Source organism: Bosea sp. Tri-49 (assembly GCF_003952665.1).
Taxonomy (GTDB): domain Bacteria; phylum Pseudomonadota; class Alphaproteobacteria; order Rhizobiales; family Beijerinckiaceae; genus Allobosea.
The window spans coordinates 1,677,548-1,789,744 of the sequence record NZ_CP017946.1 but is presented as its reverse complement, the minus strand read 5'-3'; the positions used below and the strand labels follow the sequence as shown (position 1 = coordinate 1,789,744).

Below are 112,197 nucleotides of genomic sequence, written 5' to 3'. Positions count from 1 at the left end.
GACCGGCTCCATCCAGTAGCTGCCGCGCGCGAAAGGCAGCGTGGGCCGCGCCGGCCGCGATGTCCCGCTCAGGTCGAGATAACGTGTGCTGTCCATGTAGGCAGCAACGTCCTCATAGGTGACCTGGCCACTGGCGTGGAGAGCACCGTCGCTGACAGCCGGTTGTCCGAGGATGTTGAAGGTCATCGCGGGCCCTGAAAAGACGCGTGGCCCGAAAGTACGATACTATGGTCGGCGCGGACAATACGCTGTCAGAAGATCGAAAATGGAATAATTTCGATCAAGGATAAGTATTTGCCGTCCCTGCCCGGGGGGTTGGTAGCTAGCTTTCTACCAACGGTAGAGGGGGCAAGGACTTCCAGTTCAATCGTCGACATGGTCGTGGCCGCCGACGCGGCCGGGCCGCCAATAGCCCTCTGAGGCGATCGCGGTCTTGGGCATGCCCGACTGCACGAGATGATGCCGCCAGGAGCGGACATTGCTCGTCTCGCCCATCAGATAGGCCTGGCCTCGGCCGACCGGAAGCGGCAGCGCGCGCAGGGTTTCCAGCACCAGCAGGTTCGGCCCGGCAGGAATGCTGTCGCGCGCCAGCCAGCGGCAGGTCAATGTCGCGGCGGTGTCGATGGCGGCTTCGTCCTGTGCCGAGGCGGTCTCGATCAGCGCATGGACGATCGTGCCTGCCGGAAGCGTCTCCAGCATGTGGCGCAGCGCCGGAATGCCGGTCTCGTCGACGCAGAACAGGTGCCAGTCGGCATCCGGCGCGATCACGCTGCGGCCGCGCGGGCCAAGCGCGAGCAGAGCGTCTCCTGGGCGCGCGGCCTTCGCCCAGCTTGGCGCCGGGGTTGCGCCGTGCAGGACGAAGTCGATGGCGAGCCGCTTCGCCTGCCGATCGAGCCAGCGAATGGTGTAGTCGCGCCGGCCGGTGCCGCCCTCCGGCAGCGGCATGCGCAGGACGAGCGCCTGGCCCGGCCGATAATCGAGCTGGTCCAGCGTGTCGGCGGTGAAGACGACGCGGCGAAGCCGAGGCTCGACGTCGAAGGCCTCGACGACGGAGAGGTGCCATTCGTCGAGGGCAGGGCGGGGCGCGAGGGCTGTGGGTGCTTCAGTCATGGCAGGGAGGTCCAGTAGACGCCGTCGAGGGGGAAGGGCTGGAAGCGTTCGTGCAGTTGGCGCAGCAGCGCTTCGGGATCGAGATCGGCGAAGAGCGCCGGGTGCATCCATCTGGCGAAGGCCTGCACCGCCGCGACATTGAAGGGCGAATTATAGAAGTGGTGCCAGACCGCATGCGCCCTGCCAAGGCGCACCGCCTCAAGCTGCGAAATGCCGGTGCGTGCCATCGAGCGCTTCAGGCTCGCCTGCGCGACCTCGGCTGGAACCCCCGCACCGAGCGCGAGCCAGGGCTTGCTGTCGGCTGAAGCGGCGCCGCCGATCGCGGTGCCGACATAGACCTGCGGCGGGTGGGCGATCAGCCATTCCAGGCTGACGGTTCCGGCCTCGCCCGGCACCATCGCCTCGGCGACGTTGAAGCCGCCCGCCGCGGTAACGAAACGGCCGATCATGCCGCGCGTCATCGTCTCGCAGCAGCTCGCATCGAGTCCGACGCGGCTTTCGACGAAGACGCCGACCGGCGCCGGCTTCGCCTGCTTCAGCCGGTCCTCGACCTCAGCCAAGGCGGCGCGCCAGACCGCAAAGAACTCCGCTGCCTCCTTCTCGCGGCCCAGCACCTCGCCGAGCAGCTCCAGCGATCTTGGCGTGTTGACCAGGGGATCGCTGCGGAAATCGATGAAGACGATCGCCGTGCCGGTCTTCTCCAGCGCTGCGATCACCTCGCCCGAGCGCGTGTCGGGGCCGTGGCCGCCGAGGCTGAAGATCGCGACCTGCGGTTTCAGCGCGATCGCCTTCTCCAGGCTGAAGCTCTCCTTGGCGGCGCGGCCGATCCGGGCGATCTCGGCGATCTTCGGGAAGCGCTCGCGATAGCGGGCATAGCTTGCCGGATCGACGGCTTCGTAATCGCCCATCATCCCGACCAGGCGACCCAGGGGATCGTCCCGGTCGAGGATGGCGAGGGCGGGGACATAGCGACCCTCGCCGATGATGATGCGCTCGACCTTGTCGGGAACCGTCACCGTCCTGCCGGCGAGATCGGTCACCTGCTTCGCCGCCGCCATGGCGGGTGGAAGCAGGAGGGACAGGCTGAGCAGAGCGGCGCGCAACATCGCGTTCGGCTTTCCGTATCCGCTAGAAATCGACCTGGGCGGAGAGCACGTACGTCCGAGGCGCTCCGACCGCCAGGAAGCCGCGCGCGGCGGATGCCCAATACGTCCGGTCGAAGACGTTCTCGACACTGGCCCTGAGCACCACGGGCTTGCCCGCCGGGCCGGTGAAGGCATAGCGCAGGCCGAGATCGAAGCGCGTCCAGTCTGGAACCGACTGTGTGTTCGCCTGATCGTAGAACATCTTGCTCGTGTAGATCATCCGGCCGGTGACGGTGAGCCCGCGCACCCAAGGCAGATCGTATTCGCCATAGAGATTGATCGACGTGGTCGGGATGCCCGGCGCGGTCTTGCCGTTGAAGCGGCCGCCGGCCGTGTCGGCGAGCTCTGCGTCCATGAAGGTGACGCCACCGAGCAACCGCACGCCTTCGAACGGTTCGCCGAACACCGTGAACTCGGCGCCACGGTTGACCTGGAGGCCGCTCACCGAGAAGCGGTTCGTGGCCGGGTCGGTATAGGCGTTCGGCTGCCGGATCTCGAAGAGCGAGGCCGTGACGGCCACGGTGCCGAAATCGTATTTGACGCCGACCTCGGTCTGCTTGTTGACGACGGGCGCGAAAACCTCGCTGGAGTTGATCGCCGTCGCCGGTGCGCTCGGCCCTTCGGTCAGGCCTTCGATGTAGTTGGCGTAGATGGAGAGCTTGTCGGTCGGGCGCACGACCGCCGCGATCGCCGGGCTGAACCGCCCTTCCTTGTAGGTCGAGGCGAGCGTGCCCTGGGTGGGGACGGGGCGCGTGACATAGCTCTTCAGCGCGATGTCCTGATAGCGCCCGCCAACCGTCACCTGGATCCGGTCTCCGGCCACCGAGAGGGTGTCGGCTATCGCCACGCTGCGCAGCATCAGGCTGGTGAAAAGCGGCTGCCGGCTGGAGCGCGGGAAGCCGAAGGTATTGACGGAATCACGCGGCAGATGTGTCGGTGCGTAGATGTTGGTCTGGAAGGTCGGCAATGCCGGCGGGAAGAAGCCGCGCGAATAGTTCTCGTTGATCGACTGCGAGGCGGAGACGTTGAGCTGATGGTCGATGAAGCCGGTCTGGAATTTCGAGCGCACACCGATCTCGCCCGAATAGCCCTGCAGTTCCAGCGGCATGATGGCGAGGCTGTTGGTGGCGCGGCCATCCAGATTGGTGATCTGATAGGACGACGACAGGAAGTCCTCGCGATAGCGGCTGGCGCCGGCGGCAGCGTAGATCGTCGTGTCGGGCGTCAGGTCGAATTCAACCCGGCCGGCGGCCATGTTGTAGCGGCTGTCATTGTACTCGAGCGAGCTCGACGTGTTCCTGCGCCCGTTCGGAGCACGCGGGATGACGATGTTGGGCGCCGCTGCGTTGAACAGCGATGTCGGCGCCGTGACGTTCTGGGTGGAATGGGCAAGGTCCAGCGAGGCGCGGAAGCGATCGCCGCGATAGTCGAGGCCGAGCGAGAGGTTGCCGACCTCGATGGCGTTCTTGTCGAGCGGCGTGTCGCCCTTCCGGTAGGAGCCGTTGAAACGGACGCCCCATTCCCTGGATACGCCGAAGCGGCGGCCGATGTCGGCATGCGTCCACAGTTGCGCGTCGCTGAGATAGGTCGTCGTGACGCGCGTCAGCGGCTCGTCGAAGGCGCGCTTGGGGATGAGGTTGATCGTGCCGCCGATGCGGCTGACCCCGCCATTGAGAAGGGCGGTCGGGCCTTTCAGGATCTCGACGCGCTCGATGCCTTCGACGACGCTGCGGCGCGGGTTGGCGATATAGGCCAGGCCATCGAAGGCCGTGTCGAGATTGACCACCGAGAAGCCGCGGATGAAGAAGGAATCCCGTTCGCTGAACGGCGGGGCATCGTTGCGGACCGATGGGTCGTTCTGCACCACGTCGGCGAGCGACCTCGCCTGCTGGTCCTGGATCAGCTTCGCCGTGTAGCCCGTGACGTTGAATGGCGTCGTCAGGACCGAGCGGTTTCCAAGCAGGCCGATCCGGGTCCCGGTTCCGACCTGGCCGCCTGCATAGGGAACGGGAGGCTGGCCGATGGTTCCGGTCGGCGGCGGCAGACCGCGCGCGCCTTCGACCAGCACCTCGTCGAGCGGGATCGCGCCGGCCGGCGCCACACCGGTCGTCGCAGCGCTCCGAGCAGCCTCGACGGTGATCGAGCGCGCACCGGTGAAGCGATAGGTCAGGCTGGTGCCGGCAAGCAGGCGCTGCAGCGCGGCCTCGGGCGATTGCGCACCCGACACCGCGCCTGAGCGCTTGCCGGCCGCCAGCGAAGACGGGACGAAGATCTCGATCCTGGTCTGGCGCGAGAAGGCGATCAGCGCCGAGGAGAGCGCCTGAGCGGGGATGTCGATTGCGACGCTCGTCGCCGCAGAGGCCTGAGCCAACACCGGCTGCGTGGCGAAACAGCCGAGTGCCGTGCCCGCCAGCAGCGCAGCGATCATCGCCGGCCGGACCGCCTGTTGTCCGACCTTGTTCCTGCTCGTCATAGTCCGAAACCCCTGTCCGCGATCCCGCGGAGCGCCGTCCTGGCGCTCCCCCGTTGGGGAAGACGCTCGGGGGAGAAAAACTAATTAGGTGCTGGAGCGATTTTTCTTCACCAGGCGACGAGAGCGACGAAATAGTCCGTCGCGCGCAGCAGGCGCAGGTCGAGATTGTGGGCAATGGTTTCGAGCGCCGCATCGGGGCGCCTGGCGTCGAAGACGGCGGTGATCCGCCGCTTGCCGAGCTCGCCGCCGAGCAGCTGGATGGTGCCGCGGCGATAGCGTCGCAGTTCGGTCAGAACGGCATCCAGTGGCGCATCATGGAAGACGAGCTGGTCCTGTCGCCATGCCTGGACCGTATCGAGATCGGCCAGGCGCACGGCCGAGACGCCATTTCGATCATAGCTGACCTCCTGGCCGGCAACGACGCTGACGGCCGTGCTTTCGGCCGCCTTGACCGCAACCTTGCTCTCGGTGACGACGACCGAGACCGCTTCGTCCTGGCCGATCTTGACGTCGAAAGCGGTGCCGAGCACTGCGATCTCGCCTTGGCCAGCGCTGACGACGAAGGGCCGCGCGGGGTCGCGTGCCACCGTGAAGAAGGCCTCGCCAGCGACCAGTCTGGCGGCGCGCCGGGAGCCAGTGAAATCGACATCGATCGCGCTTGCCGGGCCCAGCTCGATCCGGGACCCGTCCGCCAGCGCGATCATGCGGCGCTCGCCGATGCCGGTGCGGTGGTCGGCCAATAATCCAGCCGGCGCCAGGCGCCAGACTGCGGTAACAGCCAGCAAAATCATCGCGGCGGCGGCGAGAGGCCGCCATCGCGGGCGGGGTCTGCCGCGCAGGGCGCTCTTCGCAACGATGCTCGACGTCGCCGCCAGCGTCGGCACGGCGACCTGATCCAACGTTCCCCAGATGGCTTCGAGCTCGCGCCATGCCTGTTCATGCGAGTGGCTGGCTCCCAGCCACACGGCAAAGGCGGCCCGGTCCGCTTCGGATGCCTCCTCGTCGCGCAGCAGGACGAACCAGGCGACGGCGTCGTCGTCGACGGTACTGGTGGGGCTCATATCCATCAGCGCGTCGGTCCGAGCCGCAATGCCGGTTTTCGCAGACGCATCGCGCGCAAATGCTCCATCTTTCAACCCGCTGGGCTGTCCTGTTCTTTAGACGATCTCGCAGGGAAAACTAATTAGCGCCCTGGCGATTTTTCTCGCGCATGTGGCGCCGCAGCAGGTTCATGGCGTTGGCGAGATGCACCATGACGGTGTTGCGGGAGATCCCGAGGCGCAGCGCGATCTCGGCATAGCTGAGCTCTTCGAACTTGTGCAGCAGCAGCACTTCGCGACAACGCGGCGGCAAGGCGGCGAGCGCCTGCTCGAGGTCCCGTACCTTGTCACGCTCGACCAGCCGGGCTTCGGTCGACGGGGCAGGGTCGGCAACCATCAGTGCATCCGGGGGCTCCGCTTCGAACAGGCGGTTCGTCCGCTGTTCGCGTCGCCAATGGTCGATCGCAATGCTGTCGGCCGCGCGGCTGAGATAGGCGCTGGCGTCGCGGATGTCGTTTTGGGGCGTCCTGAGCAGGCGCAGGAACAGCTCCTGCACCGCGTCGGCCGCCTGCTGGGCGCTGAGCCCGCGCCCGATCAGCCGCCGCCGCAGTCTGTCCTGCTCGGCTGCGTAAAGTGCGGCGACGCTGAGCGCACTGTCCGACATCGATCCTCACGTCGCGCCACGGCGGCGCCTGCGAGCGCTATGAGGCGCTTGAGGAAAGAAAGTCAATAAAAACAGTAGTTTATACGATCTCTAATGTATGTTGTTTGCTGCCGGCGGCTGTCTTGCGCGTTGCATCATGATCGCTGCGCCTGCAGTCGGCAGGGAGAGCGCCGAGTCTTGAGGTGGCAATCCGGAGTTGACCCAGAGCTGCTCATCTGCCGCTGCCGAGTGAGATTCAAGAGTTTGGTCATTTCCGCCACATCGGGCTTTGGTGAGATTCTAGAGGGCGAATGCTCGCGCGAGCTGCTCTCGACGCACCGTGGCAGACCATGCGAAACTTTCCGTAAGAGGCGCGGCTGGGGTGTCGCCTCGTGGACCCGGCTCACACGATGCATCGTCGTTCCTTTCTGATCGCCTTGGGAGCATCGGGACTCACGATCCCTGATCGGTGGGCTCTGGCGGCGGAGCCCGTGAGGCGGATCATGCTGATGGTCGGGGTGCCGTTCGACCATCCCCTCCTGCGCGCCCGAATGGTGGAGCTGAGGCGGCTTATGGCCGAGAGGGGGTGGGTCGAAGGCCGGAATCTGCTTATGACTTGGCGGTTCTCCGGGGTGAACGAGGATGATCTGGCGCGGGCTGCCGCTGATGTGGTCCGCGAAAAGCCCGAGGTCATCGTTGTCGGCTCCAGCGCCGAGACTGCGGCTGTCCTGGAACAAACCCGGCAGATCCCCGTGCTGTTCTCTACCGCGTCCGATCCCGTCGGCAGCGGTTTCGTCCGCTCGCTGGAGCGCCCTGACGGGAACGCAACGGGGTTCAGCAACAACGACCCGGCGATCTCGGAGAAATGGGTCGAGCTCTTGACCGAGATCGCACCCGCGACCCGCCGCATCGGCGTGGTCTTCAACCCCTACACGACGCCGGCTGCGGGCAAGAGCTATCTCGCGCGCCTGCAGACCAGCATTTCGGGTGCGGAGCTTGCTCTCGAAGCCGTCCACGTGACCGAGGCATCGCAAATCGCGCACGAGATCGCGGCGTTCGCCGCAAGGGGGAGCGGGGGCGGTCTGGTGTTCCTGCCGGACAGTTTCACCTTCCGCAATGCCGCGGCCTGCGCGACTGCCGCGGCGCAGCAACGATTGCCGGCGATCTATCCGTTCGACACCTTCACGCTGCAGGGCGGCTTGATCTCCTATAGCGGGGCGCGCGAGGAAACGGCCGAGTTGATCGCCTCCTATATCGATCTCATCCTGCGAGGGGCGAATGTCGCCGAGCTGCCGGTGCAGTTCTCGCGCAGCTTCGAGCTGGTCATCAATCGAACCGCTGCCGCAGCCCTGGGGCTCGACCTGCCGCCGTCCCTGCGAATCCGCGCGACCCGGATCGTGTCGTGACGCTGCATGCGGCTGCGGAACAGGACAGCGCATCGCGGCCGCGAGTTGGCCTCACCCGCAAGTATACGGTTTTCGTCGTCGTCGCGATCTGCTTGGCCCTCGGGCTCAATACGGCAATTGCAGCTCTCTTCGCCTTCTCGGATCAGCGGGCTTTGCTCGTACGTGTCCAGCAGGAGCAGGCCCGGGCGGCGGCGCAGAGAATCGGCGCCTTCGTCGCCGACATCATGAGCGATCTCGACTGGGCCTCCGAGAACGGCATTGGCAATGCTTCGCCCGAAGAGCGCCACCTCGATGGCTTGAGGCTGCTGCGGCAGGTTCCCGCCATCCTTGACCTGCGCCAGATCGACCAGGAGGGGCGCGAACAGCTCTTCCTCTCGCGTTTCGCACGCGACCGGGCTGGCAGCGATGCAGACTGGTCCGCCGACCACGGTTTCCAGGCCGCGCTTGCAAAGGGCAAGTTCTATGGCGAGGTCGAGTTCCGGCGCGGCTCGGAGCCGCATATGGTGCTGCTCCGGCGTTCGGCCTTCGCTCCGCACCGGGTTGCGCGGGCGACCGTCAATCTCGTCTTCATCCGCGATGTCGTGGCCCGGCTCAAGGTCGGCGAGGCCGGCCGCGCCTACATCGTTACGCGCTCCGGCCGGCTGATCGCCCATCCCGACCTGCGTTTCGTCCTCCGGAATACCAATCTCGCCGATCTGGTGGACGCACATGCGGCGGCTGGCGGCTCGGGCGCCGGACTTTCGATGACGGATGTCGAGGGTCGGCGCGTCCTCTCCGTCATGGCCGCCGTACCGGATCTCGATTGGAACGTGGTCGTCGACCTGCCAGAAAGAGAGGCCTTCGCGCCGATCCATGCCTCGATCTTGCGCTCGCTGTCGCTGCTGGCCGTCGCGCTTTTCGTCGCTGTACTGGTCGGCATCGCTCTCAGCCGCAAGCTCGTCGCTCCGATCAAGGCGCTCGGCGCTGGTGCCGCGCGGATCGGTCAGGGCGAATTGGACGAGCGGATCGACATCCGCACCGGCGACGAACTGCAGGAGCTCGGCGAACAGTTCAACCTGATGGCCGAACGCCTCGCGGAAAGCCGCGCCGTGCTCGAAGACAAGGTTACGGAGCGCACGGCCGCCCTGAAGAAGGCGCTCGAACTTGCCTCGGCCGGGCAGAAGGCGGCGGAAGAGGCGACGCGCGCCAAGTCCCGGTTCCTCGCCGTGGTCGGGCACGATATCCGGACGCCACTGTCCGGCGTGCTCGGGGTTCTGGAGCTGATCGATCGTGGGCGCCTGAGCCAGCGCGACCGCCGTCTCATCACCATGGCCGCGACCTCTGGCGAAGCGCTGGTCGATCTTGCCAATGCGACGCTCGACCTGTCCCGGCTGGAGGCCGGAACCGAAAATCTGGATCTGCGCGATTTCGAGCTTGGGGCCCTACTGACCGCGACCGAGGCGTTGATGCGTCCCCTGGCAGAGCAGAAGGGACTGGTCCTAAAGCTGCAGCCCCCGCCCGGGGGCCTGCGCCTGCACGGCGATTCCGGCAAGATTCACCGCGTCATCGTCAACCTTTTGCGCAATGCGATCAGCTTCACCGAGCAGGGCGAGGTCGAATTCGGTGCCGCTCTCCAGCCGGCATCGGCGTCGCAGCGCGCCAGGCTGAGACTGACGGTGCGCGACACTGGCATAGGCATCGATCCCGCCGTACAGGATCATATCTTCCGCGATTTCGTCCAGGTGGACCCGGAAACGGGGCGCCGCAACGGCGGGGCTGGTCTCGGATTGGCGATCTGCAGAAAGCTGGTCGAGTTGATGGGGGGCTCGATCTCCGTCGCCAGCGTAAGGGGGCAAGGCAGCACCTTTTCCGTCAGCTTGCCACTGGCTGCGGCCAAAGCCGCGGCTCGGCCCGGCGAGGCGTCTCCGGAGCAGCTGCAGCGGATTCTCGTCGTCGACGACGACCCCGTGACGCGCGAGGTCGCCCGGCTCATGGTCGGCAAGGCCGGTCACAAGGTGCAGGCTGTGGCCTCGGGAGAGGCGGCCGTGAAAATCCTGCGCAAGCGGACTTTCGATCTAATCCTGCTCGACATGCACATGGGCGGTGGCATGGACGGCATCGAAACCACGCGGGCGATCCGCGCTTTGCCCGCCATCGCGCAGCCTCGGATCGTGGCGCTGACGGCGGATGTCTCTCCGGAGACGATGCGGCGGATGCGTGCTGCGGGACTGGCGACCATCCTGTCCAAGCCGATCACCTCGGCGGCACTCCTGCAGATGATCGGCCGCAGGGGAGGCCGCAGCGGCCGAGGCCCGGTCGTGGCCCTGTCGTCGGATCAGCCCGTCGACGTCACCTTCTTCCGAACCCAGCGAGGGTTGATCGGCGAGGCACGGACGCGGCAACTCGTGGCGCTATTCGCGACCGTGTCCGCGGCCATTCTGAAGGGCATGGGGGAGGCCGCTGAACGCCTTGACCGTGTCGAGCTCGGCCGGTTGGCTCATCAGTTGGCGAGCTCGGCAGGCGCCGTCGGACTTGGACAAGTCTTCGCCCTCGCCACTGCACTCGAGCGCGAGACGACGGGCGCAAGCGTCGAGGCGTTGACGCTCGCGATCGACACACTCGACCGAGCCCGCACGGAAGCGCTCGACGCACTCGCCGGGTTGGAAGGGCAGGTGCTTGCCGAGGCGGCTGTGCCCTAGATGTCGCGCTCCACGGGAACACCGAGCTTGTAGCCGGTTCCGCTGACGGTCCTGATCATGCCCGCCTTGCCCGTATCCCCCAGCTTCTTGCGCAGGCGCGCGACCAATGCGTCGACGCTGCGTGCATCGACAGAGGTATCGCGGTTGCTGACGACCTCGATCAGGTAGTCGCGGGTCAGAGGGTGGCCTTCGCTTTCGACAAGAGCCGCGAGCAGGTCGAATTCGCCGCGGGTCAGACGGATCGGATCGCCGTTGATCGTCGCAAGCTCGCGGCGCCGCAGGTCCATGTTGAAGGGGCCGAAGGTGACCGTGATGTTGCGGCGCGCCATGTCGCGCTCGATCTTGCGCCGGCGCAGCAGCGAACGGGCGCGGGCGAGCAGGTCGCGCAGATCGACGGGCTTGCCGACATAGTGGTCGCCGGCGAGCTCCAGCCCGACGATCCGGTCGATATCTGCATCGCGATGCGTCACGAAGATGATGCCGGCGTCGGACACTGCTTGAAGCTCCCTGGCGAGCTCGAATCCGTCCCCGTCCGGCAAGACGACGTCGATGAAGATCAGATCCGGCTTGAAGCGCCGGACCGTCTGCCTGGCCTGGGCCATGGTTTCCGTCTCCTCGACCAGAAACCCCTGATCGACGAAATATCCCGAAATGACCGTGCGGGTGACAGGATCGTCCTCGACGATGACGAGCCGCTCACGAGATGTCGCATCCATCAGCTCTGATGTCCCGATCAGCCGGCGCATGTCCTTGGTGGCTCTTGCGACGCGGGTGACGGACGATTCTACAGAGATCGGGCCACTGCAAGCGGCGGACGATAAAATTGTAGACGACTGTTCATCGGTATCGGTGGCCAAGGGCGCTCGCAGGTGCGCAGACACATCGCGATCTGACGTAGGCCGAGCGACTGAACGGCGCCCTGGCCTCGGGCCCCAAGTCAGCGCGAAAGTAGGTCTGGCTCGAATCCTGCTTCCCGTCCTGGAGCAATGCGCATTCACAGAGCATGACGTCAGACATCAAGATCTTGGTTGTCGATGCGAACCCGATCCGGGCCGCCATCATCGAAGAGGGCCTGCGGGAGGCCGGCTTCGGCGCCATCATCCGGGTCAGCGAGACGAAGGGGCTGGTCGCGGCGATCGGGCAGCATGATCCCGACGTGGTGGTCATCGACCTGGAGAACCCCAGCCGGGACGCGCTCGCCGACATGTTCCAGGTCAGTCGCCATGTCAGGCGGCCGATCACCATGTTCGTCGATCAGTCGGACGCCGGCCAGATCGAGGCCGCGGTCGAGGCGGGGGTCTCCGCCTATATCGTCGACGGCCTGCGGAAGGAGCGGATGAAGCCGATCCTGCAGACCTGCATCAGCCGCTTCAACGCCTTCAGCAAGCTGCGCGAGGAACTCGACGAGGCCCGCTCGCAGCTCGACGAGCGTAAGCTCGTCGATCGCGCCAAGGGCATCGTCATGCGCCTGAAGGGGCTGGGCGAGGACGAGGCCTACGCCCTGATGCGCCGCACCGCGATGAACGAGAAGCGCAAGCTCGCCGACATCGCCCGTTCCATCATCACAGCCGCCGAGGTGCTGAAATGACCTTGCACCTGCGGATCGGGTTCCTGCCGCTGGTCGATGCGGCCCTGCTGGTCGCCGCCGCCGATACCGGAATCGCCGAGGCACATGGGCTCGCGCTCGAGCTCGTGCGCGACGTCTCCTGGTCGAACCTGCGCGACCGCCTGCATGTGCGCCTGCTCGATGCCGCGCATATGCTGGCGCCGGCGGCGATCGCTTCGACGCTCGGCATCGGCGGCGTCACCGCGCCGATGGCGGCTCCGATCCTGCTGAACCTGAACGGCAACGCACTCACCGTCTCGGCGCGCCGGTTCGAAGAGATGGCGCGCGTCGCGACAGGTGATCTGGCGGACCCGCTGGTCTCGGCCAAGGCGCTCGCGACGCTTATCTCCGCCCGCAAAGCCTCCGGTCTGCCGCCGCTCGCTTTCGCCGCGGTCTTCGGTTTCTCCTGCCATACCTATCTGCTGCACGACTGGATGGCGCTCGCCGGCATCGGGCTCGGCGAGGATGTCCGGCTCGAGATCGTGCCGCCGGTCCGCACGGTCGAGGCGCTCGCCAGCGGCGAGGTCGACGGCTTCTGCGCCGGCGCGCCTTGGAACACCCTGGCAGTGGAGTCCGGCGTCGGGGCGATCCTGCATTGCGGCGTCGATCTCATGCCGGACCTGCCGGAAAAAGTGCTGGCCTGGCGCGCCGATGACGTCGATCGGCGAAGCGAGGCGGTCTCGCGCCTGAACGCGGCGTTGATTGAAGCGAGCCGCTGGGTCTCGAACGAAGCGAATTGGCCTAGCCTCGCCAGCTTGCTCGCGGCCTCCGATCGCCTCGCGGCGCCCGCCGCCTTGATCGAAGCGATCCTGCGTGGCGATATCGTCCAGGGCGGCGGGCGACCGCTTCGACAGGTGCCGTCCTATATCCGCTTCGACACCGTTGCGATCCGTCCCGATCCAGCTCATGCCGACCGCGTGCTCGCCGCAATGGCGCGGGCCGGGCAGGTCGTGGTCACGCCCGAATTGACCGAGCGGGCGCGGGCAGTGTTCAGGCCGCTCGTCACCGAGCTGGCGTAGGGATGAAATTCTAGGCACGCCTAAAAATTACGCAGATGCGATAGAATTGTGCGTCGCACAAAAGTGAGCGATGGGCGCCGGCCGCTGCAGTCTGCCAAGGTAAATTGAAATAATTCAAATGCTTGCTACCAAATCCTGAGTTGGCACGGTCCTTGTAACAGTCACTTCGACCGCGGCCAAAGCTGCCCGCGAGCAAGTTCGAAATCGGAACGCACAGCAACGCCGCTGTCGAAGGGAGCCCGGCAGGGCGCTTTCGCGCGGCGTTTTCGTTTTCGCGGACACCAAACCGTTCACGAGGGAAAGCGATCGATGACCAAGACCGTCAAGACCACGGTAGCCGTTCTTCAGGCCGGGCCGAGCCGTCGCGACTTCCTGAACCTGACCGGGGCGGCCGCGGTCGCCGCCGCTGCCAAGCTGAGCTTTCCGAGCGGCGCCTTCGCGCAGGCCGCTGGCCCAGAGGTCAAGGGCACGCGCCTCGGCTACATCGCACTGACCGATGCGGCGCCGCTGGTCATCGCCAAGGAGAAGGGCCTCTTCGCCAAATACGGCCTGCCCGACATGGACATCGCCAAGCAGGCCTCCTGGGGCGCGACGCGCGACAACATGGCGCTCGGCTTCAAGAGCAACGGCATCGATGGCGGCCACATCCTGCGGCCCAAGACGCATCTCTACTCCACCGGCAAGGTCATGCAGAACGGCCAGCCGCTGCCGATGTACACGCTGCTCAACCTCAATGAGGACAGCCAGGCGATCTCGGTCGCCAATGAATACAAGGACCTCAACGTCCAGAAGGATGCCTCCGCCCTGAAGGCGGCTTTCGAGCGCAAGAAGGCGGCCGGCAAGGAACTGACCGCCGCGATGACCTTCCCGGGCGGCACCCACGATCTCTGGATCCGCTACTGGCTCGCCGCCGGCGGCATCGACCCTGACAACGAGATCAAGCTGATCACCGTTCCGCCTCCGCAGATGGTGGCGAACATGAAGGTCGGCACCATGGACTGCTTCTGCGTCGGCGATCCCTGGCACGAACAGCTCGTCAACCAGAACATCGGCTACACGGCGGTGACCACCGGCGAGCTCTGGTTCAAGCACCCCGAGAAAATCCTCGGCATGCGTGCCGATTTCGTCGACGCCAATCCCAAGGCGACGCAGGCGATCCTGATGGCGGTGATGGAAGCTCAGCAATGGGCCGACAAGATGGAGAACAAGCAGGAACTCGCCGAGCTTGTCGGCAAGCGGCAATGGTTCAACGTGCCTGTTGCCGACATTCTTGGCCGGCTCAAGGGCGACATCAATTACGGCAATGGCCGGGTTGCCAAGGGCACGAACCTCCAAATGAAGTTCTGGGGCGAGGGTGGGTCGACCTCCTATCCCTGGAAGAGCCTCGACACCTGGTTCGTCACCGAGAACATCCGCTGGGGCAAGTTCGACACCAACACCGACATCAAGGCGCTGGTCGACAAGACCAACCGCTCGGATCTCTGGTCGGAAGCCGCCAAGACGCTCGGCGTGGCTGGGGCGCCGACCGGTGACTCGCGCGGCGTCGAGACCTTCTTCGATGGCGTGAAGTTCGATCCGGCGGCGCCGCTCGACTATCTCAAGGCGCTCAAGATCAAGCGGGTGGCCTGACGTTATGGCCGAGCCGCTGATCATCGTCGGCAAGGGCATGGCGGCGACCAGGCTGGTCGACGAGCTCAGCCAGCGTGCGCTCGGCCGCTATTCGATCGCAGTGATCGGGGCCGAGCCGCGGCTCGCCTACAACCGGGTGCTGCTCTCGCCGCTGCTCGCCGGCGAGATCGGCGAGCCCGAGATCGAGCTCAAGCCCGCTGCCTGGTGGCAGGCGCGCGGCGTCTCGATGCTCTATGGCAAGCCGGTCGCCAGCATCGACCGGGCGGCGAAGACGGTGACCCTGGCCGATGGCTTGGCCCTGCCATACGGCAAGCTGGTCCTCGCTACTGGCTCAAAGCCGCTGATGCCGCCGGTGCCGGGCTTCGAGTTGCCCGGCGTCGCCACCTTCCGCGATGTCGCCGATGTCGCGCACTTCCGCACCGTCGCCGCGACCGGCGCGCGCGTCGTGGTGATCGGCGGCGGTCTGCTCGGGCTGGAGGCAGCTTACGGGCTGGCCAGGATCGGCGCCAAGGTCACTGTTCTGCATCTGGCCGACCGGTTGATGGAGCGCCAGCTCGACCGCGAAGGTGCCGGCCTGCTCGCAGGCGAGATCACGGCGCGCGGCATCGACATCCGGCTGAACTGCACGGCCGAGCGCTTCGTCGGCGAGGGGCGCGTCGAGGCGGTGGAGTTGACCGATGGCAGCGCGATCCCTGCCGATCTTGTCGTCGTCGCCATCGGCGTGCGCCCGCGTGTCGATCTCGCGGTTGCCGCCGGGCTCGACGTCAATCGCGGCGTCGATGTCGACGACGGCCTTGCCAGCAGCGATCCTTCGATCTTCGCCATCGGTGAATGCGCCGAGCATCGTGGCCTGGTCTACGGCCTGGTCGAGCCGGCCTATGAGCAGGCCCGGGTGCTGGCGATGCGGCTTGCCGGCGGGACGATGCGCTATACCGGCTCGTTGCTGGCGACCAATCTCAAGGTCAGCGGCGTCAGCGTCTTCTCCGCCGGTTCTGTCGAACCGGGGGAAGACGACGAGGTCTTGCTGCTGCGCGACCCAGCGATGGGGGTCTATCGCAAATTCGTGCTGCGCGAGGGGCGGCTCGTCGGCTGCGTCCTCGTCGGCGATACCACCGGCGCGCTCTTCTACCTCGGCTTGATCCGCTCGCAGCAGGACATCTCGCCGATCCGCGCCGATCTGCCCTTCGGCGAAGCCTATTGCACTCCAAGGGCGGCCTGAGCATGCGCCACGACGCCCCGCTAGCCGCAGTCGCAGCGACCCGCACGACCTGCCCCTATTGCGGGGTCGGCTGCGGCGTGCTGGCGACGCCGGACGGCAAGGGCGGCGCGACGATCGCCGGTGATCCGGATCATCCGGCCAATCGCGGCCGGCTCTGCTCCAAGGGCTCGGCGCTCGGCGAAACGCTCGGTCTCGGCACCCGCGTTCTTCACCCCCTGAAGCGCAGTGCCCGCGGCGCCTATACCCAGATCTCCTGGGACGAGGCGCTCGATGCTGTTGCGGCCGGATTTTGGCGCGTCATCGACCGGCACGGTCCGGAGGCGGTCGCCTTCTACCTCTCAGGCCAGCTCCTGACCGAGGACTATTACGTCGCCAACAAGCTGATGAAGGGCTTCATCGGCTCGCCCCATGTCGACACCAATTCCCGGCTCTGCATGGCCTCGACCGTCGCCGGCCATCGCCGCGTGCTCGGTTCCGACACCGTGCCGGGCAATTACGAGGATCTCGACAGCGCCGACCTGATCGTGCTGGTCGGCTCCAACGCCGCCTGGTGCCACCCGGTCCTGTTCCGCCGCATCCAGCAGAACCGATCCGACCGCAGCGCCAGGGTCGTGGTGATCGACCCGCGCATCACGGCGACAGCCGAGGATGCCGATCTCGTCCTGCCGCTGAAGCCGGGCTCCGACAGCGTGCTCTTCGCCGGGCTGCTGGTGCATCTCGCCGATGCCGGCCTCATCGATCGCGCCTATGTCGAGCGCCACGTCGCTGGCTTCGACGCGGCGCTCGCCAATGCCCGTGAGATCGCTCCCGATCTGGCGGCAGTCGCTGCGCTGACTGGCCTGCCCGAGTCGGACATATCCAGCTTCTATGCGCTCTGGGCCGGCACCCCCGCCGTCGTCACCGCCTGGAGCCAGGGCGTCAACCAGTCGGCGCAGGGCACCGACAAGGTGGCCGCGATCCTGCACTGCCATCTCGCTACCGGCCGGATCGGCCAGCCGGGCAGTGGCCCGTTCTCGCTGACCGGCCAGCCCAATGCCATGGGCGGGCGCGAGGTCGGCGGCCTCGCCAACATGCTCGCCGCCCATATGGGCTATTCGCCGGCCGAGGTCGATCGCGTCCGCCGCTTCTGGGGCGCTCCCCGCATGGCGCAAGCTGAAGGCCTCAAGGCGGTCGCCATGATGGATGCCGTCGCCGATGGCCGCATCAAGGCGATGTGGGTGATGGCGACCAACCCCGCCGTCTCGCTGCCGCGCGCCGACGCGGTTCAGGCGGCGCTGCGCGGACTCGACCTCTTTGTCGTCTCCGAGAACGTCCTTTCCAACGATACGCTCGCCGCTGGGCCGGATTTCATCCTGCCGGCCGCCGCCTGGGGCGAGAAGGACGGCACCGTCACCAATTCGGAGCGTCGCATCTCGCGCCAGCGCGCTTTTCTGCCACTGCCCGGAGAGGTCAGGCCGGACTGGTGGATCGTCTGCGAGGTCGCCAAGCGCCTCGGCTTCAGCGAGGCCTTCGCCTATGCCGGACCGCACCAGATCTATGCCGAGCACGCCGCGATCTCGGCCTTCGAGAACGAGGGCAGCCGCGACTTCGACATCGGCGCCCATGCCGATCTGACGCGCCACGCCTATGACGGGCTCGCCCCGGTGCAGTGGCCAGTTCCCGTCGGCAAGCCGGAGGGCACGGCCCGGCTCTTCGCCGAGGGTGGCTTCTTCACCGCCGATCGCAAGGCGAAGATGCAGCCGCTCGCCACGCCCACGCTTGCCGCCGCGACCAGCGAAGCCTTCCCCTTGCTACTCAACACCGGCCGCGTCCGCGACCACTGGCATACGATGACGCGCACCGGCCTGAGCGCCCGGCTCTCGGCCCATATCGCGGAGCCGACTGTCTTGTTGCATCCCGAGGATGCGGCCCGTTACAGCCTGGCCGACAAGGGCTTCGCCCGCATTGCGACTGCCCATGGTGCTGTCGTGCTCAAGGTCGCGCTCGATCCCGGCGCCCAACCGGGCTCGCTCTTCGCGCCGATTCACTGGTCAGCCGAGAACGCCTCCGACGCCCGCATCGGTGCCGCCGTCCAGCCGTTTGTCGATCCGTTTTCCGGCCAGCCCGAGATGAAGGCGACGCCGGCTGCGATTGCACCGGTCTCGTTCCGCTCGCGCGGCTTCCTGCTCGGCGGCGACGGCTTCGTTCTGCCGGAAGGAAGCTGGTGGACGCGCGTCGCCGTCGAAAGTGGGCAGGGGCGGCTCTTCGCGACGCAGGTCGATGCCGCCGAAATCATGCAGCTCGCCCGCGAGGCCTTTGGTCCCGAGGGGCTGCTCGAAATGGTCGATGCCGAGCGCGGGCTCTATCGCTGCGCCCTGATCCGCGATGGCCGGCTCGCCGCGGCCCTCTTCCTCGGACCGGATCATGACGCCCCGGTCTGGGATGCGGTGAAGCTAGCCTTTGCCGGCGGTGAGGTCGATCCGCGCCAGCGCCTCGCGCTCCTCTCCGGCCGCAGCCTCGATGGCGCCGCCGATCAAGGCCCAACGGTCTGCGCCTGCTTCGGCGTCGGGCTGAATGCGATCCGCGCCGTTTTCGCCGAGGGCGCAGCCATCACGGTCGAGGATATCGGCCGCAAGCTGAAGGCCGGCACGAATTGCGGTTCGTGCCTCCCCGAAATCCGCCGCATCGGCGCGCAGCAACGCGTTGAGGTTCCGGCATGAACGCACCGATCGATCACAGGAGTGACGCAATGGGTCAGGCTGCCTTGAAATCGGCGAGCACGGGGGCAGAGGTCATTGTCTTGCCGGCAAGCGGCGCCGAAGTGGTGGCGCTGCCGCACGCGACCGGAAAGCCGCTGCGCGAGAGATTTGCGCCGCTGGCAAAGTCGGTGCTCGTCAATCTGGTGCCGCCGCTGATCACGGTCGCGCTGATCTTGCTGTTCTGGCAGATCGCCGCCTCCGGACCGCAATCCTCGCTGCCGCCGCCAACGAAAATCTGGACCGAAGCAAAGGACCTGATCACCGAGCCATTCTTCTGGGCCGGCTCGCAGGATATCGGGCTCGGCTGGCGCATCCTGGTTTCGCTCCAGCGCGTCGCCATCGGCTTCGGCCTCGCTGCGATCGTCGGCATCCTGCTGGGGGCGCTCGTCGGCCAATCGGTCTGGGCGATGCGGGGCTTGGACCCGGTCTTCCAGGTGCTGCGCACCGTGCCGCCGCTGGCCTGGCTGCCGCTCTCGCTCGCCGCCTTTCGCGACAGCCAGCCCTCGGCGATCTTCGTGATCTTCATCACCGCGATCTGGCCGGTGATCATCAACACCGCGGTCGGCATCCGCAACATCCCGCAGGACTACCGCAATGTCGCGCAGGTGCTGCGGCTGAACCAGGTTGAGTTCTTCTTCAAGGTGATGGTGCCCTCGGCGGCGCCCTACATCTTCACCGGCCTTCGGATCGGCGTCGGCCTGTCCTGGCTCGCCATCGTTGCGGCCGAGATGCTCACCGGCGGCGTCGGCATCGGCTTCTTCATCTGGGACGCGTGGAACTCCTCGCGTCTCTCCGACATCATCGTGGCGCTCGTCTATATCGGCGTGGTCGGCTTCGTGCTCGACCGGCTGGTCGCCTTCGTCGGCACGATCGTCACCCGCGGCACGGTCGTGAACTGAGGAGCCGGACCATGAGCACTCCCTATCTCAAGATCGACCATGTCGAGAAGACCTTCCAGCGTGGCGCGGCTTCGACCAACGTGCTGAAGGACATCAACCTCGTCATCGACAAGGGCGAGTACGTCTCCGTCATCGGCCATTCCGGCTGCGGCAAGTCGACCTTGCTCAACATCGTCGCCGGACTGACGCCGGTGAGTGCGGGCGCGGTCCTGCTCGAGGGCAAGGAGGTGAACTCACCCGGGCCGGAGCGGGCAGTGGTGTTCCAGAACCACTCGCTGCTGCCCTGGCTGACTGTCTACGACAATGTCGCGCTCGCCGTGAACAAGGTCTTTCGCGGCGTCAAGTCCAAGGCCGAGCGGCATGACTGGATCATGCACAATCTCGACCTTGTCCAGATGGCTCATGCCAGGGACAAGCGCCCGGCCGAGATCTCCGGCGGCATGAAGCAGCGCGTCGGCATCGCCCGCGGCCTCTCGATGGAGCCGAAGATCCTGCTGCTCGACGAGCCCTTCGGCGCGCTCGACGCCCTGACCCGCGCCCATCTGCAGGATTCGATCATGCAGATCCATGCCGCGCTCGGAAACACGATGATCATGATCACCCATGACGTCGACGAGGCCGTGTTGCTATCGGACCGGATCGTGATGATGACCAACGGCCCTTCCGCCCGCATCGGCGAGGTGCTGGACGTGCGTCTCGAGCGCCCGCGCAAGCGCCTAGATCTGGTCTCCGACCGCACCTACATCGCCGCGCGCGAGGCGGTGCTGAAATTCCTCTACGAGCGCCACCGCTTCGTTGAGGCGGCGTGACAGCAACGCCCATGAGCAACGACTTCTCTCCTGATCAGAAGCGCTACCTTGAAGGCTTCATGAGCGGCATGCAGTCGGCTCGCGCTGCGCGTGGCCTCGGGCCGCTCGGCGGCGCGGGCGGGCAGGGCAGTGCTGCACCGTCCGGCCCCGACAAGGAGCATGCCGAGGCGCAGGCCAAGACAGTCGCCGGGGGCGGCAAGCTCGTCGACCAGGAGAAGTGGAAGGCGGCCGAGCACCCCTTCGACGCCTATGCCCGCTTCAAGGATCAGGCCTCGTCGGGGACTTATCCGAAGCCCGAGGACAATTTTCGCTGGCGCTATCACGGCCTGTTCTATGTCGCCCCGGCGCAGGACAGTTACATGTGCCGCCTGCGCATCCCGAACGGCATCCTCAAAGCCTGGCAGTTCGAGGGCGTCGCCGATCTCGCCGAGCGACTTTGCGGTCCCTACAGCCACGTCACCACCCGCGCCAACCTGCAGGTCCGCGAAATCAGCGCCGAGAACGCGCCGCTGCTGCTGGAAGGCCTCGCCGATCTCGGCCTCACCGCCAAGGGCTCCGGCGCCGACAACATCCGCAATGTCACGGGATCGGCCACCGCCGGCATCGACCCGCTTGAACTGCTCGATACGCGGCCGCATGCCCGCGCTTGGCACCATCACATCCTCAATGACCGCTCGCTCTACGGCCTGCCGCGCAAATTCAATGTCGCCTTCGATGGTGCCGGCTCGATCGCGACGCTGGAGGACACCAACGATATCGGTTTCCAGGCGATCGAGATCGGCGAGGGCGCTTCCTTCGAGGGCGCTGCCGTCGAGCCCGGCATCTGGTATCGGCTGGCGCTCGGCGGCATCACCGGCCATCACGACCTCGCCCGCGACACCGGCATCGTCGTCGCGCCGAGCGACACCGTTGCCGTCGCCGATGCGATCGTGCGCGTCTTCGTCGCCAATGGCGACCGCACCAACCGCGCGAAGGCGCGGCTGAAATACGTGCTCGATGCCTGGGGTTTCGACAAGTTCCTTGCCGCCGTCGAGGAGAGGCTCGGCCGCCGGCTGATCCGCGTCGATGGTGCCTTCGTGAGGCCGCGCCCGGTCTATGACCGGCTCGCCCATATCGGCGTGCACGCCCAGCTCCAGCCCGGGCTGAACTGGGTCGGCGTGGCGTTGCCGGTCGGCAAGCTCACCGCTCAGCAGATGCGGACGATCGCAGCCATTTCACAACAGTGCGGCGATGGCGATATCCGCCTGACCGTCTGGCAGAACCTGCTGATCTCCGGCGTGCCCGATGCCAAGGTCGACGACGTCATCGCCAATCTGAAGGCCTGCGGCCTCTCGGCCGAGACCTCGATATTGCGCGCCGGCCTGATCGCCTGCACCGGCGCGACCGGCTGCAAGTTCGCCGCCGCCCACACCAAGGAAGATGCGCTCGCCATTGCCGCCCATTGCGAGCCGCGCATCGTACTGGACCAGCCGGTCAACATCCACCTGACCGGCTGCCACCATTCCTGCGCCCAGCACTATATCGGCGATCTCGGCCTGATCGGCGCCAAGGTGCCGGTGAACGAGGAGGGCGACACCGTGCCGGGCTACGACCTCCTGGTCGGCGGCGGCTACGGCGTCGATGGCGGCATGGCCCGGCCCTTCCGCGAGAAGGTCAAGGCTGAGGACGCGCCGGCCCTGGTCGAGGCAATCCTGCGCACCTGGCAGGTCCATCGCGACGCGCCCGATGAAAGCTTCGTCGCCTTCGCCCGCCGCCATGAGATCGCAGCGCTTCAGGCGCTGGTTGCGCAGACGGGAGAGGCGGCATGACCGTCCAGGCGCCGAATCCGCTCGTCCAGGTCCTGCCCGAGACGGCGCCCTTCAGCGAGGAGCAGCGCTCCTGGCTCAACGGCTTCTTCGCCGGCCTGCTCTCGCTCGACAATGCCGGCGTCACCGCGCTGTCGCCGGCCGAGAATGCCGCGGTGATGGGCGAGGCCGATGACGGCGCGCCCTGGCACGATCCGGCGATGGCGATCACTGAGCGGATGCAGCTCGCCGAGGGTAAGCCGCTGCCGCGAAAACTCTTCGCCGCCATGGCGCAGCAGGATTGCGGCCAGTGCGGCTATGTCTGCGAGACCTATTCGGCCGCGATCGCGGACGGCAAGGAAGGCCGGCTCAATCTCTGCGCGCCCGGCGGCAAGGAGACGCTGCGCCAGCTCAAGGCGTTGATGGAAGAAGGTGGCGCGCCGGCCGCCGCACCCACCGAGATCGCGCCCAGCGCGCCTGCCGGTCCGATTGGGCGCAGCCGAGAGAACCCAGCGCTCGCCACTTTCCTGTCGCGGCGCAAGCTCAATGGCGAAGGCTCCGAGAAGGAGACCTGGCATGTCGAGTTCGACCTCTCCGAGAGCGGTCTCGACTACATCGTCGGCGACGCCTTCGGCATCGTTGCGCAGAACGATCTGCGGCTGGTCGATGCCGTCATCGCCCTGCTCGGCGCGCGGCCCGATGCCGACGTCGGCGGCAAGAGCCTGCGCGAAAAGCTGCTCGCCGATTGCGGGCTCGGGCCGGCGCCGGATGCGCTGTTCCAGCTGATCTCCTATGTCACTGGCGGCGAGACCCGCCAGAAGGCAAAGCGGCTCGCGGCCGGCGAGGATCCGGACGGTGACCTCAACCGGCTCGATGTGCTTGGCACGCTGCACAAATTCTCCGGCGCGCGGCTCTCGCCGGAAGCCTTCGTCGAGGCGCTCGACCCGCTGCAGCCGCGCCTCTATTCGATCTCATCCTCGTTCAACGCCACGCCCGGCCGCATCTCTCTCACTGTCGACACGGTGCGCTACAAGATCGGCTCGCGTCCGCGCTGGGGCGTCGCCTCGACTTATCTGGGCGAGCGCGTCCAGCCCGGCGACAAGGTCCCCGTCTATGTCCAGCGCGCCCATGGCTTCGGCCTGCCGGAGAATCCGGAGACGCCGGTGATCATGTGCGGTCCCGGCACCGGCGTTGCGCCGTTCCGCGCCTTCCTGCACGACCGCAAGGCGACTGGTGCCAAGGGGAAGAACTGGCTGTTCTTCGGCCACCAACGCCGCGCCTCGGATTTCTTCTACGAGGACGAGCTCAACGCGCTGAAACAGGAAGGTCTGCTCACTGGCCTCACCCTCGCCTGGTCGCGCGACGGCAAGGACAAGATCTACGTCCAGGACCGGATGCGCGAGCGCGGCGCCGAACTCTTCGCCTGGCTCGAACAAGGTGCACACTTCTATGTCTGCGGTGACGCCAAGCGCATGGCCAAGGATGTCGAGCGCGCCATGGTCGACGTCGTCGCCGAGCACGGCAGGCGTTCGGTCGATGATGCCGTGGCCTATGTCGCGGCGCTGAAGAAGGCCGGCCGCTATCAGGCCGACGTCTATTGAGAGCCGCTATGCGGCCGTCACCGCGGGCCTGTTCGCCTGGCGCAGGGCGGCCCGCTTGCCCGGCGCCGATGCAGCCCTAGACTAGGTGCATGGCACATTCCCTCAAGGCCGGCGCGGCGCCGGCATTCTCCGCCGGCCTGAACCAGCCGAACCTCGATTCCGACGCGGTTTGGGAGGCGCGGCGCGATCTCGCCGCCTGCTTCCGCATGGCGGCGCGCTACGGTTTCGAGGAGGGCATCTGTAACCATTTCTCGGCGCTGGTGCCGGGCTATGACGACCTCTTCATCGTCAATCCCTATGGCTGGGCTTTTCGCGAGCTCACCGCCTCGAAGCTGCTGATCTGCGACTTCCACGGCAATGTCGTCGCTGGCGAGGGCCAGCCCGAAGCGACCGCCTTCTATATCCACGCCCGCGTTCACAAGAACCTGCCGCGCGCCCGCGTCGCCTTCCACACTCACATGCCCTATGCGACCGCGCTCTCGATGACCGAGGGCGACCCCTTGATTTTCGCCGGTCAGACGGCGCTGAAGTTCTATGGCCGGACGGCGTTCGACCGCGACTATAACGGCCTCGCCCTCGACGAGCGCGAGGGCGATCGCATCGCCGGCGCGGTCGGCGAGGCAGACATCGTCTTCATGAAGCATCATGGCGTGATGGTGCTCGGCCCGAACATCGCCGAGGCCTGGGATGATCTCTATTATCTCGAACGCGCCTGCGAGGTGCAGACACTGGCACTTTCGACCGGCCGCCAGGTGCTGCCGGTGAAGCCGGAGATCGCCGAGGCGGCCTACCGCCAGATGCGCGAGGGCGACCCGGAATCGGCGCGGCTGCACCTGGCTTCGATCCGCCGCCAGCTCGACGCCGAGGAGCCGGTCTATCGCGATTGAGGCCTAGGCGCCGAGGTCCCGCAGCAACCCATCCAGCCGTTCGACACCGGCGATGATCTGCGCCTCGTCGAGTGCGGCATAGCCCATGACGAGGCCGGCGCGGCGGTCGGGATTGTCCGGCTGGTCATAGAGCCCGCTGACGCCGTAGAGGCCGAGCGAAGCGGCCGCGGCCCGCTCCGTCAGTTCCGCCTCGCGCGATTGCGGCAGCCCATTGATCCAGGCGAGGACATGCAGCCCGGCATCGGTGCCGGCGATGGTGACGCGCTCGCCCAGCCGCTCGCGCAGTGCCTTCAGCAGGGCGGTGCGTCGCTCGCCATTGCGGCGCCGGACGCGGCGCACATGCCGCTCATAGGCGCCGCTCGCGATCAACTCGGCCAAGGCGGCCTGTTCGAGCTCGGGCGTGTGCCGGTCGACCATGCGTTTCGCCCGTGCGAAGACCTCGCGCAGCGCCGGTGGCAGGACGAGATAGCCGAGCCGCAAGGTCGGCGAGAGCGTCTTCGAGACGGTGCCGAGATAGATCACGCTGCCAACCTGATCGAGCGAGCGCAGCGGCGGCACCGGGCCGACGCCATGACGGTACTCGGCGTCGTAATCGTCCTCGATGACGAAGGCGCCATGGCGCGTTGCCCAAGCGAGCAGTTCCTGCCGGCGCGGCGCCGACAGGATGCTGCCGAGCGGCAATTGGTGCGAGGGCGTGACGAAGACGAACCGCGCCGGCTGAAGGTCGGCGGTGTGCATGCCCTCGCGATCTACCGGCTGCGGCGAAAGCTCCGCGCCAGCTGTCAGGAAGGCCTGGCGAGCCAGATTATAGCCGGGGTCCTCGATCACGACGCGGTCGCCGGGATCGAGCAGCAACCTTGTGCAGAGGTCGAAACCCTGCTGCGAGCCGTTGACGACGAGGATGTCGTCTGCCTCGCACCGCAGCCCGCGAGCGCGCCAGAGATAGCCCTGCAGCGCCACTCGCAATTCCGGCAGGCCGCGCGGATCGCCATAGCGCAGGCGCGCCGGCCGCCTTGTAACGGCGTTCGCCAGCGCCCGCCGCCAGGCCAGCGTCGGGAAGTCGCTACCGGCAAGCTCGCCATAGCGGAAGTCCAGCGCGAAGGGCTGTGGATTCCACGGTATGGGCGCGGCGGATGCCAGCCGTGTTCCATAGGCGGAGAGCTCGGTCGTGCGAGGCGAAGGAGCGTCTCTGGCTGCCGGCTCCGGCTGCACCAGTCCGGCTGCGACCCGAGCCCGCGCGCCGGGCCGGGTTTCGAGATAGCCTTCGGCGGACAATTGCTCGAAAGCCGCCGTCACGGTGGTGCGAGACAGGCCCCATTCAGCCGCGAGCGCGCGCGTCGATGGCAGGCGTGAGCCGGGCGCATGGACACCGGCCGCGATCTCGCGCTTGATCGCTGCGATGACCCGGCGTTGGGCGCCACTCTCGCTTTCGACTGGTCCAGTCAGAATGCTTGAAACTGGTCGTTTCATGCAGGCCAGATTAGCCGCATGACGACGGCGCCCGCAAGGAGACGCTACGATGTACACGCCGCCGGCCTTCCGCGTCGACGACCGCGCCGAGATCCACGCGATGATGCGCGCCTGCCGGCTCGCCACCCTCGTCACGGCCACGGCCGAGGGTCTGCTCGCGACGCCGCTGCCGCTAATCCTGGCGGAGGAGGAGGGCGAGTTCGGTGTGCTCCACGGCCATCTCGCCCGCGCCAATCCGCAATGGCAGAAGGCGGCGATCGGCGAGGCCATGGTCCTGTTCGACGGGCCCGACGCCTATGTCACGCCGTCCTGGTACGAGACCAAGCGCGAGACGGGCAAGGTCGTGCCGACCTGGAACTATCAGGCGGTGCATGCCTACGGCCCGGCCGAGTTTTTCGACGAACCCGCGCGGCTGCTCGATGCCGTGACGCGTCTCACCAATCTGCACGAGGGCACCCAGGCCGAGCCCTGGGCCGTCGATGACGCGCCCCCAGCCTTCGTGCAGGCGCAGCTACGCGGCATCGTTGGCCTGCGCATCCCGATCACCCGGCTCGAAGGCAAGCGCAAGATGAGCCAGAACCGGCCGCTGGCCGACCGTCTTGGCGTTGCCGAGGGGCTGGGAGCGAGTGAACGCCCCAGCGATCTGGTCGTCGCTGCGATGGTGCCGACCGAGGGCTGACGGTCAGTCGTGCGTCTCGCCCTCATAGGGCGTGGCGCGCATCGACGGGCGCTGGTTGAAGCGGTCGTACCAGCCGGTAAGGCGAGGCGCCCGCGCGCGGAAATCCGGCAGCTTGCGAAAACTAAGCCAGGCCAGCGCCGTCGCCAGCCCGATCTGGCCGACCGTCACCGGGCCGTCGAGATCTGTCTGCGCCTCCAGATAGTCATAGGCCTCGAGCAGTTTGGTCGTCTGGCCCGCCGCGAGCGCTGGGTAGCGCAGTGCCTCGGGTCGGCGCTCGGTATCCCAGCGCACCGCAATCCCCGCATCGCAGAGGCCCTGCGCCAGTGCCTGCAGGCGCAAGGCTGCGTAGCGCGCTGGCCCCTCGCGTGGGATCAGCGAGCCCTGGCCAGCGAGCCGGTCGAGATAGTCGCAGATCACCACGGAATCGAAGAGCGCCCCAGTATCCGGCGTCAGCAGCACCGGCACCTTGCCGAGCGGGTTTTGGGCGAAGACGGCGTCGTTGCGATTGGTCGGGCTGGTCTCGTGGTGGACGACATCGAGACGGTCCGCCAGTCCGAGCTCATGAGCGCAGACCAGCACCTTGCGGGCATAGGGCGAGTGGCTCTGGTAGAGCAGGGTCAGTCTGTCCGACATCACGCAGCCTTCCCGACGACTTCGGCGGGTGTCAGCCCGACCAGTTCGGCATAGCGCTCCGGATCGGTTGCGCCCTCGGTGACGACGGCGAAGACGCGCGAGGACGCGTCGAGTTTCAGTGCTGCCCGCGCCTCAGGATCGCGCAGGGCCGCCAGCAGCCCGGCGAAGCCTGCCGCACCGCTTTCGCCGGCGACGATCGCCGGGTCGCTGCCGGCCGGACGCGCCAGCCGGTTCATCGCCTCGACCGCGATCTCGTCTTCGACCGTCATGAAGGCATCTGCCGTGCGCGACAGTACGCGCCAGGCGAGCGGCGAGGGATCGTAGCATTCCAGCATCGCCATCACCGTCGGCGCGCCATGGGCTATCTTGGTCGGCCGCCCGGCGCGGGCGCTCTCGAACAGGCAGGCGGCGCGGGCGGGATCGACAACGGTGAAGGTCGGCCGGTTCTCGCCCAGCACCAACGACAGCTGCGCCGAGATCGCTGCGGCGATGCCGCCAACGCCCGCCTGGACGAAGACATGGGTCGGCGGCTCCGGCAACTGCCTAAGGGACTCGCGGATGATCGCGGTGTAGCCCTGCATCACGAGGCCGGGGATGCGCTCATAGCCGTCCCAGGAGGTGTCGGAGACAGTCGTCCAGCCGTGCTCATTGGCGACACGGGCGGCTTCGACGATGGAATCGTCATAGGTGCCGTCGACACGCACGATCTCGGCGCCGAAGCGGGCGATCGCCGCGGCTCGCGGCTCGCTGACGCCGCCATGCATGAAGATCACCGAGCGCGCGCCGACGAGTTGCGCGCCCTGCGCGACCGAGCGGCCGTGATTGCCGTCGGTGGCGCAGGCAAAGGTCATCCCGGCCGCGACCGCGCGAACCTCGGGCGAGGTCAGATCCGCTTCGTCGAGTGTTCGTCCGAGCCGCTCAGTTGCCGCCTCCAGCACAAGTCGCGTGACGGCGTAGGCGCCGCCCAGCGCCTTGAAGCTGCCGAGGCCGAGCCGCTGGCCTTCGTCCTTGAGGTGTAGCGCTCCAATGCCGAGCTCCGCGGCGAGGCTGGGCAGGGCACGCAGCGGCGTCGGCACATGCTCGGCTCGGCTTGCGAGGTGCCGCTCGATCGCGTCGGCTCCCGCCGGGCCGAGCGTTTCCGCATCGGTCGGATGGAGCGGCTGGCGGAAGTCCGGGAGCTGGTTGAGCAGGAGCACGGCTTGCCTCATTGGAATGTCCAGGTGAAGAGATATTGCAAGCATCGCGAAAAAGGCGCTGCAATCCCCTGCCAGCCTTGCAAGTTTGTTTCATGGAGCTGCGCTTGAGCGAACCGACCGCTGCCGCCCTCGACGCGTTCGACCGGGCGATCCTTGCCATCCTGCAGCAGGACAACACCACGCCGCAGCGGGTGATCGGCGAAAAGGTCAACCTGTCGGCCCCCGCCGTGCAGCGCCGCATCCGCCGGATGGAGAAGGACGGCGTCATCCGGGCCAATGTCGCGGTCGTCGAGCCGGCGGCGCTCGGCCACCCGATCACCATCTTCGTCGAGATCGAGCTGGTCAGCGAAACCGCGAAGGACATCGACGCCGCCAAGCGCGCCTTCCTCGCCGCGCCCGAGGTACAGCAGTGCTATTACGTTACCGGCGAGGTCGATTTCATGCTGGTGGTGCTGGTGCCGAGCATGGCGGCCTATGAGGCGCTGACCCGCCGGCTCTTCTTCGCCGACGCCAATATCCGCAAGTTCCGCACCTTCGTCGCGATGGATCGGGTCAAGGCGGGGCTCGGCGTGCCGGTCTGATTTGCCAATTCAGAGCCGCAACCTTCTCGTCATGGTCGGGCTTGTCCCGACCATCCACGTCCTTCTTCGGACAGTGTGGTGTTCAAGACGTGGATGCTCGCCACAAGGGCGAGCATGACGGGTTGGAATGGCTGGCGAGCTGCTTCTACGACGTCAGCGCGCCCGCCGTCATGCCCTGGACCATGAACTTCTGCAGGAAGATGAAGGCCATCACCAGAGGCAGGCTCGCCAGCACCGAGAAGGCCATCATGGTGTTCCAGTCGGTGACGAACTCGGCCATCAGGCTGTAGACCGCCATGGTCAGCACCCGGTTCTCCCAGGATTCGATCAGCACTACCGCGAACAGGAACTCGTTCCAGGCGAGCAGGAAGGTGTAGAGCCCGGCCCCGATGAAGGCGGGGTAGGACATCGGCACCAGCGTCCTGAAGATCGCGCCCAGCCGCGAGCAGCCATCGACCATCGCTGCCTCCTCGATGTCGCGGGGAATGTTGATGAAGTAGCTGCGCAGCATCAGGATGCAGAAGGGCAAGGTGAAGGTCAGGTAGACCACGATCAGCGAGGTCCGGGTATCGTAGAGCCCGAGCGTGATGAAGATCCGGAAATAGGGGATGCAGAGCAGCACCAGCGGGAACATCTGCGTGGTGATCAGGAACATCAGCACCGCCCGCTGACCGGCGAACTTGAAGCGCGCCAATGCATAGGCCGCCATCGCCCCGAGGATCAGCGAGAGCGCGGTCACCACCAGCGAGACCACCATCGTGTTGGCGAAGACGACGAGATAGCGCGGGCTCGCGAAGATCTTGCGATAGCCTTCCAGGGTGAACACCTGCGGCAGCCATTCCGGCGGCATCCGCATCACCTCGATATTCGGACGCACCGAGACAGTCAGCATCCAGGCGAGCGGAAAGAAGACGATCGCGATCGCGACCAGCAGCATGAGGTAGGCGGCAAGGTTGATCAAACGCTCGCGGCCGCGCGTGCCGATCCGGCCGAGATAGGGGCGTGGATGCGCTGCGGCGCTGGGCAGGGCGACAGTCATTGCTGATTGCTCATGGTTCGGCGGACATAGATGGCGCTCACGATGAAGAGCACGATGAACATGACCACGGCCTCGGCCGAGGCGTAGCCGAATTTCAGCTTCTGGAAGCCGTCGAAATAGATCGCCGTCGCCAAGACTTCCGAGCCATGCGCCGGCCCGCCGCCGGTCATCACATAGACCGGGTCGAAGGCACGGAAGGTCCAGATCGAGTCGAGCAGCACGATCGTGGTGATGACGCTGCGCAGCTGCGGCAGGGTGATGTGCCAGAACTGCCGGAACAGCGAGGCGCCGTCGATCTCGGCAGCCTCATAGAGTTGCTTCGGGATCGCCTGCAGGCCGGCGAGCAGCATCACCATGAAGAAGGGAAAGGCACGCCAGACGTTCATCGCCGTCACCGAGCCGAGCGCCGTCGAAGGATCGCCGAGCCAGGAGATGGTGAAGTTGGTGTCGATGATCCCGAGCGAGGCCAGCAGGCCGTTGAGCACGCCGAAAGGCTGCAGCATCAGCACCCAGATCATGCCGGCGACGGTCGGCGCCAGCAGCCAGGGCACGATCAGGAGGCCGCGCGCGACGGTGCGAAAGGCCGGGTCGAGATTCATGTTGAGCAAAAGCGCGAGGCCGAGCCCGATCGCCAGGTGCAGCAGGACACTGAAGAAGGTGAAGACGACGGTCTGCCAGAAGGCGCGCCAGAACAGCGGATCGTTGGCAAGCGCGATGTAGTTGCCGAAGCCGACCCAGACCTCGCGCTGGAGGTTGCTGTCGTGGAAGCTCAGGCGGACCACGTCGATCAGCGGATAGATCAGCAGCGCGACGAGGATCAGCAGTGACGGCCACAGGAAGGACGCGGCCAGCAGTTCCTCGCGGTATTTGCGTTTGAGCGTAAGCAGCATGTCTCGCCGATCGTTGCGAACCGGCCGCGCCGTCTTGCGGGTGGCCGGTCCTGCGCGAGGGGGAGGAGCCGGCCGGATCAAAATCCGGCCGGGAACGGTCATGTCAGGCGATCACGCCCGCCAGTCATTTCGCGGCGGCGAGGACCTTGTTCCATTCGGCCGCGGCGTCATCCAGCGCCTGCTTGGCGGTCTTCTTGCCTTGCACTGCGTTCTGGATCTCGGTGCTCATCACCTTGTTCATCTGCACGGCGTTGGGCATCGACAGGAATGGAGACTGCGCATTCGGCTGCGCCATCTGCGTCACGAAGGCCTGGAAGAGCTTGCGCTCCTTGAACCAGTCCTGGTTCGAGACGTCGATGCGCGCCGGGAAGCCGCCGGTGCCCTTCGCCCACATCTCGATGCCCTTCGGCCCCGAGAGCCAGCGCATGAAGGTCCAGGCAGCGTCCTTGTCCTGCGCCTGGCTGCTGATCGTGTTGAGCGAGCCGCGCACCATGGTGCCGGTGCTCTTGCCCTTCGGCAGCGGCGCGATGTCGTAGTTGAGGTTCGGGTTGAGCTGCTTCTGGATGGCGACGCCCCACGGCCCCTCGAACATCATCGCGACATTGCCCGTGGCGAAGTTGGCGCGCTTCTCCTTCTCGCCATTGCTCAGCACGCCCGGCACCGAGACTTTGTCCTTGTTCATCCGCTCGATGTACCACTCGATCGCGGCGACGCCCTCGGAGCTGTTGAACACGGCCTTGCTTGTCGCCGGGTCCATGATCGTCGCACCGCCCTGCAGCAGCAGCGGGTAGATGTCATAGGTCATGTTGGTCGGCGGCTCGGCCTGGAGCGTGCCGGTGACCGCGAACTGGCGCTTGTCGGGATTGGTCAGCTTGCGCGAATACTCGGCGAACTCGTCCCAGGTCTTGGGCGGGCCGGAGAGGCCGGCGGCCTTGAACAGGTCGGTGTTCCAGAACAGCGCCACCGCGCCGCTCTCGATCGGCAGGTAGTACTGCTTGCCCTTCCACTTCGCGTGGAAGGTCACCGGGATGTTCTCGAAGAACTCCTTCGGCTCCTTGGCGATACGGGTGTCGAGCGGCTCGATCATGCCGAGATCGGCGAACTCGGCCACCCAGTCGACCTGGACCAGCAGCACGTCCGGCAGCTTCTTGGCCTGGTGCAGCACGATGGCGCGGTCGTGGAAGCCGGTGAACGGCGAGTCGACCGGCGTCAGCTTGATGTCGGGATGGTCCTTCTCGAAGGCGGCCTTGAGCTCGCCCATGAACTTCTCGCCGACCTCGGTACCTTTCCACTGGCCCCAGCGAACTTCTTTCTGCTGGGCTAGTGCGAGCGTCGGCAGGCTGGTCATCGCGGCGAGCGTCATCGCGGCGAGTTTCAGCAAGGAAGACCTGCGATGCTGATCCATATGCGTTTCCTCCCGTTGGTTGTCCCTTTGGCAGTCTTCTTGGTCAGCGGCGCATCCGTCGTTGCGGGCGCCGGAACAGGTGTTTAGGCGGCGCGGGCTTTTCGCAGGGCCTCCGGCACCGGTGGTGCGACCTGGACCAGCGTGGTGTTCTCGTCGACCAGTCTGCTCGTCCCGCCGACATTCATCCAGGTGAACATGTTGCGGAACATCTCCTGCAGTGAGGCCATGATCGCGGTCTCTGCCTCCTTCGGCATCTCCCAGAATGGCTTCTTCATCACCTTCCAGGATTTTTTGCGGGTATTGTAGAAGAACTGCGCATCGGTCTCGCCCGCCCCCTTCTCGGAGAGGTGATTGGCGAAGGTGTACTCGCGGATCTGGTCCCTCAGTGCCTGCGGCAGGGCAGGGTGGTCGAAGATCAGGTTGTTGAATCCGAGCGCGAGATGGACCTCGACCGCTTCCGCCACCGGGAGCTTGGCGAGTTGCGTGCCGGGCAAGGTCGAGGCGCCGTGCTGGACCGCGCCCGCCATGTTGTAGTCCTTGCGGCAGATGGTCGAGATCGTCTTCAGGAGCTCGTAGTCGACATTGACCTGCGCGAGCGTGCCGTCCGGCAGCACCTTGCCGCCATGATAGGTGCCGGAGTTGATCGAGATCTTGCTGACGATCGGCAGCTTGGCGCTGCGCTTTCCCATCTCCGCCAGATAGACCTTCATGAAGGCGCGCAGCTCTTCCGGCGTGGTGTTCTCGTGGCCGACCTCGCCGATCTCGGCGCCGAGCGAGATCGAGATGCCCTTGGGCTCGATGCCGCGGACGAACTCGGTGAAATGCGCAGTGAGTTCGGCGTTGACGCGCTGCTGGTCCTCGACCGTCGCCAGCGACAGGTCGACCACCGTCGAGGCGTCGATGTCGATGCTGTACATGCCGGCCGCGACCTGCTCGCGCATGATGCCCTCGAGCTTGCGAACTTCCGCCTTCGGGTCGGCGAGATAGGCCTTGGCGTTGATCTGGTCGTGATCGGCCTGCAGGAAGACCGGGCCGACATGGCCTTCGCGCAGCGCCGCGGCGAGCACTGCTGCGGCGTATTCCAGCGGCGGCTGCTGGGCGTAGAGCGCTTCGCCCACCGCCTGCTCGAAGATGAACAGCTTGGAATCGAGCTCCTTGCCGGCGCGGAAGACCGAGCGGCAGGTGTGATAGCTCCAGCCGCGCAGGTTCATCGCCGGCACGGTCTTGCCCGACCATTTGCCGGCGGCGCAGGCGAGATAAAGCTCCTGGATCGAGGCCGGCACGATGCCGGCGGCATGGGCGGCCTCGCGGATCGCCCAGATCGCCACCGCGCGCGTCTCCGGCTCGGCCAGCGCCGCCGTTTCGGCCCATCGGTCGATCATCGCATCCGGCGGACGCTTGCTTTTGCTGAAGTCGGGCGAGGAGCCGGCGAGATCGACACCGATCGCCTTGAGGTCGTCGGTCAGCTCAGCGAGCGAGGCGCATGCCATGGGTCATACCTTCGAAAACGGCTTCGAAACGGAGAGCGCCGGGGCTTCCGGCGGGGCGGGCCGGGGCCCGTCGCGTCACGTTCGCAATCAATGCATGCTGTTTTCGTTATCGCAAGTCATATTATCGTTTTCGCGCATTGCAGCATAAATCATGTTGCAATGCGCAATCTAACGCAGGCTCAGTGCGGGTGTGTCTCGCCGTTCGCCAGCACGGCCTCGACGGCGGCGCGATCAGGCATGCCGTCCCAGCCATTGCCGCGCTCGGCCTTGAGCGCTGCAACCGCTGCGGCGAAGCGCGCGGCGTCGACAGGGCTCCGTCCCTCGCAGAGCCCGAGGGCATAGGCGCCATGGAAGACGTCGCCGCAGCCGGTGGTGTCCTTCGCCGCGACCTTGAAGGCGGGGACGCTGACGAGTTCGCCGGCGATCAGCCAGAGGCTGCCGGCCGTGCCGCGCGTCACGGCGAAGACCTTGTCGGAGCCGTTGGCGCAGCGCCGCAGCAGCTCTTCGGCTGGGCCGTCGCCAGCGAAATCGCGCAGGCCTTCGGCCGAGAACACAATATGGTCGGCCTTGGCGATCAATCGCCGATTATCCTCCGGCGTGCCGCCATCGACGTCGAGGACGCTCGGAATACCGGCGTCATGGGCGCGGTCGAGCACGACCGCCGCGGCGCCTGGCCAACGCGTATCGGCCAATACGGCGCCGGCTTCCGTTAGCCCACCTTGCGGCAGCACGCTCGCATCCTGCGACAGGCTACGTCGGTTCGAGACGATGCTGCGTTCGCCGCGCCGGTCGACCAGGACGATCGCCCTGAGCGTGCGTCCTTCGGGCAGGATGGCGACACCGTCGCAGTCGACACCGTGTCCGCGCAAGAGCCGCAACCCGGTCTCGCCGGCAGCATCGGCGCCGACGCGGCCCCAATAGGCCGCTCGGCCGCCGAGATGGCAGATCGCCACCGCAGCCGTCGCGGCAGGCCCGCCGAAGCGCTCGGCATAAGCAAGCACGCCGGTCTTGATGCCGGCCGAGGGCAGGGCCTCGACCTCGAAGACCTCGTCCTGGACGAGATTGCCGACACAGACGATCTGGCGGCCGCTCACAGCCCGCGCTCCATGCGCGGATGGGTGGGTTGGGGTAGGCGCGCATGGCGGGGCATCCGCCGACTCCCTGGCCGCATCGTGAGCATGTTTCGTCCCGCCGGATCTCGTTGTCGGTATCGCCGGCAGGATCCGGTTGCGCGGCGAAGCGGATGATGCCCGACGCTTTCACTTTCGCAACACCATTTTCGCAAACGCGCATTGCGCGTTAGGCACAAGTGATCGTAGAGACGGTTTCATCGATAGGTTGATACAACCCATCCGGGTTCGGCTCTGAGGCAGGCCTGCAATGGAACCGCTGAGCAAACGTCACGCCGACATCCTCGAAATCCTCGGCAAGCGCGGCTATGTCGCAATCGAGGAGATCGTCTCGGCCTTCAACGTCACGCCGCAGACCGTGCGACGTGATCTGCAGGACCTCGCCGACCGCGGCCTGCTGCGCCGCCATCATGGCGGCGCCAGCGCCAACCTCTCGACCGTAAATACCGATTACGGCTTGCGGGTTGTCGAAACGGCCGCCGAGAAAGCCGCGATGGCACAGGCCGCTGCCGAACTCGTCACGCCGGGGACGTCGCTGTTCATCACGCCTGGAACGACCATGGACGCGCTCGCCAAGGCGATCGCCGAGCGTCGCCCGCGCGGCCTGCGTGTCGTCACCAACAGCACGGCGGCAGCGGCGATCCTCGACAAGTGCCCGGAGATCTCGATCCTGATCACCGGCGGCTATTGGCTCGGACCGAACCGGGCCTGCGGCGGCATGCACGCCGCCGCCTTCATCGAGAACTATCGCTGCGACCTGCACATGACCAGCATCGGCGGCATCGACACGGCGGGGAACCTGCTCGAATACCGCGACGACGAGGCCGTGGTCGGGCGCACCATGCTGCGCAATGCGCGGCGGTCGGTGCTCCTCGCAGACCATACCAAATTCAGCCGCGCAGCCATGTCGCGCCTGGCGCATCTCAGCGAGATCTCGACCCTGGTAACGGACAGGCAGCCGCCTTCCGCCACCGCGCAGATGATCCGTGACGCCCGCTGCGAACTGATTGTAGCCGGCTGATCACGCAACGGTGAGTGCAGCCGCGTTGCGCGCGGCCGGGGTGGGCTCCTATCCTATGTGCAGGCCGCCCCGCGCCATACGGGCGTTTCCCGCCGCGGCCTCGTCAGTCGAAAAAATCCAATCGTCGAAAGAGACACGTCATGCGCTATCAAACGCTTGGCCAGACCGGCCTGCTCGTCTCCGAATTGTGCCTGGGCACCATGACCTTCGGGGGCGGTGATACCGGAATCTGGGGCAATATCGGCCGGCTAGAGCAGCAGGAGTCCGATGTGCTGGTGAAGACCGCGCTCGATGCCGGCATCAACTTCATCGACACCGCCAATGTCTACGCCGAGGGCAATTCCGAGCAGATCACCGGCCAGGCCCTGCGCAATCTCGGCATCGCCCGCGACGAGGTCGTGATCGCCACCAAGGTCTACGGCCGGATGGGGCAGGGGCCGAACGGCTCGGGCGCCAGCCGCTATCACATCCTCGAACAGGCCAAGGCCAGCCTGAAGCGGCTCCAGCTCGACCATATCGACCTCTACCAGATCCATGCCTTCGACAGCGTCACGCCGATGGAGGAGACGCTCGATGCGCTCGATGCGCTCGTCCGGCAGGGGCTGGTCCGCTATGTCGGCGTCTCGAACTGGGCGGCCTGGCAGGTCGCCAAGGCCCTTGGCATCTCAGAACGCCGGCATCTCGCCCGCATCGCTTCGCTGCAGGCCTATTATACCATCGCCGGCCGCGACCTCGAACGCGAGATCGCGCCGATGCTGCTCTCCGAGAAGGTCGGGCTGATGGTCTGGAGTCCGCTCGCCGGCGGCCTGCTTTCCGGCAAATACGACCGCCGCAACGAGCAGGGCGGCGAGGGCCGGCGCGCCAGTTTCGACTTCCCGCCGGTCGATCGCGAGCGTGGCTATGACGTCATCGACGCGATGCGTCTGATCGCGCAGGCGCACAAGGCGTCCGTTGCGCAGGTGGCACTCGCCTGGCTGCTGCACCAGCCTGCAGTGACCAGCGTGATCGTCGGTGCCAAGCGGATCGAGCAACTGAACGAGAACATCGCCGCCAGCGAGATCACGTTCACTGCCGATGAATTGGCAGCGCTCAATGCGGTCAGCGCCCTACCGAAGGAGTATCCGGGCTGGATGCTGGAGCGCCAGGGCGCCAACCGCAGCAAGCCCGATCCGCGCCGGGTCGGCTGAGCCTTCAGAAGCGGTCGCTGGCTTCGAGATAGAGGCTGGCGATCGCTTCGATGCCGGCCTGGTCATCGGCGTCGAAACGGCCGGGCTCCGGGCTGTCGAGGTCGATCACGCCAATGACCTCGCCGTCACGGATCAGCGGCACGACCAGCTCCGAGCGCGAGGCGGCGTCGCAGGCGATATGGCCGGGGAAGGCGTGCACGTCCTCGACCAGCACGGATTCGCGCCTTGCGACCGCGGTGCCGCAGACGCCGCGCCCGATCGGGATGCGCACGCAGGCCGGCTTGCCCTGGAACGGGCCGAGCACCAGTTCGCCGCCGCGCATCAGGTAGAAGCCGGCCCAGTTCAGAGCCGGCATCGCGTCGTAGAGCAAGGCGGAGAGGTTGGCGGCATTGGCGATCGCGTCGCGCTCGCCATGCAGCAGGCCTTCGAGCTGCTGCACGAGCTCCCGGTAGAAGCCCGGCTTGTCGCTGGCCGAGATCGTCGCCGCCTGGAACATTGTCGCCTCCATAAGTCGAGGCTGGATATGCGCCGCCTGAGTGGATTTTGCGAGGGTTATGGCCGGTCGGAGGGCGGGGGGCAGCTGCGCGTCCAGAGCAGGAAGGCGGAGAGCCGCCGCAGCTGCCTTGTGGCGAAATAGAGCACGTAGACCATCATGCGTCTCCAGACTGGGAGCCCACGACAGTCTCGTGGCGCTTTTAGCTTTGGTGACGCGGTGCAAGCTGCTCCGGCAAATCCCGCGACCGGCCCGCATCGCTGCGGTTCGATCTTCAAATCATTCGCAATCACCGCTTCCGGGTCAATGAAACGGCTGTTCAAAGATTTGATGACAATTGGCGAAATCGTCCCCGGCGGCGGCTCACCGGGGAAGGTTCAGGCGAAATGCCGGTTGGCCGGCCGCGGCAGGCCGAGATGGTCGCGCAGCGTCGGTCCCTGATACTCCCGGCGGAACAGGCCGCGGCGCTGCAGTTCCGGCACGACCTTGTCGACGAAGTCGTCGAGCCCTTCCGGCAGATAGGGGAACATCACGTTGAAACCGTCACTGCCGCGCTCGGTCAGCCATTGCTCCATCTCGTCGGCGATCGTCTTCGGCGTGCCGACGAAGGCGAGCCCGCCATAGCCGCCGAGCCGTTGCGCGAGCTGGCGGACGGTCAGGTTCTCGCGGCGGGCGAGCGCGATCGTGCGCTCGCGCCCGCTCTTGCTGTGGTTGGTCTCGGGGATCTCCGGCAGAGGGCCATCCGGGTCGAAGCCGGTGGCGTCATGGCCGAGCGCGATCGAGAGCGAGGCGATGGCGCTGTCGTAATGGACGAAGGAATCGAGCAGAGCCCGCTTCTTGCGGGCTTCCTCGACGCTGTCGCCGACGACGGTCAGCACGCCGGGCAGGATCTTGAGATGGTCGGGGTTCCGGCCGATTGCCTCCATGCGCCCCTTCACATCGGCGTAGAAGGCCTGGCCGGCCGCGAGCGTGCCATGGGCCGCGAACACGACCTCCGCCGTCTCGGCCGCGAGTTGGCGGCCGGGCTCCGAGGCGCCGGCCTGGACGATCACCGGCCAGCCTTGCGGCGGTCTTGCGATGTTGAGCGGGCCCCGCACCGAGAGATGTTCGCCCTTGTGATCGAGCCGCCGCATTTTATCCGGGTCGAAATAAATGCCGCTGTCGCGCTCGCGGATGAAGGCGTCGTCGGCGAATGAATCCCACAGGCCGGTGACGACATCGTAGAACTCGCGCGCCCGGTCATAGCGTTCGCCGTGGTCGACCTCGGCATCGAGGCCGAAGTTCAGCGCGGCGTCCGGATTCGATGTGGTGACGATGTTCCAGCCGGCGCGGCCGCCGCTGATATGGTCGAGCGAGGCGAAGCGCCGGGCGATGTGATAGGGCGCGTCGAAGGTGGTGGACGCGGTTGCAACGAGGCCGATGCGCTCGGTCGCGCCGGCGAGGGCCGAGAGCAGGGTGAAGGGCTCGAACGAGGTCACCGTGTGGCTGCGCTTCAGCGCCTCGACCGGCATGTTCAGCACGGCGAGATGGTCGGCCATGAAGAAGGCGTCGAACTTGCCGGCCTCCAGCTTCTGCGCGAAGCGCTTCAGGTGGCCAAAGTTGAAATTGGCATCCGGATAGGCGCCAGGATAGCGCCAGGCGCCGGTATGAATGCTGACGGGGCGCATGAAGGCCCCGAGGTGAAGCTGGCGGGTCGTCGGCATGGTAGGCCCTCGGAAGGACATGGCTCAGGAGCGCTGAGCTATGTCTTGCCGGTGCTGTCCGCCATGACGGCGCGCAAAAAGCCAGAACCATCTATCGGCCGGCCTGGCTCAGGAATGCCCGGTTCGCCCGATCGAGATTGGGAGAAATTTCATCTCCGAAGGCGAGCCTCCCCGTCATTGTCGGGCTCGTCCCGACCATCCACGTCTTCCTTCCTGCCGCGTGGTGTTCCAGACGTGGACGCTCGCCACAAGGGCGAGCATGACGGTGTTAGCGTCCGTAATGTCAGACCGCGGCCTTCTTGATCGCGTCCAACACCTCGCTGCCGTACTTGCCGACGAACTCCTTCTCGACCTCGGCGGTGACGACCTTGGCGAAGGACTCGCGATCGGGCGTCTCCACCGCCTGCATGCCGGCCTTCTTCAGCTCGGCGAGGCTCGAGCCTTCGGTATCCTCGTTCATCTGGCGCTGGATGCCGGCGATCTCCACAGCAATGGTGGGCAGCATCTGCTGGATGTCGGCCGGCATCGCGTCGAACTTGGTCTTGTTCATCACCAGCGGACCGGTGGTGAAGGCGTGGCGCGTCAGCGAAAGATGCTTCTGCACCTCGTTGAACTTGGCGTTGAGGATCAGCGTCACCGGGTTCTCCTGGCCGTCGACCGTGCCGGTTTCCAGCGCGGTGAAGAGCTCGGTGAAGGCCATCGGAGTCGGAATCGCGCCGAGCAGCTGGAACGCCTTGATATGGGCAGGGTTCGGCGTCGTGCGGATCTTCAGCCCCTTGAGGTCGGCGGCGGTCGCGACCGGGCGGCGGTTGTTGGTCAGGTTGCGCCAGCCGATCTCCCAGGTGGCGAGCGCCTTCAGGTTCGAGCCTTCGAGCTCCTTGCGCAGGCCGTCGCCGATCGGGCCGTCCATCACGGCGGCGGCGTGCTTGCGACTCTGGATCAGGAAGGGCAGGTCGAGCACGTTGAGCTTGGGCGCGAGCCCCGTGAAGAACGGGTTGCCGGTCAGGCAGATGTCGAGCGAGCCGCCGCGCACCGCGCTGATCGTCTGCGCGTCCGAGCCGAGCGCACCATTGGCGAAGACCTGGACCTCATAGCGGCCCTGGCTTTTGGCCTTGACCTGCTCGGCGAAGAGCAGCGCCGCCTTGTGCCAGCTATCGGCCTCCGGATGGGGATGGGCGAAGCGCAGCTTTACCGCCTGTGCCAGCGCCGGGCGGCCGATGGCGAAGAGGGCGATGCCGGCGCCGGCGCCGGTGAGGGCAGTCCTGCGGGTGATGGTCATGGTGGCGTCCTCCGGTCCTTGTTGTTGGTTGGGCAGGCAGAGCAGGGCGCGTCAGCGCCCGTAGAACCAGCGCGCCGGCACGGTGACGATCTCCGGCACGAGGATCAGCAGCAGAAGCACAGCGACCTGTGCCAGCAGGAAGGGCATGACGCCACGGACGACCTTGTCCATCGGGATGCGGCCGACGGCGCAGACGACGTTCAGGACGACGCCGACCGGTGGGGTCAGCAGCCCGATGGCGTTGTTGATGATGAACATCACCCCGAAATAGACCGGATCGATGCCCGCCTGCTTGACGATCGGCATCAGCACCGGCGTCAGGATCAGCACGGTCGGGATGAAGTCGAGCGCCGTGCCGACGACGATGACCAGGAACATCATCGCGAGCATCAGCAGCATCTTCGATTCGATCAGCGGGCCGAGCAGGCTCGCGACCTGGCTCGGGATGTCGGCGATGGTGATCAGCCAAGCCGAAACCATCGCCGCCGCGACCAGGAACATCACCGCGGCCGAGGTCTTGAGTGCGCTGAGCATGGCCGGGCGCAGATGCTCGAATTTCAGCTCGCGATAGACAAAGCCACCGACGAAGCCGGCATAGACCGCGGCGACGACCGCAGCTTCCGTCGGCGTAAAGGCGCCACCCTTCATGCCGCCGATGATCAGGAAGGGCAGGCCGAGTGCCCAGAGCCCGTCGAGTGCGGATCGCCCGACCTCGCGCACGCTGGCGCGCTGAGGGCGCGCCGCCGGCTCGTCGCGCGCGACGATGTACCAGGTGATCACCAGCGCCAGCCCCATCAGCAGGCCCGGCACGATTCCGGCAAGGAAGAGGCGGGTGATCGAGACGCCTGCAGCGACGCCGAAGACGACGAAGCCGATCGAGGGCGGGATCACCGGCGCGATGATGCCGCCGGCCGAGATCAGCCCGGCGGCGCGCGGCAAGTTGTAGCCGGCCTGCTTCATCATCGGCAGCAGGATCGCGGCGAGCGCGGCGGTATCCGCGACAGCCGAGCCTGAAATGCTCGCCATCACCAGCGCCGCCAGCACCGCGACGTAGCCCAGCCCGCCGCGGACGTGTCCGACCATCGTCACTGCGAGCGCGATGATCCGGCGCGACAAGCCGCCGGCATTCATAAGCTCACCCGCCAGCATGAAGAACGGCACGGCCATCAGCGGAAAGGAATCGGCGCCACCGATCAGGTTCTGCGCCAAGATCTGCGAGTCGAAGGTGCCGAGCTGCAGCATCAGCGCGACGCCGCAGACGAGCAGCGCCATCGCGATCGGCATGCCGAGCGCCATCGCGCCGATGAGCGACCCCAGGAAGATGAAGACGGTCACGAGCGCTTCTCCGCCGCCTGCTGGTTCTCGAAGGCGGTGAGCTCTTCCGATTCCGCCCCGACGACGAGCTCGTCATCGGGCATGCGGCCGGTCAGCAGCCGCCCCAGTGCAATCAGGTTGAGCGCGCCGATGCCGAGACCTCCGACGAGGCCGGCGAGATAGGTCACCGCGACGGGTACGCCGGTGACCGGCTGGTGGTTCTCGATATTGATCGAAGCCTGCTGCCAGCAGCCCACCACCAGCATTCCCATGCAGAGCAGCGACAGCGCCTCGACCGCGAGCCGGCACCACCAGCGGCCATTGCGGCCGAGCATGGTGACGACAGTGGTCATGCCGAGATGCTGGCCGTCCTTCGCCACCAGGAAGGCGCCGCCGAAGGTCAGCCAGACGAAGATCAGCCGCGACAGCTCTTCGGAGGAGATGATGCCGGAGCTGAAGGCGTAGCGCAGCACGACATTGCCGAAGACCATGGCGATCATCACGACGAAGCCGGCGATCAGCACATCCTCGGTCAGGCGCAGGAGCAAAGCGCGTAACTTCATCAGGCGGCTCCGTCGGCGGCGAGCCTGTACCAGCGCGCGGCGTTGTCATGGAACAAAGCGAGGCGCTCGGTGGCCGGCCGCTCGCGGACCGCGGCCTTGAACACGTCGAAGATCGTGCCGAACGAGGCGCAGAGGCTGTCGACCGGGAAATTGCTGGCGAAGGCGCAGCGCTCGACGCCGAAGGTTTCGATCACGCCCGCGATCACCGGCGCCTGCAATGCCAGTGTCCACGCTTGTCCGGGCACGCCGATGCCGGAGATCTTGGCGACGACGTTCGGCTCGCGCGCCAGCCGGTCCAGAGCCGCGCGCCAGGCAGCGAGCCCCTCGGCGCTGCGGTCAGCCGGCAGGCCGGCATGGTTCAGGATGATGGTCGTCGCCGGGAAATCGCGGGCAAGCTCGGCGGCTTCGCCCAGATGCCACCAAGGCGTCTGCAGATCGAAACTGAGCCCGGCCCCGACCAGCTGCGCATAGCCGTCGCGCCACTTTCGATCGCGCATCGAGCCCGCAGCGGCGAAATCCGGTTGGTGATCCTCGCGGGCAACGGCCTTGGGCTTGTGGCGGACGCTGCGCACCAGACGCAGGTCGCGATAGGCGGCGACGACCTCGCCGACATCCTCGCGGTCGAGCCAGATCTGGCCAATCGCGGCGCTGGGCAGGCCGTGCTCGCGGGCCACTTCGCTGGCCCAGCGCATTTCGCCGATCGGATCGCGCGGATCCCATTCGCCTTCCATCAGCACGCTGCCGACGACGAGATGTCTGTCGATCGCGCGGCGATAATCGGCCGGCATGAAGTCGCGCTTGATCGCGCTGTAGTCGCCATAGCGGAAGGCGACCGGGTGGTCGCTCAGCCAGGGGTGATAATTGCGCGCGAGGTCGAAGAAATGGTGATGGGCGTCGACGATCGGCAGCTCGTCATCGGCGCCTGAGGCGAGGAAGCGGGCGCGCTGGTCGGGGCTCGCCGGCATGGCTCAGCTCCGCCGCTGCGGAAGGCAGGGGTGCTCCGGATTGTGCCCGGCGGGTCCGGTGCTTGCGCCCGTCATCCCTGCCTCCCGATCGTTTCCTCAGCGGTCGCCCGCTTTAATTTTGTCGATTATTGTATGCTGCATACAGAATGTTGTCGCAAAGTCAAAGCGCGCCGGGGTTGAACAGCGCGTCCTGCTCGCGGCGCAGGCGAACCAGCGTGGTGCTCTCGTCGAGCGCAACGTCGGCGCAGGTGACAACGGCGCCGCGCGCCACCTTGCGCACAATTGGTCGACCGGAAGTGAGGTAGTAGGGGACGGGCTCGCTCGGCCCGAGCGGACGGGCCGGCGTCAACTGCGGCTCCAATCCCTCGATGACGTGGCGGTAGCCCATGGTCAGGGTCTCGCCGGGCTCGAGGTCACGGCTCGCCCGTGCGGTCAGGTCGACGCGCGGCAGGACCTCGGCGCCGCCGGTCGACTGGCCGAGCAGGGCGGCCGACAGCGCCGACATCGGCGCCTCCGCCCCGAGCAGATGCACTGGGTTGTGCAGCAGGACATAACGGCCATCTGGCGAGCAGGGGATGCCCTTGCCGGCAAAGAGTTTGCCGGTGGCGAGATCCGGCGTCTCGGCGATGACGAAGACGCCGCCGGCGAAGGAAAGCTCGTCCGGCCGCCTGAGGCAGTTGAACATGTCGACCCGGCCGGTGCCGGAGAGCAGGCCGCCCTCGGCCGCCGGCCGGAACAGGCTCGGCAATTCGGTGGTGCGGGCGATCGGTGCATGCATCGCCGCAACGTCCGGCATCAGCCCGGTATGGTTGGCGACGATGCCCATCTCGCAGAGGTCGGGCACGGTGGCGCGCGGGAAGGGCAGCCTGGCGCGAGCGTCGAGTAAGCTAAGCGGGTCGCTGCCGAGCTTGCCGAAGGCCGCGGCGAAATCGGCGGCGGGCACAGCTTTCTCCCAGGCCGTGACCGTGCCGGCCTCCGAATCCCAGACGAAATCGGATTCAGATGACTTGCCGGCGGCGACGATCGGCAGGCCGAGAACACGCGCCCAGCCAATCAACCCGATCAGCAGGCTCGGCTGGTCGCCGTCGACGGGGGTATGCACGACGCCGTTCTGCCTGGCGCGGTGAGCGAGGATCGGGCCGATGATGCACTCGGCCTCCTTGGTCACCATGACGAGATGGCGGCCGGCTTCGATCGCCGCGAGCGCGGTCATCGCCGCGCCTTCGGGATCGCCGGTCGCCTCGACGACGACATCGACGGCAAGACCTTCCAGATGCGCGGCATCGCCGATCAGCGCGACCAGCCCGCGTTCGAGCGCCGCCTTCGCCTCGGCAGCGCTATGGCAGGCGATGATCTCGCCCTCGGTCAGGCCGCCGGCGAGCGCCGCCTTGCGGGCGCGGCCGATGTCGAGGTCGCAGACCACGCGCGGCTCGATATGCGGCGCGCGCCGGGCCTGGCCGATGAAGCTTGCGCCGAATTCGCCGGCGCCGACCAAGGCAGCGGAGATCACGCGATCGGGAGCGCTGGGCTTCAGCGCGAACAGGTTCTCGATATTCACTAGGGTCGCTTTCGATGAAGAGGGCAGGGCGGCGGCCGTCAGACGGCCAGGCTCTCGATGGCGTAGATGCGGGCAGGGGCACCGTCGGCGTTCGGGATCAGCAGCGGCGCGGCCGAGAACAGGTTGCGCGGTGCCGTGAGCTTGCTGGTGTTGACGACGTATTCGATCAGGGTGACGCCATGGCTGAGCAGGACATCGTGGGTGACATGCTCGGGCTTGGGCACTTCTTTGCCTTCGAGCAGGAGGCGGATCGGATAGTCCTGCGGGAAGTCGAAGGCGACGGCGCTCGGCTTGCGTTCCGCCAGCCACTGCGCCGCCTCCAGCGTCAGCCAGGGCGCCTGCGTCCAGAAGCTCCTGTCCTGGTAGTCGCGCCGGTCGTTCCATTGGGTTGCGAGTAGCAGGATCTCGCTATCGGCCCCGCCGGGATCGGCGGCGGCGAGATGGTCGGGCCCGATCGGCTCGTTGGCCGGGCGCCCGCTGAGGTCGAGCACGCGGCAGGGGCCGACCACCTGGCGAAGCGGCGTCGCCTCGATCGTCGGCGCCCCGGCGACGAAGTGGGCGGGCGCATCCACATGCGAGAAGCCATGGCAGGGGCCGTTGATCTTCGAGACCCGGAACTGGTCGCCCGCCGCGATGTCGCCCTTGATCGAAAGCTCCACCGGCCAGCGGAAATGCGGCGCGATCGGCATGGAAAGGTCGACGATATGCATGGCGCTGCCCGGATTGCGGAAAGGGATGCCGGCTAGCCGGCGGCTCCGTTCTAGGTGTCTGAATTCTTGTATGCAAGAATTTTTCGACAGCGAGCCGGCCGCGCGATATACAGAGCGTCATGGATAGTCCGGCCGACACGACCCCGCTCGCAGCGCTTCTCGCCAAGGTTCCGCAGCCCGAGCCGGGGCGGCGCAAGGGCGCCCTGCACGGCAGCACCGTCGCGCAATTGCGCAATCTGATCGTCACGGGGGCACTGGCGCCGGGCGCGAAACTGAATGAGCGCGAGCTCTGCCTGCAACTTGGCGTCTCGCGCACGCCGGTGCGCGAGGCGATCAAGACGCTGACCCAGGATGGTCTGCTACGCGCGCTGCCGAACAAGTCTTCAGTGGTTGCCGAGCTCGACGTCGGCGAGATCGAGGCGCTGATCGATGTCGTCTCGACGATCGAGGGATTGGCCGGCGAGCTCGCCGCGGCGCGGGCCACCGACGAGGCCGTCGCCGAGATCGGCATGCTGCACTACCGGATGATGCTGCATCACACCCGCGACGAGCTGCCGGGCTATTTCGAGGCCAACAAGGCCTTCCATCGCCGCATCGTCGAACTCTCCGGCAATCCCGTCCTGCTCTGGATCTGGGAGCTGCTGGCACTGAGGGTCGATCGTGCCCGCTATTCGTCGAACCTTTGGCCGAAGCGCTGGAAAATGGCGATCCAGGAGCACGAGCAGATCCTGGCTGCGCTGACCGCTGGCGACGCCGCGCTGGCGAGCCAGCGCCTCCGCGAGCACGTCCGCAACGGGCTGTCGGGTCTGGTCGCGGCACTGAAAGACAAGGGGACGACTGCGCAGGGGCGCTGAGACCATCGCGCCATCGTCTTTCCGGGGCAGGCCGCAGGCCTGAGCCCGGAATCCAGAACCGATGTGCTTGCGAGTTGAAGCGCGGCGGTCGGTCTGCATTTCCGGATACGGCATCGGTTCTGGGTTCCGGGCTCGCTGCTGCGCAGCGCCCCGGAAAGACGGAGAGGGCGTTCGCACGCCGATCAATCAGTGTGCCTGCCCAGCCTCCGGCAGCACCTTCAGCACCGCGATCGCGTCGAGCTCGCTATGGCCCTGCGCGACCAGCATCCGGTAGAGCGTCGTCGCCTGGGCGACCATCGGCATGGCAAGGTGCTGCTCGCGCCCGGCCTCCATCAGCATTTCGAGGTCCTTCAGCACCTGCCTGGCATAGCCCTTCGGCGTGAAGTCGCGCGCGACCATGCGCGGCATCATCGCCTGCAGTACCGCCGAATTACCGAGGCCGGGGGCCAGCGCCGCCGGGATCTTGTCGGCGTCGACGCCATAGGCCTCGGCAAGCCGCAGCGATTCCGCCACCACGACATAGTTGGTCAGGCACAGCGCCTGGTTGACCAGCTTGGTCGCCTGGCCGGCGCCGACCGCGCCCATATGGGTGAAGAGGCCGAGGCTTTCGGCCAATGGCCGCACCGCCTTGATCGCTTCCGGCGAGCCGCCGGCCATGATCGCGAGCTTGCCGGCTTCCGCTGCCGGCGGCCCGCCTGACACTGGCGCGTCGATGAAGCCGATGCCAGCCTCCGCCAGCGCGGCGGCGAGTGCTTTGGTCACGCCGATCTCGGTCGTCGAGAAGTCGATGACGATCGCGCCGGATTGCGGCTTCGCCGAGAGGATGCCGCCTTCGCCGCTAACCACCGCCTGCACCGCCTTGGTGGTGGTCACCGCGATGCAGACGGGATTGGCACGCTCGGCGACCTCGGCCGGTGAGGCGGCGAGGGCGACGCCGAGCGCGTCGGCTTCGGCCCGCCGTGCCGGGTCGAGATCGTAGCCGACGACGGTGCGGCCGGTCGCGAGCAGGCGCTTGCAGAAGCCCGCGCCCATCAGCCCGAGGCCGATGAAGCCGATGGTCTGGCTCATTTGCCCTGCCAGTTCGGCGTGCGCTTGCCGAGGAAGGCTTCCATGCCCTCGCGGAAATCGGCGCTGGTGTAGCAGAGGGTGACGAGGTCATCGCCGTCGACATCGGCACTCGCCGCCTGGGTCAGCCGGCGCAGCGCCTCCTTGGTGGCGCGCATCGTCAATGGCGCATGGCCGCGGATCGTCTCGGCCAGTTCCTTCACCCGCGCCATCAGCGCCGCATGGTCGGCGACGAGTTCGTTGTAGAGGCCGATGCGATGGCCTTCCTCGGCCTCGACCAGCCGCGCGGTGAAAATGACGTCCTTGACGCGGGCCGGACCGAGCAGGCTGGCGAGGCGGGCATAATTCGCCATCGACAGGCAGTTGCCGAGCGTGCGCGCCACCGGGAAGCCGAAGCGGGCCGATTGCGTCGCGATTCTGAGGTCGCAGGCGCAGGCGATCGCCGCGCCGCCGCCGGTGACCGCGCCAGCGATCGCCGCGATCGTCGGCACCGGGCAGCTTTCGATCGACGTGATCACCCGCTCGATCCGGTTCTCGTAGGCGAGCGCGTCTTCCGCCGTCTTGAACTCACGGAACTGGGAGATGTCGGTGCCGGCGGCGAAGGCTTTTTCGCCAGCGCCGGTGACGACGAACACTTTCGGCGCGCCGTGCTTCTCGGGATTGCCGAGGATCTTGGCCAATCCCTCATACATGGCGAAGGTCAGCGCATTGCGTGCCTGCGGCCGGTTGAGCGTGACCGTGCCGACCCCGTCGGCGACGTCGTAGAGGATCTCGTCGTTCATTGGATGCCTTTCAGATCGCGCCTTCGGCCTTGAGGCCGGCGATGGCCGCCTCGTCGAAGCCGAGCTCGGTGAGGATTTCGTGATTGTGGTCGCCGGCGTCCGGCGTCGGCGTCGCGATGCTGGCCGGCGTGCGCGACAGGCTGACCGGCTCGCCGACGACACGGATGTCGCCGAGCTTGGGATGGTGGACTGGCTGCGCGATGCCGAGATGCTGGACCTGCGGGTCGTCGAAGACGGCATCGACCGCATAGATCGGCCCGGCCGGCACGGAACCCTTCTCGCAAGCGTCGAGCCAGTAGGCGCTGTCCTGCTTGGTCATGATCTCCTCGAGCAGGACGCGCAGTTCAGGCCGCGCCGCGAAGCGCTTCTCCATGTTGTCATAACGCGGATCGATCGCGAGCTCCGGCTGGCCGAGCACGCCGCAAAAGGAACGCCAGTGCCCTTCGGCGCCGACACCGAGATTGATATGGCCGTCGCGCGTCGCATAGACGCCCATCGGCGTAGCATAGGGGTGGTCGTTGCCGGCCTGCGGCGGCACCTTGCCCTCGACCAGATAGCGCGCGACCTGGAAATCCATCATGCCGATCTGGGCCTCGAGCAGCGAGGTCTGTACCCATTGCCCCTTGCCCGAGACGGCGCGTTCCTGCAGCGCCACCAGCGCGCCGATCGCACCATAGAGTCCGGCGGCGGAATCGGCGACGGCGATGCCGGCGCGCACCGGCCCTTGGCCGGGCAGGCCGGTGACCGACATCATCCCACCCATCCCTTGTGCAATCTGGTCGAAGCCGGCGCGCAGCCGATAGGGCCCGCTCTGGCCGAAGCCCGAGATCGAGACCAGGATCAGGCGCGGATTGAGCGCGTGCAGCGTCTCGAAATCTAGGCCGAGCCGCTCCTTCACATCGGGCCGGAAGTTCTCGACCAAGAGGTCGGCATCGGCGATCAGCTTGCGCAGGATCGCCTTGGCCGGTTCCTTCTTGAGGTTGAGCGTCAGCGAGCGCTTGTTCCGGTGCAGGTTCTGCATGTCGTAGCCATGCCGCGGCCCGCTCATGTTCTCGTTGGGATCGACACCCGGCGGGCTTTCGATCTTGATCACGTCGGCGCCGAAATCGGCGAAGATGCGAGCGCAGGTCGGCCCAGCGCGCACGCGTGTCAGATCGAGCACGCGCAAGCGTTCGAGGGCAGTAGACGGCGTCGGGCGAGGCATGATGATCCGGAAGCGTGACGGGGCGCCGACTATCCCGTCATCGTCCCGAAGCGTCAATCTTCACTGCCATCTTGCATGCAAGGTCGGAGGGTGGTCATGCGTCAGCCGGACAACGGGCGCACGCAAAGGGCAGGGCAGCGGCGTTGACGACCGGCGGAAAGCCCTGCGAGCTTGCCGGACAGCGTCGGCAACGGACGCGCGGACGCGGGAGGAAGACGATGACGGTGGTCGCACTGTTCGGTGCCGGCGGCAAAATGGGCATGCGGCTCGGCCGCAATCTCGCTCGCTCGCGCTTTGAGACCCGTCATGTCGAGATCAGTTCCGCGGGGCGCGAACGCATCCGCGAGGCCTTCGGTCTGGCCTGCGTCGAGCCGGATGCCGCTATCGAGGGGGCGGAGGTCGTGATCCTGGCGGTGCCGGATACCGCGGTCGGCGCGGTCGCGGCCAACCTAGTGCCGAAGCTGGCAGCCGGGACTATCGTCGTCATCCTCGATGCCGCCGCGCCCCATGCCGGCCATCTGCCTGAGCGTGCCGACATCACCTATTTCGTCACCCACCCCTGCCATCCGCCGATCTTCAACGACGAGACCGATCCCGATGCGCGCGTCGATCATTTCGGCGGCATCGCCGCCAAGCAGCACATCGTCAACGCGCTGATGCAGGGTCCGGAGGCGCATTACGCGCTTGGCGAGGAGGTAGCGCGGGCGATCTGGGCGCCGGTGATGCGCTCGCATCGCGTCACCGTCGAGCAGATGGCGATCCTCGAGCCCGGACTGTCGGAAACCGTCTGCGCCACGCTGCTCGACGCGATGCGCGAGGCAATGGAGGAGGCAATCGCCCGCGGCGTGCCGCGCGAGGCGGCGCGCGACTTTCTGCTTGGCCACATGAACATCCTGGCGGCGGTCACTTTCGGCGAGGTCCAGGGCGTGTTTTCCGACGCCTGCAACAAGGCGATCGTCTTCGGCAAGGAGACGATCCTGAAGCCGGACTGGAAGCGCCTGTTCGAGCCGGACGAGATCGCCGACAGTGTCCGGCGCATCACCTGAGGTTGTGGCGAGGCTTCGACCGATTTCGAAGCCATGTTATGCCTGCTTCGCCGGCTGGGCCGGCATGCCTTTGGAGATATGACATGAGCGCGATCAGCGAGAAGCCCGGCACCACGGTCGATGATGCAGCCCAGCTGCGCGCGATCGTCGGCGAAGAGTCGCTGGTCGTGCAGAAGAAGGTGCTCGACCGGCTCGACAAGTTCTGCCGCGACTTCATCGCGCTCTCGCCCTTTCTCGTTCTGGCTACCGCTGACCGCGAGGGCGGGGTGGATGCCAGCCCGCGCGGCGATGGGCCGGGCTTCGTCGAGGTGCTCGACGAGCGAACCCTGCTGATTCCTGACAGGCGCGGCAACAACCGGATCGATTCCTTCCGGAACGTGTTGAGTTCGCCGGGTGTCGGTCTCGTCTTCTTCGTACCGGGGATCACCGAGACTTTGCGCGTCAATGGCAGGGCACGGATGACCACGGACGCCGCGCTGCTGGAGCCCATGGCCATGCAGGAGAAGGCGCCCAAGCTCGGCCTGATCGTCGAGGTCGACGAGGCCTATTTCCATTGCGGCAAGGCGCTGCTCCGCTCGAAGCTCTGGGCTCAGGAGGCGCAGGTCGAGCGCTCGAGCTTCCCGACGCTCGGCCGCATCGTCGCCGAGCAGACCAGGGCGGTCGATGCCGCCGAGGCCGACGCCAATCTCGAAGAGGCCTACCGCTCGCGGCTCTACTGAGCGCGCGCTGCCGCGGAGGGGCGGGCTATGTCGAAGGCTGACCAGTCCTTGCCGGCGACGCGCTTCAGCTTCCGGCTCGACTTCACGCCGGGTGGACGCCTCGGGCCGGGCAAGGTGCAATTGCTGGAGGCTATCGGCGAGACCGGCTCGATCTCCGCTGCCGGCCGCTCGATGAAGATGTCCTATCGGCGCGCCTGGCTGCTGGTCGACGATCTCAACCGCATCTTCCGTGCGCCGCTGGTCGAGGCCCAGCCCGGCGGCGCCAAGGGCGGCGGCGCCCATCTGACGGCGCTCGGCCGGGAGATCGTCGCGAATTATCGCGCCATAGAGGCGAAGGCCCTGGAAGCAGGGGCCGCCGAGGTTGCAGCGCTGCGCGCGGCAGTCTCGCCGACCGGATCGTGAGACGGAGGCTTTTGGCCTCCCGTCATTGCGAGGAGCAAAGCGACGAAGCAATCCAAGGGCCGCAATGCTCTACGTCTCCCTGGATTGCTTCGCTGCGCTCGCAATGACGACGAGCCGACCGCGAGCGGACCTCACGGCGTATCGATCGAGACGCTCTTAATCACCGCATAGACTGGGCTGCCGGGCTTCAGCTGCAATTGCTCGGCTGATTTCACGGTGAGGCGGGCGAGCAGGCCGGCGCCATTGCAGTCGAGCCTCACTTCCAGCGCTCCACCAGCGCCATGCCGATCGCCGATCGCTGAAACACGTGCCGGCAGAATGTTGAGTGCGCTGACCCCCTCGAGCGGCTTGAGGCTGAGCATCACGTCGCTGGCGAGGATGCGCACGCGCAGCGCCGTTCCTTCCGGCACCCTGCGCCGGGCGATCTGCAACGGCCCGGCTGCGGTCTCGAGGATCGTCAGGCCGTGCTCCGGCTCGTGGCGCAGCACGCGCGCGTCGAGAATCGCGCCGGCCTCCGCCGAAGTGGAGAGGATCGGCACGTCGGGGCGCGACATCAATTCGGCGGTAGGCCCGCTCATCGAGACCTTGCCCTGGTCGAGGATGACGAGATGGGTGGCGAGCCGGGCCACCTCGGCGATCGAATGCGAGACATAGACGATCGGGATGCCGAAACCGTCGCGCAGGCGTTCGATGTAAGGCAGGATCTCGGCTTTGCGCTCCTCGTCGAGCGAAGCGAGTGGTTCGTCCATGAGGAGGAGGCGCGGCTTTGCCAGCAGGGCGCGGCCGATCGCGACGCGCTGCTTCTCGCCACCGGAAAGCGCGCCCGGCTGCCGCTGCAGCAGATGGCCGATGCCGAGCAGGTCGAGCACGTCATCGAGCTTGCTGCCGCCGTCCTCCATCTTTGGCGCGAACCAGCGGCCATAGAGCAGGTTCTGCCGCACCGAGAGATGCGGGAAAAGCCGCGCCTCCTGGAAGACATAGCCGATGCGGCGCCGATGCTTCGGCACGAAGATGCCGGCGGCGCTGTCGAGCATCACCCGTCCGTCGATGACGACACGGCCTTCCTGCGGCCGGATCAGCCCGGAGATCACATTGACGAGCGAGGTCTTGCCCGAGCCCGAGCGGCCGAACAGCGCCGTCAGCCGTCCGTCCGAAGCGAAGGCGGCATCGAGTGCGAAGGCGCCCAGCCGATGCGCAATGGAAACCTCGATGACGGCGCTCATTCGACGGCGATCCGCCGGCCGACCAGCCGCGCCAGAAACTCCGAGGCGAACAGCGCCGCGACCGAGATCGCGATCGAGATCAGGGTCAGCCGCATCGCCCCGGCATCGCCGTTGGGTACCTGGGTGAAGGTGTAGATCGCCGAGGGTAGGGTCTGCGTTTCGCCGGGGATGTTGGAAACGAAGGTGATGGTCGCGCCGAACTCGCCCATCGCCTTGGCGAAGCACAGGATCATGCCGGCGAGGATGCCGGGCAGAGCGAGCGGCAGCGTCACCGTCAGGAACACCCAGAACGGCCCGGCACCGAGTGTTCCCGCGGCATCCTCGAGCTTGCGGTCGATCGCCTCGATCGAGAGCCGGATCGCCCTGACCATCAGCGGAAAGCCCATCACGGCGCAGGCGAGCGCCGCGCCCGTCCAGCGGAAGGACAGGACGATACCGAACCAGTCATAAAGGAACTGGCCGATCGGCCCGCGCCGTCCGAAGCCGATCAAGAGGAGATAGCCGGTGACGACGGGCGGCAGGATCAGCGGCAGATGGATGACGGCGTCGAGCAGCGACTTGCCCCAGAAGCGCCCGCGCGCCAGCAGCCAGGCGACGGCGAGCCCCAGAGGCAGGCTCGCCAGCATCGCGGTGGTGGCGACGATCAGGCTGAGGCGGACGGCCGTCCATTCCTCCGGCGACAGCCAGTCGCTCACGAAGAATCCCTTACGAGGATGTGGCGGGCTTGTTCAGGACCGTGAAGCCCTGCTTTTCAAAGCTCGCCTTGGCGCCGTTGCCGCGCAGATAGCTGAGGAAGCCCTGCGCGTCGGGATTGGCGGAATCCTTGGTGATGGCGACCGGATAGATGATCGGCGGATGGGTATCCTCGGGGAAGGTCGCGATCACCTTGACTTTGGGATCGGCGGCGGCATCGGTGGTATAGACGATGCCGAGCGGCGCCTCGCCGCGCGAGACCAGCAGCAGCGCGGCGCGGACATTGTCGCTCTGCGCGATCTTGTCCTTGACCTTGTCCCAGCCGCCGAGCTTCTCCAGCGCCGCCTTGCCGTATTTACCGGCCGGCACCGAATCGACATTGCCCATGGCGAGCCGGCTGGAGCCGAGCGCAGTGGAGAGGTCGACGCCGGGCGCCAGCGTCACCGTGGTCTTGGCGTCGGCGGGGGCAATCAGCGCGAGCCGGTTGGCGAGCAGGCTGACCCGGCTCTCCTTGTTGATCAGGTTTTTCTGCTGGGCGTAATCCATCCAGTCGAGATCGGCCGAGAGGAAGAGATCGGCCGGCGCGCCCTGTTCGAGCTGCTTCGCCAGCGCGTTGCTGGCAGCATAGGAGATCTTGGGCGCCGGCTTGCCGCTCTCCTTGACCCAGTTGGCCGCGGCCTCGTCGAGTGCGTTCTTCAGGCTCGCGGCGGCGAAGATCACCAGTTCCTTGCTCTGGGCGAAGGCCGGGCCGGTGAAGGAGGCGACGCCGATCAGCAGCGCGGCGGTGAAACCCAAGAGACCGGAGCACATGTTTCGGCGGTTCGATGGCATGAGGGTCCTCGCTGCGGTTGCTGTCGCTATGTGCGGCCGAATATAACGGCGGGCGACCAAAGGTCGAGTCTGCCTGACGCGGACTCGCGAGGTTGTCAGATCGAGGAGACCAGCATGAAGATTTCCGCCCGCAACCAGCTCAAGGGCACCATCGTCGAGATCGTGAAGGGCGCGACCACCGCCCATGTGAAGCTCGATGTCGGCGGCACTATCGTCACCTCGGCGATCACCAATGCCGCGGTCGACGAGCTCAAGCTCGCGGTCGGGCAGAAGGCCTATGCCGTCGTGAAGGCGTCCGACGTGATGATCGCGATCGACTGAGAGCCGGGCTTCAGGTTGCGTAGCCGATGCCGGCTGCGTAGCCTTCCTGCGCTAAGAAAAAGGCCCACGCCGAAGCGCAGGCCCAAGTCTAGGGAGGAAACGCCCAAGGAGGGCGCCGCAACATCGCTGCTGCGGTGCACAGGAGATAGGACGCCCTTTGCCGACCGGCAAGGGGGAAGGGACAGCAAAGCTGACCCTAATTTGAGCAAATTGCATTTAATCGCGCCGATCGCGCGAAAATAACGGGTAAACGCCGATGCCTGAGACGAAACGACGCGAGGAGAACGTTTGCCGAAGCGCGTTTCGGAGCCTCCTCATCGTCGGAAGTCTCGGCCTATGTTCCGTTGCGGAAGCCCAGATTCCGCCATCGCCGGCCGAGATCGCAGCCTATGATGCGCTGCATCTTGCGGCTCATCGCGGCGACCTCGCGGCCCTCCGTCAGGCAGTCGCATCCGGCAGCCGGCTCGATACGCGGGACGGTGGAGGCCGCACCGCGCTGCATGTCGCGACCCATGCCCGTCAGCGCGAGGCGATGCGCGAACTCGCCAAGGCGGGAGCCGATCCCCGCGCTCTCGACGGCCAATCCTATGATGCGATCACGATCGCAGCCGTCGCCGACGATCTGGAGACCATGCGCACTGCGCTCGCTATCGGCGGCGACGCACGCGCTATCACCAGCCCCTATCGCGGCACGGCACTGATCGCAGCCGCCCATCTCGGTCATGACGGTGTGGTCAGCGAGTTGATCGCCGCCGGCGCGCCGCTCGACCATGTCAACAATCTCGGCTGGACTGCCCTGATCGAGGCGGTGATCCTCGGCGAAGGCGGGCCGCGTCATGTCGGGACGGTGAGGGCGCTAATAACCGCAGGCGCGCGCCGCGATCTCGCCGACCGCGACGGCGTCACACCGCTCGAGCATGCCCGCCGCCGTGGCTATGCCGCGATGGTCGCGCTGCTGCAGTAGTCAGGCGGGGAAGTCCGGTGCCGGCAGGCTCGCCACCAGCGCCGTAAGCCCGTCGCTGTAACGCTGGCGCATGTCTGCCCAATAGGGATGGTTGCTGTCGTATTTGGCGAGATGCCGGGTCGAGAAGCTGTCGGCCTCGTAGCGCAGCAGGTCGATCGGCGGCGCTACCGAGAGGTTTGAGCGGACGGTGGCGTCGAAGGAGAGCAAAGCGAGCTTGGCCGCCTCGTCGAGCCCGCTCGCCTCCTGCAGTGCGCGGTCGAGGATCGGCTTGCCGTATTTGGTCTCGCCAAGCTGGAGGAACTGGGTACGCCCTGAGGCTTCGACGAAGTTGCCCGCTGAATAGACCTGGAAGAGACGATGCGGTTCTCCGGCGATCTGGCCGGCGACGATGAAGGAGCCGTTCGGGTCGCCATAGGGCTCGACGAAGGCGCGGTTGGCGCGCAACACCTCGCGCAGCACGCCGCCGACGATCTGCGCCACGTCGAACATGGTGCGCGCCGCCAGGATGTCGCGGTTCTCGCCGCCCGAGGCGCTGTCCTGCTTATGCTTGGTGTATTGCCTGATCATGGTGATCACGGCCTGCGTCGTCGCGAGATTCCCGGCCGAGAGGATGGTGATCACCCGCTCGTTCGACACCTCGAACAAAGCGAGCTTCTTGACCACGGCGATCTGGTCGACGCCGGCGCTGGAGCGGGAATCCGAGGCAAGGATCAGACCCGACGGCAAAAGGATCCCTAGGCAATAAGTCATAGTTGGTTCCCCAGCGCGGGCGCAGCATGCGCAGGGGGTACCGAGTTTGCCAAGCTCCAGACGCCGCGATTGCGGCACGGATGGGCGAATGCCAAGGTCGACCGGTTATCGGCTGGGACGTGGCGGAGTTCGGACATTGCGCAACCTGTCGGACATCGTCGCTGCCGTTCATGCCGACATCGCCGACCATATCGGCGGTGGCAAGGTGGCTGACTACATTCCGGCGCTGTCGCGAGTCGATCCACAGCGCTTCGGCCTTGCCGTCATCGCTTGCGCAGGTGAGCGCGCCCAGGCTGGCGATGCCGAGGTGCCGTTCTCGATCCAGAGCATCTCCAAGGTCTTCACCCTGACGCTGGCGCTGGAGCGGGTCGGCGCCCGGCTCTGGCACCGTGTAGGGCGCGAGCCTTCCGGCTCGCCCTTCAACTCGATCGTCCAGCTCGAGCAGGAGCGCGGCGTGCCGCGCAATCCGTTCATCAATGCCGGCGCGCTCGTCGTCACCGATGCGCTGCTGACCGGCCGGACGCCGAAGAAGACGGCGGACGAAATCCTCGCCTTCCTGCGCGAGCGCTCGGGCGACCCTTCAGTCTCGATCGACGACGAGGTGGCGGGCTCGGAGGCGCAGACTGGTTTCCGCAATGCCAGCCTCGCCAATTTCATCCGCGCCTTCGGCAACCTGAAGAACCCGGTCGCTGAGGTGCTCGACGTCTATTTCCATCAATGCGCACTGAAGCTGAGCTGCGCCCAGCTCGCCCGCGCCGGCCTGTTCCTCGCCGGCGATGGCGTCGATCCGTTGACTGGCGACATGGTCTGCCGCCCGGCGCGGGCCCGCCGCGTCAAGGCGCTGATGATGACCTGCGGCCATTACGATGCCTCGGGCGAGTTCGCCTTCAAGGTCGGCCTGCCCGGCAAGAGCGGTGTCGGCGGTGGCATCCTCGCTATCGTGCCGAAGCAGGCCGCGATCGCGGTCTGGTCGCCGGGACTCAACGCCGCCGGCACCTCGCATGTCGGTGCGATCGCGCTCGAACGCCTGGTCGAGCGCACCGGCTGGTCGGTGTTCTAAACCTTCAGGGTTTTGCCGGCCCGGTTGCCACCGGGCGCTCGCTCGCGCCCCATTCGGCCCAGGAGCCGTCATAGACGGCGCGCGCCGGCTTGCCGAGCATCTCCAGCGCCGTCGACAGGATCACCGCAGAGACACCCGAGCCGCAGCTCATCAGCAGCGGCTTGTCGATGTCGACGCCGGCCTCACGGAAGGCCGCGGCGAGCGCCTCCGGCTCCTTGAGCTTGCCATCAGCCACCAGCACCGAGGAGGGCAGGTTGAGCGCGCCGGGCATATGGCCGGAGCGCAGACCGGGGCGTGGCTCCGACGCCTCGCCACGGAAGCGGTCTGCCGGGCGAGCGTCGACCACCTGGATGACGCCATTCTCCAGCGCGCGGGCCACGTCATCGATATCGGCGACGGCGGAATGGTCGAGCCTGGCGGTGAACGTGCGCGGCGCACGCTGTCGCGGCGCGCCATCCCGGATCGGCCGGCCTTCGGCCAGCCATTGCGGCAGGCCGCCCTCGAGGATGACGACATCCTTGGCGCCGAAGGTCTGGAAGGTCCAGCGCACGCGCGGCGCCGAGAACAGGCCGAGCCCGTCATAGACGACGATGCGCATGCCGTCGCCGATGCCCATGGCGCCGACAGCGGCGGCGAAGGCATCTGGCCGCGGCAGCATATGCGGCAGGTTGGAGCTCTCGTCCTTGATCACGTCGACATCGAAGCGCACCGCGCCGGGAATGCGCTGCTGCAGATACTCGGCATCCGCATCGCGCTTCTGGGCCGGCAGGTAGAAGGAGCCGTCGACGATGACGATGTCGGGCGCATCGAGCCGCTCAGCCAGCCATTGCGTGGAGACGAAGATGTCGTTGCGGGCCATGCGCGCGTCCTCGAAAGAGTCTGTTTTCAGGATGTTATGACGGAAAGTTCAGGCCAGCGCGATGCGCACGCGCCGGTTCTGCTTGCCCTTCTTCTCGACATCGGTGACGGCGACCGCGCCGATCTCCGAGGTGTTGCGCACATGCGTGCCGCCGCAGGGCTGCAGGTCGATGCCCTCGATCGAGACGAGCCGGACCCGGCCCGAGCCGCGCGGCGGCTTCACCGACATGGTCTTGACCAGGCCGGGATTGGCGTCGAGCTCCTCATCGGTGATCCAGCTTTCGGTGATCGCCGCGTTCTTCGCCACGAGTGCATTGAGCTTCTCGGTCAGCTCCGCCTTGTCGAGCCCGCCTTCGGGGATGTCGAAATCGAGCCTTCCGTCGCCGTCGCCGATCGCGCCGCCGGTGACGGGATAAGGCAGGACGACGCTGAGCAGGTGCAGCGCGGTGTGGATGCGCATGCGCTTCAGCCGGCGCTCCCAGTCGAGCTTGGCGACCAGGGTTTCGCCAATGGCGGGCGCCGCCTGGCCTTCAAGCGGGACATGCAGGATGCGGCTCTTATCCTCGGGATTGTAGATTGCCGTGCCGATGGCGATCTGCGAGCCATCGCCGAGGACGAGCGCGCCGGCATCGCCGGGCTGACCGCCGCCGGTGGCATAGAACACCGTCCTGTCGAGTTCGATGCCGCCGCGCTCGTTGATCGCGACGACGGTCGCTTGCGTCTCGGTGAGGTAGGCGTCGTCCCGGAACAGCAATTCGGTCGGCATCGCGATCTCCTTCGTCGCCCGAACTTATCGCAGGCGAGGTCGGTCCCGCAAAGATGGTGGGAAGCCAAGCGGGAACGCTGCCGGTGGGGCTTCCGCTGGGGGCTCGGCATCACTAGGGTCCGACCAGGACTGCCGTGACATGGAGGCCCGACCGCAACATGACCATGCCGCGCATCGAGCCGCAGGATGGCGTCGCCTGGGTGACCGGGGCGAGCTCCGGCATCGGCGCGGCCGTGGCGCTGGAGCTGGCGCGGCGCGGCTGGACGGTCGCGGCGACGGCGCGCCGGCTCGACAAGCTCGAAGCGCTGGCGCTGAGCGCCGATGGTTTGCCGGGACGGATCGTCGCTCATTGCGGCGACGTCGCCGATCCCATGGCGATGGTGGCCGTGGTCGAGGGCATCGAGAGCGTGCATGGGCCGATCGCGCTCGCCTTCCTCAATGCGGGAATCGCCCCGCGCAATGGGCCCGGCCTGATCGACGTCGCCGCCTTCGAGCAGGTTTTCGCGGTCAATCTTATTGGCGTCGTGCGCGGCGCGGCCGCCGTCGCCGAGCGCATGGCGTCGCGCGGCAAGGGGCAGATCGCGGTCAATGCTTCGCTGGCGGGCTATCGCGGGCTGCCGGGCGCAGCCGCTTACGGAGCGTCGAAAGCGGCCGCCATCCATCTCTGCGAGGCGCTGAGCTTCGATTGCGAGCGGCAGGGCATCCGCCTGCAGCTGGTCAATCCCGGCTTCGTCGACACGGCGATGACCCAGCGCAACAGTTTCCCGATGCCGTTCATGGTGCCGCTCGACAAGGCGGCAGCACGCATCGTCGATGGTTTCGCCCGTGGCGGCTTCGAGATCACCTTCCCGCGCCGCCTGGCCTGGCTGATGAAGGCGCTGCGGCTCTTGCCATATCCGGCCTATTTCTGGGCGATGTGCAAGCTGGCCGGGGAGCATCGCGGCGGCCGTCGTGACGGCGCCGTTTAAGCGGAGAAGACTCCTTGTCCAACAGCTTGGGCGATGGAGTTCAGACTCAAGGCGAGCGCGATCCGAACCGTTCTTCGAGCCAGCTCACACCAAAAGCTGTGATCGCCACGGCATCGACCAGAACGGATGGGGCGGCGCCGATCAGCCCTTGTCGGCCTTGGCCGCTGGCGAGGAAATCCGTTACGATTCCCGCGAAATAGTCATCAGCCAACCCCGCGACGATCGGATCGCCGGTGTCGAATTCCTCGATCATGCGCCATTGCGTGCCGCTCGGTGTCGCGAGCGGTGCCTCGATCCGCCTGACGCGCTTGCCGGGAATCCGCGCCAGATGCTCGGCATGGTGCAGCAGGGTCAGCGTGTCGAGCGGGGCGCCAAGCATCAGCACCTTGCCGCCGGCTGCGACCAGTTTCGCGAGCGGCGAGCCATCGCCATAACCATAGTCGAGTGGATGGTCGGCGGTGAACCATTCCGCCTTCGCGCCGAGCGCGACGAGCGAGGCGCCGGGGTTGCCGCTGCGTAGCGCGCCCGGCGTCGTCCGCAGGAACTCCGGCAGCACGCCATTGTCTCGGATCGCGCGCGAGCGCTGCGGATCGAATGGCGGGATGTGGTCGCGCCACTCCGGCGGCACGCGGCCGTCTTCGCCGACAAGGTCCTCGTAACGCGCTTCCCAATCGGCATAGGCGAGGACGGTGCCCTCGGGACTGACGACATCGGAGAGCGCGGCAATGATCGTGTCGGGACCGTCGAGCAGGCAGCCGACCCTGCTGACGGCAGCATGGACCATGACGGCATCGCCCGAGGCAAGCCCGAGTGCGGCGAGATCAGCGGCAAGAGAGGCGCGCGTGACAAAGGAAGCGGGAGGCAGCGTCATGTCGGTCGGCTACTCGGATCGAAGGGCGGCAAAGGCGTCTAGGGCGCGCCGGCGGCCGAAATCGAGCGCGATGATCGGCTTCGGGTAGTCCCGGTCGAGGACGATTCCGGCCTGTTTCAATGCGCTCGCCGGCGCCTCCCAAGGGCGATGGATGAACTTGTCGTCGAGCTCCGCCAGTTCCGGAACGAAGCGCCGGACATAGGTGCCCTTCGGGTCGAATTTCTCGCCCTGTGTCACCGGGTTGAAGACGCGGAAATAGGGTGCCGCATCAGCGCCCGAGCCGGCGACCCACTGCCAGCTCGCCGGATTGTTCGCTGGATCGGCATCGACCAACGTGTCCCAGAACCAGGCCTCTCCCGCGCGCCAGTCGGTCAGCAGGTGCTTGATCAGGAAGGAGGCCGTGATCATCCGGACGCGGTTGTGCATCCAGCCGGTCTGCCAGAGCTGGCGCAGGCCGGCATCGACAATCGGATAGCCGGTCAATCCTTTCTGCCAGGCGGCCAGCGCGGCTTCATCCTTCACCCAAGACATCGCGTCGAAGCGGCGATCGAAGTTGGCCGTCGCCAAGTCGGGATTGTGGAACAGCAGATGGTATGAGAATTCACGCCAGCCGATCTCGCTGAAGAATTTTTCGGCGTCTGCCGCTGAGCCCGGCGTGTTGCCCGTCTCCAGCGCCGCCTGGGTCGCATGCCAGATCTGGCGCGGGCTGATCTCGCCGAAGCGCAGATGCGGCGACAGCCGCGAGGTCGAGAGCTTGTCCGGCCGGTCGCGGCCCTCGCGATAGCCGGCGATTGCGTCGTCGAGGAAGGCGCCGAGCCGTTCCTGCGCTCCGGCCTCGCCCGGCGTCCAGGCTTCGCGCAATCCGCTGGCCCAGTCGGGTGCCGTCGGCTCGAGGGCGAGGTCCGCGACCGAGAGCACCTGCTTGCGCAGCGCCGCCGGCAGCTCCGCCTTGCTCAGCTTGCCTGGTGTCGGAAGCGGTGCCGACGGCTCGCCGCGTTCGCGCACGGCGCGCCAATAGGGCGTGAACACCTTGAACGGCCCATCGGCCTTGGTCGCAACCTGCCACGGCTCGTTCAGGAGATTGGCGTTGAAGCTCTCGACAGCGACGCCGGTAGCGGAGAGTTCGGCCTTCAGCCCCTTGTCGAGTGCGATCGCCGTGCCGTCATAGCGTCGGTTCCAGGCGGCGTAGCCGATATCGGCCTCTTGCACGATCCGTGGCAGCAACTGGGCCGGATCGCCGCGCAGGATCAGCAATTCGCCGCCCTTCGCCGCGATGACGTCGGACAACATCGTCAGCGAGCGTGACAGCCACCAGCAGGCGGCGGCGCCGATCGGCCGGCGATCTTGCGACGTGTCGAAGATGTAGAGGCAGATCAGCGGGCCATGTTCGATCGCCGCTCTCAGGGCCGGGTTGTCGGACAGGCGCAGATCGTCGCGAAACCAGAGCAGGGCAGGGCGTTCGGTCACTCGGGGCGGCCTCTTGATGCAATGCTCTGATACGCCGATGGAGTCGGATTGGTTGCGTGGCGCAAAGGGATAGTCATGCCGCGAGCCGCAGCAGTTCGTGATAGATTATGTCGGCTGCGCGCAAAAAGAAGGGGATGGGCTGATGGCGACGCCGGAAGTCGAGGCCTTGAACCGGCGCATCGCCGCGCTTGAAGCGCAACTCGCAGCCTTGCTGCAGGCGGTCAATGTCGGGCGGGGTGGCACGGTCGCGATCACGGCTCCGGCCGGGCTGTCGATCACCGTCGGTGGCACCTGCACGATCAGTGTTGGTGCTGAATTGGCGCTGACCGTCGGAAGCAATTTCCGGACGGCGGTCGGCTCGGCTTATGTCGTCAATGTCGGCGCCGGCATGCGGACGACCGCGGGAACGAGCATCGGCGTTTTCGCTGGTACTGCGCTGACCATGAACGCCAATCGCCAGATCAGCCTGTCGACCCGCGCTTTCGAGGTCGCGGCGGCGGTCAGCATCGATCTCGACAGCAGCAAGGAGTTCGCGATCGCCAGCGGCAAGGCGCTCGTGGTGAAAGCTGCCGACAGCATCCTGCTCGATGCCGGCTCGGCGGAACTCAACCTGAAGAAGGACGGCTCGGTCGATCTCAAGGGCAAGGACGTGACGATCCGGGCGAGCGGCAAGATCAATGCGACGGCGAGCTCCGACGTCGTGATCAAGGGCTCCAAGATCAAGCAGAACTAAGCCGCGGCTCAGTCGCCGCCGCCTCCGCCGCAACCACCACTGTCGCCCCCGCCGCTGTCGGAGCTGTCGCCACTGCTGCATCCGCCACCACCGCCACTGCAGCTGGAGGATTGATGCGCAAAATCTCCCGCACATTGGGTTCCACGATCGCCGTTTCGACGTAGTTCCTCGCAATCCGGGACGTAGACGAAGCCGTTGGCGATCTTGAGCTTGGCATCGAGGGCGAAGAGCAGCGGCAAACGCGTCGGTCGTTCCGGGTCGATATTCTCGTCCTGGCAGCACTGCCACCAGACGCGGCGCAGGGCCGAGTTGTCACGGGGCGCGTCCTCGCGCAGGGCGACCGCTGGCGTGTGATGCAGGAAGCGCCCGAAGGCCTGATTGCAGAACCGGCCATAATCGCGGGTGTAGAGGATGAACTCGTGCCAGAGATCGTCCGCGACCTGCGACGGCATAGCGACGTCGCGCCGTCCGGAGTTGAGATAGGCCAGGAAGAACTGCCTGAGGCCCTCGGAGACCAAGGCGGTCTCCTTGCGCGTGAAGCCCTCATGATGAGCCGCGAGCTTGTCCAGCAGGCCGCGCGGCCAGCGATAATGTCGGATGAACTCTGCCCGGCGCAGGCGCTGTTCTTCTATCCAGACCTTGTAGCCACCGAAACAAGCGATGACCCCCACCACGCCGATCAGGATGGTGAGGGTCATCATCATTGCCAGCGCCGTATCAGTGCGCCTGCGGCGTGGCCTGTTTTGGTTCGGCCGGCTTCTTCTTGCCGCCGAGCGAGGCGAGCCAGCGCACCACGACGTAGAACACCGGGGTGAACAGCAGGCCGAAGGCGGTGACGCCGATCATGCCCGAGAACACCGCGATGCCGAGCACCTGGCGCATCTCTGCACCGGCGCCGATCGAGATCGTCAGCGGCAGCACGCCCAGGATGAAGGCGAGCGAGGTCATCAGGATCGGCCGCAACCGGGTCTTGGCCGCAGCGATCGCGGCATCGCGCCGGCTCATGCCCTCGTCCTCAGCCTGCTTGGCGAACTCGACGATCAGGATCGCGTTCTTCGCCGCGAGGCCGACGAGCACGACGAGGCCGATATCGACAAGCACGTTGCGGTCGAAGTCCTTGTAGCCGACGCCGATCATCGCCGCGAGGATACACATCGGCACGATCAGGATGACGGCGAGCGGCAAGGTCCAGCTCTCGTAGAGCGCCGCCAGTAGCAGGAAGACGAACACCACCGCGAGGCCGAAGGCGATGATCGCGGTGTTGCCGGCAAGCTTCTCCTGCAACGCGATCTCGGTCCATTCGAAGCCGAAGCCGGCCGGCAGCACCTGGGCTGCGATCTTCTCCACCGCCGCAATACCCTGGCCGGTCGAGTAGCCGCGCGCCATCGACATCTGCACCTCGGCCGCCGGATAGAGGTTGTAGCGCGGCACGCGATAGGCACCCGTCGTATCGGCGAAGGTCGCGACGGAACCGATCGGAACCATCTCGCCATCGGCATTGCGCGTCTTCAGGTCGGCGACGTCGCGGATGTCGAGCCGCTGGGGATTATCGGCCTGCGCCGTTACGCGGAAGGTGCGGCCGAGGATATTGAAGTCGTTGACATAGGCTGAGCCCATATAGATCGACAGCGTCTCGAACACGCGCGTCACAGGGACACCGAGCATCTCGGCCTTGGTGCGGTCGATGTCGGCGTAAATCTGCGGCGTCCTGGTCGAGAACAGCGTGAAGGGCTGCTGGATGCCGGGCGTCTGGCCCGCCGTTCCGGCCACGGCCCAGGTCGCGCCTTCCAGCGCCGCCAGGCCCTTGCCGCCGCGATCCTGGACATAGCCCTTGAGACCGCCGCCGGTGCCGATGCCTGGGACGGCCGGGGGCTCGACGATCAAGGCAAAGGCCTCGCCGATCGAGAACAACTGCGTGCGCAGGTCGTTGAGGATACCTTGGGTGGTAAGCCCCTGCTTGGCCCGCTCCTTGAAGTCGGTGAGCGTGACGAAGGCAACGCCGGCGTTGGGCGCAAGCGTGAAGGTTGCGCCGTCGAGGCCGGCGAAGGCGACGGCATGGGCGACACCCGGCCGCGACAGCAGGATGTCGGTTGCCTTGCGGATGACCGCGTCGGTGCGCGGCAGCGACGAGCCGGCCGGCAGCTGGAAGACAGCGATGAAGTAACCACGGTCGAGCTGCGGCACGAGGCCCGTCGGAACCACGGCGAGTTGCCGGCCGGCGACCGCGATCAGCGCGGCATAGATCAGCAGCATGACGACGCCGAAGCGGATCAGGCGCGAGGTCACCGCACCATAGGCGTGCGAGAGCCAGTCGAAGCCCTTGTTGAAGTACTTGAAGAACCAGCGCAGCGGTGCGCTCAGCACCGCCAGGAAGCCCTTAGGCTCTTCATGGCTGTGCGGCTTCAGGAGGATCGCCGCCAGGGCCGGCGACAGGGTCAGCGAGACGAAGCACGAGATCGCCGTCGAGGCTGCGATCGTCACCGCGAACTGCTGGTAGAACGTGCCTTGCAGGCCGGTGATGAAAGCGGTCGGGATGAACACGGCGCAGAGCACGAGCGCGATCGCGAGCAGGGCGCCGCCGACCTCGTCCATGGTCTTGTGCGCCGCGTCGACAGCGCTCATTCCTTGCGCGAGGTAGCGCTCGACGTTCTCGACCACGACGATCGCGTCGTCGACGACGATGCCGATCGCCAGCACGAGCGCCAGGAGCGAGATCGTGTTGAAGGAGATTCCGACCGCGCTCATGATCAGGAAGGTGCCGACCAGCGAGACCGGGATCGCGATGATCGGGATGATCGCGGCGCGCCAGGTCTGCAGGAACAGGATCACCACGATCACGACGAGCACGATCGCCTCGAGCAGCGTCGTCACCACGGCCGAGACGGATTCCCTGATGAACTCCGTCGGGTTGTAGACGATGGTGTGCTCGACGCCGGCCGGGAAGTTCTTCGACAGCTCCTGCATCGTCTTGATGAGGGCCTCCGAGGCCGCGAGCGCGTTCGTCCCCGGGCGCTGGAAGACGCCGATCGCAACGGCTTCCTTGTTGTCGAGATAGGAATTGGAGAGGTAATCCTGCGCGCCGAGCTCGACGCGGGCGACGTCGCGCACGCGGATCGTGCCGCCATCGGCATCCGAGCGGACGACGATATTGTAGAACTCGTCGATGCTGGTGAGGCGCCCGAGCGTGTTGACCGAGAGCTGGAAAGCCCCGTCCGACTTCGCCGGCGGCTGGTTGATCGCACCCGCCGCGACCTGGATGTTGGCAGCGCGGATCGCGGCGACGACGTCGCCCGCGGTGAGGTTGCGTGCCGCGACCTTGGCCGGATCGAGCCAGACGCGCATCGAATAATCGCGTGCGCCGAAGACCTGGACGTCGCCGACGCCCTCGACACGAGTGAGCACGTCCTTGACGTTGAGCGTCGTGTAGTTCGAGACGTATTGCTGGTCACGCGTGCCGTCGGGCGACAGCATGTGGATGACCATCAGGAAGTCTGGCGAGGCCTTGCGGACCTGCAGGCCGAGCGTGCGCACCTCCTGCGGCAGCCGCGGCTCGGCGGCCGAGACGCGGTTCTGCACCAAAACCTGAGCCTGGTCGACGTCAGTGCCGGCCTTGAAGACGACGTTGATCGTGACGCGTCCGTCGCCGGTCGATTGCGACGAGATGTAGAGCATGTCGTCGACGCCGTTGACTTCCTGCTCGATCGGCGCGGCGACCGTCGAGGCGACGACCTCCGCCGAGGCGCCCGGATAGTTCGCAGTGATCGTCACGGTCGGCGGCGCGATCTCGGGATATTCCGCGATCGGCAGGGTGCGCAGGGTGATGGCGCCGGCGATCGTCAGCAGCACCGAGAGCACGGTCGCGAAGATCGGTCGGTCGATGAAGAAATGGGCGAAGCGGAACATGCTTTGGTCCTGGCCAAAGAGGGCAGGGCGGACGGAATATGCCGTCCACTCTTGAAGTGGCCTATTGAGGCCTTCAGTTAGCTGCGGCGGCCTTGATCTCGGTCGGCTGCGGCGTCACCGCGACGCCCGGCCGCACCATCGGATTGGCGATGCCGTTGACGATCACCTTGTCGCTCGATGTGAGGCCGCTCGTGATGACGCGTAGCCCGTCGCTGATCGCGCCGAGCTGAACCGGCTTCGGCACCACCTTGTTGTCCGCGCCGACCGTCAGCACGATCTTGTTGGCCTGGTCGGAGACGATGACGGCATCCGGCACCAGCAACGCGTCGCCTTCGCCGGCGAAGAGCCGCAGCCGTCCGAAGGTTCCCGGCGTCAGCTGCCCGTCGGCATTCGGGAAGACGGCGCGGGTGCGGATCGTCGCCGAACGAGCGTTCAGTGCGTTGTCGACGAAGTCGATCTTGCCTTCCCGGTCCCATTTGGTTTCGCTCGAAAGCCGCACGCGTACCGGCGTGCCGGGCTTCCGCAAATCCTGCGACTTCGCATAGCGAAGATAGTCGGCCTCGGAGGTGTCGAAGACGAACTTGATTGGATCGACCGCCACGATGGTGGTCAGCAGCGTTGCGCCCGATTGGCCGCCGGCGATCAGGTTGCCCTGGTCGACCCGCTTGTTCGAGACACGGCCGGCGAGCGGCGCACGCACCTGTGTCCATTCCAAATTGAGCTCGGCCGTCTTCAGATTGGCCTCAGCCGCCTGCTGGCTGGCGATGGCGCCGTTGAGGTTGGCGCGGCGCTGGTCGATGTCGCGGGCGGTGATGGTGCGGTTCTGCGTCAGCGCCTCGGCGCGCTCGACCTCGTTCTGGTTGAGGTCGACCTGCGCCTTGGCGCGGGCGACTTCGGCCCTGGAGGCGTCGACGGCGAGCTTGTAGGGCCGCTGGTCGATGGTGAACAGCAGGTCGCCGGCCTTGACCAGGTCGCCGTCGCGGAAATGGACCGAATCGAGGAAACCGGAGACGCGGGCCCGGACCTCGACCTGTTCGCTGGCCTCGAAGCGACCGGTGAACTCGTCCCAGTTGGTGACGCGCTTGGCGAGCGGCGTGGCGACCGTGACGGGCGGAGCCGGCGGGGCGCCTTGAGCGAGCGCCTCGGCGGACAGGGCCGGAAGCAGGACCGCCAGGGCGGCGATGGCCCGGCTGGAGCGGCGGATCATGTGAAACTCCGAAAATGCGGGCGCGGCGCAACCTTCACGGTTTCCGGCCGATTGCGCAACAACCCCATCAGACTGACGATTGTCAAGTTTCTTCACTCGACAATTTTGGCGCTTTTTTCATCGGTGGCCGGTCATTGGCGCTTCGAGCCCAGCGAAACCGGATCACGGATGCTTGATGGCGGCGGGCCGAAGCTCTACCTGAGGGACGCGCGCGCCTGCGTCAGTAGCAACACCTCGTGGAAGTCATCTTATGAATGCGCATGTCCGTCCCGCCGACCCGAAGAAGCTGATCAAGGGCGCGACCGGCGACTGGGAGATCGTGATCGGTCTCGAAATCCATGCGCAGGTCACCTCGAACGCCAAGCTGTTCTCCGGCTCCTCGACGGCATTCGGTGGCGAGCCGAATGCCCATGTCAGCCTGGTCGACGCGGCGATGCCGGGCATGCTGCCGGTGATCAACGAGGAATGCGTGCGCCAGGCAGTCCGCACCGGGCTCGGCCTCAACGCCGCGATCAACAAGCGCTCGGTCTTCGACCGCAAGAATTATTTCTACCCAGATCTGCCGCAGGGCTACCAGATCAGCCAGTATAAGTACCCCGTCGTTGGCGAGGGCGAGATCGCGGTCGATCTCTCGCCGACCGAGCAGATCAGCGTTGGCATCGAGCGCCTGCATCTTGAGCAGGACGCCGGCAAGTCGATGCATGACCAGCATCCGACCATGAGCTTCGTCGATCTCAACCGCTCGGGCGTCGCGTTGATGGAGATCGTCTCCAAGCCGGATCTGCGCTCGGCCGACGAGGCCAAGGCCTATGTCTCCAAGCTGCGCACCATCCTGCGCTATATCGGTTCCTGCGACGGCGACATGGAGAAGGGCAACCTGCGCGCCGACGTCAACGTCTCCGTCCGCAAGGTGGGCGGGCCGCTCGGCACGCGCTGCGAGATCAAGAACGTCAACTCGATCCGCTTCATCGGTCAGGCGATCGAGGTCGAGGCCCGTCGCCAGATCGGCATCATCGAGGATGGCGGCACGATCGACCAGGAGACGCGGCTCTACGATCCCGCCAAGGGCGAGACCCGCTCGCTGCGCTCCAAGGAGGAGGCGCACGATTATCGCTACTTCCCGGACCCCGACCTGCTGCCGCTCGAATTCGATGATGCCTTCATCGCCGAGCTGAAGGCGCATCTGCCCGAGCTGCCGGACGCCAAGAAGGACCGCTTCATCTCGCAGTACGGGCTTTCGCCCTACGACGCCTCGGTACTCGTCGCCGAGCGCGAGCAGGCTGATTATTTCGAGGCTGTCGCCAAGGGCCGCGACGGCAAGGCCGCAGCCAACTGGGTGATCAACGAGCTGTTCGGCCGCCTCAACAAGGAAGGCAAGGATGTTGTGGCTTCGCCCGTCTCGGCAGCGCAGCTCGGCGGCCTCGTCGACCTGATCGGCGAGAGTGTCATCTCCGGCAAGATCGCCAAGGACCTGTTCGAGATCCTCTGGACCGAAGGTGGCGACCCACGCGAGATCGTCGAGGCCCGCGGCATGAAGCAGGTCACCGACACCGGCGCGATTGAGAAGGCGGTCGACGAGATCATCGCCGCCAATCCGGACAAGGTCGAGCAGGTCAAGCTGAAGCCGACCATGCTCGGCTGGTTCGTCGGCCAGGCGATGAAGGCCTCGGGCGGCAAGGCCAATCCGCAGGCGCTGAACGAGATTCTGAAGAAGAAACTAGGCATCGAGTGACGCCAAAGGACTTGATCATTCGCGATGCGCTCGCCGCCGATCTGCCGGCGGTCCGCTCGCTTTTGGTCGAGACCTGGCACGATGCCTATGACGGCATCTATGGCTGGCAGCGTGTCGCGCAGATCACAAATGCCTGGCACTCGCTCGATGCGCTCGCGGCCCAGCTAGGCCGCGACAGCGGTGTCTTCCTGGTCGCGCTCCTGGGCGAGGAGGTCGTCGGCACGGCTTCGGCTCGCCGGGAGCCGGACCGGGCAGCGATGCTGACACGGCTCTATGTCTCGCCGGCCCGGCAGGGGGAAGGCATCGGGCGCACGCTTCTGCAGGTGGCGCTTGCCTGCTTTCCCGATGCGCCGGTGGCGCGGCTGGAGGTCGAAAGTCAGAATGAGCTGGCGATCGCCTTCTATGAGCGCATGGGCTTCTTCCTGCAGCGCCAGGCCCGTTTCGATGGGCGCGAGGACACCCCAAACACGTTGATCATGGCCAAGCGCCTGGTGACGATCTGAGAATTCGCCTGGCAAATTCCCGACGGAGACGATGATGACCGAGGCAGCCGCTCTCGCCAATGTAACCATGCGCGAAGCGCGCCGCGAGGATGCCGCGCGGATTGCCACGCTGATCATGCAGGGCGCGGCCAAGCAGTCGCGCTGCGAGGAGGAGATTGCGGCGGAGGCGAGCCACCCATCCTATCTCGACGCCTTCGACGAGGTCGCAGCCAGCCCGCACAACACGCTCTTCGTCGCCGAGCTCGACGGCGAGGTGGTCGGTACCTTGCAGGTCACGCTCATACCCGGCCTGATCAATCGCGGCCGCAAGCGCGCCAAGCTCGAAAGCGTCCATGTCGATCCGGCCTTGCGAGGCCGGCGCATCGGCGAGGCCATGGTCGCTCATGCCGTCGCCTTCGCCCGCCAGAGCGGCGCCGGCCTGGTCGAGCTCACCTCGAACAAGTCACGCGAGGCGGCGCACCGCTTCTACCGTCGTCTCGGCTTCGACCAGAGCCATGAGGGCTTCAAGCTGGAGCTGTGACCGCGCAGTCTGCATGCCGCGTCCGCGTGGAGCGCGCGGGACTGGTTCTTACAGGAGTGCCGGTCGAGACCTAGATGTCTCGGCGACCCGTAACAACCCGCGAGGACTGGGACATGTCAGCAGTGCAGGGCAAGCCGATCGATCTCCACTACTGGCCGACGCCGAACGGCTGGAAGATCACCATCATGCTCGAGGAAGCCGGGCTGCCCTACACCATCATCCCCGTGAACATCGGCAAGGGCGACCAGTTCAAGCCGGAATTCCTGGCGATTTCGCCGAACAACCGCATGCCGGCGATCGTCGATCCCGACGGGCCGGACGGCAAGCCGATCTCGGTCTTCGAATCCGGCGCGATCCTGCAATATCTCGGCCGCAAGACCGGGAAGTTCTACCCGGCCGACGAGCGCGGCCGCGTCGCGGTCGACGAGTGGCTGTTCTGGCAGATGGGCGGCTTCGGCCCTATGCTCGGCCAGACCCACCACTTCCGTATCTATGCGCCGGAGAAGGTGCCTTACGCGATCGACCGCTACACCAACGAGGCGAACCGTCTTTACGGTGTCTTGAACAAGCGCCTCGAAGGCCGCGACTACATCTGCGACGACTATTCGATCGCCGACATGGCCTGCGTCGGCTGGGCCCGCGGCTGGGAGCGCCAGGGCCAGGACATCAAGCAGTTCCCGAATGTCGGGCGCTGGCTCGATTCCGTCCTGGCGCGCCCCGCGGTCCAGCGCGGGCTCAAAGTCGCCGAGGAACTGCGCAACCCGGCCGGCATCAGCACGCCCGAGGAAAAGGCTGTTCTGTTCGGCCAGAAGGCGCGCTGACGCTGCCCAAACCCGCTGCCGTTATGCTCGCCCTTGTGGCGAGCATCCACGTCTTGAACACCGTCCTTGGTGAAGGAAGACGTGGATGGTCGGGACAAGCCCGACCATGACGGGTGTGGTTGGCGAGCGCCGTTGTTTCAGTTGCTGCGCGACCACTTCACCGAGCGGCAGATCATCCCGCCGAAGACGCAGCCGGCGGTGGTCAGCGTGTCGCCGGAGAGCGTCATGGTGCCGGAATAGGTCTTGCCGTCCTCCGGGTTGAAGGCGCTGCCGCTCCACTTGCCGGCGCTGGATGGCTTCATGTCGTAGAAGATGCGTTGGCCGATCTTGGCCGGGCCGCTTGTCTCCTTGAGCCAGGAGATCGTGCCGCACATCGCCTCGCCGCATTTGGTGAAGCGGACTTTGGATGCGCCGGTGTCGCGCAGCCAGGTGCCGGTGACGTCCTGAGCCGAAGCGGGAACGGCGAAAGCGAGCAGCAGGCCGGCGGCAGTCATAGTCAGGCGAATGGCCATGGCGTTCCTCCTCGGTTGTGGCGATCTGCGTCGCCATATGGTTCAGATATAAACTATATCCGAGCCTGCGTCGGCTTCAAGATGCCATCTCGCGCGGTCGCAGCGGCTTCGATGACCTTGGGGCAAGGTGAATCCGGAGTTGACGCCTCCGCCGAGGTCGAATCAAGAGCCCGTTGTAATCATTGAAAAATTCGACATGCGAGCCTGAATCGAATCTTGCTTTAACTGCTCGTTTGCGACTCGTTGAGCTTCGGTTCATCTCAAATTTTAGCGGAGTCTTTTACCGCCCGGCACGAACCTCTCCTCACAAGCCGCGGCCTCAAAACGGGCCAGCATCGAAGGAAAACAGGGGTAATTGTCATGGCACGCATGGAAATGAGCGCGATCCCGGCCTCGCTGGCGATCCCGGTGGAAGCCTCCGCCGACGCCTATTACGAGCTGGGCCTGATGCATGCGTCCGGCCGTTCCGGCCCGGTCGACCTCGTCGCCGCGCAGACCTGGTTCAACGTCGCCTTCGCCAAGGGCTGCGCCCGCGCCGCCGCCCATCGCAGCGAGCTGGCGCTGGAGATGAACCGCGACGAGGTCGCCGAGGCGCTGCGCGAGGCACGTCGCTTCCTGACCCGGCACTGAGGTTCAGGCACGCAGCCGCGCCATCGTGAGCGCATCGGCATAGGCGCCGGCGCGGAAAGCGTAGGCGCGCAGAAGCCCTTCCGGTTCGAAGCCGAACTTGCGGTAGAGCGCGATCGCCGCCGCATTGTCGGCGTAGACCGTCAGCTCGAGCCGCTTCAGGCCGAACCAATTGTCCGCGGCGTCGACGATCTCGCCGAGCAGCGCCGTGCCGACGCCGGTGCCGTGATGATCGTCATGCACGCCGATGCCGATATAGCCGGCATGCGCCCGCCGGCCGCGATAGCGCGCAAAGCCGGCCTGGCCGATCAGCCCGCCGTCGCGGAGTGCGACGATGTTGAGCCCCTCGGTATCCGGATCCTCCAGCCAGCGCCGCGTCACTTCAGCCCTTTGATAGGGCAGGCGCAAGGTCCCGGCGCGAAAGCCCGGCAGATTGACCAGCGCCGTCAGCGCTTCCAGATCATCGCCACACACAGCCCGGATCAATAGCTGGCTGGAACCAGCCGGATGTTCCAACTGATCGGGATACTCATCTCTTCCAAATGTCATGTCGGCTCTCCGAGGCAACCGGGAGAGCTGAATTCCATCGAACCCTGCTCGCCGCGGCAGGGTTCGTGGGGGATGATCGCGGCGCGCTTAGCGCAATGCTGATCCCGCACACCCTTCCAGGTGCGTCGACATCAGGATTACGAGGGCCGTCGCGGCGATCATGGCCTAGATCATAACGGCGGATCGTGAGCCCGCAAGGTGCGCCTCAGCCTTGTGGCACGGGGAGGGCGCCGCTATAAGCGCGCCGCATTCCCAGTTTTGCCCCAAGGATAATAACGATGGCTGTCCAGCGTACCTTCTCCATTCTCAAGCCCGATGCGACGAAGCGCAATCTCACTGGCGCGGTCAACGCGGTCATCGAGAAGGCCGGCCTGCGCATCGTCGCGCAGAAGCGCATCCAGATGACCACGGAGCAGGCGCAGACCTTCTACGCCGTCCACAAGGAGCGGCCCTTCTTCGGCGAGCTCGTCGAGTTCATGACCTCCGGCCCGGTCGTCGTGCAGGTCCTCGAAGGCGAGGACGGCATCGCCAAGTACCGTGAGGTGATGGGCGCGACCAACCCGGCCAATGCCGCCGACGGCACCGTCCGCAAGCTCTTCGCCCAGTCGGTCGGCGAGAACACCGTGCATGGCTCGGACGCGCCGGAGACCGCCGCGATCGAGATCGCGCAGTTCTTCGCGGGCAACGAGATCGTCGGCTGAGCCGGTTTTCATTCCCCTGAAACGAGAAGGGCGGGTCCGATGGACCCGCCCTTTTTCGTTTGTGGCTACGTCGTTGCGAGGAGCGCGAGCGACGAAGCAATCCAGGAGAGGGTAAGGCGCTGGTCTGGATTGCTGTGCTACGCTCGCAATGACGGAAAGGTCAAAAGCCGAGGTCGAAGGCGTAGCTCGCCGAGATGCCGAAGGTGACAGAGTCGCGATCGCCGAAGGCCTTGACGATCGGCGCCTTGGCCGCGTCGCCCATCAGGTGCTTGTACTCGACATAGGCAGTGGTTTGCAGCTTGTCGGACCAGTGATAGGTGGCCTGCGCGATCGCGCCGACCGAATGCACGCCGGCATTGTAGCGCTGCAGGATGCCTCCATTGCCGGCGACGGTGCTGCCGAAATAGGTGCGGATATAGTCGGAGCCGACGATCGTCATGCGCGGGCCGACGCCGAGCGACCAGGCGCCGATGCGCTGGAAGACGTCGACCTTGGCCTCCGCCACCATCGCATCATGGGCGACGATGCCGCGGCGCAGGTCGACGCGGGCGCGCATCCATGAGGTCGGGTAGAATTCGACAAAGGCGCCGGCCTCGGCGCCGAACTTGGTGTCCGGCACGCCCATGACACGCAGGGCCACGTTGGTGTCGGCCTTGCGCTCCCAGAGCAGGTTGCCGGAGAAGCCGACGCGCCAGGCTTGGCCCGAGAAGAAGCCGATGCTGATCGCATCGTCCTCGGAGGTCCACCAGGTGCTCTTGGTACCGCGCCCCAGCGAGATGATCGGCCGCGGCCGGAAGACGTAGTCGTTCGAGCCCATATAGTCGGGCTGGTAGCGCAGGCCGGCGCCGAGCGTCAGGTGCCAGTTCTGTACCGGCTGGGGCGAGGTGTACTGGCTATACTGCGAGGATTGTGCCTTCGCCGGGGCGCTCAGCGCCAGGGAAAGACAGGCGGCCGCAAGGCCGGCAAGGAACGCAACGCAACGCATCGTCAGAACTCCGGCGCCAGGGCGCCTTGGACTACTCGGATACGTGCAAACTGAATCATTAGTCTTAATCCGGAGTTGACGAGCGGCTGCCTGCGACATCGCTGCTCGTATGGCTGATGGCCCGGCCGAATCCCCAGCCGCCGGAAATGGCACCTTGCCCGGTTGCAGCCTGGCAATGCAACCACCCCGCTTCCGTGGACACTGGACCTGTTCTAGGAAGGAAGCATGACAGAGCTTCCCCGCATCGCGCGCCTGCCCTCGGTCTGCCCGCATGACTGCCCTTCGGCCTGTTCGCTCGAGGTCGAGGTCATCGACGGCAGGACGATTGGCCGGGTCCGCGGCAACAAGCGCCAGAGCTACACCGACGGCGTGATCTGCGCGAAGGTCGCCCGTTACGCCGAGCGCATCCATCACCCCGACCGGCTGCTCCATCCGCTGCGGCGCGTCGGGCCAAAGGGCTCGGGCGCCTTCGAGCGCATCTCCTGGGACGAGGCTCTGGACGAGATCGCAGGGCGTTTCCTGGCGATCGAGGCCGAGCACGGCAGCGAGGCGGTCTGGCCTTATTACTATGCCGGCACCATGGGGCTGGTGATGCGCGACGGCATCAATCGCCTGCGCCACGCCAAGCGCTATTCCGGCCAGTACTCGACGATCTGCACCACCACGGCCTGGACCGGCTTCATCGCTGGCACCGGCAGGCTCGCGGGGCCGGACCCACGCGAGATGGCGAAATCGGACTGCGTCGTGATCTGGGGCACCAATGCCGTGCACACCCAGGTCAACGTCATGCACCACGCCGTCAAGGCGCGGAAGGAGCGCGGCGCCAAGATCGTCGCGATCGACATCTACCGCAATGCCACGCTCGACCAGGCCGATCTGCCGCTCGTGCTCAAGCCCGGTACGGACGGTGCGCTCGCCTGTGCCGTCATGCACGTGCTGTTCCGCGATGGCCATGCCGACCGCGATTACCTCGCCCGCTTCGCCGATGCTCCAGACGAACTCGAAGCGCATCTCGCGACCCGCACGCCGGAATGGGCGGCGGCGATCACCGGCCTCTCAGTCGCCGAGATCGAGGAATTCGCTGCCCTGGTCGGAACGCGCAAGAAGAGCTTCTTCCGCCTCGGCTATGGCTTCGCCCGCCAGCGCAACGGCGCGGTCAACATCCACGCCGCCTCCTGCATCCCGACCGTGACTGGCGCCTGGCAGTACGAAGGCGGCGGCGCCTTCCACTCGAACAGCGGCATCTACAAATGGCGCAAGGGCCTGATCGAGGGGCTCGACAAGATCGACCGCAATGTCCGCCAGCTCGACCAGTCGCAGATCGGCCGCGTGCTGACCGGAGATCCCGACGCGTTGCGCCAAGGCCGGCCGGTCAAGGCGCTGTTCATCCAGAACACCAATCCGGTGACGGTCGCGCCCGAGCAGGAGCTGGTGAAGCGCGGCTTTGCCCGCGACGACCTCTTCACCGTCGTGCATGAGCAGTTCATGACCGAGACCGCGCTGATGGCCGACATCGTGCTGCCGGCGACGCAGTTCATGGAGCATGACGATCTCTATCAGGGCGGTGGCCACCAGCACATCATGTGGGGCGGCAAGCTCGTCGACCCGCCGGGTGAGTGCCGCTCGAACCATGAGGTGATCTGCGCCCTGTCGCAGCGTCTCGGCGCCGAGCACCGCGGTTTCACGATGACCCCGCGCGAGATTGTCGACTGGACCTTGCAGGAGACCGGCCGCGGTACACTCGACGAGCTGGTTGCCAATGATTTCCTCGACGTGCAGCCAGATTTTGAGACAGCGCATTATCTCAACGGCTTCGGCTGGCGCGACGGCAAGTTCCGCTTCAAGCCGGATTGGACCAAGGTCCCGAACAGCAATGCCGGTCTCGTCGGCCCGCACGCGGCGCTGCCCTCGCTACCCGATCATTGGGGTGTGATCGAAGCGGCCGATGAGGAGCATCCGTTCCGGCTCGCCACCAGCCCGGCGCGCAACTTCCTCAACTCGAGCTTCACCGAGACGCCGACCGCGAAAAAGAAAGAGGGCGCGCCGACGCTGATGCTGCATCCGGACGATGCGGGCGCCCTCGGCATCGCCGCTGGCGACCATGTCACCGTCGGCAACCAGCGCGGCACGGTCGAGCTCGACGCGGTCTTGTTCGATGGGCTGGTGCGTGGCGTCGTCATCGCCGAATCGATCTGGCCGAACGGTGCCCATCGCGGCGGCCGTGGCATCAACACCATCACCGGGGCGGATTCGCCGGCGCCCTATGGCGGTGCCGCCTTCCACGACAACAAGGTCTGGATTCGCAAGGCGGTGTGACCTTTGCGTCATTGCTTTTTCGATGCCGCTGTGGACCATCCGCGCCGCGCGACGGCACAGCCTGTCGAGGGGAGATTCGGGAGTCTCCCCGGGCTCAGCCGCGGAAACGGACAACGCAAGTGATGATGAAGCGGCGGGTTGGGGCGGTCGTTTGGGCTGCTGGAATGTCCTTGCTTATGTCCGCCGGCGCCGCGATGGCCGCGGGCAGCACGAGCTCCCTGCCGGCGCCGGACCCGACGGCGAAGAACCTGACGCCCTACATGATCCAGCTGCGTGCCTTCGACGCCTGCCTGATCACCCAGTCGCGTCTGATGAACACGACGCGCGAGGCGGTGCACACCCCGTGCAGCTGCTACGCCAAGGGCACGGTCAACGCCATGACCAAGGACGAGCTCCAGGCCTTCCGCGACACCGGCTATTTCAACGATTCGGCCCGCGAGAAGGGCTACGACTTCATCGACCGCTGCAAGCTGAAGCGGCCCTGAGAGCATGGCGGCTCATGCCGCGCTCGCTGCGTCGGCGCTGAAATAGCGCTCGCGCATCCGCCCGGCATAAGCAACCAGGTTGGCGTGCTCCTGCAGTGCGCCACGCAGGGGCGAGTCGAAGATCTCGCACAGCCCGGCGATCATGAAGGCGCCGAGCGTCGCGTCGGCGCCGCTCGGATCGGGGCCGGTAAGATAGGGGTTCCCGCCGAGAATGCCGGCGAGCGCTTCCAGCGCCCGCTTCGCCAGCGCAAGCCGCTCCGCATCACTGTGTCGACCGATGCCGTGGCCGTGCAGGCTGCGGCGGACCTGGCGCTTGATCATGGCGACGACCAGCGGCCGCAACGGCGCTGGCACGGCATCGAAGAAGCGCCGCGGCCCGCGATCGAAATTGGCGGGATTGGCCCAGCGTTCCTGCACCACCATCCAATACATGTGGTCTTCGAGCATCTTCTCGACGGCCCAGGCAGTGCCGCGCTGCTCGGCCGACAGGCCCTTGTCGAAGTCGACCCCGTGCGCCTGTTCAAGGTACAGTCGGATGAAGGTCGTGTCAGGCACGATCTTGTCCCCGTCGCGCAGCACCGGGAACTTACCCTTCGGCGCCTTCTGCAGATTGCCGCGAACCCGCCTGTAGGGCAGGCCGGACATCTCCATCAGGATGATGCCCTTCATGCAGAACGGGCTGGGGTCGGGCTGGCCGAAGGCGGGCCCGAACACGTGAAGCTCCAGCATTTGTTCCCCCAGCCAATACGTTTCAGTATGCAGCATGCACTGCTGCCACACTCCTGACATTTAATGTCAGGGCGAGTAGAGCAAGATCACTCTACGCCATCTTCCTCTAAGCGGAACCACGCCATGCAGCGCGCTGAACGCTTGCTCGATCTGATCCAGGGGCTGCGCCGTAGGCGTCGCCCTGTCACTGCCGAGACCCTTGCCTCAGAGCTCGATGTCTCGGTCCGCACTGTCTATCGCGACATCGCCGCCCTGCTGCGCCAGGGCGTGCCCGTGCGCGGCGAGGCCGGCATCGGCTATGTCCTCGACGCCGGCTTCGATCTGCCGCCACTGATGTTCTCGCCCGACGAGATCGAGGCGGTACTGGTCGGCATGCGCTGGCTCTCCGAGCGCGCCGACCCGACGCTGGCGCGGGCCGCCGAGGACGTCGTTGCCAAAGTCGCCGCGGTGCTGCCGCCGCACTTACGCCCGATCCTGCTCGACGGCGCCTTGTTTGCGCCGGCCTACTGCAAGGATTCCGCGATTGTCGACCAGGTCGACGCCGCCGCGATCCGGGCCGCGATCCGCAATGGCCGCAAGCTCGACATCGCCTATCGCGACGAGGCCGGTGCCGAATCGCGGCGGATGATCTGGCCGATCGGCATGACCTTCTTCGACCGGGTCCGCGTCGTCATCGCCTGGTGCGAGCTCAGGCAGGCCTTCCGCCATTTCCGCACCGACCGCATCGCCGAGCTCACCGCCCGCGAGGAGCGCTATCCGGCCCGCCGCGCCGACCTGTTCCGGCGCTGGCAGAAGGAGGAGCAGGAGGCCGCGGCGAGGCGGGCGATGGAGCAATCAAGCCTGCAGAGCGAGCCCGTGGCAGTGCAGTAGGCGGATCAAGCTCGTCATGCTCGGGCTGGGCCCGAGCAGCTCAGGCCGGAAGAGGTATTGGTCCGTGCCTTCTGGTCCTGAGATTCTCGGCTCTCCGCTTCGCTCCGGCCGAGAATGACGGCTGGGCTTCAGACGCCGACCGCCACCCCGTCCAGCTTGACGGTACCCGACGCCACAAGCGCCAGTGCCTGCGGATAGATCTTGTGCTCCTGCTCCAGCACGCGCGCCGACAGGCTCGCCTCGTCGTCGCCGGGCAGGACCGGCACCTTTGCTTGCAGGATGGTCGGCCCGGCATCGAGCTCGGGCACGACGAAATGAACCGTGCAGCCATGCTCGGCGACACCCGCTTCCAGCGCTCGCGCATGGGTGTGCGTGCCGCGGAAATCGGGCAGCAGCGACGGGTGGATATTGATCAGGCGGCCCTGCCAGCGCGTCACGAACCAGGGCGTCAGCACCCGCATGAAGCCGGCGAGCGCGATGAGCTCGATCTGGTTGGCCCGCAGCACCTCGTCGAGCGCGCGCTCGAAAGCCTCGCGGTCCTTGCCGAATGGGCGGTGGTCGACGCTGGCCGTGGCAATGCCGGCGGCAGCCGCTCGCTCCAGCCCGCCGGCCTCCGGCAGGTTGGCGGCGACCAGCACGATCTCAGCCGGGAAATCGGCGACCTGGGCCGCCTCGATCAGCGCGACCATATTCGAGCCGCGCCCAGAGATCAGGATCGCGGTTCGCGTCCGCCTCGCTGCCGCGCTCACAGGGCGAGCTTGCCGCGATAGGCGACGGCTTCGTCGGCGCCGCGCGCCGTAACCACGCCGAGCCGGACCGGCTTTTCGCCGGCCTCGGTCAGTGCGGCCATGACGGCATCGGCTTGAGCCGCCTCGGCGACGACGATCATGCCGATGCCGCAATTGAAGGTGCGGAGCATCTCACGCTCGGCAACGCCGCCGACCTTGGCGAGCCAGCCGAACACAGGCGGCACAGGGATTGCCGGCAGGTCGATCGCGACGCCGAGATCGTCGGGCAGGACGCGCGGGATATTGTCGGGGAAGCCGCCGCCGGTGATGTGGGCCAGCGCCTTGATCCCGGGCGCCGCCTTCAGCGCCTGCAGCAGGCTTTTCACATAGATCCGGGTCGGCTCCAGCAGCGCCTCGGCCAGCGTCTTGTCCGATGCGAAGGGGGCGGGGGCGTCCCAGGCGAGGCCCGAGAGGGCGACGATGCGGCGGACCAGCGAATAGCCGTTGGAATGCACGCCCGAGGAGGGCAGGCCGAGGACGACGTCGCCGGGGGCGAGGTCGGCCCGCGGCAGCAGGGTGCCGCGTTCGGCCGCGCCGACGGCGAAGCCCGCGAGGTCGTAGTCGCTGCCGGCATACATGCCCGGCATCTCGGCGGTCTCTCCGCCGATCAGGGCGCAGCCGGCCTGGCGGCAGCCCTCGGCGATGCCGCGAACGATCTCGACACCGGCCTTCGGGTCGAGCTTGCCGGTGGCGTAATAGTCGAGGAAGAGCAGAGGCTCGGCGCCTTGCACCACAAGGTCGTTGACGCACATGGCGACGAGGTCGATGCCGATGGTCGAATGCCGGCCGCTTTCGATCGCGATCTTCACCTTGGTGCCGACGCCGTCATTGGCCGCGACGAGGATCGGATCGATGAAGCCGGCGGCCTTCAGGTCGAACAACCCGCCGAAGCCGCCGATCTCGGCGTCGGCACCTGGACGGCGCGTCGAGCGCACCAGCGGCTTGATCGCGTCGACCATGGCGTTGCCGGCATCGATGTCGACGCCCGCCTGCGCATAGGTCAGCCCATTGGCGCCCGGTTTCGTCATCGGTGTTCGCTCCATTGCTGCCGCGAGCGAATAGGCAAGCGCAGGGCGGGGGGCAAGCCCTTCCGCGAAAGCGTTTCGCACTTCTCCCGCCCATGTTCTACCCTGAGATGCGATTCAGTCGGCAGGTTTCCCGCGATGACGCTTCCGAACCTGATCACGATCGGCCGCCTGATCCTGGTGCCGCTGGTGATCGTCATGATCGTCAACGGCCGCTGGGACGAGGCCTTCTTCCTCTTCGTCGCGGCCGGCATCTCCGATGCGGTCGACGGCTTCATCGCCAAGCGCTTCGACATGAGGAGCGAGCTCGGCGCCTATCTCGACCCGCTCGCTGACAAGGCGCTGATCGTCTCGATTTACATCACCCTCGCCATCGTCGGCATCATCCCGGTCTGGCTGGTGATCGTCGTCGTCTCGCGCGACCTGATGATCATCACGGCGGTGATCCTGTCCTGGCTGATGGAAAAGCCTGTGACGATCGCGCCGATCGTCGTCAGCAAGCTCAATACCGCCGCACAGCTCGTTTTCGCCGCGCTGGTGCTCGGCTCGAAATCCTTCGAGATCGACGCCAGTGCAGTGATGCCGGCGGCGCAGATCATCGTCGCGGCCTTGACGCTCGCCTCCATGGGCGCCTACCTCGCCCTCTGGCTGCGGCACATGGCGGGCTGAGCCGGTACCTTGGATGATCCCTGGCGGATCACCATAATCAGGACGCCGTGCGATCCGGCTCTAGAGGCGAGTGCATGAGTCTTCAGCGTCAACTGCTCTTCTGGCTGCTTGCCCTTGCCGCCCTCGTGCTCGCGCTGATGCTGTTCCGGGACGTGCTGCTGCCCTTCGTCGCGGCATTGGCGCTGGCCTATCTTCTCGATCCGCTCGCCGATCGACTTGAACGCTGGGGCCTCAGCCGGCTCACCGCGACGATCGCGATCCTCTGCCTGTTCCTGCTCGTCTTCGTCGTCGGGCTGGTGCTGCTGGCGCCGCTGCTCAGCCAGCAGCTGGCTGGTCTGGTCGCGCGCCTGCCAGCCGATGCCGCCAAGCTGCAGGCGCTGATCATGGAGCGTGGCGCGCCGCTGATCGAACGGTTCGGCGGCGCCAAGCTGGCGCAGGACGCTCAGAGCTCGCTCGGCAATCTCGTCGGCGAAGCGACGAATTGGGTCGGCAAGCTGCTGGGGTCGCTCTGGTCGGGCGGCACCGCGATCATTGGCGTGTTCTCGCTGCTGGTGCTGACCCCGGTCATCGCCTTCTACCTGCTGGCTGACTGGGACCGCATGGTCGCGACCGTCGATGGCTGGCTGCCGCTCGATCATCGCGACACGATCCGCGGCCTGCTGCACGAGATGGACACGGCCATCGCCGGCTTCCTGCGCGGCCAGGCACTGGTCTGCCTGCTGCTCGGAACTTTCTACGCGATCGGGCTATCGCTGGTCAGCGTCAATTTCGGCGCGCTGATCGGCATCATCAGCGGCTTCCTGTCCTTCATCCCCTATGTCGGCTCGCTGACCGGGCTCGTGCTCTCGGTCGGCGTTGCCACCGTGCAGTTCTGGCCGGATTGGACGATGCCGCTGTTGACGCTCGCCGTCTTCGCCGTTGGCCAGTTCATCGAAGGCAACATCCTGCAGCCCAAGCTCGTCGGCGACTCGATCGGCGTGCACCCGGTCTGGCTAATGTTCGCGCTGCTCGCCTTCGGCTCGCTCTTCGGTTTCGTCGGCCTGCTGCTCGCCGTGCCACTCGCGGCTGTCATCGGCGTGCTCGCCCGCTTCGTGCTGCGGCAATATCTCGCCAGCCCGTACTATCGCGGCCACGTCGGCCGCCCTCCCGAGCCCCATGTCGAACCCTGAGCCGCCGGTGAAACCGCGCCAGCTCGCCTTCGATCTGCCGGTCGACAGCCGGCATGGCGTCGAGGATTTCCTCGTCGGCCCCTCCAATGAGCAGGCCTATGGCCTGATCGAGAGCTGGCCGAACTGGCCGGCCTCCTGGCTGCGCTTGGTCGGGCCGGAAGGGGCGGGCAAGACCCATCTCGCCGCGATCTGGGCAGCGCGCGCCCATGCCTGGACGCTGTCCGCCGCCGAGCTCGACGAAGCCAAGGTGCCGCACCTTGCCTCCGGCGGCGCATTGGTGATCGAGGATTGCGACCGCGCCCCGCTCGACGAGCCGGCGCTGTTCCATCTGCTCAACGCCACCAAGGCGCGCGGCGCGTCAGTGCTGCTGACGGCGCGCACCGAGCCGGGACAGTGGGGCCTGAAGGTGCCGGACCTGCTCTCGCGTTTGCGCCTGGCGCCGCAAGCCGAGATTGCCGCGCCCGACGACGCGTTGCTGCGCGCGCTGCTGGTCAAGCTCTTCGTCGACCGCCAGCTGATCGTCGACACCGGCACGATCGAGGCTCTGGCGCTCAGGATGGAGCGCTCCTTCGCCGCGGCGCGCGATCTCGTCGACGCGCTCGACCGGCTTTCGCTCGAGCGGGGCCGGCGCGTCACCCGCGCCATGGCCACCGAGGTGGTCGCCTCGCTTTTCCCGGACGAGTGACCGCTCAGGCCTTCGCCGTATTCACCGTGCCGGTCAGGCGGGCATGGATCGTCTCGATCAGGAGATCGTGCGCCCGCGCCGCGATCGCGTCGAGCGACGGCGTCTTGACGAACATGGCGGCGGCCTTCTCTGCCAGTTCCTCGCGGCTCGGCAGGGTCGGCATGTGCCATTGCGCGATCGCGTCCTGCGCCTGCGTCTGCATCACATGCAATTGCTCGCTGGCCCGCGCCTGCAGCGCGGTGAGCGCCTCGCGGAACTCGGGCAGCGTCAGCGTCGGCAGATGCAGATCGGGCAGGCCGGGCGCATTGGCATAGGCGTCGCGCACGGACTGGACGATGCGCTCCACCGGGACGGAGGCCGCGAGCCGCTCGGCCGAGCGCTCGATCACGCGCGGCGGCAGCGCCTGCGAGCGTTCGACCACCGCCTGCGGCGGCGCCTTCAGATCCCAGACCAGGCGCAGCTTCGACAGGCCCAGGATGAGGTAATAGGTCGGGTCCCACTGCCACCAGCGAAAACCCTGGCGGACGCTGTACTGATAGGCGTGGTGGTTGTTGTGCCAGCCTTCGCCCATGGTGATGATCGCCAGCCACCAGTTGTTCCGGCTCTCGTCGCCGGTGACATAGTCCTTGTCGCCATGCACATGCGCCAGCGAGTTGATGCAGAAGGTGCCGTGGTAGACCGCGACCGTCGACCAGAAGAAACCGACGAACAGGCCGGTCCAGCCGTCGATGGCGAAGCAGGCGACGGCGAGCAGCACCGCCGGAAGCAGCTCGAAGCGATGCAGGAAGCGCAGTTCCGGGAAACGGGTCAGGTCGGTGACGGTCGAGGTGTCGCAGCGATCATGGCCGTTGCTGAAGATCCAGCCGACATGTGAGTAGAAGAAGGAAGTGAGCACCGGGGAGTGCACGTCGTGCTCGGTGTCGGCGAAGCGGTGGTGATGACGGTGCTTCGAAGCCCACCAGATCACGCTCTTCTGCGCCGTCGACTGGGCAAGGAAGGCGAGCACGAACTGACCGATCCGGCTGGTCTTGTAGGTCCGGTGCGAGAAGTAGCGGTGATAGCCGCCGGTCACTGCGAACATGCGCAGCCAGTACAGGCCGAAGGCGAGCCAGAGCGAGGTCGCGCTGACGCCGCTCCAGAGCGCACCGAAGCAGGCCAGATGCGCCAGCACGAAGGGAATGGCCGAGGGGTAGACGATATCGCCGTGGTCGTCGGCGTGCTGGTTCTGCTCTGACAAGTTCGCTCTCTGGACTACGTCTGAAGGCATGCGGGATTCACATGCCGACCAAACAGCAGGGGCGTGACGGGTGCAAGCGCCGTCAGCGTCGCAGCACAGGAAATGGCAGGAAGCTGACGATCAGGCGCAGCGCGGCGGCGCTGAGTAGCGCAGCGATGAACGGCCAGTACGCCATGTCGAGCTGGGCGCGCTTGCCGAAGGTGACCATGAAGCTCAGCCAGATGTACCAGGCGCCGAACAGGTGCAGCCGGCGCCAGGCGACCCGGCCGATCAGCGCGGCCGTCCGGTCGAAGGAGGTCGCTGCCATCGCCAAAATCACGAGATAGGTACTGCCGCCGGCGACCAGCATGCTTGATCCGCCCAGTTCCGCGAACAGCTTCGGGTCGGTGACGGCGAGCGCGATGATGGCGATGGCGTGCAGCAGGTGCGAGACCGCAAAGCCGAGTCCGAGCTGTCGCCGGTTGCGCAATTGCCAGCGCGTCCACGCGTTGGGGCAGGCGCGAAACAGCGCCGAGGCTGTGAAGGCGAGCAGGAAGAGGGCCAGCGAGGTTCGCGCCGTCAACCGGATTGCCATCCGGATGCCGTCGCTGCCGCCGGCGGAGGCAAAGGCGGCGAGGGTTGCGATCATCAGGATCGCGGCGAGCGTGCCCAGCAGAGGCCAGCCCTCCAGGCCAGTTGGAAGAGCGGAGCTGCGCTTGTTTTCGGTCGACATCGCCGGTCTCCGCTTGAGTGCCTGTAATATGTGATCGGTGATTACATATCGGCGGCGGCGCGACAATGGATGTAATCGGTGATTACATAATTGTGATGAGCTGGAGTGACGCCTCTGCTCGGCTGCGGCGGGACGGAAAACTGGTCTAGGCTCGCTGCGATGAGCACAACGAAAGCGAGTCGGATGGGAGCGAGCAGGGCCGCGATGAGGGCCGCCGCCTATCACCACGGCAATTTGCGTGAGGTCCTGATCGCGCAGGCCTTGGCGCTGGCCGCTGAGGGCGGGCTCGAAGCCGTCAGCATTCGGGAGGTGGCGCGCCGCGCCGGCGTTTCGCCCGCCGCGCCATTCCGGCACTTTCCCGACAAGGTCGCGTTGATGACCGCGGTAGCTGAGGAGGCGATGGCGCGCTTCCGGGCCGAGATTGCCGCTGCTCTGGCACGCGAGGTCAGTGATGATCCGATCCGGCGTATCCGCGCCATCGGCACGGCTTTCCTGGATTGGGCCCGGCGCAATCCGACACATTTCGAGATCATCTCTTCGCGCCGCGCGATCGACTTCGCCGGGTCGGCGTCGCTGGGAGCGGACAACGCCGAAATCCAGGCGCAGATGGTGACATTGCTCCAGGAGGCCGCCCGTCGCGGGTTGCTACGTGTCGAGGAACCCCATCTGATCCAGATCACCGGGCGGGCGCTGGTCTATGGTCTGGCGCGCATGCTGATCGATGGCCAGTTTCCGAGCTGGGGCGTCGCGGAGGCCGAAGCCGAGGGGCTTATGGAGCGCTCGCTCGACCTGTTCCTTGCCGGACTGCTGAAGAACCCGGCGACCGGAGACCCGGGCCGTTCATGACGTTTCGGCCTCGCCTGTCATCGAACCGTCACGCTACGGTGGCTTCAAGGCGAAGGCGGTCTCACTGGCTGCAAGCAAAACGACACAGAACACAGCTACAGGACCGGCAGTGGCACGAGCGGCATCGACAGCGAGAGCGAAGCGAATGACCCAAGATGTGGCGGAAGCGCCGGTCCAGGCGGCTGCGGCCCCGGCTCCGACAGCAGCGGTTCTGCATCTCGACGAGGAGCTTCGGCAGTCGCCGAAACGCTTCATGAATCGGGAGCTGTCCTGGCTGCAATTCAACCGACGGGTGATGGAGGAGGCCTCCAACCGCAACCATCCGCTGCTCGAGCAGCTGCGCTTCCTCTCGATCTCGGCGAACAATCTCGACGAGTTCTTCATGGTCCGCGTCTCCGGCCTGCGCGAGCAGCTCAAGGCCGGCGTGGTGACGCCGAGCCAGGACGGGCTGAGCCCGGCCGAGCAGCTTTTGGCGCTGGGCGAGGGCGTTCACGCTCTGACCAGTGACCAGCAGACCCGCTGGACCGAGCTCAAGCACGATTTGGAAGCGAATCGGATCGTGCTGCTGCGGCCGGCCGATATCGGCGCGCAGGACCGCATCTGGCTGGAAGACCGCTTCCTGCATTACGTCTTCCCGGTGCTGACGCCGCTGGCGATCGATCCGGCCCACCCGTTCCCCTTCATCCCCAATCTCGGCTTCACCATCGCTCTGGCGCTCGAACGGGTCATTGATGGGCGCGCGCTCGACGCGCTGATCCGCGTCCCGGTGAAGATCGACCGTTTCATCGAATTGCCCGATCTCGCCCGCGAGGGTGTCCAGCGCTTCATCATGCTGGAGGATCTGGTCGCGCTCTTCATCGGCAAGCTCTTCCCCGGCTACGAGGTCAAAGGCACCGGCTCGTTCCGCATCATCCGCGACTCCGATCTCGACATCGAGGAGGAGGCGGAGGATCTGGTCCGCGTCTTCGAGACCATGCTGAAGCAGCGCCGCCGCGGCGTCGTCATCCGGCTCGAGCTTCATTCCGACATGCCAGCGCATCTGCGCAGCATGATCATCCGCGAGCTCAAGGTCGATCCCGACGAGATCGTCGTCGTCGACGGCATGATTGGTCTGAACGAGCTCTCGCAGCTCGTCGGCGTCGACCGGCCGGACCTGAAGTTCAAGCCTTACAACGCGCGATTTCCCGAGCGCATCCGCGAGCATGGCGGCGACTGCTTCGCCGCCATCCGCCAGAAGGACCTGATCGTCCACCACCCGTATGAGAGCTTCGACGTCGTCGTGCAGTTCCTGCAGCAGGCGGCGCGCGACCCCAATGTCGTTGCGATCAAGCAGACGCTCTACCGCACCTCATCGAACTCGCCGATCGTCCAGGCGCTGGCCGAGGCCGCCGAGGCCGGCAAGTCGGTGACCGCGCTGGTCGAGCTCAAGGCGCGCTTCGACGAGGAAGCCAATATCCGCTGGGCCAAGGATCTCGAGCGCGCCGGCGTCCAGGTCGTCTATGGCTTCATCGAGCTCAAGACCCATGCCAAGCTTTCGATGGTGGTGCGCCGCGAGGCTGGTCAGTTCGCGACCTATTGCCATATCGCGACCGGCAACTACCACCCGATCACGGCGCGCATCTACACCGACGTCTCCTTCTTCACCGCCGACCCGGTGATGGCGCAGGACGTCGCCCGCATCTTCAACTTCATCACCGGCTATGCCGAGCCGGCCGAGCTTGAGCGCATGGCCGTCTCGCCGGTCAACCTGAAGAAGCGCCTGCTCGACGACATCGCCGAAGAGGTCGCGCATGCGAAGGCGGGCCGCAAGGGCGCGATCTGGGGCAAGTGCAACTCTTTGGTCGATCCCGAGATTATCGACGCGCTCTATGACGCCAGCCAGGCCGGCGTGCAGATCGATTTCGTGGTCCGCGGCATCTGCTGCCTCAGGCCGGGCGTGCCGGGCCTCTCCGACAACATCCGCGTCAAGTCGATCGTCGGGCGTTTCCTCGAGCACACCCGGGTCTATGCCTTCGGTGCCGGCCACGGCATGCCCTCGGCCAAGGCCAAGCTCTACATCTCCTCGGCCGATTTGATGCCGCGCAATCTCGACCGCCGCGTCGAGGCGTTGACGCCGATTCTGAACGCGACCGTCCACCAGCAGATGCTCGAGCAGATCATGCTGGCGAACTTTCTCGACAACGAACAGAGCTGGACCATCTTGCCCGATGGCGGCTCGCGACGCATTGTCCCGCCGTCGGCCGAAGAGTCGTTCAACGCCCACAAGTATTTCATGACGAATCCGAGCCTGTCTGGTCGTGGAAAATCTCTCTCGAGTTCGAGCCCGCGCAGCCTCTCCCGCCGCGCAAGCAAGAAGGCCTGAGCAGGCGCCGGGCCGGTTGAGCGTCGGCGACACCGTCGCGATCATCGACATCGGCTCGAACTCGGTCCGTCTCGTCGTCTACGAAAACCTGTCGCGGGCTCCTGCGCAGGTCTTCAACGAGAAGGAGATGGCGGGCTTGGCTCGGCAGGTCGCGTCGACCGGCATGCTGCCGGCGGATGCGATCGACAAGGCTTTGTCGGCGCTGGTGCGCTTTCGCATCCTGTGCGAGGCCATGCATGTCGGCGAGCTGCGCGTCATCGCCACGGCGGCGGCCCGCTATGCCAAGAACGGTCCTGACTTCATTACGCGCGCCGAGGCGGCAGTCGGCCAGCCGATCGAGCTGATCTCCGGCGACCGCGAGGCTTACCTCTCGGCGCTCGGCGTGATCTCCGGCTTCGATCAGCCGCATGGCGTCGTCGGCGACCTCGGCGGCGGCTCGCTCGAACTCATCTCTGTGGACGGTGACAAGGTCGGAGCGGGGATCAGCCTGCCGCTCGGCGGCCTCGCCCTGATCGACCGCTCCGGGAACTCGATGAAGGCGGCCGAGAAGATCGTCCGCGACGATCTCGATCATCACCCGCAGCTCGCCGCCATGCGCGGACGCGATTTCTACGCCGTTGGCGGCACTTGGCGCGCGCTCGCGACCTTGCATCAGCGCCAGTCGGGCTATCCGCTCAACGTCATGCACGGCTACATCGTACCGGCCCGCGAGGCGAGCGACTTCGTCCGCCTGGTCGAGCGCGCCGACGCCTCGATGCTGGAAGCGATCGAGGCGGTCTCCTCGGCCCGGCGCCCGCTGCTCGCCTATGGCGCGCTGGTGCTCGACCAGATCATCAAGCGCGGCCGGCCGCGCAATGTCGTGATCTCCGCCAATGGCGTGCGCGAAGGCCTGCTGCACGAGCAGCTCGACAAGAGCGAACGCTCTGCCGATGCGCTGCTACGCGGTGCCGAGGACTACAACCGGCTGCGCGCCCGCGATCCGCGCCACGCCGAAGATCTGATCGCCTGGACCAATCAGCTCGTCGCCGGCGCCTACCCGCATGACGACCCGGCGCTGCAGCGGTTGCAGCGCGCCGCCTGCCTGCTGTCCGACATCGGTTGGCGCGCCCATCCCGATTATCGCGGCGAGCAGACGCTCAACGTTATCGCCCATGCCTCGTTCAGCGGAGTCGACCATGCCGGTCGCGCCTTCCTCGCGCTGACGGCGTTCTATCGTTATGCCGGCCTAAAGGCCTCGGCGCCTGCGGTCGAGGGTCTGAGGCGGCTGCTAACGACGCGCCTGCTGGAGCGCATCCATATCCTCGCCGCGGCTTTCCGGGTCGCCTATCTGATCTCGGCCGGCATGCCCGGTATCCTGCCGCGGGCGCCGCTGACCTGCGTCGACAGCCGCCTCGTCCTGCGCCTGCCGGACGATCTGAAATCACTGGCGAGCGAGCGCGTCACGGGAAGGCTGAAGCAGCTTGCGAAGCTGCTCGGGCGCGAGATCGACATCCGCTGAGCGGGAAGGGTCGCTCTATGATCCTCGTCACGGGAGCGACGGGCCATGTCGGGAGCGCAGTCGTCGGCAGGCTGGCGTCACTCGGCCACGATGTGGTCGCGATGGTCCGGGACCGCCGAACCGCTGCCGAACGCCTGCCCCCCGAAATCGCCCTGCGCGTTGCCGATTACGAGGATACCTCTGCCCTGAAGAGGGCCTTCGCGGGCATCGATGAGATTGTTCTCATATCGAGCGACGGCGACGCGAGCGCAGTCATGCGCCACCACGCCAACGCCATCGAAGCAGCCGCTGCGGCCGGCGCAAGGCATATTGTCTTCACCAGCATCGTCGATGTCGACGATCAGTCGCCGTTCTACTTCGCGCCTGTCTACCGCGACGCGGAGCGGCACCTTGCGGCTTGCGCCGTGCCTTCGACCATCCTCAGATGTAGCCTGTATTGCGAGTTCATTCTCGAGCATTGGCTTGTCCCCAGCCAAACCTCGGGAGAACTGGTGCTGCCCACCGGGAGCGGCCGGGTCGCGCCGGTCTCGCGTGACGACGTGGCGGCCGCCATCGCGGCGGTCGCGGCCAACCCCGAAAAATCTCCCAAAATCCATACGGTCACGGGAAATATGGTGCTGGATTTCGACGAGATCGTCGCCTCTTATGGCGAAACGGTCGCGAGGCAGGTCGGCTATCGTCCTTGCACCATCGACGAATACCAGGCCTTGGCGTCGGCGCAATTTGACGAGCCCTGGCCTTGCGCCTTCTCCACTCTGTGCGCTTCGATCGCCGAAGGCCGCTACAACCGGGGCTCTGACGACTTTGCCATCCTTACGGGCCGCGAGCCGGAGAGCTTCCGGGACTTCCTTCGTCGCGTGACAGCCGCGACGGAGGCATAGCCTGCCTCTCGGCCTCTTACCGATGCATCAGGCCCTGAAATGCTGTCGGCTGGATCGATATCCGGCCGATGAACGGTCGGTCATGCGCCAGGATGACGAAATAGGCAGCCGAGACCACCACCACATAAAGATGCGCGGCCACGATCTGCATGCGGAAGGCATGGCTGTTGCAGATGATGATCGAGAGCATGGTTGCCGTCGAGATCAGCCACATGGCGCACCATTGCGCCCAGGTGATGCCGGCTATGGAAGCCGCTAGCCGGGCGAGCCGCGCATGGCGGATTTCGAGAAGCTGATTGAGCAGCGGCGCGTAGGCCGCCACCGCATTCTGCCGGGAGACCAGCTGGATCGCACCGAGCAGGTGCTTTTCCGATTTATCGAAGATTGCATCGTTGAGCGGCGTGCTTTTGGCCATTGCTGGCCAGTCGACCGCGACGACCTCGTGCAGATAGTCCTGCAGTCCGTTGGTCAGCTCGGACCGCGTTTCCTCGGGCAGCACCACCGATAGCGTCAGCGCCGTCTCCACCGCATCAGCCTCGCGCTGGACCGCGGTGCGCGCCGAAACGGCGTCGTTCCAGATGCCGGCGGCGGAGAAGGCGACAATCAGGGCGAACAGGCCTCCGCAGGTATTGATGATCGAATCGCGGATCGGCAGCGGCTCATCCAGGCGGTAGCCAAGACGGGGGATCGCGAAGCGGACAAGGCCGATCAGAAGCCAGCAGGCCGCGACGCTCAGTGCCAGGACGGCAAGGAACATCGCCGTCAGCGGCAATTGATGGAACAGGATGAACACGTCGCCCCCGAACTCCGCCAGCGCTCATACGACAGCAGCAGACCTGATGGCGGCCCTAGCCGACCGTGACCCGCCCGCGCACGATCCTGAGCGATAGCGAGCCGTTCTTCAGCGCCAGCGCCTTCTCGCCGAAAAGCTCGCGGCGCCAGCCCTTCAGGGCCGGCACGTTGGCCTCGTCATTGCTGGCGATCTCCTCGAGATCGTCGCTGGAGGCGATGATCTTCGGCGCGACGCGTTCGGTGTCGGCCGTTGCCTTGAGCAGCACCTTGAGCAGATCGAGCACGGCGCCGTTGCTCGGCCGGCCACGCTCGCGCTCGAGCCGGGGCAGGCTGTGCGGGTCGAGCGCAAGAGCGCGTTCGACCGCAGCCAGGACCTCGCCGCCGGCGCGCGAGCGCTCAAAGCCGTTGGGCACGGAGCGCAATTCGCCGAGCGCCTCGGCCGAGCGCGGCGCACGCTGGACGATGTCCATCAGCGCATCGTCCTTGAGCACGCGCTGGCGCGGCACGTCGCGGTTCTGGGCCTCGCGCTCGCGCCAGGCGGCGAGCTCCATCAGCACCGCCAGCTCCTTCGGCTTGCGCAGGCGCCCCTTGAGCCGCTGCCAGGCGTTCTCCGGCTTGACCTCGTATGTCCCGGGCGAATTGAGCACTGCCATCTCTTCGGCGACCCAGCTCTCGCGGCCGCTCGCGGCGAGATCGGCCTGCAGCGCCAGATAAACGTCACGCAAATGGGTGACGTCGGATTCGGCATAGGTCAGCTGTGCCTCGCTGAGCGGGCGGCGCGACCAGTCGGTGAAGCGCGAGGATTTGTCGACGCGTGCCTTGGCGAGGTCGTTGACGAGCTGCTCGTAGCCGACCGAGTCGCCATAGCCGCAGACCATGGCCGCCACCTGGGTATCGAACAGCGGCGTCGGCAGCACCTTGCCGAGCATCCAGACGATTTCGAGGTCCTGCCGGGCGGCATGGAAGACCTTGACCACGTTCTGATCAGTCATCAGCGCCATCAAGGGAGCAAGATCGAGGCCCTCAGCCAGCGGGTCGACCATCACGGCCTCATCCGGCGAGGCCATCTGGACCAGGCAGAGCTTCGGATAATAGGTCGTCTCGCGCAGGAACTCCGTGTCGACGGTGACGAAGGGGTGCGCGGCGAGGCGGGAGCAGGCGGAGGCGAGCTCGTCGGTGGTGTTGATCAGGTTCATGGCCGGCGCTCATAGCAGATCAGCGCGCGCCATGTCGCGGGCGTTCTTGACAAGCAAGCCGCGCGCGTGTGGTTACGGCGCCAAATCGCTTGCGTGCCCGATCATGGCCGCATGGACGCCCGGAAAGCTGAACCCGTGACCTTGCACCGTTACCGTTCCCACACCTGCGGCGCGCTCCGCGAGAGCGACATCGGCGCCTCTGTGCGCCTGTCCGGCTGGTGCCATCGCATCCGCGACCATGGCGGCGTGCTGTTCATCGACCTGCGCGACCATTACGGCCTGACCCAGGTCGTGGTCGACCCGGATTCGCCGGCCTTCGCCGATGCCGAGAAGGCGCGCGCGGAATGGGTTATCCGCATCGACGGCAAGGTGAAGCCGCGCCTCGCCGGCACCGAGAACGCCAACCTCGCCACTGGCGCGGTCGAGGTCTTCGCCACGGCGCTCGAAGTGCTCGGGCCGTCGGCCGAACTGCCGCTGCCGGTCTTCGGCGATCTCGAATATCCCGAGGACACCCGTCTCAAGTACCGCTTCCTCGATCTGCGTCGCGAGAAGCTGCACAACAACATCGTGCTGCGCGGCAAGGTGATCGACTCGCTGCGCCAGCGCATGAAGACGTCCGGCTTCTCCGAGTTCCAGACCCCGATTCTCACGGCGTCGAGCCCTGAGGGCGCGCGCGACTTCCTGGTGCCGAGCCGCCTGCACCCGGGCAAGTTCTACGCGCTGCCGCAGGCGCCGCAGCAGTACAAGCAGCTCCTGATGATGGCTGGCTTCGACCGCTACTTCCAGATCGCGCCCTGCTTCCGCGACGAGGACCCGCGCGCCGACCGGCTTCCCGGCGAGTTCTATCAGCTCGACGTCGAGATGAGCTTCGTCGAGCAGGAAGATGTCTTCGCCACCATGGAGCCGGTGATTGCCGGTGTCTTCGAGGAGTTCGGCGAGGGCAAGTCCGTCACGCGCAACTGGCCGCGCATCCCCTATGCCGAAGCGCTGCGCAAATACGGCTCCGACAAGCCCGATCTGCGCAATCCGCTCGAAATGCAGGACGTCTCCGAGCAGTTCCGCGGCTCAGGCTTCAAGGTCTTCGCCCGCATCCTCGAAGGCGAGAAGAACCGTATCTGGGCGATCCCCGCGCCGGGCGGCGGCTCGCGCGCCTTCTGCGACCGGATGAACAGCTGGGCGCAGGGCGAGGGCCAGCCCGGCCTTGGCTATCTCATGATCAAGGAAGACGGCGAAGGGCAGGGGCCGATCGCCAACAACATCGGTCCCGAGCGCGTCGCCGCGATCGTTGCCCAGATGGGGCTGAAGGGCGGAGACGCCTGCTTCTTCGTCGCGGGCGATCCGGACAAGTTCTACAAGTTCGCCGGCAGCGCGCGGAACAAGGTCGGCTCGGAGCTCGGCCTGATCGACGAGAACGCCTTTGCCTTCGCCTGGATCGTCGACTTCCCGATGTTCGAGTACAACGAGGACGAGAAGAAAGTCGATTTCTCGCACAACCCGTTCTCGATGCCGCAGGGCGGTCTCAAGTCTCTGCTCGAGGACGATCCGCTCTCGATCAAGGCGTTCCAGTACGACATCGCCTGCAATGGCTATGAGCTCGCTTCCGGCGGCATCCGCAACCACAAGCCGGAAGCGATGGTGAAGGCCTTCGAGATCGCCGGCTATGGCGAGGAGACGGTGATCGAGCGCTTCGGCGGCATGTACCGGGCCTTCCAGTACGGCGCGCCGCCGCATGGTGGCATGGCCGCCGGTGTTGACCGCATCATCATGCTGCTCGCTGGTGCGACCAACCTGCGCGAGGTCGCGCTGTTCCCGATGAACCAGCAGGCGGTCGACCTCCTGATGGGGGCGCCGTCGCCGGCGTCGCCGAAGCAGCTGCGCGAGGCAAATCTGCGCGTCAACCTGCCCGAGAAGGACGGCTGAGCGACCATGGCCTATCTGCCTGCCGGGCGAGCGCTGTTGCTCGCCTGCCTCGTTGCGCTGCCGCTTGGCGCCTGCGTCGCCGGCCATGCCGATTCCTCTGCCGGCCGCGCCTCGGCGCTGGCGACGACGGTCTCGCGCGCTATCGCCTGCAGGGCCGGCTCGCCGCAGCGCACGACGCTGGATCGCTTCATCGCTGCCGAGAAGGCACGCGGGGCGAACGACGAGCAACTCGCGGCTGCGCGTTCAGCCTATGTCACGGTGTCCGAAGCCGAGATGATCAACCAGGACGTCCGCCCGCAGCCCTGCACTGCTGAAGAGCGGGCGGCGCTGCGCGGCAAGATGAACGATGTCCGTGCCGGCCGATTCGAGGCGCCCTGACCGGCCATGACTGCGTCCAAGCCCTGTCTCGTTGTACTCGCGGCGGCGAGCCTCGCCGGTTGTGTCGCTGCAGGGCCGATGCCCGGCACGCCTGAATTCACGGCTGCGCAGGTCTCACGCGCCTATGATTGCGGGCTGAGAGTCGATCGCAGCCGCATCATCGGGCGCCTGCCGGCCGATCAACGCGGCCGCTTCGTTGCCGCCAATGCGAGCTATGCGGTGAAGTCCTACAACGCGCCGCGCCGTTGCGATGCGTCTGAGCGCGAACGGCTCCAGCAGGAGCTGCGTCTGGGGGCTCGGCGCTGATCGCCTCTTGCCTCGCGCCGCTCATCCCGCGCAGATGCGGGCCATGAGTTTTTCCGCCGCCGATATCACCGCCATCGTCGTCAGTTTCGACAGCGCTGAGGTGCTGCCGTCCTGCCTCGCCGCGCTGGCGGGAGAGGGCGTCGCAGCCATCGTCGTCGACAACGCGAGCGGTGATACCTCGGCCGAGGTCGCGGCGCAGCACGGCGCGCAGGTCCTGCGCAATCCGCGCAACGAAGGTTACGGCCGCGCCAACAACCGCGGCGCGCGCGCGGCGAAGACCTCCTTCGTCCTGATCGTAAACCCCGATCTGGAACTGCAATCAGGTGCGATCGCCGCCCTGCTGGCGGCAGCGGAGGCTTATCCGGATGCCGCCGCCTTTGCGCCGCGTCTCATCGAACCCTCCGGCCGCGTTTTCCTGCAGCCGCGCTCGCTGCTCTCGCCTGATCATCTCAATCGGGCAGCTCGAATCACACTGCCCGAGGGCGATGCCTGCCTGCCGTTCCTGTCGGGGGCTTGCCTGCTGCTGCGCCGCGAGGTCTTCCTGGCGCTCGGTGGCTTCGATCCGGCGATCTTCCTGTTCTACGAGGATGATGATCTCTGCCGGCGCCTGCGCGAGGCTGGGCACGCGCTGGTCCATGTCGATGGCGCCAGTGCCCGCCATGGCCGCGGCCGTTCCAGCGCTCCGTCGCCGCAGCGGCGCTTCACCGCGCGCTGGCATCTGGCCTGGTCGGAATATCACATGGCGCGCAAGTGGAGCTTGCCTGTGCCGGGGCCGGGCAAGACTATCGAAAATGCAGCCAAGGCAATCGGTTACGGCCTGCTCTTGAATCGGGACAAGATGTATGCGCATGCCGGCTCGGTCGCCGGTGCGCTTGCGGCGCGCGCCGGTCACAGTGCGCTCGCCCGGCAGGGGCTGAACGAGGCGGAGATCATCGCGTGACGGGCTTCCTGCGTGCCGCCAGCGCTGCCGACGGGCTGAGCCTGCCGCACAACCATTTCGGCCTGCTGCGCCTGCTGCTGGCCCTGGCCGTCGTGGTCTCGCATGGACTCAGCGTTGCCACCGGCAAGGTCGAGGACGAGTTTCTAGCCCATTCGACCGGCTTTACGCTCGGCGAGCACGCGGTCAACGGCTTCTTCGCCATCTCCGGCTTCCTGGTGACGATGAGCTATGAGCAGCGTGGCTGGCGTGACTATCTCGTGGCCCGCACCTTGCGGATCGCGCCCGGGTTGATCGCGGCGACGCTCGTCGTCGCGCTGTTGCTCGGCAGCGCACTGACCAAGCTAGATCTCTCCGCCTATCTCACCGATCCGCAGCTCTGGCGCTTCATCAACGGGACGCTGACCAGCTTCAAGAGCTCGGCGCCGCTGCCGGGCGTCTTCGCCGACAACCCGCTCAAGTTCCCGATGGGAACGGTCTGGACACTGAAATACGAGACGCTCTGCTATCTTGGGGTGCTGGTCATCGGGCTTGTCGGGCTGCTGGCGCATCGCCGGATCGTGCTGGGGCTCTGGGTCGCGCTCGTCGTCGCGACGGTCCTGCGTGAGATTATCGCACCCGAAGGATCGAAGGGCCTCGAGACGGCGCTGCGCCTGCCGCTGATCTTCCTGACTGGTGGATTGATCTATCTCTGGCGCGAGCGCGTGCCGCTGTCGCTGCCGGAGCTCGTCATTGCGCTCGTGGTCGTGGCCGTGTCTCAGCCGACGCCAGCCTACAAGGCGCTGCTCTATCTCGTCACCGCCTGGGGCGTGCTGGTACTGGCGCTCGCGCCGCCGCTGACCCGCTGGCGCAGCGAGCCGCCGGCCGATCTGTCCTATGGCGTCTATCTCTATGGCTGGCCGGTCCAGCAGGCCTTTGTCGCGCTGTTTCCGACGGTCGGGGCGCTGACCCTGTTTGGCCCCTCGCTCGTCGTGACGCTGCTCGTCGCTGCGCTGTCCTGGTATCTCGTCGAGAAGCCGGCGCTCGGGCTCAAGCGTCGCCTGTTGAAGCCGGCCTGATCGCGGCCGCAAGCTCGTCGACGCGATCGGACATCAACAGCGGCAGCAGCTGCGAAACCTTTTCCGGCGGCAGATCCCACCAGCGGCTCGCCAGCAGCGCCTCGATTTGTGCTTGAGGCAGGCGCAGCCGCACCACCTTGGCCGGATTGCCGGCGACGATCGCATAGGGCGGCACGTCGCGGGTCACCAGCGCTCGGGCTGCGACGACGGCGCCATGGCCGATCGTCACCCCGGACATGATCATCGCCTGCGAGCCGAGCCAGACATCATGGCCGATGGCGACGTCGCCGCGCGTCGCGTCATGGCCGCTCATCGCGCGCGCCGCCGGCCACAGGCTGGGCAGGGCAGGGAAGGGATAGGTCGTTGCCCAGTCGGTGCGATGATTGCCGCCGAGCAGGATCTCGACGCCATCGGCGATCGAGCCGTAGCGGCCGATCGAAAGCCGTGCGCCGCTCTCCGGGAACCGGACTTTGGGTCGGCCATAGGTGAAGGCGCCGACCGCGATCTGCCCGGACCTGCGCGCCAGAAGCTTGGCCAGATGGATGCGCGTCTGATTGTCAGGGTTGATCCAGCGCCGCAGGAAGCTGCGTGGGCCGGCGGGCAGGCCGGCCCACCATGTGGCGAGTGTGCCCGGGCGCCAGTCGGCGTCCGGGCTGGAGATGTCGTGCGAGGTCAAGCCGTCCGCCTCACTCAGCGGTGGCCTGGACGTCGATCTTGTCGAAGATCTCGGTCGGGTCGCCGAGCGTGATGACGTCGGCGAGGCCGAGCCCGGTCGCGGTCTTGGCGTTCGCCTTGACGGTCAACGTGCCCGGCTTGGCGACGAAGCGGGCGATGGCGTTCGCCAGCGCCTTGGCGCCATCCGACGGGCCGAGGATGGCAGCGAGGCCGAGGCTCGCCATCATGCCGTATTCGCGCCGGACATCCTCGACCTTGCGCTTCGACTTCTTGGCCTCGTTCTCGATCAGTTTCTCGGCGAGGCCGAGATTCTGCAGCTTGAGCTCGACATTCTTGGCGGTGGCGCCGAGCAGCGCCACCTGGGCTAGAGCGAGATCGCCGGAGAAAACCTCCTTGCCGACATTGCCGAGCATGCCGGTAGCGTCGAGCCTGGCCATGCCGGCACCGCCGAGCGAGAGCGTGCGGATCGCGAACTCCTTGCTCGTCTCCTGCCAGGCCAGCGCGAGCTTCGCCGACAGGTCGATATTGCGGTAGCCCATCGCCAGCAGGTCCTTGGCGGCGGGATTGTCGGCGCTCTCGATGATCGGGAAGGTGATCCTGTCGAGCGTCAGCGCCATGTCGGTCGGGATGCCGTTGACCTGCTCGCCGGCCTTGAGTTCGAAGCTGCCGAGACCGACCTGGAGCGGCGCGCCGGCCGGGCGGCCGCGCTTGCCGTCCTGCGGCACGCTCATCTGCACGCCATTCATCTTGACCGTGCCGAGCTTCGGGATGAAGCGGCGGAAATCGAGCGTCTTGAGGTCGACGGCGGCATCGCCGAGCGCCTTGACCTCGCGCACCACGCCCTCGAACGAGAAACCGGAATAGCCCAGCGACGCGATCGTCCCCTTGGCGCCGCTGCCCTCGAACTGCAGACCCTCGATCACCACGCCGGACTTTTCCGGCGTGGCCTCACCAAAGGCGATCCGCGAGATGCGCATATCGACGGGCTCAGCCTTGGCGCCTGGCTTTGGCGGCGTCTTCAGCGCCATCACGAGGTCGCGGAGTTCGCCGCTGCCATAGTCGACGGCGTCGACGATCTCGGCCATGGCGAGCAGCAGCTTGCGGCTACGCGCTTCGCTGATCGCCGGGTCTTCCTTGCTGTTGAGATCGCGCGAGGCTTTCTCCGATTCCTCGCTCAGCACCGCGACGCGCGTCATCAGCTCGCTTAGCGGCTCGGAGGCGACACGCGCCTTGAAGCCACGCAGCGAGGCCTTGCCCGCCGTCATCTTGCCCTGTTCGCCGAGGTCTAGCGAATAGCCCTCCTGCTCGAGCTTGCCGAGGATCGGCTGCAGCGGCGTCGTTTCGCCCGGCTTGGCCTTCTCGGCGAAGACACGCGCGATCTGCATCAGGTCGAGCGTCTCGAAACTGGTGCGCTTGATCTCGCCATTGATCGGGCCGGTGCTGCCACCCTCGACCTTGATCGTACCGTCGCTCGATTCGCCACGTCCGATCCGGCCTTCGCGAATGTCGGCAAACTTGATGTTGCGATAGGTCGTGACCTGCTTTTGCGGGCCGAAATTCTGCTCCATCACCAGCGTCGGAGCGGTGATCTCGCTGGCATCGAGCTTGCCGAGTCGCGCGATCGCGCTGTCGCCACTGCCCTGGAAGATGGCGAGGAAGCCGTCGCGGTCGAGCGATGTGCCCTTCACCTCGAGCTTGGGGATCGACAGCACGAACTTGCCGAGGTCGAGCTTGACGTTGTCGAGCTGGAGGTCGGCAGCCGAGACGGGGCCGGCCAGGAGGACCAGCATCAGGGCGGTCGTGGACAGCGGCCGGAAGCTGGCGAGGCGTCGGCCGGGCGAAATCGTCATGGTGGTCTCCTGAAGCATGCGTCGAGGCCCACGGGCACGTAGCTTGGGCCAAGCTCCGATTGGCAGCGCCAGAGACGGATTCGCCGAGCGGGCAGCAAATTCGTCCTTGGCCGGAAGTCGGCGCCGACCCTGCCGCAAGGCGATGACGAAAGAAAGATGGCGCGTTCGCCGGCCCGGCGAAATGCTTGACGAAACGGTACCATTCCGTGCCATTGGCCGCAGAACCGCCACGAGGCCGCGGCAAGGCTTGCCTCAGGGTGGCTTGTCTGGCGCGAGGCGCGATGATGTCTGTTGTGGAACGTTTCCTGCGCCTGGCCTTCGTCGTCGCGCTGGCCTTGGGTGTCCTTACGGTCCTGCCGAAACTCGCAGAGGCGCAGAACGCGCCGGCGGGCGGTCTCGAGCCGCTAACCATCGTCTCCGCGTCGGGCCGTCACGCCTTCCAGGTCGAGGTCATGCGTACGCCGGACCAGCGGGCGCGGGGGCTGATGCACCGCCAGTTCATGCCGGCCGATCGCGGCATGCTCTTCGACTTCAAGCAGGTCGAGCCGGTCGCGATGTGGATGCAGAACACCTACATCTCGCTCGACATGCTCTTCATCCGTGCCGACGGCACGGTCGCCCGCATCGCCGAGCGGGCTGAGCCGCTCTCGACCCGGACCATTCCCTCCGGCGAGCCGGTCCTCTCGGTGCTGGAGATCAATGCCGGCATCGCCGAGAAGCTCGGGATCAAGGCAGGCGACAAGGTCGAGCACCCGCTGTTCAAGCGCTGAGCAACCCGGCCCCCTTCCGTCACATCACAGCCGCAATTGCTGCGGACAACCGCTATCCTGACGTTGTCAAGATGATCGTTCTCGGAGGCTGTCAATGGCGGACTGGACGAGACCGTTCTTGCGACGTTCGGTCGTGCTGGCTTTGCTCACCCTCTCCGCCTGCCGCCAGGGCGACATCGTTCTCGATGCCGGCGAGCCAGTCGTCAGCGCCGGGCGCTACGCCTCTACCGCTTCGTCGCCGGCTGAACCGGCCAGGCGGGCGCCGATCCGCAATGTCCTGGTCCTGACCAGCGGGGGCGCCGACGGCGCCTTCGGAGCCGGCGTGCTCCATGCCTGGTCCCAGAGCGGCAAGCGCCCGCTCTTCGATGTCGTCACCGGGACCTCGACAGGCGCGCTGCAGGCGACTGCGGCGTTTCTTGGCCCGGCCTCTGACCATCTGCTGGAGCGGGTCTACACCACGACGCGGACGCGCGACGTCTTTCGTTCCAACGGCTTGAAGACGCTGGTCGGCACCGGCCTTTACGATCCGGCTCCCTTGCGGCGCCTGCTGCTTGAGCTGATCAGCGACGACATGCTGGATCAGGTAGCCGCCGAGCACCGCAAGGGCCGCCGGCTCTATGTCGCGACCACCGACATGACGGCGGGCAAGACCATGTTCTGGGACATGGGTGCGATCGCCGCCTCCGATGAGGATCGGCGCAGCCACTACGTCGACATCCTCGTCGCTTCGGCCGCGGTGCCCGGTCTCGTTGAACCCGTGCGCATTCGCGACCGGCGAAGCGGTGCCGTTTCGGTCCACAGCGACGGCGGCATCAAGGCACCGGTGCCGTTCGAGAACTTCATGCTTGGCAGGGCAGGGCGCGGCAGCACCATATGGGTTCTCGCCAACGGCCATGTCAGCCGGGACGCTGCCATTAGCAGCTCTGCCGTGACGACGCTGGCTTTGGCCCGCCGTGGCGTCTCCCAGCTCATCCGGCAATTGCTTTACAGCTCCGTGAGCGAGGCGCAGAGCAAGGCTGCGGCGGCCGGAGCACATTTTCGGTTGGTCGCGCTGCCCGAGACGGTGCCGGAGGCGAGGGATCCGCTGCGCTTCGATCCTGACGAAATGCGCCCATTGTTCGAGGCGGGGCAGGCAGCAGGCACGCGAATCTTCGGGGCGCCGGCTTCGCCATTATCGCCTGACGCAACCTTGCCGCGGCTCTCAAGTGCGGCTGCGCGCGCGGCATCGGCCGGTCCCGCAGAGCCGGCGCTTTGACCTGAAGTCGCTACCGCGAGCGGGTGGTCGTCCTTGCCACTGGCCAGTCTGCGCTCGCTGCCGGTCGCCTGAGGCCTTCGATACGTCTATGATCGCCCTGTGACGGTAGGACGGAGACCAGAACATGCCGGGAAGTGCTGAGCGGGCGGAGCTGGACGACCGAATCGCAATCGTCCGCAGGAACATCTCGGAGCTGATGGAACAGGCGACCGGAGCATCCGGCGCGGCGGTCGAGGAGAGCCTCGCCAACCGACTCAACGAGCAGCAGGATTTGCTCACCGAACTTCTCCGGAAGCGCGAGGCGTTGGGCTGAGGCGGCTGGAATCGTCGCTTCAGCCGGTTGCCGGCCCGGAAATGGCCGTACAACGAGTGCACAGGAGTTGGCCCAGTGATCCCGTGGGAACTGCGTGTTCCCAAAGCGGACGGTTGGTGATATTGCGTTCCGCATCCGCCGGCTTCGAGATGGGCCGATGGAACCGATTTGCGAGTGATTGATTACACTTGCGAGGCGGCGGGGTATAGCGCAGCCCGGTAGCGCATCTGCTTTGGGAGCAGAGGGTCCCAGGTTCGAATCCTGGTGCCCCGACCAATCTCGACGGGCTTTGCCGGAAGGCGAGGGGAAGCATGACGGCACGCATCTATTCGCCGGCGCGCAACGCGATGCAGTCGGGCACCGCCAAAACCGGCCGCTGGCTGCTGGAATATGAGCCCGAGCGGCCGCGCGAGATCGAGCCGCTGATGGGCTGGACCTCGTCCGGCGACATGAAGAGCCAGCTCAGGCTCTGGTTCGACACGGCCGAGGAGGCCGTCGCCTATGCGACGCGCAACGGCATCGCCTATCGTCTGGAACAGCCGCATCAGGCCAAGCGCCGCGCCATGACCTACTCGGACAATTTCAAGTTCAACCGCGTCGGCCAGTGGACGCATTGAAACTAAACTGAACCGGCGGATCCATGCCCGCCGTTTCCGTCAGGGCCCGTAGCTCAGCTGGATAGAGCAGCAGCCTTCTAAGCTGCTGGTCACAGGTTCGAATCCTGTCGGGCTCGCCACTTTGCCTCACTCCTGCGCTTCGTCGCGTCGCAGCTCGAAGGCCAACATGGCTTCCGCCAGCGCTTCCAGCTCGCGCTCCTTCTCCCTGCTGTCCGGCGCGGCGTTGAGCTCGGTCACGCGCTGCTGGGCCTGCTCGTAGTCCTCGTCGGTGTGAACCGCGATCGGGCTCTTCATGATCCTGTTCCTTTCGGCCTGCACCGACGTTTTTTCGCCGCCAGAGGGGCAACCATTCACCTGAGATGGGGTTCCGACGCTCGGGCCGCCAGCGATGCTGTGATCCTCAGTCCTCGCGCCCCCAATTGCGCAGCTGGCGGATCGTCGGCAGCGGCGGGCGCTGGCGCCAGAGCGTCACAGCGAGGTAGCTGACGAAGCCGATGACGAAGCCGGGGATGGCTGCGCCGAGTGTCACCGTGACCAGCCCCATGGCGCAGCCGCCGGAATCGCCCGGACCGCATTTCGGGTCGAACAGCAGCATCGCCATGACGATGACGAAACCTACGAGCATCGCCAGCAGCATGACGAGGCAACCGATCCAGATCGCCCGCAGCATTATTTTCGTCATCGCGATCTCCTGGCCCTATCGCATGGCAAACGCCGACGCTGCATTGCCCCATCTTGCCGCCGTCGGCGCGAAGTCGTAAACGCCCGGCGGCCGGATCGGCCATGATCGCGCCCGAAAGGCGGGGCATGGCCCGGATGCATCCGGTTTATGAAGCGCCGGTCTCCGATCGCTGCCCGTAACCTCCAAGCTCCAGCCCCTGCCGTGGCTGCAAGGAGTCTCGATGATCTCGCTCGGCTCCGGCCTGGACCGGCTCGCCAATTTCGCCTCCGCGAGTCATTGGCGGGTCTGCCTGCTTCTGGTGCTGCTTTCGCTCGGCGCCTTCCTGCCGGGCTTTACTAGCCTGCAGCCTTTCGATCGCGACGAGCCGCGCTTCGCGCAGGCCAGCAAGCAGATGCTGGAGACGCGCGACTTCGTCGACATCCGCTTCCAGGACGAGGCCAGGCACAAGAAGCCGGTCGGCATCTACTGGCTGCAAGCGGGAAGCGTCGCCATCGGCGAGGCGCTCGGCGTGCCGCAGGCCAGGACCACGATGTGGCTCTACCGTCTGCCGTCGCTGATCGGCGCGATCGCGACCGTGCTCCTGACCTATTGGGCGCTCCTCGCTTTCGTCGGAACGCGCCTGGCCTTGCTCGGCGGCGCCCTGATGGCGGCTGCCGTGTTGCTTGGTGTCGAGGCCCGCTTCGCCAAGACCGATGCCTTGCTCGCTGCCTGCGCCGTCGCGACCATGGGCGCGCTCGCCCGCGCCTGGCTCGACTGGACGCGCTCGCTCGCCTTCGTGCCGAGCCGCCACAACTGGCTGGTGTTCTGGTCGGCGACGGCGCTCGGCTTGCTGCTCAAGGGCCCGATCGTGCCAATGGTCTGGGGCCTGGCGGTGCTCGTTCTCGCCGTCCGCGAGCGCTCGCTGCGCTGGTTCGCCCCGCTCCGGCCCGGGCTCGGCCTGTTGCTTTGCCTCGTCGTTGTGCTGCCCTGGTTCGTCGCCATCGCGGTGAAGACCGGCGGCGACTTCTTCGCCGAGAGCGTTGGCAAGGACATGCTCGCCAAGGTCGGGGAGGGGCAGGAGAAGCATTGGGGTCCGCCCGGACTCTATCTGCTGCTGTTCTTCGGCACCTATTGGCCCTCGGCCGCGCTCGCTGCGATGGCGATCCCGTTCGCCTGGGTGAAGCGGCGTGAGCCGCAGATCCTGTTCCTGCTCGCCTGGATCGTGCCCTCCTGGCTCGTCTTCGAGGCGGTGCCGACCAAGCTGCCTCATTATGTGCTGCCGCTCTATCCGGCAATCACGGCGCTGCTTCTGCTCGCGCTGGTCAATGGCGGCATCAACCGCTTCCGTCGCGGCTCCACCCTGACCGCCTTCCTCGTTGTGCTGGTCCCGGCGGCGCTCGTCGGCGTGTTGCTCTACGGCACCTGGACGCTCGACCGGACTTTACCCTGGCTGGCCCTGCCGGTCCTTGCGCTCGCTCTCTTCGTTACCTTCCGCGGCTTCCTGGCCTTCCGCCGAGGTGCGTTCGAGGGCGCGCTCTGGCGCGGCGTGGTCGCCAGTCTGCTGCTCAGCTTGGGTGTCTTCGGTCTCGCTTCGCCAAGCCTGCGCGGCCTCAAGCTGTCACCGCGGCTGGCGGAAGCGGTGCAGGCCGTGACCTGTCAAAATCCGCAGGTCATGACCGTGGGCTACCGCGAGCCGAGCCTCGTCTTCCTGGTCGGCACCGATCTGCGCATGGGCGCCGACGGGAGTGTCGCGGCGACCTTCTTGCGCGAACCCGGCTGCCGTGTCGCGCTGGTCGAGGGCCGTTTCCTCGACGGCTTCCGCCAGACGCTTGCCGCGTCGGGACTGGCGCCTCGGCTCCTGACCACGATCTCCGGCTTCAACCTGAACGGCGGCAAGCGCCTCGACATCAGCGTCTTTGTCCGCGAGTGATCGACGCTTGCTCCGCCGTGGCGGTTGACGCAGTTTGCGCGCCGCAATGCAGAAAGACTTGGAATCCGTGACCGAACCTGTGCCTTCAACCGGCCAGCCCCGCCTCAGCATCGTCGTGCCGGTGCGCAACGAACAGGGCAATCTCGCGCCGCTCATCCGCGACATCGAGACCGCTTGCGCCGATCTCGGCGTCTTCGAGCTGATCTATGTCGATGACGGTTCGAGCGACGGCACCGCCGCCGCGCTCGCCGAACTCGCCGCGACGCGACCCTGGCTGCGGATCGTCCGCCACGCGCAGTCCTGCGGCCAGTCGGCGGCGGTGCGCAGCGGGGTGAGGGCGGCGACCGCCCCGATCGTCGCGACCCTCGATGGCGACGGCCAGAACGATCCCTCCTTCATCCCGGCGATGCTGGCCCAGCTCGAGGCTGCAGGCACCTCGGCAGGCCTCGTTCAGGGCCAGCGTGTCGGCCGCAAGGACACTGGCTTCAAGCGCATGCAGTCGCGCATCGCCAACAAGGTTCGCGGTGCTATCCTCCAGGATGCCACGCGCGATACCGGCTGCGGCTTGAAATGCTTCCGGCGCGAGGCCTATCTGGCGCTGCCCTATTTCGACGCGCTGCATCGCTTCATGCCTGCGCTCGTCGTGCGCGAGGGCCTCGCCGTGCTGCATCACGACGTGCGCGACCGCCAACGCCTGACCGGCGTCTCGAATTACGGTTTCTTTGACCGGCTCTGGGTCGGCATTCTCGACCTTGCCGGGGTCTGGTGGCTGATCAGGCGCCGCAAGCGCGTGCCGCAGATCGTGACGGAGGTGCGCTGATGCTCATCGACCTGCAGAACATGATCGGGAATTATTTCCACGACGTCTTCGTCAACAATGTCGACTGGTGGGTCCTGCTCGGCGTGGTCGCGCAGGGCCTGTTCACCATGCGCTTCGTGGTGCAGTGGCTCGCCAGCGAGAAGGCGCAGCGCTCGGTCGTGCCGATGACCTTCTGGTGGTTCTCGATCGGCGGCGGCCTGTTGCTTTTAGTCTACGCGCTCTATCGCCGTGATCCGGTCTTCATCATCGGCCAGGGCTTCGGGGTGTTCGTCTACCTGCGCAACCTGCAATTCGTGCTGCGGGCGAGGGCGCGCGGCGAGGACACGAATTCCGCGCCGGGCTGAAGCAGGATCTCAGTACTCGCCGGCCGGGAAACCGTGGCGCGCCATCATGGCGCGATGCCAGAGGCTGCCGATCAGGCCCGTGAGCGCTCCATCGAACCGCTCCCGCAGAGCGGCATGCTGCTTGCCGAAAGCGAAGGCTCCCGCGGCCGGGCTACCCTCGTCGGCCGCCACGGTGACCACGGCCAGCTTATCGTCGGGCTGACGGGCGAGATAGCCGCGATGCGCCATGGCGACGCTGGCATAGGCGTCGGCGTCGCCGTTCCTGACCGTAGCCACGGCCTCTTCCTGTGTCGCCACACGGATAACCCGCTCCGCAGCGATACCGGCGGCGAGCCCGGCCTGCTCCTGGACTTGCCCGCCTACGACCACCAAGCGGGTGGCGGTGCTGGCGACGGCGCGGTAGCCGGTCAGCCGCTCCCGATCGGCAGACCGCACCAGCAGGCCGTCGGCCAGCGCCCAGACCGGCTGGCTGAAGTCGACCAGCTTTTGCCGTTCTGCCGTGACGAAGAGCGGCGTAGTCATCGTCCAGCGCCCGCTGGCGAGGCCGGGCAGCAACTCGGCGAAAGTGGTCAGCCGCTGCTCGAATTCTATGATGCCGAGCGCCTCCAAGGCCGCGGTCACCAGCTCGACGTCACAGCCTTGCGCTGTGCCTCCGGCCGCCGGCCAGCAGAAGGGCGGTTCGTCGAGATAGGCGAAGACGATCGGTCCTTCCGGTATCATGACGAGCGCTCAGCTCGCCGCTCTCAGCCGTGCGAAGCCGGCGTCGAGATCCTCCTTGAGGTCTTCCAGATCCTCGAGGCCGATATGGAAGCGGATCGTCGGTCCCTTGAAGCCGGGCTTGGTCGCGGTGCGGTAGCGGGTGCAGTCGAACGGCAGCACCAGGCTTTCATAGCCGCCCCAGGAGGCGCCCATGCCGAACAGCGTGAGCCCATCGAGCATGGCTGCAACCGCCTTCATCGAGACCGGCTCGAGCTCGATCGAGAACAGCGAACAGGCCCCGGTGAAATCCCGTTTCCAGATGGTATGGCCGGGATCATTCGGCATGGCCGGGTGCAGGACGCGGGCGACCTCGGGCCGCGCGGCCAGCCAGTTCGCCATCTCCAGGCCCGCCGGCTGAAGCTCCTTGAGCCGGATGGCGAGGGTGCGGATGCCGCGCAGCGTCAGATAGGCGTCCTCGGGCGCGATGATCACGCCGAGCGCGTCCCAGGTCCGCTGGAGCTGGCTGTAGAGTTCCGGTGTGCGGGCCGAGACCGTGCCGATCAGCACGTCTGAATGGCCAGCATAGTACTTTGTGCCGGCCTGGACCGAGACGTCGACACCGAAGCTATGCGCATCGAAAAGAAGTGGCGTCGCCCAGGTGTTGTCCATCATCACCATGATGTCGCGGGCATGGGCGGCCGCGACGATCGCCGGGATGTCCTGGACCTCCAGGGTCTGCGATCCCGGCGACTCGGTCCAGACGGCCCGGGTGTTCGGCTTGAACAGCTCGGCGATGCCTTCGCCGATGAGTGGGTCGTAATAGGTGACCTCGACGCCATAGCGCGGCAGCATCCGTTCGCAGAAATTGCGCATCGGATGATAGGCGCTGTCGGTCACGAGAAAGTGGTCGCCGGCGGTCAAGAAGGCGAGGGTGGGCAGGGTGCAGGCGAGCAGGCCGGACGAGCAGGCGAGCACGCCGGCGCCGCCCTCCATCGCGTGGGCCGCGGCAAGCAACGCGTCGATCGTCGGGCTGCCGGCGGTGCCGTAGCTGTAGCGCGCCTTTCGGACCAGGAAATCCGCTGTGTTCGGATAGATCACGGTCGAGCCGCGCACGATCGGCGGATTGACGAAACCGTAGCTGTCGGTGGAATCGCGGCCGGCGAGGACGAGACGGGTCTTCTCGCGCAGGCGCGCGAATTCAGGCTTGGACAGCTTTTTCATGGACCGGAATGATAGGTGCGGGACGGGGCGGGTTGTGGTCGCACTTGACCACCTCCGGAAAGTCGCATGTGATGCCTGCAGTGAAAAGAGGCAGGTGCACGGGGGCCCTTGCTTGACGCTCATGAGCGGCTCTGGCAATCGACCCGGGCCGTGTTTCGCTTAAATTTTCGGCATCGAAACGAGACATCAAGTCGCGACGATGCGGTGACCGGCAGGTTCCGGCCGGCAGACGCCGGCGGGGCAACAATGGGAGAGATCAGAATGAAGAAATTCATGGCAGCCGCTGTCGCCGGCCTCGGCTTCGCGCTGGCAGCGGCGAGCGCGCAGGCGCAGGCGCCTCAAACGCTTGCTCAGGTCAAGAGCCGCGGCATCCTGAACTGCGGCTCCAACACCGGCCTCGCCGGCTTTGGCGTGCCGGATGGCCAGGGCAACTGGGCCGGGCTCGACGTCGATTATTGCCGCGCCATTGCGGCCGCGATCTTCAACGACCCGACCAAGGTGAAGTTCATCCCGCTCTCGGCCAAGGACCGCTTCACGGCCCTGCAGTCGGGCGAGGTCGACGTGCTCGTGCGCAACTCGACCTGGACGATGTCGCGCGACACCGCGCTCGGCCTGCTGTTCACTGGCGTGAACTACTATGACGGCCAGGGCTTCCTGGTCCGCAAGAAGCTCGGCGTGAATTCAGCGCTGCAGCTCAATGGCGCCTCGGTCTGCACCCAGCAAGGCACCACGACCGAACTCAACCTCGCCGACTTCTTCCGCGCCAACAACCTGAAGTACGAGGTCGTCGCTTTCGCCTCGGCCGACGAGACCGTCAAGGCCTATGATTCCGGCCGTTGCGACGCCTTCACCACCGACGCTTCGGGCCTCTATGCGGAACGCCTGAAGCTGACCGCGCCGGACGATCACATGGTCCTGCCCGAGATCATCTCGAAGGAGCCGCTCGGCCCGTCGACCCGCAACAATGACGGGCAGTGGTTCGGCCTGATCAAATGGGTGCACTACGCCATGCTCAACGCCGAGGAACTCGGCGTGACCAAGGCGAACGTCGACGAGATGCTGAAGTCGAGCAACCCCGAGATCAAGCGTCTGCTCGGGACCGAGGGCAAGTTCGGCGAGAGCGTCGGCCTGACCGCCGACTGGGCCTATCGGATCGTCAAGCACGTCGGCAATTACGGCGAGAGCTTCGAGAAGAATGTCGGCCAGGGCTCGCTGCTGAAGATCGCTCGCGGCCAGAACGCGCTGTGGACCAAGGGCGGCCTGCAATACGCGCCGCCGGTTCGCTAAGGAACCATGCGGGGCGGGCGCTTCTAGCGTCCGCCCCGATTCTTTCTAGACTACTGGAAAAAGTGGCTTGCCCGGCCGCGCTTGGTCCGGGATTTGCCAACCTATCGAGAATGGGATGAACCCGTTCCGCCGGACAGGGGAAGTACATGATCAGAGTGATCAGCGCGGCGCTGCTCGTCGTCGCCGCTGCCTTTGGCGTCGCTAGTGCACAGGCGCAACAGACTCTCGCTCAGATCAAGAGCCGCGGGGTCCTGAACTGCGGGTCCAATACCGGCCTGATCGGCTTTGGCGCGCCCGATGCGCAGGGCAACTGGAGCGGCCTCGACGTCGAATATTGCCGCGCCATCGCCGCGACGATCTTCAATGACCCTGCCAAGGTGAAGTTCATTCCGCTCTCGGCCAATGATCGCTTCAGGGCGCTCCTGGCGGGCGACGTCGACGTGCTCGTGCGCAATTCGAGCTGGACCATCACGAACGACACGCCGCCCGGCCTGCTCTTCACCAACGTCAACTATTATGACGGCCAGGGCCTGATGGTGCGCCGCAAGCTCGGGGTGATGTCGGCGATGCAATTGGCCGGCGCTTCGATCTGCGTGCAGCGGGGCACGACGACCGAGCTCAATGTCGTCGACTACTTCAAGACCAATAATCTCAGGCATACGATCGTAGCCTTCGACACCGGCCCGGAAACGCTGAAGGCCTATGATGCCGGTCGCTGCGACGCCTTCACCACGGACGCCTCGTCGCTCTATGCCGAGCGCATGAAGCTGACGGCGCCGGACGACCACATGGTTCTGGTGGAGATCATCTCGAAGGAACCGCTCGGCCCTTTGACGCGCGATAACGACTCGCAATGGTTCAAGCTGGTGCGCTGGGTCCACTTCGCTATGCTGAATGCCGAGGAGCTCGGCGTGACCAAGGCCAATGTCGACCAGATGCGCGGATCGGCCAATCCCGAAATCAGGCGCCTGCTCGGCGTCGATGGCAAGTTCGGCGAGGGCCTCGGCCTGGCCAATGACTGGGCCTACCGGATCGTCAAGCATGTCGGCAATTACGGTGAAAGCTTCGAGCGCACTGTCGGCAGTCGCTCGGTGCTGCGGATGTCGCGCGGCCAGAATGCGCTCTGGACCAAGGGAGGGTTACAGTACGCGCCGCCGATCCGGTGAGCTTCTGGTAATATCTGCGCCTTTCGGGTCGGCGCGATCGTTTGGTCAGTGAAAGAAAGAGGAGAATGCGGCCGGCGGGGACTGGCCTGGAGCTTGCTAGC

At 66.4% G+C, this 112,197-nt stretch carries 108 protein-coding genes and 2 tRNA genes (1 of these 110 running past the window's edge); 57 read left to right on the top strand and 53 right to left on the bottom strand.

Annotated features, from left to right (window positions below; genetic code table 11):
* The 6 genes from BLM15_RS08795 to BLM15_RS08770 form a co-directional block, all read right to left on the bottom strand.
* On the bottom strand, positions 1-186 hold the 5' portion of the coding sequence (locus BLM15_RS08795; RefSeq protein ID WP_126112277.1) for a helix-turn-helix transcriptional regulator. 819 nt of this gene lie to the left of the window's left edge; only the first 186 of its 1,005 coding nucleotides appear in the window; it begins with the start codon at positions 184-186; the stop codon falls past the left edge of the window.
* A gap of 177 nt (positions 187-363) precedes the next feature.
* Complete coding sequence (locus BLM15_RS08790) at positions 364-1,110, bottom strand: siderophore-interacting protein (protein WP_126112275.1); 747 nt, start codon at positions 1,108-1,110, stop codon at positions 364-366.
* A complete protein-coding gene (locus tag BLM15_RS08785; RefSeq protein WP_126112273.1) occupies positions 1,107-2,216 on the bottom strand; it encodes an ABC transporter substrate-binding protein in 1,110 nt (369 codons plus the stop codon). The genes BLM15_RS08790 and BLM15_RS08785 overlap by 4 nt, the downstream gene beginning before the upstream one ends.
* Before the next feature lie 22 nt (positions 2,217-2,238).
* Complete coding sequence (locus tag BLM15_RS08780) at positions 2,239-4,728, bottom strand: TonB-dependent receptor (protein ID WP_236846614.1); 2,490 nt, start codon at positions 4,726-4,728, stop codon at positions 2,239-2,241.
* A gap of 107 nt (positions 4,729-4,835) precedes the next feature.
* Positions 4,836-5,795 carry a FecR family protein gene (locus tag BLM15_RS08775; RefSeq protein WP_126112271.1) on the bottom strand — a complete coding sequence of 320 codons (960 nt, stop codon included), beginning with the start codon at positions 5,793-5,795 and terminating at the stop codon, positions 4,836-4,838.
* Between the two features lie 112 nt (positions 5,796-5,907).
* Positions 5,908-6,432 (bottom strand): RNA polymerase sigma factor, encoded by a 525-nt coding sequence (locus BLM15_RS08770; RefSeq protein WP_126112269.1) that lies wholly within the window; start codon positions 6,430-6,432, stop codon positions 5,908-5,910.
* Positions 6,433-6,914: 482 nt separating this feature from the next.
* On the opposite strand from BLM15_RS08770, the gene BLM15_RS08765 reads away from it, so the two are divergent.
* Entirely contained in the window at positions 6,915-7,817 is a 903-nt protein-coding gene (locus BLM15_RS08765) for an ABC transporter substrate-binding protein (RefSeq protein ID WP_164547445.1), read from the top strand.
* Positions 7,814-10,495, top strand: a complete 2,682-nt coding sequence (locus tag BLM15_RS08760) for an ATP-binding protein (protein WP_126112265.1) — start codon at positions 7,814-7,816, stop codon at positions 10,493-10,495. The genes BLM15_RS08765 and BLM15_RS08760 overlap by 4 nt, the downstream gene beginning before the upstream one ends.
* Here BLM15_RS08760 and BLM15_RS08755 read toward each other — a convergent pair.
* A complete protein-coding gene (locus BLM15_RS08755; protein WP_126112263.1) occupies positions 10,492-11,241 on the bottom strand; it encodes a response regulator transcription factor in 750 nt (249 codons plus the stop codon). The two genes, BLM15_RS08760 and BLM15_RS08755, sit on opposite strands and share 4 nt — an antisense overlap.
* 257 nt (positions 11,242-11,498) lie before the next feature.
* Here BLM15_RS08755 and BLM15_RS08750 point away from each other — a divergent pair, with 257 nt between their 5' ends.
* The 10 genes from BLM15_RS08750 to BLM15_RS08705 all read left to right on the top strand — a co-directional run bounded on the left by BLM15_RS08750 (position 11,499) and on the right by BLM15_RS08705 (position 24,686).
* Entirely contained in the window at positions 11,499-12,083 is a 585-nt protein-coding gene (locus BLM15_RS08750) for an ANTAR domain-containing response regulator (protein ID WP_126112261.1), read from the top strand.
* Positions 12,080-13,120 carry a CmpA/NrtA family ABC transporter substrate-binding protein gene (locus BLM15_RS08745; protein WP_126112259.1) on the top strand — a complete coding sequence of 347 codons (1,041 nt, stop codon included), beginning with the start codon at positions 12,080-12,082 and terminating at the stop codon, positions 13,118-13,120. The genes BLM15_RS08750 and BLM15_RS08745 overlap by 4 nt, the downstream gene beginning before the upstream one ends.
* Before the next feature lie 309 nt (positions 13,121-13,429).
* The gene (locus BLM15_RS08740; protein ID WP_126112257.1) at positions 13,430-14,749 is read left to right on the top strand and encodes a CmpA/NrtA family ABC transporter substrate-binding protein; all 1,320 of its coding nucleotides are present in this window, start codon (positions 13,430-13,432) and stop codon (positions 14,747-14,749) included.
* A 4-nt stretch (positions 14,750-14,753) separates the two neighbouring features.
* Positions 14,754-15,968, top strand: coding sequence for an NAD(P)/FAD-dependent oxidoreductase (locus tag BLM15_RS08735; RefSeq protein WP_126112255.1), 1,215 nt, complete (start codon positions 14,754-14,756; stop codon positions 15,966-15,968).
* Positions 15,969-15,970: 2 nt separating this feature from the next.
* A complete protein-coding gene (locus tag BLM15_RS08730; protein ID WP_126112252.1) occupies positions 15,971-18,667 on the top strand; it encodes a nitrate reductase in 2,697 nt (898 codons plus the stop codon).
* A 29-nt stretch (positions 18,668-18,696) separates the two neighbouring features.
* Positions 18,697-19,605 (top strand): nitrate ABC transporter permease, encoded by a 909-nt coding sequence (ntrB, locus tag BLM15_RS08725; RefSeq protein ID WP_126112250.1) that lies wholly within the window; start codon positions 18,697-18,699, stop codon positions 19,603-19,605.
* 11 nt (positions 19,606-19,616) lie between these two features.
* Complete coding sequence (locus BLM15_RS08720) at positions 19,617-20,414, top strand: ABC transporter ATP-binding protein (protein WP_126112248.1); 798 nt, start codon at positions 19,617-19,619, stop codon at positions 20,412-20,414.
* 11 nt (positions 20,415-20,425) lie between these two features.
* A complete protein-coding gene (locus BLM15_RS08715) occupies positions 20,426-22,222 on the top strand; it encodes a NirA family protein (protein WP_126112246.1) in 1,797 nt (598 codons plus the stop codon).
* Positions 22,219-23,799, top strand: a complete 1,581-nt coding sequence (locus BLM15_RS08710; protein WP_126112244.1) for a sulfite reductase subunit alpha — start codon at positions 22,219-22,221, stop codon at positions 23,797-23,799. The genes BLM15_RS08715 and BLM15_RS08710 overlap by 4 nt, the downstream gene beginning before the upstream one ends.
* A gap of 89 nt (positions 23,800-23,888) precedes the next feature.
* On the top strand, positions 23,889-24,686 hold the full coding sequence (locus BLM15_RS08705) for an aldolase (RefSeq protein ID WP_126112242.1): 798 nt from the start codon (positions 23,889-23,891) through the stop codon (positions 24,684-24,686).
* A gap of 3 nt (positions 24,687-24,689) precedes the next feature.
* Here BLM15_RS08705 and pdxR read toward each other — a convergent pair whose 3' ends face one another.
* Positions 24,690-26,156, bottom strand: coding sequence for a MocR-like pyridoxine biosynthesis transcription factor PdxR (gene pdxR / locus BLM15_RS08700; protein ID WP_126112240.1), 1,467 nt, complete (start codon positions 26,154-26,156; stop codon positions 24,690-24,692).
* A gap of 49 nt (positions 26,157-26,205) precedes the next feature.
* Here pdxR and BLM15_RS08695 point away from each other — a divergent pair, with 49 nt between their 5' ends.
* Entirely contained in the window at positions 26,206-26,835 is a 630-nt protein-coding gene (locus tag BLM15_RS08695) for an FMN-binding negative transcriptional regulator (protein ID WP_126112238.1), read from the top strand.
* Between the two features lie 3 nt (positions 26,836-26,838).
* On the opposite strand, the gene BLM15_RS08690 is transcribed toward BLM15_RS08695, so the two are convergent.
* Together BLM15_RS08690 and BLM15_RS08685 are read right to left on the bottom strand one after the other, a co-directional pair.
* Complete coding sequence (locus BLM15_RS08690) at positions 26,839-27,456, bottom strand: glutathione S-transferase family protein (protein ID WP_126116116.1); 618 nt, start codon at positions 27,454-27,456, stop codon at positions 26,839-26,841.
* Between the two features lie 11 nt (positions 27,457-27,467).
* Positions 27,468-28,664: a diaminopropionate ammonia-lyase gene (locus BLM15_RS08685; protein ID WP_126116115.1), complete on the bottom strand. Its 1,197-nt coding sequence runs from the start codon at positions 28,662-28,664 to the stop codon at positions 27,468-27,470.
* A gap of 104 nt (positions 28,665-28,768) precedes the next feature.
* On the opposite strand from BLM15_RS08685, the gene BLM15_RS08680 reads away from it, so the two are divergent.
* On the top strand, positions 28,769-29,245 hold the full coding sequence (locus BLM15_RS08680; protein WP_442859436.1) for an Lrp/AsnC family transcriptional regulator: 477 nt from the start codon (positions 28,769-28,771) through the stop codon (positions 29,243-29,245).
* Positions 29,246-29,390: 145 nt separating this feature from the next.
* On the opposite strand, the gene BLM15_RS08675 is transcribed toward BLM15_RS08680, so the two are convergent.
* The 5 genes from BLM15_RS08675 to BLM15_RS08655 all read right to left on the bottom strand — a co-directional run bounded on the left by BLM15_RS08675 (position 29,391) and on the right by BLM15_RS08655 (position 35,163).
* Positions 29,391-30,284, bottom strand: coding sequence for a carbohydrate ABC transporter permease (locus tag BLM15_RS08675; RefSeq protein WP_126112234.1), 894 nt, complete (start codon positions 30,282-30,284; stop codon positions 29,391-29,393).
* Complete coding sequence (locus BLM15_RS08670) at positions 30,281-31,174, bottom strand: carbohydrate ABC transporter permease (RefSeq protein ID WP_164547444.1); 894 nt, start codon at positions 31,172-31,174, stop codon at positions 30,281-30,283. Before BLM15_RS08670 ends, BLM15_RS08675 begins: the two co-directional genes overlap by 4 nt.
* Before the next feature lie 124 nt (positions 31,175-31,298).
* Complete coding sequence (locus BLM15_RS08665) at positions 31,299-32,579, bottom strand: ABC transporter substrate-binding protein (RefSeq protein ID WP_126112230.1); 1,281 nt, start codon at positions 32,577-32,579, stop codon at positions 31,299-31,301.
* A gap of 83 nt (positions 32,580-32,662) precedes the next feature.
* Entirely contained in the window at positions 32,663-34,069 is a 1,407-nt protein-coding gene (locus BLM15_RS08660; protein ID WP_126112228.1) for a beta/alpha barrel domain-containing protein, read from the bottom strand.
* Between the two features lie 179 nt (positions 34,070-34,248).
* Positions 34,249-35,163 (bottom strand): PfkB family carbohydrate kinase, encoded by a 915-nt coding sequence (locus tag BLM15_RS08655; protein ID WP_164547443.1) that lies wholly within the window; start codon positions 35,161-35,163, stop codon positions 34,249-34,251.
* 286 nt (positions 35,164-35,449) lie between these two features.
* Between BLM15_RS08655 and BLM15_RS08650 the strand changes: the two genes are divergently transcribed.
* On the top strand, positions 35,450-36,220 hold the full coding sequence (locus BLM15_RS08650) for a DeoR/GlpR family DNA-binding transcription regulator (RefSeq protein WP_126112224.1): 771 nt from the start codon (positions 35,450-35,452) through the stop codon (positions 36,218-36,220).
* Positions 36,221-36,360: 140 nt separating this feature from the next.
* Positions 36,361-37,407, top strand: coding sequence for an aldo/keto reductase (locus tag BLM15_RS08645; RefSeq protein WP_126112222.1), 1,047 nt, complete (start codon positions 36,361-36,363; stop codon positions 37,405-37,407).
* A 4-nt stretch (positions 37,408-37,411) separates the two neighbouring features.
* Here the strand turns inward: BLM15_RS08645 and BLM15_RS08640 are convergent, their stop codons facing one another.
* The 8 genes from BLM15_RS08640 to BLM15_RS08605 form a co-directional block, all read right to left on the bottom strand.
* A complete protein-coding gene (locus tag BLM15_RS08640) occupies positions 37,412-37,903 on the bottom strand; it encodes a GAF domain-containing protein (RefSeq protein ID WP_126112220.1) in 492 nt (163 codons plus the stop codon).
* Positions 37,904-38,277: 374 nt separating this feature from the next.
* Positions 38,278-39,603 carry an LLM class flavin-dependent oxidoreductase gene (locus BLM15_RS08635; protein ID WP_126112218.1) on the bottom strand — a complete coding sequence of 442 codons (1,326 nt, stop codon included), beginning with the start codon at positions 39,601-39,603 and terminating at the stop codon, positions 38,278-38,280.
* 283 nt (positions 39,604-39,886) lie between these two features.
* Positions 39,887-40,882 carry a TRAP transporter substrate-binding protein gene (locus tag BLM15_RS08630; RefSeq protein ID WP_126112216.1) on the bottom strand — a complete coding sequence of 332 codons (996 nt, stop codon included), beginning with the start codon at positions 40,880-40,882 and terminating at the stop codon, positions 39,887-39,889.
* A 51-nt stretch (positions 40,883-40,933) separates the two neighbouring features.
* Complete coding sequence (locus BLM15_RS08625) at positions 40,934-42,178, bottom strand: TRAP transporter large permease subunit (protein ID WP_442859454.1); 1,245 nt, start codon at positions 42,176-42,178, stop codon at positions 40,934-40,936.
* A gap of 35 nt (positions 42,179-42,213) precedes the next feature.
* On the bottom strand, positions 42,214-42,759 hold the full coding sequence (locus tag BLM15_RS08620; RefSeq protein WP_126112212.1) for a TRAP transporter small permease: 546 nt from the start codon (positions 42,757-42,759) through the stop codon (positions 42,214-42,216).
* On the bottom strand, positions 42,759-43,724 hold the full coding sequence (locus BLM15_RS08615; RefSeq protein WP_126112210.1) for an amidohydrolase family protein: 966 nt from the start codon (positions 43,722-43,724) through the stop codon (positions 42,759-42,761). The genes BLM15_RS08620 and BLM15_RS08615 overlap by 1 nt, the downstream gene beginning before the upstream one ends.
* Positions 43,725-43,884: 160 nt before the next feature.
* Positions 43,885-45,282: a flagellar biosynthesis protein FlgA gene (locus BLM15_RS08610; RefSeq protein WP_126112208.1), complete on the bottom strand. Its 1,398-nt coding sequence runs from the start codon at positions 45,280-45,282 to the stop codon at positions 43,885-43,887.
* Between the two features lie 38 nt (positions 45,283-45,320).
* Entirely contained in the window at positions 45,321-45,992 is a 672-nt protein-coding gene (locus BLM15_RS08605) for a cyclase family protein (protein ID WP_126112206.1), read from the bottom strand.
* Between the two features lie 119 nt (positions 45,993-46,111).
* On the opposite strand from BLM15_RS08605, the gene BLM15_RS08600 reads away from it, so the two are divergent.
* A complete protein-coding gene (locus tag BLM15_RS08600; RefSeq protein ID WP_126112204.1) occupies positions 46,112-46,846 on the top strand; it encodes a GntR family transcriptional regulator in 735 nt (244 codons plus the stop codon).
* A 186-nt stretch (positions 46,847-47,032) separates the two neighbouring features.
* Here BLM15_RS08600 and BLM15_RS08595 read toward each other — a convergent pair whose 3' ends face one another.
* Genes BLM15_RS08595 through BLM15_RS08585 form a run of 3 tightly spaced genes read right to left on the bottom strand, consistent with a single transcriptional unit; the run spans position 47,033 to position 49,897 of the window.
* On the bottom strand, positions 47,033-47,914 hold the full coding sequence (locus BLM15_RS08595) for an NAD(P)-dependent oxidoreductase (RefSeq protein WP_126112202.1): 882 nt from the start codon (positions 47,912-47,914) through the stop codon (positions 47,033-47,035).
* Positions 47,911-48,693: an enoyl-CoA hydratase/isomerase family protein gene (locus BLM15_RS08590; RefSeq protein ID WP_126112200.1), complete on the bottom strand. Its 783-nt coding sequence runs from the start codon at positions 48,691-48,693 to the stop codon at positions 47,911-47,913. Before BLM15_RS08590 ends, BLM15_RS08595 begins: the two co-directional genes overlap by 4 nt.
* Positions 48,694-48,703: 10 nt before the next feature.
* Positions 48,704-49,897, bottom strand: coding sequence for a CaiB/BaiF CoA transferase family protein (locus BLM15_RS08585; RefSeq protein WP_126112198.1), 1,194 nt, complete (start codon positions 49,895-49,897; stop codon positions 48,704-48,706).
* Positions 49,898-50,115: 218 nt separating this feature from the next.
* On the opposite strand from BLM15_RS08585, the gene BLM15_RS08580 reads away from it, so the two are divergent.
* The 3 genes from BLM15_RS08580 to BLM15_RS08570 all read left to right on the top strand — a co-directional run bounded on the left by BLM15_RS08580 (position 50,116) and on the right by BLM15_RS08570 (position 52,064).
* Entirely contained in the window at positions 50,116-50,943 is an 828-nt protein-coding gene (locus BLM15_RS08580) for a phosphogluconate dehydrogenase C-terminal domain-containing protein (protein ID WP_126112196.1), read from the top strand.
* A gap of 83 nt (positions 50,944-51,026) precedes the next feature.
* Complete coding sequence (locus BLM15_RS08575; RefSeq protein WP_126112194.1) at positions 51,027-51,662, top strand: pyridoxamine 5'-phosphate oxidase family protein; 636 nt, start codon at positions 51,027-51,029, stop codon at positions 51,660-51,662.
* A 27-nt stretch (positions 51,663-51,689) separates the two neighbouring features.
* Positions 51,690-52,064: a winged helix-turn-helix domain-containing protein gene (locus tag BLM15_RS08570; protein ID WP_126112192.1), complete on the top strand. Its 375-nt coding sequence runs from the start codon at positions 51,690-51,692 to the stop codon at positions 52,062-52,064.
* A 131-nt stretch (positions 52,065-52,195) separates the two neighbouring features.
* Here the strand turns inward: BLM15_RS08570 and modC are convergent, their stop codons facing one another.
* From modC to modA, 3 genes are read right to left on the bottom strand one after another with little or no spacing between them, the layout of a single operon-like run.
* The gene (modC, locus tag BLM15_RS08565) at positions 52,196-53,287 is read right to left on the bottom strand and encodes a molybdenum ABC transporter ATP-binding protein (protein ID WP_126112190.1); all 1,092 of its coding nucleotides are present in this window, start codon (positions 53,285-53,287) and stop codon (positions 52,196-52,198) included.
* Complete coding sequence (gene modB, locus BLM15_RS08560) at positions 53,284-53,982, bottom strand: molybdate ABC transporter permease subunit (protein ID WP_126112188.1); 699 nt, start codon at positions 53,980-53,982, stop codon at positions 53,284-53,286. Before modB ends, modC begins: the two co-directional genes overlap by 4 nt.
* 10 nt (positions 53,983-53,992) lie before the next feature.
* Positions 53,993-54,811 (bottom strand): molybdate ABC transporter substrate-binding protein, encoded by an 819-nt coding sequence (gene modA / locus BLM15_RS08555; protein ID WP_126112186.1) that lies wholly within the window; start codon positions 54,809-54,811, stop codon positions 53,993-53,995.
* Positions 54,812-54,925: 114 nt separating this feature from the next.
* On the opposite strand from modA, the gene BLM15_RS08550 reads away from it, so the two are divergent.
* Positions 54,926-55,132, top strand: a complete 207-nt coding sequence (locus tag BLM15_RS08550; RefSeq protein WP_126112184.1) for a TOBE domain-containing protein — start codon at positions 54,926-54,928, stop codon at positions 55,130-55,132.
* 256 nt (positions 55,133-55,388) lie between these two features.
* On the top strand, positions 55,389-56,096 hold the full coding sequence (locus BLM15_RS08545; RefSeq protein ID WP_126112182.1) for an ankyrin repeat domain-containing protein: 708 nt from the start codon (positions 55,389-55,391) through the stop codon (positions 56,094-56,096).
* On the opposite strand, the gene BLM15_RS08540 is transcribed toward BLM15_RS08545, so the two are convergent.
* Positions 56,097-56,846: a proteasome-type protease gene (locus BLM15_RS08540; protein WP_126112180.1), complete on the bottom strand. Its 750-nt coding sequence runs from the start codon at positions 56,844-56,846 to the stop codon at positions 56,097-56,099.
* A 136-nt stretch (positions 56,847-56,982) separates the two neighbouring features.
* On the opposite strand from BLM15_RS08540, the gene BLM15_RS08535 reads away from it, so the two are divergent.
* Positions 56,983-57,906, top strand: coding sequence for a glutaminase (locus BLM15_RS08535; protein WP_236846705.1), 924 nt, complete (start codon positions 56,983-56,985; stop codon positions 57,904-57,906).
* A gap of 4 nt (positions 57,907-57,910) precedes the next feature.
* Here the strand turns inward: BLM15_RS08535 and sseA are convergent, their stop codons facing one another.
* Positions 57,911-58,765, bottom strand: a complete 855-nt coding sequence (gene sseA, locus BLM15_RS08530) for a 3-mercaptopyruvate sulfurtransferase (RefSeq protein WP_126112176.1) — start codon at positions 58,763-58,765, stop codon at positions 57,911-57,913.
* A gap of 48 nt (positions 58,766-58,813) precedes the next feature.
* Positions 58,814-59,530: an alanyl-tRNA editing protein gene (locus tag BLM15_RS08525; protein WP_126112174.1), complete on the bottom strand. Its 717-nt coding sequence runs from the start codon at positions 59,528-59,530 to the stop codon at positions 58,814-58,816.
* Between the two features lie 158 nt (positions 59,531-59,688).
* On the opposite strand from BLM15_RS08525, the gene BLM15_RS08520 reads away from it, so the two are divergent.
* Positions 59,689-60,498, top strand: coding sequence for an SDR family NAD(P)-dependent oxidoreductase (locus BLM15_RS08520; RefSeq protein WP_126112172.1), 810 nt, complete (start codon positions 59,689-59,691; stop codon positions 60,496-60,498).
* Between the two features lie 46 nt (positions 60,499-60,544).
* On the opposite strand, the gene aac(3) is transcribed toward BLM15_RS08520, so the two are convergent.
* Together aac(3) and BLM15_RS08510 are read right to left on the bottom strand one after the other, a co-directional pair.
* Positions 60,545-61,369: an aminoglycoside 3-N-acetyltransferase gene (gene aac(3), locus BLM15_RS08515; RefSeq protein WP_126112170.1), complete on the bottom strand. Its 825-nt coding sequence runs from the start codon at positions 61,367-61,369 to the stop codon at positions 60,545-60,547.
* A 9-nt stretch (positions 61,370-61,378) separates the two neighbouring features.
* A complete protein-coding gene (locus BLM15_RS08510; RefSeq protein ID WP_126112168.1) occupies positions 61,379-62,836 on the bottom strand; it encodes a cryptochrome/photolyase family protein in 1,458 nt (485 codons plus the stop codon).
* Between the two features lie 142 nt (positions 62,837-62,978).
* Here BLM15_RS08510 and BLM15_RS08505 point away from each other — a divergent pair, with 142 nt between their 5' ends.
* Complete coding sequence (locus tag BLM15_RS08505) at positions 62,979-63,569, top strand: DUF2345 domain-containing protein (protein ID WP_126112166.1); 591 nt, start codon at positions 62,979-62,981, stop codon at positions 63,567-63,569.
* Positions 63,570-63,577: 8 nt separating this feature from the next.
* On the opposite strand, the gene BLM15_RS08500 is transcribed toward BLM15_RS08505, so the two are convergent.
* The 3 genes from BLM15_RS08500 to BLM15_RS08490 form a co-directional block, all read right to left on the bottom strand.
* Positions 63,578-64,273 carry a glycine-rich domain-containing protein gene (locus BLM15_RS08500; protein WP_126112164.1) on the bottom strand — a complete coding sequence of 232 codons (696 nt, stop codon included), beginning with the start codon at positions 64,271-64,273 and terminating at the stop codon, positions 63,578-63,580.
* A 13-nt stretch (positions 64,274-64,286) separates the two neighbouring features.
* Entirely contained in the window at positions 64,287-67,472 is a 3,186-nt protein-coding gene (locus BLM15_RS08495) for an efflux RND transporter permease subunit (protein WP_126112162.1), read from the bottom strand.
* A gap of 73 nt (positions 67,473-67,545) precedes the next feature.
* Positions 67,546-68,679, bottom strand: coding sequence for an efflux RND transporter periplasmic adaptor subunit (locus tag BLM15_RS08490; protein ID WP_126112160.1), 1,134 nt, complete (start codon positions 68,677-68,679; stop codon positions 67,546-67,548).
* A 250-nt stretch (positions 68,680-68,929) separates the two neighbouring features.
* Between BLM15_RS08490 and gatB the strand changes: the two genes are divergently transcribed.
* The 4 genes from gatB to BLM15_RS08470 all read left to right on the top strand — a co-directional run bounded on the left by gatB (position 68,930) and on the right by BLM15_RS08470 (position 72,255).
* The gene (gene gatB, locus BLM15_RS08485; RefSeq protein WP_126112158.1) at positions 68,930-70,411 is read left to right on the top strand and encodes an Asp-tRNA(Asn)/Glu-tRNA(Gln) amidotransferase subunit GatB; all 1,482 of its coding nucleotides are present in this window, start codon (positions 68,930-68,932) and stop codon (positions 70,409-70,411) included.
* Positions 70,408-70,914 carry a GNAT family N-acetyltransferase gene (locus BLM15_RS08480; RefSeq protein ID WP_164547442.1) on the top strand — a complete coding sequence of 169 codons (507 nt, stop codon included), beginning with the start codon at positions 70,408-70,410 and terminating at the stop codon, positions 70,912-70,914. The genes gatB and BLM15_RS08480 overlap by 4 nt, the downstream gene beginning before the upstream one ends.
* A gap of 34 nt (positions 70,915-70,948) precedes the next feature.
* Positions 70,949-71,434 (top strand): GNAT family N-acetyltransferase, encoded by a 486-nt coding sequence (locus BLM15_RS08475; protein ID WP_236846613.1) that lies wholly within the window; start codon positions 70,949-70,951, stop codon positions 71,432-71,434.
* A 113-nt stretch (positions 71,435-71,547) separates the two neighbouring features.
* Positions 71,548-72,255, top strand: a complete 708-nt coding sequence (locus BLM15_RS08470) for a glutathione S-transferase N-terminal domain-containing protein (protein ID WP_126112152.1) — start codon at positions 71,548-71,550, stop codon at positions 72,253-72,255.
* A 137-nt stretch (positions 72,256-72,392) separates the two neighbouring features.
* Here BLM15_RS08470 and BLM15_RS08465 read toward each other — a convergent pair whose 3' ends face one another.
* The gene (locus tag BLM15_RS08465; RefSeq protein ID WP_126112150.1) at positions 72,393-72,767 is read right to left on the bottom strand and encodes a DUF2147 domain-containing protein; all 375 of its coding nucleotides are present in this window, start codon (positions 72,765-72,767) and stop codon (positions 72,393-72,395) included.
* A gap of 360 nt (positions 72,768-73,127) precedes the next feature.
* Here BLM15_RS08465 and BLM15_RS08460 point away from each other — a divergent pair, with 360 nt between their 5' ends.
* Positions 73,128-73,397 carry an SEL1-like repeat protein gene (locus tag BLM15_RS08460; RefSeq protein ID WP_126112148.1) on the top strand — a complete coding sequence of 90 codons (270 nt, stop codon included), beginning with the start codon at positions 73,128-73,130 and terminating at the stop codon, positions 73,395-73,397.
* A gap of 3 nt (positions 73,398-73,400) precedes the next feature.
* Here BLM15_RS08460 and BLM15_RS08455 read toward each other — a convergent pair whose 3' ends face one another.
* A complete protein-coding gene (locus BLM15_RS08455; RefSeq protein ID WP_126112146.1) occupies positions 73,401-73,943 on the bottom strand; it encodes a GNAT family N-acetyltransferase in 543 nt (180 codons plus the stop codon).
* 278 nt (positions 73,944-74,221) lie between these two features.
* On the opposite strand from BLM15_RS08455, the gene ndk reads away from it, so the two are divergent.
* Positions 74,222-74,644: a nucleoside-diphosphate kinase gene (gene ndk, locus BLM15_RS08450; RefSeq protein ID WP_126112144.1), complete on the top strand. Its 423-nt coding sequence runs from the start codon at positions 74,222-74,224 to the stop codon at positions 74,642-74,644.
* A gap of 160 nt (positions 74,645-74,804) precedes the next feature.
* On the opposite strand, the gene BLM15_RS08445 is transcribed toward ndk, so the two are convergent.
* Complete coding sequence (locus BLM15_RS08445) at positions 74,805-75,629, bottom strand: MipA/OmpV family protein (protein WP_164547441.1); 825 nt, start codon at positions 75,627-75,629, stop codon at positions 74,805-74,807.
* A 225-nt stretch (positions 75,630-75,854) separates the two neighbouring features.
* Here BLM15_RS08445 and BLM15_RS08440 point away from each other — a divergent pair, with 225 nt between their 5' ends.
* Both BLM15_RS08440 and BLM15_RS08435 read left to right on the top strand, forming a co-directional pair.
* A complete protein-coding gene (locus BLM15_RS08440; RefSeq protein WP_126112140.1) occupies positions 75,855-77,945 on the top strand; it encodes a molybdopterin-containing oxidoreductase family protein in 2,091 nt (696 codons plus the stop codon).
* Positions 77,946-78,109: 164 nt separating this feature from the next.
* Entirely contained in the window at positions 78,110-78,430 is a 321-nt protein-coding gene (locus BLM15_RS08435) for a hypothetical protein (protein WP_129267015.1), read from the top strand.
* 12 nt (positions 78,431-78,442) lie between these two features.
* On the opposite strand, the gene BLM15_RS08430 is transcribed toward BLM15_RS08435, so the two are convergent.
* Positions 78,443-79,159, bottom strand: coding sequence for a glutathione S-transferase family protein (locus BLM15_RS08430; RefSeq protein WP_126112136.1), 717 nt, complete (start codon positions 79,157-79,159; stop codon positions 78,443-78,445).
* 123 nt (positions 79,160-79,282) lie between these two features.
* Between BLM15_RS08430 and BLM15_RS08425 the strand changes: the two genes are divergently transcribed.
* Positions 79,283-80,029: a helix-turn-helix transcriptional regulator gene (locus BLM15_RS08425; RefSeq protein WP_126112134.1), complete on the top strand. Its 747-nt coding sequence runs from the start codon at positions 79,283-79,285 to the stop codon at positions 80,027-80,029.
* Positions 80,030-80,157: 128 nt separating this feature from the next.
* On the opposite strand, the gene purN is transcribed toward BLM15_RS08425, so the two are convergent.
* Complete coding sequence (gene purN / locus BLM15_RS08420; protein ID WP_126112132.1) at positions 80,158-80,778, bottom strand: phosphoribosylglycinamide formyltransferase; 621 nt, start codon at positions 80,776-80,778, stop codon at positions 80,158-80,160.
* Positions 80,775-81,845: a phosphoribosylformylglycinamidine cyclo-ligase gene (gene purM, locus BLM15_RS08415; RefSeq protein ID WP_126112130.1), complete on the bottom strand. Its 1,071-nt coding sequence runs from the start codon at positions 81,843-81,845 to the stop codon at positions 80,775-80,777. The genes purN and purM overlap by 4 nt, the downstream gene beginning before the upstream one ends.
* Positions 81,846-81,980: 135 nt before the next feature.
* On the opposite strand from purM, the gene BLM15_RS08410 reads away from it, so the two are divergent.
* The 3 genes from BLM15_RS08410 (at position 81,981) to BLM15_RS08400 (ending at position 84,365) form a co-directional block, all read left to right on the top strand.
* On the top strand, positions 81,981-82,511 hold the full coding sequence (locus BLM15_RS08410) for a CDP-alcohol phosphatidyltransferase family protein (protein ID WP_126112129.1): 531 nt from the start codon (positions 81,981-81,983) through the stop codon (positions 82,509-82,511).
* 74 nt (positions 82,512-82,585) lie between these two features.
* Positions 82,586-83,680, top strand: a complete 1,095-nt coding sequence (locus BLM15_RS08405; protein WP_126112127.1) for an AI-2E family transporter — start codon at positions 82,586-82,588, stop codon at positions 83,678-83,680.
* Complete coding sequence (locus tag BLM15_RS08400) at positions 83,667-84,365, top strand: P-loop NTPase family protein (protein ID WP_126112125.1); 699 nt, start codon at positions 83,667-83,669, stop codon at positions 84,363-84,365. Before BLM15_RS08405 ends, BLM15_RS08400 begins: the two co-directional genes overlap by 14 nt.
* Before the next feature lie 4 nt (positions 84,366-84,369).
* Here the strand turns inward: BLM15_RS08400 and BLM15_RS08395 are convergent, their stop codons facing one another.
* Together BLM15_RS08395 and BLM15_RS08390 are read right to left on the bottom strand one after the other, a co-directional pair.
* Positions 84,370-85,602: an acyl-CoA desaturase gene (locus BLM15_RS08395; protein WP_236846611.1), complete on the bottom strand. Its 1,233-nt coding sequence runs from the start codon at positions 85,600-85,602 to the stop codon at positions 84,370-84,372.
* An 82-nt stretch (positions 85,603-85,684) separates the two neighbouring features.
* Positions 85,685-86,314, bottom strand: coding sequence for a hypothetical protein (locus tag BLM15_RS08390; RefSeq protein WP_126112121.1), 630 nt, complete (start codon positions 86,312-86,314; stop codon positions 85,685-85,687).
* Positions 86,315-86,518: 204 nt separating this feature from the next.
* Between BLM15_RS08390 and BLM15_RS08385 the strand changes: the two genes are divergently transcribed.
* The 4 genes from BLM15_RS08385 to BLM15_RS08370 all read left to right on the top strand — a co-directional run bounded on the left by BLM15_RS08385 (position 86,519) and on the right by BLM15_RS08370 (position 91,901).
* Positions 86,519-87,160: a TetR/AcrR family transcriptional regulator gene (locus BLM15_RS08385; RefSeq protein WP_236846610.1), complete on the top strand. Its 642-nt coding sequence runs from the start codon at positions 86,519-86,521 to the stop codon at positions 87,158-87,160.
* A gap of 145 nt (positions 87,161-87,305) precedes the next feature.
* The gene (locus tag BLM15_RS08380) at positions 87,306-89,522 is read left to right on the top strand and encodes an RNA degradosome polyphosphate kinase (RefSeq protein WP_126112117.1); all 2,217 of its coding nucleotides are present in this window, start codon (positions 87,306-87,308) and stop codon (positions 89,520-89,522) included.
* Between the two features lie 16 nt (positions 89,523-89,538).
* A complete protein-coding gene (gene ppx / locus BLM15_RS08375; protein WP_236846609.1) occupies positions 89,539-91,020 on the top strand; it encodes an exopolyphosphatase in 1,482 nt (493 codons plus the stop codon).
* 17 nt (positions 91,021-91,037) lie between these two features.
* Complete coding sequence (locus BLM15_RS08370) at positions 91,038-91,901, top strand: NAD(P)H-binding protein (protein WP_126112113.1); 864 nt, start codon at positions 91,038-91,040, stop codon at positions 91,899-91,901.
* A gap of 16 nt (positions 91,902-91,917) precedes the next feature.
* Here BLM15_RS08370 and BLM15_RS08365 read toward each other — a convergent pair whose 3' ends face one another.
* Both BLM15_RS08365 and rnd read right to left on the bottom strand, forming a co-directional pair.
* Positions 91,918-92,694, bottom strand: coding sequence for a bestrophin-like domain (locus tag BLM15_RS08365; RefSeq protein WP_126112111.1), 777 nt, complete (start codon positions 92,692-92,694; stop codon positions 91,918-91,920).
* Between the two features lie 55 nt (positions 92,695-92,749).
* Positions 92,750-93,889 (bottom strand): ribonuclease D, encoded by a 1,140-nt coding sequence (rnd, locus tag BLM15_RS08360; protein ID WP_126112109.1) that lies wholly within the window; start codon positions 93,887-93,889, stop codon positions 92,750-92,752.
* Positions 93,890-94,030: 141 nt separating this feature from the next.
* Here rnd and aspS point away from each other — a divergent pair, with 141 nt between their 5' ends.
* Genes aspS through BLM15_RS08335 form a run of 5 tightly spaced genes read left to right on the top strand, consistent with a single transcriptional unit; the run spans position 94,031 to position 98,488 of the window.
* The gene (aspS, locus tag BLM15_RS08355; protein WP_126116114.1) at positions 94,031-95,809 is read left to right on the top strand and encodes an aspartate--tRNA ligase; all 1,779 of its coding nucleotides are present in this window, start codon (positions 94,031-94,033) and stop codon (positions 95,807-95,809) included.
* A gap of 6 nt (positions 95,810-95,815) precedes the next feature.
* Complete coding sequence (locus BLM15_RS08350) at positions 95,816-96,187, top strand: hypothetical protein (protein WP_126112108.1); 372 nt, start codon at positions 95,816-95,818, stop codon at positions 96,185-96,187.
* Positions 96,188-96,193: 6 nt separating this feature from the next.
* Positions 96,194-96,493: a hypothetical protein gene (locus tag BLM15_RS08345; RefSeq protein WP_126112106.1), complete on the top strand. Its 300-nt coding sequence runs from the start codon at positions 96,194-96,196 to the stop codon at positions 96,491-96,493.
* A 43-nt stretch (positions 96,494-96,536) separates the two neighbouring features.
* Positions 96,537-97,433 (top strand): glycosyltransferase family 2 protein, encoded by an 897-nt coding sequence (locus tag BLM15_RS08340; protein WP_126112104.1) that lies wholly within the window; start codon positions 96,537-96,539, stop codon positions 97,431-97,433.
* Positions 97,430-98,488 carry an acyltransferase family protein gene (locus BLM15_RS08335; protein ID WP_126112102.1) on the top strand — a complete coding sequence of 353 codons (1,059 nt, stop codon included), beginning with the start codon at positions 97,430-97,432 and terminating at the stop codon, positions 98,486-98,488. The genes BLM15_RS08340 and BLM15_RS08335 overlap by 4 nt, the downstream gene beginning before the upstream one ends.
* Here BLM15_RS08335 and BLM15_RS31815 read toward each other — a convergent pair.
* Both BLM15_RS31815 and BLM15_RS08325 read right to left on the bottom strand, forming a co-directional pair.
* Complete coding sequence (locus BLM15_RS31815; protein ID WP_126116113.1) at positions 98,460-99,068, bottom strand: CatB-related O-acetyltransferase; 609 nt, start codon at positions 99,066-99,068, stop codon at positions 98,460-98,462. The two genes, BLM15_RS08335 and BLM15_RS31815, sit on opposite strands and share 29 nt — an antisense overlap.
* Positions 99,069-99,174: 106 nt before the next feature.
* Positions 99,175-101,013: a hypothetical protein gene (locus BLM15_RS08325; RefSeq protein WP_126112100.1), complete on the bottom strand. Its 1,839-nt coding sequence runs from the start codon at positions 101,011-101,013 to the stop codon at positions 99,175-99,177.
* Positions 101,014-101,297: 284 nt separating this feature from the next.
* Between BLM15_RS08325 and BLM15_RS08320 the strand changes: the two genes are divergently transcribed.
* The 6 genes from BLM15_RS08320 to BLM15_RS08295 all read left to right on the top strand — a co-directional run bounded on the left by BLM15_RS08320 (position 101,298) and on the right by BLM15_RS08295 (position 104,087).
* Complete coding sequence (locus BLM15_RS08320; protein WP_206438620.1) at positions 101,298-101,783, top strand: DUF192 domain-containing protein; 486 nt, start codon at positions 101,298-101,300, stop codon at positions 101,781-101,783.
* A 118-nt stretch (positions 101,784-101,901) separates the two neighbouring features.
* Positions 101,902-103,038: a patatin-like phospholipase family protein gene (locus BLM15_RS08315; protein WP_164547440.1), complete on the top strand. Its 1,137-nt coding sequence runs from the start codon at positions 101,902-101,904 to the stop codon at positions 103,036-103,038.
* 124 nt (positions 103,039-103,162) lie between these two features.
* Positions 103,163-103,351 carry a hypothetical protein gene (locus BLM15_RS08310; RefSeq protein WP_126112094.1) on the top strand — a complete coding sequence of 63 codons (189 nt, stop codon included), beginning with the start codon at positions 103,163-103,165 and terminating at the stop codon, positions 103,349-103,351.
* 199 nt (positions 103,352-103,550) lie between these two features.
* A tRNA-Pro gene (locus BLM15_RS08305) sits at positions 103,551-103,627 on the top strand.
* 35 nt (positions 103,628-103,662) lie between these two features.
* The gene (locus tag BLM15_RS08300; protein ID WP_100959032.1) at positions 103,663-103,968 is read left to right on the top strand and encodes an ETC complex I subunit; all 306 of its coding nucleotides are present in this window, start codon (positions 103,663-103,665) and stop codon (positions 103,966-103,968) included.
* Between the two features lie 42 nt (positions 103,969-104,010).
* Positions 104,011-104,087: transfer RNA gene (locus BLM15_RS08295), tRNA-Arg, on the top strand.
* Positions 104,088-104,094: 7 nt separating this feature from the next.
* On the opposite strand, the gene BLM15_RS31305 is transcribed toward BLM15_RS08295, so the two are convergent.
* Positions 104,095-104,262 carry a hypothetical protein gene (locus BLM15_RS31305; protein ID WP_156412321.1) on the bottom strand — a complete coding sequence of 56 codons (168 nt, stop codon included), beginning with the start codon at positions 104,260-104,262 and terminating at the stop codon, positions 104,095-104,097.
* A gap of 106 nt (positions 104,263-104,368) precedes the next feature.
* Positions 104,369-104,650: a hypothetical protein gene (locus BLM15_RS08290; RefSeq protein ID WP_126112092.1), complete on the bottom strand. Its 282-nt coding sequence runs from the start codon at positions 104,648-104,650 to the stop codon at positions 104,369-104,371.
* Positions 104,651-104,870: 220 nt separating this feature from the next.
* On the opposite strand from BLM15_RS08290, the gene BLM15_RS08285 reads away from it, so the two are divergent.
* From BLM15_RS08285 to BLM15_RS08275, 3 genes are read left to right on the top strand one after another with little or no spacing between them, the layout of a single operon-like run.
* Positions 104,871-106,559, top strand: a complete 1,689-nt coding sequence (locus BLM15_RS08285) for an ArnT family glycosyltransferase (RefSeq protein WP_126112090.1) — start codon at positions 104,871-104,873, stop codon at positions 106,557-106,559.
* A gap of 46 nt (positions 106,560-106,605) precedes the next feature.
* Positions 106,606-107,379 carry a glycosyltransferase family 2 protein gene (locus tag BLM15_RS08280; protein WP_126112088.1) on the top strand — a complete coding sequence of 258 codons (774 nt, stop codon included), beginning with the start codon at positions 106,606-106,608 and terminating at the stop codon, positions 107,377-107,379.
* The gene (locus tag BLM15_RS08275) at positions 107,379-107,723 is read left to right on the top strand and encodes a lipid-A-disaccharide synthase N-terminal domain-containing protein (RefSeq protein ID WP_126112086.1); all 345 of its coding nucleotides are present in this window, start codon (positions 107,379-107,381) and stop codon (positions 107,721-107,723) included. The genes BLM15_RS08280 and BLM15_RS08275 overlap by 1 nt, the downstream gene beginning before the upstream one ends.
* A gap of 9 nt (positions 107,724-107,732) precedes the next feature.
* Here the strand turns inward: BLM15_RS08275 and BLM15_RS08270 are convergent, their stop codons facing one another.
* Entirely contained in the window at positions 107,733-108,443 is a 711-nt protein-coding gene (locus BLM15_RS08270) for a transporter substrate-binding domain-containing protein (RefSeq protein WP_126112084.1), read from the bottom strand.
* A 9-nt stretch (positions 108,444-108,452) separates the two neighbouring features.
* On the bottom strand, positions 108,453-109,643 hold the full coding sequence (gene metC / locus BLM15_RS08265) for a cystathionine beta-lyase (protein WP_126112082.1): 1,191 nt from the start codon (positions 109,641-109,643) through the stop codon (positions 108,453-108,455).
* A 261-nt stretch (positions 109,644-109,904) separates the two neighbouring features.
* On the opposite strand from metC, the gene BLM15_RS08260 reads away from it, so the two are divergent.
* Both BLM15_RS08260 and BLM15_RS08255 read left to right on the top strand, forming a co-directional pair.
* Complete coding sequence (locus BLM15_RS08260) at positions 109,905-110,930, top strand: amino acid ABC transporter substrate-binding protein (protein ID WP_126112080.1); 1,026 nt, start codon at positions 109,905-109,907, stop codon at positions 110,928-110,930.
* 146 nt (positions 110,931-111,076) lie between these two features.
* The gene (locus BLM15_RS08255; protein WP_126112078.1) at positions 111,077-112,096 is read left to right on the top strand and encodes an amino acid ABC transporter substrate-binding protein; all 1,020 of its coding nucleotides are present in this window, start codon (positions 111,077-111,079) and stop codon (positions 112,094-112,096) included.
* The last annotated feature ends 101 nt before the right edge of the window (positions 112,097-112,197 follow it).

Coding starts and splice junctions, on each gene's coding strand:
- BLM15_RS08790 (WP_126112275.1), bottom strand. CDS start 1,110: ATGACTGAAGCACCCACAGCCCTCGCGCCCCGCCCTGCCCTCGACGAA.
- BLM15_RS08785 (WP_126112273.1), bottom strand. CDS start 2,216: ATGTTGCGCGCCGCTCTGCTCAGCCTGTCCCTCCTGCTTCCACCCGCC.
- BLM15_RS08780 (WP_236846614.1), bottom strand. CDS start 4,728: ATGACGAGCAGGAACAAGGTCGGACAACAGGCGGTCCGGCCGGCGATG.
- BLM15_RS08775 (WP_126112271.1), bottom strand. CDS start 5,795: ATGGATATGAGCCCCACCAGTACCGTCGACGACGACGCCGTCGCCTGG.
- BLM15_RS08770 (WP_126112269.1), bottom strand. CDS start 6,432: ATGTCGGACAGTGCGCTCAGCGTCGCCGCACTTTACGCAGCCGAGCAG.
- BLM15_RS08765 (WP_164547445.1), top strand. CDS start 6,915: ATGCTGATGGTCGGGGTGCCGTTCGACCATCCCCTCCTGCGCGCCCGA.
- BLM15_RS08755 (WP_126112263.1), bottom strand. CDS start 11,241: ATGCGCCGGCTGATCGGGACATCAGAGCTGATGGATGCGACATCTCGT.
- BLM15_RS08750 (WP_126112261.1), top strand. CDS start 11,499: ATGACGTCAGACATCAAGATCTTGGTTGTCGATGCGAACCCGATCCGG.
- BLM15_RS08745 (WP_126112259.1), top strand. CDS start 12,080: ATGACCTTGCACCTGCGGATCGGGTTCCTGCCGCTGGTCGATGCGGCC.
- BLM15_RS08740 (WP_126112257.1), top strand. CDS start 13,430: ATGACCAAGACCGTCAAGACCACGGTAGCCGTTCTTCAGGCCGGGCCG.
- BLM15_RS08735 (WP_126112255.1), top strand. CDS start 14,754: ATGGCCGAGCCGCTGATCATCGTCGGCAAGGGCATGGCGGCGACCAGG.
- BLM15_RS08730 (WP_126112252.1), top strand. CDS start 15,971: ATGCGCCACGACGCCCCGCTAGCCGCAGTCGCAGCGACCCGCACGACC.
- ntrB (WP_126112250.1), top strand. CDS start 18,697: ATGGGTCAGGCTGCCTTGAAATCGGCGAGCACGGGGGCAGAGGTCATT.
- BLM15_RS08720 (WP_126112248.1), top strand. CDS start 19,617: ATGAGCACTCCCTATCTCAAGATCGACCATGTCGAGAAGACCTTCCAG.
- BLM15_RS08715 (WP_126112246.1), top strand. CDS start 20,426: ATGAGCAACGACTTCTCTCCTGATCAGAAGCGCTACCTTGAAGGCTTC.
- BLM15_RS08710 (WP_126112244.1), top strand. CDS start 22,219: ATGACCGTCCAGGCGCCGAATCCGCTCGTCCAGGTCCTGCCCGAGACG.
- BLM15_RS08705 (WP_126112242.1), top strand. CDS start 23,889: ATGGCACATTCCCTCAAGGCCGGCGCGGCGCCGGCATTCTCCGCCGGC.
- pdxR (WP_126112240.1), bottom strand. CDS start 26,156: ATGAAACGACCAGTTTCAAGCATTCTGACTGGACCAGTCGAAAGCGAG.
- BLM15_RS08695 (WP_126112238.1), top strand. CDS start 26,206: ATGTACACGCCGCCGGCCTTCCGCGTCGACGACCGCGCCGAGATCCAC.
- BLM15_RS08675 (WP_126112234.1), bottom strand. CDS start 30,284: ATGACTGTCGCCCTGCCCAGCGCCGCAGCGCATCCACGCCCCTATCTC.
- BLM15_RS08670 (WP_164547444.1), bottom strand. CDS start 31,174: ATGCTGCTTACGCTCAAACGCAAATACCGCGAGGAACTGCTGGCCGCG.
- BLM15_RS08665 (WP_126112230.1), bottom strand. CDS start 32,579: ATGGATCAGCATCGCAGGTCTTCCTTGCTGAAACTCGCCGCGATGACG.
- BLM15_RS08660 (WP_126112228.1), bottom strand. CDS start 34,069: ATGGCATGCGCCTCGCTCGCTGAGCTGACCGACGACCTCAAGGCGATC.
- BLM15_RS08650 (WP_126112224.1), top strand. CDS start 35,450: ATGGAACCGCTGAGCAAACGTCACGCCGACATCCTCGAAATCCTCGGC.
- BLM15_RS08645 (WP_126112222.1), top strand. CDS start 36,361: ATGCGCTATCAAACGCTTGGCCAGACCGGCCTGCTCGTCTCCGAATTG.
- BLM15_RS08640 (WP_126112220.1), bottom strand. CDS start 37,903: ATGTTCCAGGCGGCGACGATCTCGGCCAGCGACAAGCCGGGCTTCTAC.
- BLM15_RS08635 (WP_126112218.1), bottom strand. CDS start 39,603: ATGCCGACGACCCGCCAGCTTCACCTCGGGGCCTTCATGCGCCCCGTC.
- BLM15_RS08630 (WP_126112216.1), bottom strand. CDS start 40,882: ATGACCATCACCCGCAGGACTGCCCTCACCGGCGCCGGCGCCGGCATC.
- BLM15_RS08625 (WP_442859454.1), bottom strand. CDS start 42,178: ATGGCGCTCGGCATGCCGATCGCGATGGCGCTGCTCGTCTGCGGCGTC.
- BLM15_RS08620 (WP_126112212.1), bottom strand. CDS start 42,759: ATGAAGTTACGCGCTTTGCTCCTGCGCCTGACCGAGGATGTGCTGATC.
- BLM15_RS08615 (WP_126112210.1), bottom strand. CDS start 43,724: ATGCCGGCGAGCCCCGACCAGCGCGCCCGCTTCCTCGCCTCAGGCGCC.
- BLM15_RS08605 (WP_126112206.1), bottom strand. CDS start 45,992: ATGCATATCGTCGACCTTTCCATGCCGATCGCGCCGCATTTCCGCTGG.
- BLM15_RS08600 (WP_126112204.1), top strand. CDS start 46,112: ATGGATAGTCCGGCCGACACGACCCCGCTCGCAGCGCTTCTCGCCAAG.
- BLM15_RS08595 (WP_126112202.1), bottom strand. CDS start 47,914: ATGAGCCAGACCATCGGCTTCATCGGCCTCGGGCTGATGGGCGCGGGC.
- BLM15_RS08590 (WP_126112200.1), bottom strand. CDS start 48,693: ATGAACGACGAGATCCTCTACGACGTCGCCGACGGGGTCGGCACGGTC.
- BLM15_RS08585 (WP_126112198.1), bottom strand. CDS start 49,897: ATGCCTCGCCCGACGCCGTCTACTGCCCTCGAACGCTTGCGCGTGCTC.
- BLM15_RS08580 (WP_126112196.1), top strand. CDS start 50,116: ATGACGGTGGTCGCACTGTTCGGTGCCGGCGGCAAAATGGGCATGCGG.
- BLM15_RS08575 (WP_126112194.1), top strand. CDS start 51,027: ATGAGCGCGATCAGCGAGAAGCCCGGCACCACGGTCGATGATGCAGCC.
- BLM15_RS08570 (WP_126112192.1), top strand. CDS start 51,690: ATGTCGAAGGCTGACCAGTCCTTGCCGGCGACGCGCTTCAGCTTCCGG.
- modC (WP_126112190.1), bottom strand. CDS start 53,287: ATGAGCGCCGTCATCGAGGTTTCCATTGCGCATCGGCTGGGCGCCTTC.
- modA (WP_126112186.1), bottom strand. CDS start 54,811: ATGCCATCGAACCGCCGAAACATGTGCTCCGGTCTCTTGGGTTTCACC.
- BLM15_RS08550 (WP_126112184.1), top strand. CDS start 54,926: ATGAAGATTTCCGCCCGCAACCAGCTCAAGGGCACCATCGTCGAGATC.
- BLM15_RS08545 (WP_126112182.1), top strand. CDS start 55,389: ATGCCTGAGACGAAACGACGCGAGGAGAACGTTTGCCGAAGCGCGTTT.
- BLM15_RS08540 (WP_126112180.1), bottom strand. CDS start 56,846: ATGACTTATTGCCTAGGGATCCTTTTGCCGTCGGGTCTGATCCTTGCC.
- sseA (WP_126112176.1), bottom strand. CDS start 58,765: ATGGCCCGCAACGACATCTTCGTCTCCACGCAATGGCTGGCTGAGCGG.
- BLM15_RS08525 (WP_126112174.1), bottom strand. CDS start 59,530: ATGCCGACCGAATTGCTGTTCCGGGACGACGCCTACCTCACCGAGACG.
- BLM15_RS08520 (WP_126112172.1), top strand. CDS start 59,689: ATGACCATGCCGCGCATCGAGCCGCAGGATGGCGTCGCCTGGGTGACC.
- BLM15_RS08505 (WP_126112166.1), top strand. CDS start 62,979: ATGGCGACGCCGGAAGTCGAGGCCTTGAACCGGCGCATCGCCGCGCTT.
- BLM15_RS08500 (WP_126112164.1), bottom strand. CDS start 64,273: ATGATGATGACCCTCACCATCCTGATCGGCGTGGTGGGGGTCATCGCT.
- BLM15_RS08495 (WP_126112162.1), bottom strand. CDS start 67,472: ATGTTCCGCTTCGCCCATTTCTTCATCGACCGACCGATCTTCGCGACC.
- BLM15_RS08490 (WP_126112160.1), bottom strand. CDS start 68,679: ATGATCCGCCGCTCCAGCCGGGCCATCGCCGCCCTGGCGGTCCTGCTT.
- gatB (WP_126112158.1), top strand. CDS start 68,930: ATGAATGCGCATGTCCGTCCCGCCGACCCGAAGAAGCTGATCAAGGGC.
- BLM15_RS08475 (WP_236846613.1), top strand. CDS start 70,949: ATGACCGAGGCAGCCGCTCTCGCCAATGTAACCATGCGCGAAGCGCGC.
- BLM15_RS08470 (WP_126112152.1), top strand. CDS start 71,548: ATGTCAGCAGTGCAGGGCAAGCCGATCGATCTCCACTACTGGCCGACG.
- BLM15_RS08465 (WP_126112150.1), bottom strand. CDS start 72,767: ATGGCCATTCGCCTGACTATGACTGCCGCCGGCCTGCTGCTCGCTTTC.
- BLM15_RS08460 (WP_126112148.1), top strand. CDS start 73,128: ATGGCACGCATGGAAATGAGCGCGATCCCGGCCTCGCTGGCGATCCCG.
- BLM15_RS08455 (WP_126112146.1), bottom strand. CDS start 73,943: ATGACATTTGGAAGAGATGAGTATCCCGATCAGTTGGAACATCCGGCT.
- ndk (WP_126112144.1), top strand. CDS start 74,222: ATGGCTGTCCAGCGTACCTTCTCCATTCTCAAGCCCGATGCGACGAAG.
- BLM15_RS08445 (WP_164547441.1), bottom strand. CDS start 75,629: ATGCGTTGCGTTGCGTTCCTTGCCGGCCTTGCGGCCGCCTGTCTTTCC.
- BLM15_RS08440 (WP_126112140.1), top strand. CDS start 75,855: ATGACAGAGCTTCCCCGCATCGCGCGCCTGCCCTCGGTCTGCCCGCAT.
- BLM15_RS08435 (WP_129267015.1), top strand. CDS start 78,110: ATGTCCTTGCTTATGTCCGCCGGCGCCGCGATGGCCGCGGGCAGCACG.
- BLM15_RS08430 (WP_126112136.1), bottom strand. CDS start 79,159: ATGCTGGAGCTTCACGTGTTCGGGCCCGCCTTCGGCCAGCCCGACCCC.
- BLM15_RS08425 (WP_126112134.1), top strand. CDS start 79,283: ATGCAGCGCGCTGAACGCTTGCTCGATCTGATCCAGGGGCTGCGCCGT.
- purM (WP_126112130.1), bottom strand. CDS start 81,845: ATGACGAAACCGGGCGCCAATGGGCTGACCTATGCGCAGGCGGGCGTC.
- BLM15_RS08410 (WP_126112129.1), top strand. CDS start 81,981: ATGACGCTTCCGAACCTGATCACGATCGGCCGCCTGATCCTGGTGCCG.
- BLM15_RS08405 (WP_126112127.1), top strand. CDS start 82,586: ATGAGTCTTCAGCGTCAACTGCTCTTCTGGCTGCTTGCCCTTGCCGCC.
- BLM15_RS08400 (WP_126112125.1), top strand. CDS start 83,667: ATGTCGAACCCTGAGCCGCCGGTGAAACCGCGCCAGCTCGCCTTCGAT.
- BLM15_RS08390 (WP_126112121.1), bottom strand. CDS start 86,314: ATGTCGACCGAAAACAAGCGCAGCTCCGCTCTTCCAACTGGCCTGGAG.
- BLM15_RS08385 (WP_236846610.1), top strand. CDS start 86,519: ATGAGGGCCGCCGCCTATCACCACGGCAATTTGCGTGAGGTCCTGATC.
- BLM15_RS08380 (WP_126112117.1), top strand. CDS start 87,306: ATGACCCAAGATGTGGCGGAAGCGCCGGTCCAGGCGGCTGCGGCCCCG.
- BLM15_RS08370 (WP_126112113.1), top strand. CDS start 91,038: ATGATCCTCGTCACGGGAGCGACGGGCCATGTCGGGAGCGCAGTCGTC.
- rnd (WP_126112109.1), bottom strand. CDS start 93,889: ATGAACCTGATCAACACCACCGACGAGCTCGCCTCCGCCTGCTCCCGC.
- BLM15_RS08350 (WP_126112108.1), top strand. CDS start 95,816: ATGGCCTATCTGCCTGCCGGGCGAGCGCTGTTGCTCGCCTGCCTCGTT.
- BLM15_RS08345 (WP_126112106.1), top strand. CDS start 96,194: ATGACTGCGTCCAAGCCCTGTCTCGTTGTACTCGCGGCGGCGAGCCTC.
- BLM15_RS08340 (WP_126112104.1), top strand. CDS start 96,537: ATGAGTTTTTCCGCCGCCGATATCACCGCCATCGTCGTCAGTTTCGAC.
- BLM15_RS08325 (WP_126112100.1), bottom strand. CDS start 101,013: ATGACGATTTCGCCCGGCCGACGCCTCGCCAGCTTCCGGCCGCTGTCC.
- BLM15_RS08320 (WP_206438620.1), top strand. CDS start 101,298: ATGTCTGTTGTGGAACGTTTCCTGCGCCTGGCCTTCGTCGTCGCGCTG.
- BLM15_RS08310 (WP_126112094.1), top strand. CDS start 103,163: ATGCCGGGAAGTGCTGAGCGGGCGGAGCTGGACGACCGAATCGCAATC.
- BLM15_RS08300 (WP_100959032.1), top strand. CDS start 103,663: ATGACGGCACGCATCTATTCGCCGGCGCGCAACGCGATGCAGTCGGGC.
- BLM15_RS31305 (WP_156412321.1), bottom strand. CDS start 104,262: ATGAAGAGCCCGATCGCGGTTCACACCGACGAGGACTACGAGCAGGCC.
- BLM15_RS08290 (WP_126112092.1), bottom strand. CDS start 104,650: ATGACGAAAATAATGCTGCGGGCGATCTGGATCGGTTGCCTCGTCATG.
- BLM15_RS08285 (WP_126112090.1), top strand. CDS start 104,871: ATGATCTCGCTCGGCTCCGGCCTGGACCGGCTCGCCAATTTCGCCTCC.
- BLM15_RS08280 (WP_126112088.1), top strand. CDS start 106,606: ATGCAGAAAGACTTGGAATCCGTGACCGAACCTGTGCCTTCAACCGGC.
- BLM15_RS08275 (WP_126112086.1), top strand. CDS start 107,379: ATGCTCATCGACCTGCAGAACATGATCGGGAATTATTTCCACGACGTC.
- BLM15_RS08270 (WP_126112084.1), bottom strand. CDS start 108,443: ATGATACCGGAAGGACCGATCGTCTTCGCCTATCTCGACGAACCGCCC.
- metC (WP_126112082.1), bottom strand. CDS start 109,643: ATGAAAAAGCTGTCCAAGCCTGAATTCGCGCGCCTGCGCGAGAAGACC.
- BLM15_RS08260 (WP_126112080.1), top strand. CDS start 109,905: ATGAAGAAATTCATGGCAGCCGCTGTCGCCGGCCTCGGCTTCGCGCTG.
- BLM15_RS08255 (WP_126112078.1), top strand. CDS start 111,077: ATGATCAGAGTGATCAGCGCGGCGCTGCTCGTCGTCGCCGCTGCCTTT.